General features: G+C 69.5%; 111 protein-coding genes, 2 tRNA genes and 2 pseudogenes (2 of these 115 cut by a window edge). 74 read left to right on the forward strand and 41 right to left on the reverse strand.

The features are described 5' to 3' along the window. From SALPAC4_RS0109975 to SALPAC4_RS0110000, 6 genes are all read left to right on the forward strand, one after another. Positions 1–476: the 3' portion of a VOC family protein gene (locus tag SALPAC4_RS0109975; protein WP_019870208.1), read on the forward strand. 52 nt of this gene lie to the left of the window's left edge; the window shows 476 of its 528 coding nt (coding positions 53–528); the start codon falls outside the window, past its left edge; the stop codon is at positions 474–476. Positions 477–535: 59 nt separating this feature from the next. After that, the gene (locus SALPAC4_RS25265; protein WP_019870209.1) at positions 536–988 is read left to right on the forward strand and encodes a hypothetical protein; all 453 of its coding nucleotides are present in this window, start codon (positions 536–538) and stop codon (positions 986–988) included. Positions 989–1,108: 120 nt separating this feature from the next. Continuing rightward, entirely contained in the window at positions 1,109–2,095 is a 987-nt protein-coding gene (locus SALPAC4_RS0109985; RefSeq protein WP_019870210.1) for a sigma-70 family RNA polymerase sigma factor, read from the forward strand. 64 nt (positions 2,096–2,159) lie between these two features. Beyond that, positions 2,160–3,041: a YybH family protein gene (locus tag SALPAC4_RS0109990; RefSeq protein ID WP_019870211.1), complete on the forward strand. Its 882-nt coding sequence runs from the start codon at positions 2,160–2,162 to the stop codon at positions 3,039–3,041. A 94-nt stretch (positions 3,042–3,135) separates the two neighbouring features. Continuing rightward, positions 3,136–3,420, forward strand: coding sequence for a type II toxin-antitoxin system Phd/YefM family antitoxin (locus SALPAC4_RS0109995; protein WP_018738335.1), 285 nt, complete (start codon positions 3,136–3,138; stop codon positions 3,418–3,420). A gap of 23 nt (positions 3,421–3,443) precedes the next feature. Next, positions 3,444–3,737 carry a type II toxin-antitoxin system RelE family toxin gene (locus SALPAC4_RS0110000; RefSeq protein ID WP_019870212.1) on the forward strand — a complete coding sequence of 98 codons (294 nt, stop codon included), beginning with the start codon at positions 3,444–3,446 and terminating at the stop codon, positions 3,735–3,737. A 127-nt stretch (positions 3,738–3,864) separates the two neighbouring features. On the opposite strand, the gene valS is transcribed toward SALPAC4_RS0110000, so the two are convergent. Next, positions 3,865–6,447: a valine--tRNA ligase gene (gene valS, locus SALPAC4_RS0110005; RefSeq protein WP_027644715.1), complete on the reverse strand. Its 2,583-nt coding sequence runs from the start codon at positions 6,445–6,447 to the stop codon at positions 3,865–3,867. Positions 6,448–6,584: 137 nt separating this feature from the next. Here valS and SALPAC4_RS0110010 point away from each other — a divergent pair, with 137 nt between their 5' ends. Continuing rightward, entirely contained in the window at positions 6,585–7,538 is a 954-nt protein-coding gene (locus SALPAC4_RS0110010) for an L-threonylcarbamoyladenylate synthase (protein WP_019870214.1), read from the forward strand. Positions 7,539–7,568: 30 nt separating this feature from the next. Here the strand turns inward: SALPAC4_RS0110010 and SALPAC4_RS0110015 are convergent, their stop codons facing one another. Further along, the gene (locus SALPAC4_RS0110015; RefSeq protein WP_019870215.1) at positions 7,569–12,029 is read right to left on the reverse strand and encodes a cation-translocating P-type ATPase; all 4,461 of its coding nucleotides are present in this window, start codon (positions 12,027–12,029) and stop codon (positions 7,569–7,571) included. A 117-nt stretch (positions 12,030–12,146) separates the two neighbouring features. Between SALPAC4_RS0110015 and SALPAC4_RS0110020 the strand changes: the two genes are divergently transcribed. After that, positions 12,147–12,506: a hypothetical protein gene (locus SALPAC4_RS0110020; protein ID WP_019870216.1), complete on the forward strand. Its 360-nt coding sequence runs from the start codon at positions 12,147–12,149 to the stop codon at positions 12,504–12,506. A 125-nt stretch (positions 12,507–12,631) separates the two neighbouring features. Continuing rightward, entirely contained in the window at positions 12,632–12,826 is a 195-nt protein-coding gene (locus SALPAC4_RS0110025) for a hypothetical protein (protein ID WP_018730945.1), read from the forward strand. A 106-nt stretch (positions 12,827–12,932) separates the two neighbouring features. Here SALPAC4_RS0110025 and SALPAC4_RS0110030 read toward each other — a convergent pair whose 3' ends face one another. From SALPAC4_RS0110030 to SALPAC4_RS0110040, 3 genes are all read right to left on the reverse strand, one after another. Continuing rightward, the gene (locus SALPAC4_RS0110030) at positions 12,933–13,568 is read right to left on the reverse strand and encodes a DsbA family oxidoreductase (protein ID WP_019870217.1); all 636 of its coding nucleotides are present in this window, start codon (positions 13,566–13,568) and stop codon (positions 12,933–12,935) included. 20 nt (positions 13,569–13,588) lie between these two features. Next, on the reverse strand, positions 13,589–14,017 hold the full coding sequence (locus SALPAC4_RS0110035; protein WP_019870218.1) for a SufE family protein: 429 nt from the start codon (positions 14,015–14,017) through the stop codon (positions 13,589–13,591). Positions 14,018–14,100: 83 nt separating this feature from the next. After that, on the reverse strand, positions 14,101–14,526 hold the full coding sequence (locus SALPAC4_RS0110040) for a CBS domain-containing protein (RefSeq protein WP_019870219.1): 426 nt from the start codon (positions 14,524–14,526) through the stop codon (positions 14,101–14,103). 242 nt (positions 14,527–14,768) lie between these two features. Between SALPAC4_RS0110040 and SALPAC4_RS0110045 the strand changes: the two genes are divergently transcribed. The 7 genes from SALPAC4_RS0110045 (at position 14,769) to SALPAC4_RS0110080 (ending at position 24,533) form a co-directional block, all read left to right on the forward strand. Continuing rightward, positions 14,769–15,536 carry an SGNH/GDSL hydrolase family protein gene (locus tag SALPAC4_RS0110045; protein ID WP_019870220.1) on the forward strand — a complete coding sequence of 256 codons (768 nt, stop codon included), beginning with the start codon at positions 14,769–14,771 and terminating at the stop codon, positions 15,534–15,536. Positions 15,537–15,656: 120 nt separating this feature from the next. After that, entirely contained in the window at positions 15,657–16,277 is a 621-nt protein-coding gene (locus SALPAC4_RS0110050) for a TetR/AcrR family transcriptional regulator (protein WP_019870221.1), read from the forward strand. Positions 16,278–16,397: 120 nt separating this feature from the next. Then, entirely contained in the window at positions 16,398–17,735 is a 1,338-nt protein-coding gene (locus tag SALPAC4_RS0110055) for an acetyl-CoA carboxylase biotin carboxylase subunit (RefSeq protein ID WP_019870222.1), read from the forward strand. A 199-nt stretch (positions 17,736–17,934) separates the two neighbouring features. Next, entirely contained in the window at positions 17,935–18,846 is a 912-nt protein-coding gene (locus SALPAC4_RS0110060) for a hydroxymethylglutaryl-CoA lyase (protein WP_027644717.1), read from the forward strand. A 249-nt stretch (positions 18,847–19,095) separates the two neighbouring features. Further along, positions 19,096–20,628: an acyl-CoA carboxylase subunit beta gene (locus tag SALPAC4_RS0110070; RefSeq protein ID WP_019870225.1), complete on the forward strand. Its 1,533-nt coding sequence runs from the start codon at positions 19,096–19,098 to the stop codon at positions 20,626–20,628. 61 nt (positions 20,629–20,689) lie between these two features. After that, a complete protein-coding gene (locus SALPAC4_RS0110075) occupies positions 20,690–21,844 on the forward strand; it encodes an acyl-CoA dehydrogenase family protein (RefSeq protein ID WP_018738343.1) in 1,155 nt (384 codons plus the stop codon). A 121-nt stretch (positions 21,845–21,965) separates the two neighbouring features. After that, complete coding sequence (locus SALPAC4_RS0110080; RefSeq protein ID WP_019870226.1) at positions 21,966–24,533, forward strand: ATP-binding protein; 2,568 nt, start codon at positions 21,966–21,968, stop codon at positions 24,531–24,533. Between the two features lie 263 nt (positions 24,534–24,796). On the opposite strand, the gene SALPAC4_RS0110085 is transcribed toward SALPAC4_RS0110080, so the two are convergent. Continuing rightward, a complete protein-coding gene (locus tag SALPAC4_RS0110085; RefSeq protein ID WP_019870227.1) occupies positions 24,797–25,294 on the reverse strand; it encodes a MarR family winged helix-turn-helix transcriptional regulator in 498 nt (165 codons plus the stop codon). Positions 25,295–25,520: 226 nt separating this feature from the next. Here SALPAC4_RS0110085 and SALPAC4_RS0110090 point away from each other — a divergent pair, with 226 nt between their 5' ends. Continuing rightward, positions 25,521–26,999: a glutamate--cysteine ligase family protein gene (locus tag SALPAC4_RS0110090; protein ID WP_019870228.1), complete on the forward strand. Its 1,479-nt coding sequence runs from the start codon at positions 25,521–25,523 to the stop codon at positions 26,997–26,999. A 104-nt stretch (positions 27,000–27,103) separates the two neighbouring features. On the opposite strand, the gene SALPAC4_RS0110095 is transcribed toward SALPAC4_RS0110090, so the two are convergent. Beyond that, positions 27,104–28,369: a hypothetical protein gene (locus SALPAC4_RS0110095; RefSeq protein ID WP_019870229.1), complete on the reverse strand. Its 1,266-nt coding sequence runs from the start codon at positions 28,367–28,369 to the stop codon at positions 27,104–27,106. 262 nt (positions 28,370–28,631) lie between these two features. On the opposite strand from SALPAC4_RS0110095, the gene SALPAC4_RS0110100 reads away from it, so the two are divergent. Further along, the gene (locus SALPAC4_RS0110100; protein WP_019870230.1) at positions 28,632–29,381 is read left to right on the forward strand and encodes a PASTA domain-containing protein; all 750 of its coding nucleotides are present in this window, start codon (positions 28,632–28,634) and stop codon (positions 29,379–29,381) included. Positions 29,382–29,543: 162 nt separating this feature from the next. Here SALPAC4_RS0110100 and SALPAC4_RS0110105 read toward each other — a convergent pair whose 3' ends face one another. Next, the gene (locus SALPAC4_RS0110105) at positions 29,544–29,831 is read right to left on the reverse strand and encodes a hypothetical protein (protein WP_018730929.1); all 288 of its coding nucleotides are present in this window, start codon (positions 29,829–29,831) and stop codon (positions 29,544–29,546) included. Positions 29,832–30,255: 424 nt separating this feature from the next. On the opposite strand from SALPAC4_RS0110105, the gene SALPAC4_RS0110110 reads away from it, so the two are divergent. From SALPAC4_RS0110110 to SALPAC4_RS0110125, 4 genes are all read left to right on the forward strand, one after another. Then, the gene (locus SALPAC4_RS0110110; protein ID WP_019870231.1) at positions 30,256–31,137 is read left to right on the forward strand and encodes a helix-turn-helix domain-containing protein; all 882 of its coding nucleotides are present in this window, start codon (positions 30,256–30,258) and stop codon (positions 31,135–31,137) included. Further along, positions 31,107–31,328: a DUF397 domain-containing protein gene (locus SALPAC4_RS0110115; RefSeq protein ID WP_018738349.1), complete on the forward strand. Its 222-nt coding sequence runs from the start codon at positions 31,107–31,109 to the stop codon at positions 31,326–31,328. Before SALPAC4_RS0110110 ends, SALPAC4_RS0110115 begins: the two co-directional genes overlap by 31 nt. A gap of 183 nt (positions 31,329–31,511) precedes the next feature. Beyond that, positions 31,512–31,916: a hypothetical protein gene (locus SALPAC4_RS0110120; RefSeq protein ID WP_019870232.1), complete on the forward strand. Its 405-nt coding sequence runs from the start codon at positions 31,512–31,514 to the stop codon at positions 31,914–31,916. 262 nt (positions 31,917–32,178) lie between these two features. Beyond that, positions 32,179–33,738: a S8 family peptidase gene (locus SALPAC4_RS0110125; RefSeq protein ID WP_027644718.1), complete on the forward strand. Its 1,560-nt coding sequence runs from the start codon at positions 32,179–32,181 to the stop codon at positions 33,736–33,738. Positions 33,739–33,805: 67 nt separating this feature from the next. Here SALPAC4_RS0110125 and SALPAC4_RS0110130 read toward each other — a convergent pair whose 3' ends face one another. The 3 genes from SALPAC4_RS0110130 to SALPAC4_RS0110140 form a co-directional block, all read right to left on the reverse strand. Next, complete coding sequence (locus tag SALPAC4_RS0110130; protein ID WP_019870234.1) at positions 33,806–34,612, reverse strand: WecB/TagA/CpsF family glycosyltransferase; 807 nt, start codon at positions 34,610–34,612, stop codon at positions 33,806–33,808. Continuing rightward, positions 34,609–35,682 carry an NAD-dependent epimerase/dehydratase family protein gene (locus tag SALPAC4_RS0110135; protein ID WP_019870235.1) on the reverse strand — a complete coding sequence of 358 codons (1,074 nt, stop codon included), beginning with the start codon at positions 35,680–35,682 and terminating at the stop codon, positions 34,609–34,611. The genes SALPAC4_RS0110130 and SALPAC4_RS0110135 overlap by 4 nt, the downstream gene beginning before the upstream one ends. 101 nt (positions 35,683–35,783) lie before the next feature. Beyond that, positions 35,784–35,869: transfer RNA gene (locus tag SALPAC4_RS0110140), tRNA-Leu, on the reverse strand. 222 nt (positions 35,870–36,091) lie between these two features. On the opposite strand from SALPAC4_RS0110140, the gene SALPAC4_RS0110145 reads away from it, so the two are divergent. From SALPAC4_RS0110145 to pknB, 7 genes are read left to right on the forward strand one after another with little or no spacing between them, the layout of a single operon-like run. Beyond that, positions 36,092–36,880 carry an FhaA domain-containing protein gene (locus SALPAC4_RS0110145; protein WP_018730922.1) on the forward strand — a complete coding sequence of 263 codons (789 nt, stop codon included), beginning with the start codon at positions 36,092–36,094 and terminating at the stop codon, positions 36,878–36,880. A gap of 6 nt (positions 36,881–36,886) precedes the next feature. Then, complete coding sequence (locus SALPAC4_RS0110150) at positions 36,887–37,372, forward strand: FHA domain-containing protein FhaB/FipA (protein WP_018254878.1); 486 nt, start codon at positions 36,887–36,889, stop codon at positions 37,370–37,372. Continuing rightward, positions 37,369–38,850: a PP2C family protein-serine/threonine phosphatase gene (locus SALPAC4_RS0110155; RefSeq protein WP_019870236.1), complete on the forward strand. Its 1,482-nt coding sequence runs from the start codon at positions 37,369–37,371 to the stop codon at positions 38,848–38,850. Before SALPAC4_RS0110150 ends, SALPAC4_RS0110155 begins: the two co-directional genes overlap by 4 nt. 28 nt (positions 38,851–38,878) lie before the next feature. Next, complete coding sequence (locus SALPAC4_RS0110160) at positions 38,879–40,369, forward strand: FtsW/RodA/SpoVE family cell cycle protein (RefSeq protein ID WP_027644720.1); 1,491 nt, start codon at positions 38,879–38,881, stop codon at positions 40,367–40,369. Then, positions 40,366–41,868, forward strand: coding sequence for a peptidoglycan D,D-transpeptidase FtsI family protein (locus SALPAC4_RS0110165; protein ID WP_019870238.1), 1,503 nt, complete (start codon positions 40,366–40,368; stop codon positions 41,866–41,868). The genes SALPAC4_RS0110160 and SALPAC4_RS0110165 overlap by 4 nt, the downstream gene beginning before the upstream one ends. A 1-nt stretch (position 41,869) precedes the next feature. Then, positions 41,870–43,294, forward strand: coding sequence for a serine/threonine-protein kinase (locus SALPAC4_RS0110170; RefSeq protein WP_019870239.1), 1,425 nt, complete (start codon positions 41,870–41,872; stop codon positions 43,292–43,294). Then, positions 43,291–45,132 carry a Stk1 family PASTA domain-containing Ser/Thr kinase gene (gene pknB, locus SALPAC4_RS0110175; protein ID WP_019870240.1) on the forward strand — a complete coding sequence of 614 codons (1,842 nt, stop codon included), beginning with the start codon at positions 43,291–43,293 and terminating at the stop codon, positions 45,130–45,132. Before SALPAC4_RS0110170 ends, pknB begins: the two co-directional genes overlap by 4 nt. A gap of 101 nt (positions 45,133–45,233) precedes the next feature. Here the strand turns inward: pknB and SALPAC4_RS0110180 are convergent, their stop codons facing one another. From SALPAC4_RS0110180 to SALPAC4_RS0110195, 4 genes are read right to left on the reverse strand one after another with little or no spacing between them, the layout of a single operon-like run. Beyond that, the gene (locus tag SALPAC4_RS0110180) at positions 45,234–45,884 is read right to left on the reverse strand and encodes an aminodeoxychorismate/anthranilate synthase component II (protein WP_019870241.1); all 651 of its coding nucleotides are present in this window, start codon (positions 45,882–45,884) and stop codon (positions 45,234–45,236) included. Between the two features lie 3 nt (positions 45,885–45,887). Further along, positions 45,888–46,187 carry a hypothetical protein gene (locus tag SALPAC4_RS0110185; protein WP_019870242.1) on the reverse strand — a complete coding sequence of 100 codons (300 nt, stop codon included), beginning with the start codon at positions 46,185–46,187 and terminating at the stop codon, positions 45,888–45,890. Between the two features lie 4 nt (positions 46,188–46,191). Then, complete coding sequence (locus SALPAC4_RS26410; RefSeq protein WP_080640883.1) at positions 46,192–47,745, reverse strand: class E sortase; 1,554 nt, start codon at positions 47,743–47,745, stop codon at positions 46,192–46,194. Further along, positions 47,742–48,545 carry a DUF881 domain-containing protein gene (locus tag SALPAC4_RS0110195; protein WP_019870244.1) on the reverse strand — a complete coding sequence of 268 codons (804 nt, stop codon included), beginning with the start codon at positions 48,543–48,545 and terminating at the stop codon, positions 47,742–47,744. The genes SALPAC4_RS26410 and SALPAC4_RS0110195 overlap by 4 nt, the downstream gene beginning before the upstream one ends. Positions 48,546–48,731: 186 nt before the next feature. Here SALPAC4_RS0110195 and SALPAC4_RS0110200 point away from each other — a divergent pair, with 186 nt between their 5' ends. From SALPAC4_RS0110200 to SALPAC4_RS0110210, 3 genes are all read left to right on the forward strand, one after another. Continuing rightward, positions 48,732–48,995 (forward strand): cell division protein CrgA, encoded by a 264-nt coding sequence (locus tag SALPAC4_RS0110200; protein WP_018254868.1) that lies wholly within the window; start codon positions 48,732–48,734, stop codon positions 48,993–48,995. 310 nt (positions 48,996–49,305) lie between these two features. Continuing rightward, positions 49,306–51,501, forward strand: a complete 2,196-nt coding sequence (locus SALPAC4_RS0110205) for a (Fe-S)-binding protein (RefSeq protein ID WP_019870245.1) — start codon at positions 49,306–49,308, stop codon at positions 51,499–51,501. A gap of 360 nt (positions 51,502–51,861) precedes the next feature. Next, positions 51,862–52,869, forward strand: coding sequence for a C40 family peptidase (locus SALPAC4_RS0110210; protein ID WP_050564976.1), 1,008 nt, complete (start codon positions 51,862–51,864; stop codon positions 52,867–52,869). 142 nt (positions 52,870–53,011) lie between these two features. Here the strand turns inward: SALPAC4_RS0110210 and dcd are convergent, their stop codons facing one another. Then, a complete protein-coding gene (gene dcd / locus SALPAC4_RS0110215; protein WP_019870247.1) occupies positions 53,012–53,590 on the reverse strand; it encodes a dCTP deaminase in 579 nt (192 codons plus the stop codon). A 77-nt stretch (positions 53,591–53,667) separates the two neighbouring features. Between dcd and SALPAC4_RS0110220 the strand changes: the two genes are divergently transcribed. Continuing rightward, a complete protein-coding gene (locus SALPAC4_RS0110220) occupies positions 53,668–54,204 on the forward strand; it encodes a pyridoxamine 5'-phosphate oxidase family protein (RefSeq protein WP_018730907.1) in 537 nt (178 codons plus the stop codon). A 111-nt stretch (positions 54,205–54,315) separates the two neighbouring features. Here SALPAC4_RS0110220 and SALPAC4_RS0110225 read toward each other — a convergent pair whose 3' ends face one another. Continuing rightward, the gene (locus SALPAC4_RS0110225; protein WP_019870248.1) at positions 54,316–55,317 is read right to left on the reverse strand and encodes a zinc metalloprotease; all 1,002 of its coding nucleotides are present in this window, start codon (positions 55,315–55,317) and stop codon (positions 54,316–54,318) included. Positions 55,318–55,607: 290 nt separating this feature from the next. Between SALPAC4_RS0110225 and SALPAC4_RS0110230 the strand changes: the two genes are divergently transcribed. Both SALPAC4_RS0110230 and SALPAC4_RS0110235 read left to right on the forward strand, forming a co-directional pair. Beyond that, a tRNA-Gly gene (locus SALPAC4_RS0110230) sits at positions 55,608–55,681 on the forward strand. A 357-nt stretch (positions 55,682–56,038) separates the two neighbouring features. Next, positions 56,039–56,578 (forward strand): alpha/beta hydrolase, encoded by a 540-nt coding sequence (locus SALPAC4_RS0110235; protein ID WP_019870249.1) that lies wholly within the window; start codon positions 56,039–56,041, stop codon positions 56,576–56,578. A gap of 109 nt (positions 56,579–56,687) precedes the next feature. On the opposite strand, the gene SALPAC4_RS0110240 is transcribed toward SALPAC4_RS0110235, so the two are convergent. From SALPAC4_RS0110240 to SALPAC4_RS28940, 3 genes and pseudogenes are all read right to left on the reverse strand, one after another. Further along, positions 56,688–57,077: a hypothetical protein gene (locus tag SALPAC4_RS0110240; RefSeq protein ID WP_027644722.1), complete on the reverse strand. Its 390-nt coding sequence runs from the start codon at positions 57,075–57,077 to the stop codon at positions 56,688–56,690. Positions 57,078–57,356: 279 nt separating this feature from the next. Next, entirely contained in the window at positions 57,357–58,220 is an 864-nt protein-coding gene (locus SALPAC4_RS0110245; RefSeq protein WP_027644723.1) for an alpha/beta fold hydrolase, read from the reverse strand. Between the two features lie 201 nt (positions 58,221–58,421). Further along, a pseudogene (locus tag SALPAC4_RS28940) lies at positions 58,422–58,610 on the reverse strand (hypothetical protein); the annotation flags it as partial. Between SALPAC4_RS28940 and SALPAC4_RS26425 the strand changes: the two are divergent. From SALPAC4_RS26425 to SALPAC4_RS0110275, 4 genes and pseudogenes are all read left to right on the forward strand, one after another. Beyond that, positions 58,606–59,114: pseudogene (locus tag SALPAC4_RS26425) on the forward strand (Crp/Fnr family transcriptional regulator); the annotation flags it as partial. The pseudogenes SALPAC4_RS28940 and SALPAC4_RS26425 overlap by 5 nt on opposite strands. A 198-nt stretch (positions 59,115–59,312) precedes the next feature. After that, positions 59,313–59,723 (forward strand): VOC family protein, encoded by a 411-nt coding sequence (locus SALPAC4_RS0110265; protein WP_019870253.1) that lies wholly within the window; start codon positions 59,313–59,315, stop codon positions 59,721–59,723. 66 nt (positions 59,724–59,789) lie between these two features. Beyond that, complete coding sequence (locus SALPAC4_RS0110270) at positions 59,790–60,269, forward strand: GNAT family N-acetyltransferase (protein ID WP_027644724.1); 480 nt, start codon at positions 59,790–59,792, stop codon at positions 60,267–60,269. A 110-nt stretch (positions 60,270–60,379) separates the two neighbouring features. Beyond that, entirely contained in the window at positions 60,380–61,270 is an 891-nt protein-coding gene (locus SALPAC4_RS0110275) for an LLM class flavin-dependent oxidoreductase (protein WP_019870255.1), read from the forward strand. A gap of 21 nt (positions 61,271–61,291) precedes the next feature. Here the strand turns inward: SALPAC4_RS0110275 and SALPAC4_RS0110280 are convergent, their stop codons facing one another. Continuing rightward, the gene (locus tag SALPAC4_RS0110280; protein WP_018730890.1) at positions 61,292–61,843 is read right to left on the reverse strand and encodes a phosphoribosyltransferase family protein; all 552 of its coding nucleotides are present in this window, start codon (positions 61,841–61,843) and stop codon (positions 61,292–61,294) included. A 174-nt stretch (positions 61,844–62,017) separates the two neighbouring features. On the opposite strand from SALPAC4_RS0110280, the gene SALPAC4_RS0110285 reads away from it, so the two are divergent. The 4 genes from SALPAC4_RS0110285 to SALPAC4_RS0110300 all read left to right on the forward strand — a co-directional run bounded on the left by SALPAC4_RS0110285 (position 62,018) and on the right by SALPAC4_RS0110300 (position 66,349). Beyond that, a complete protein-coding gene (locus SALPAC4_RS0110285) occupies positions 62,018–62,686 on the forward strand; it encodes a septal ring lytic transglycosylase RlpA family protein (RefSeq protein ID WP_027644725.1) in 669 nt (222 codons plus the stop codon). 100 nt (positions 62,687–62,786) lie between these two features. Further along, entirely contained in the window at positions 62,787–63,914 is a 1,128-nt protein-coding gene (locus tag SALPAC4_RS0110290; protein ID WP_019870258.1) for a PP2C family protein-serine/threonine phosphatase, read from the forward strand. An 82-nt stretch (positions 63,915–63,996) separates the two neighbouring features. Next, positions 63,997–65,850, forward strand: a complete 1,854-nt coding sequence (locus SALPAC4_RS0110295) for an acyl-CoA dehydrogenase (protein ID WP_019870259.1) — start codon at positions 63,997–63,999, stop codon at positions 65,848–65,850. Positions 65,851–66,079: 229 nt separating this feature from the next. Beyond that, the gene (locus SALPAC4_RS0110300; RefSeq protein WP_018217865.1) at positions 66,080–66,349 is read left to right on the forward strand and encodes a DUF6458 family protein; all 270 of its coding nucleotides are present in this window, start codon (positions 66,080–66,082) and stop codon (positions 66,347–66,349) included. A 5-nt stretch (positions 66,350–66,354) separates the two neighbouring features. Here SALPAC4_RS0110300 and SALPAC4_RS0110305 read toward each other — a convergent pair whose 3' ends face one another. Then, positions 66,355–66,891, reverse strand: a complete 537-nt coding sequence (locus SALPAC4_RS0110305; protein ID WP_019870260.1) for a SixA phosphatase family protein — start codon at positions 66,889–66,891, stop codon at positions 66,355–66,357. An 86-nt stretch (positions 66,892–66,977) separates the two neighbouring features. Then, a complete protein-coding gene (locus tag SALPAC4_RS0110310) occupies positions 66,978–67,949 on the reverse strand; it encodes a GlxA family transcriptional regulator (RefSeq protein ID WP_020113482.1) in 972 nt (323 codons plus the stop codon). 121 nt (positions 67,950–68,070) lie between these two features. Between SALPAC4_RS0110310 and SALPAC4_RS0110315 the strand changes: the two genes are divergently transcribed. The 3 genes from SALPAC4_RS0110315 to SALPAC4_RS0110325 are packed head-to-tail and all read left to right on the forward strand — an operon-like array spanning position 68,071 to position 69,514. Beyond that, positions 68,071–68,763 carry a DJ-1/PfpI family protein gene (locus tag SALPAC4_RS0110315; protein WP_019870262.1) on the forward strand — a complete coding sequence of 231 codons (693 nt, stop codon included), beginning with the start codon at positions 68,071–68,073 and terminating at the stop codon, positions 68,761–68,763. After that, on the forward strand, positions 68,760–69,236 hold the full coding sequence (locus tag SALPAC4_RS0110320; protein WP_019870263.1) for a membrane protein: 477 nt from the start codon (positions 68,760–68,762) through the stop codon (positions 69,234–69,236). Before SALPAC4_RS0110315 ends, SALPAC4_RS0110320 begins: the two co-directional genes overlap by 4 nt. Further along, on the forward strand, positions 69,233–69,514 hold the full coding sequence (locus tag SALPAC4_RS0110325; RefSeq protein WP_018730882.1) for a hypothetical protein: 282 nt from the start codon (positions 69,233–69,235) through the stop codon (positions 69,512–69,514). Before SALPAC4_RS0110320 ends, SALPAC4_RS0110325 begins: the two co-directional genes overlap by 4 nt. A 23-nt stretch (positions 69,515–69,537) precedes the next feature. Here SALPAC4_RS0110325 and trhA read toward each other — a convergent pair whose 3' ends face one another. Next, positions 69,538–70,215 carry a PAQR family membrane homeostasis protein TrhA gene (gene trhA, locus SALPAC4_RS0110330; RefSeq protein WP_019870264.1) on the reverse strand — a complete coding sequence of 226 codons (678 nt, stop codon included), beginning with the start codon at positions 70,213–70,215 and terminating at the stop codon, positions 69,538–69,540. Between the two features lie 162 nt (positions 70,216–70,377). On the opposite strand from trhA, the gene SALPAC4_RS0110335 reads away from it, so the two are divergent. The 3 genes from SALPAC4_RS0110335 to SALPAC4_RS0110345 are packed head-to-tail and all read left to right on the forward strand — an operon-like array spanning position 70,378 to position 72,756. Next, the gene (locus SALPAC4_RS0110335; protein WP_019870265.1) at positions 70,378–71,097 is read left to right on the forward strand and encodes a 5-oxoprolinase subunit B family protein; all 720 of its coding nucleotides are present in this window, start codon (positions 70,378–70,380) and stop codon (positions 71,095–71,097) included. Further along, positions 71,094–72,014, forward strand: a complete 921-nt coding sequence (locus tag SALPAC4_RS0110340; protein ID WP_019870266.1) for a 5-oxoprolinase subunit C family protein — start codon at positions 71,094–71,096, stop codon at positions 72,012–72,014. The genes SALPAC4_RS0110335 and SALPAC4_RS0110340 overlap by 4 nt, the downstream gene beginning before the upstream one ends. Further along, positions 71,989–72,756, forward strand: a complete 768-nt coding sequence (locus SALPAC4_RS0110345; protein ID WP_018730878.1) for a LamB/YcsF family protein — start codon at positions 71,989–71,991, stop codon at positions 72,754–72,756. Before SALPAC4_RS0110340 ends, SALPAC4_RS0110345 begins: the two co-directional genes overlap by 26 nt. A 66-nt stretch (positions 72,757–72,822) precedes the next feature. Here SALPAC4_RS0110345 and SALPAC4_RS0110350 read toward each other — a convergent pair whose 3' ends face one another. The 5 genes from SALPAC4_RS0110350 to SALPAC4_RS26435 all read right to left on the reverse strand — a co-directional run bounded on the left by SALPAC4_RS0110350 (position 72,823) and on the right by SALPAC4_RS26435 (position 76,065). After that, positions 72,823–74,661, reverse strand: a complete 1,839-nt coding sequence (locus SALPAC4_RS0110350; protein WP_019870267.1) for an NHL domain-containing thioredoxin family protein — start codon at positions 74,659–74,661, stop codon at positions 72,823–72,825. 79 nt (positions 74,662–74,740) lie between these two features. Then, complete coding sequence (locus SALPAC4_RS25280; protein WP_019870268.1) at positions 74,741–75,136, reverse strand: hypothetical protein; 396 nt, start codon at positions 75,134–75,136, stop codon at positions 74,741–74,743. 8 nt (positions 75,137–75,144) lie between these two features. Then, complete coding sequence (locus SALPAC4_RS0110360; RefSeq protein WP_019870269.1) at positions 75,145–75,459, reverse strand: hypothetical protein; 315 nt, start codon at positions 75,457–75,459, stop codon at positions 75,145–75,147. Positions 75,460–75,514: 55 nt separating this feature from the next. Continuing rightward, positions 75,515–75,841, reverse strand: a complete 327-nt coding sequence (locus SALPAC4_RS28445; protein ID WP_027644727.1) for a hypothetical protein — start codon at positions 75,839–75,841, stop codon at positions 75,515–75,517. After that, positions 75,838–76,065, reverse strand: coding sequence for a hypothetical protein (locus SALPAC4_RS26435; RefSeq protein ID WP_029126514.1), 228 nt, complete (start codon positions 76,063–76,065; stop codon positions 75,838–75,840). The genes SALPAC4_RS28445 and SALPAC4_RS26435 overlap by 4 nt, the downstream gene beginning before the upstream one ends. Positions 76,066–76,250: 185 nt before the next feature. Here SALPAC4_RS26435 and SALPAC4_RS0110375 point away from each other — a divergent pair, with 185 nt between their 5' ends. From SALPAC4_RS0110375 to SALPAC4_RS0110400, 6 genes are all read left to right on the forward strand, one after another. Then, positions 76,251–77,018 (forward strand): helix-turn-helix domain-containing protein, encoded by a 768-nt coding sequence (locus SALPAC4_RS0110375; RefSeq protein WP_019870270.1) that lies wholly within the window; start codon positions 76,251–76,253, stop codon positions 77,016–77,018. Continuing rightward, the gene (locus SALPAC4_RS0110380; RefSeq protein WP_018822491.1) at positions 77,009–77,200 is read left to right on the forward strand and encodes a DUF397 domain-containing protein; all 192 of its coding nucleotides are present in this window, start codon (positions 77,009–77,011) and stop codon (positions 77,198–77,200) included. Before SALPAC4_RS0110375 ends, SALPAC4_RS0110380 begins: the two co-directional genes overlap by 10 nt. Positions 77,201–77,366: 166 nt before the next feature. Beyond that, a complete protein-coding gene (locus SALPAC4_RS0110385) occupies positions 77,367–77,669 on the forward strand; it encodes a WXG100 family type VII secretion target (protein ID WP_019870271.1) in 303 nt (100 codons plus the stop codon). A gap of 7 nt (positions 77,670–77,676) precedes the next feature. Then, positions 77,677–79,338, forward strand: coding sequence for an alpha/beta hydrolase (locus SALPAC4_RS0110390; RefSeq protein ID WP_019870272.1), 1,662 nt, complete (start codon positions 77,677–77,679; stop codon positions 79,336–79,338). After that, positions 79,335–79,934 carry a hypothetical protein gene (locus SALPAC4_RS28450; protein WP_223874729.1) on the forward strand — a complete coding sequence of 200 codons (600 nt, stop codon included), beginning with the start codon at positions 79,335–79,337 and terminating at the stop codon, positions 79,932–79,934. Before SALPAC4_RS0110390 ends, SALPAC4_RS28450 begins: the two co-directional genes overlap by 4 nt. Positions 79,935–79,948: 14 nt before the next feature. Beyond that, positions 79,949–80,548: a GNAT family N-acetyltransferase gene (locus tag SALPAC4_RS0110400; protein WP_033664973.1), complete on the forward strand. Its 600-nt coding sequence runs from the start codon at positions 79,949–79,951 to the stop codon at positions 80,546–80,548. A 120-nt stretch (positions 80,549–80,668) separates the two neighbouring features. Here the strand turns inward: SALPAC4_RS0110400 and SALPAC4_RS0110405 are convergent, their stop codons facing one another. The 7 genes from SALPAC4_RS0110405 to SALPAC4_RS0110440 all read right to left on the reverse strand — a co-directional run bounded on the left by SALPAC4_RS0110405 (position 80,669) and on the right by SALPAC4_RS0110440 (position 89,528). Continuing rightward, positions 80,669–83,029 carry an LppU/SCO3897 family protein gene (locus tag SALPAC4_RS0110405; protein WP_027644743.1) on the reverse strand — a complete coding sequence of 787 codons (2,361 nt, stop codon included), beginning with the start codon at positions 83,027–83,029 and terminating at the stop codon, positions 80,669–80,671. 362 nt (positions 83,030–83,391) lie between these two features. Then, the gene (locus SALPAC4_RS27940) at positions 83,392–83,529 is read right to left on the reverse strand and encodes a hypothetical protein (protein ID WP_018221794.1); all 138 of its coding nucleotides are present in this window, start codon (positions 83,527–83,529) and stop codon (positions 83,392–83,394) included. A 228-nt stretch (positions 83,530–83,757) separates the two neighbouring features. Further along, positions 83,758–85,221 (reverse strand): dihydrolipoamide acetyltransferase family protein, encoded by a 1,464-nt coding sequence (locus SALPAC4_RS0110415; RefSeq protein ID WP_019870275.1) that lies wholly within the window; start codon positions 85,219–85,221, stop codon positions 83,758–83,760. Positions 85,222–85,228: 7 nt separating this feature from the next. Continuing rightward, positions 85,229–86,218: an alpha-ketoacid dehydrogenase subunit beta gene (locus tag SALPAC4_RS0110420; RefSeq protein WP_018737908.1), complete on the reverse strand. Its 990-nt coding sequence runs from the start codon at positions 86,216–86,218 to the stop codon at positions 85,229–85,231. Continuing rightward, positions 86,218–87,393, reverse strand: coding sequence for a pyruvate dehydrogenase (acetyl-transferring) E1 component subunit alpha (gene pdhA / locus SALPAC4_RS0110425; RefSeq protein ID WP_018730871.1), 1,176 nt, complete (start codon positions 87,391–87,393; stop codon positions 86,218–86,220). The genes SALPAC4_RS0110420 and pdhA overlap by 1 nt, the downstream gene beginning before the upstream one ends. 621 nt (positions 87,394–88,014) lie before the next feature. Continuing rightward, a complete protein-coding gene (locus SALPAC4_RS28945) occupies positions 88,015–88,245 on the reverse strand; it encodes a hypothetical protein (RefSeq protein WP_019870276.1) in 231 nt (76 codons plus the stop codon). Positions 88,246–88,304: 59 nt separating this feature from the next. After that, positions 88,305–89,528 (reverse strand): hypothetical protein, encoded by a 1,224-nt coding sequence (locus tag SALPAC4_RS0110440; RefSeq protein ID WP_019870277.1) that lies wholly within the window; start codon positions 89,526–89,528, stop codon positions 88,305–88,307. 301 nt (positions 89,529–89,829) lie between these two features. Between SALPAC4_RS0110440 and dnaK the strand changes: the two genes are divergently transcribed. The 5 genes from dnaK (at position 89,830) to SALPAC4_RS0110465 (ending at position 94,566) form a co-directional block, all read left to right on the forward strand. Next, positions 89,830–91,671 carry a molecular chaperone DnaK gene (gene dnaK / locus SALPAC4_RS0110445; RefSeq protein WP_018730869.1) on the forward strand — a complete coding sequence of 614 codons (1,842 nt, stop codon included), beginning with the start codon at positions 89,830–89,832 and terminating at the stop codon, positions 91,669–91,671. Positions 91,672–91,715: 44 nt separating this feature from the next. Further along, entirely contained in the window at positions 91,716–92,531 is an 816-nt protein-coding gene (gene grpE, locus SALPAC4_RS0110450; protein ID WP_019870278.1) for a nucleotide exchange factor GrpE, read from the forward strand. 81 nt (positions 92,532–92,612) lie between these two features. Continuing rightward, positions 92,613–93,785 (forward strand): molecular chaperone DnaJ, encoded by a 1,173-nt coding sequence (gene dnaJ / locus SALPAC4_RS0110455; protein WP_019870279.1) that lies wholly within the window; start codon positions 92,613–92,615, stop codon positions 93,783–93,785. Between the two features lie 43 nt (positions 93,786–93,828). Beyond that, entirely contained in the window at positions 93,829–94,269 is a 441-nt protein-coding gene (locus tag SALPAC4_RS0110460) for a heat shock protein transcriptional repressor HspR (protein ID WP_018730866.1), read from the forward strand. Between the two features lie 102 nt (positions 94,270–94,371). Beyond that, the gene (locus SALPAC4_RS0110465) at positions 94,372–94,566 is read left to right on the forward strand and encodes a hypothetical protein (protein WP_019870280.1); all 195 of its coding nucleotides are present in this window, start codon (positions 94,372–94,374) and stop codon (positions 94,564–94,566) included. Positions 94,567–94,623: 57 nt separating this feature from the next. On the opposite strand, the gene SALPAC4_RS0110470 is transcribed toward SALPAC4_RS0110465, so the two are convergent. From SALPAC4_RS0110470 to SALPAC4_RS0110480, 3 genes are all read right to left on the reverse strand, one after another. Next, complete coding sequence (locus tag SALPAC4_RS0110470) at positions 94,624–95,055, reverse strand: hypothetical protein (RefSeq protein ID WP_018730864.1); 432 nt, start codon at positions 95,053–95,055, stop codon at positions 94,624–94,626. 168 nt (positions 95,056–95,223) lie between these two features. Then, on the reverse strand, positions 95,224–96,429 hold the full coding sequence (locus SALPAC4_RS0110475) for a cation:proton antiporter (protein WP_018743625.1): 1,206 nt from the start codon (positions 96,427–96,429) through the stop codon (positions 95,224–95,226). Positions 96,430–96,434: 5 nt separating this feature from the next. Next, the gene (locus tag SALPAC4_RS0110480; protein ID WP_018723681.1) at positions 96,435–96,935 is read right to left on the reverse strand and encodes a cation:proton antiporter regulatory subunit; all 501 of its coding nucleotides are present in this window, start codon (positions 96,933–96,935) and stop codon (positions 96,435–96,437) included. Positions 96,936–97,106: 171 nt separating this feature from the next. Here SALPAC4_RS0110480 and clpB point away from each other — a divergent pair, with 171 nt between their 5' ends. The 12 genes from clpB (at position 97,107) to SALPAC4_RS0110540 (ending at position 107,727) form a co-directional block, all read left to right on the forward strand. Further along, the gene (gene clpB, locus SALPAC4_RS0110485; protein ID WP_019870282.1) at positions 97,107–99,698 is read left to right on the forward strand and encodes an ATP-dependent chaperone ClpB; all 2,592 of its coding nucleotides are present in this window, start codon (positions 97,107–97,109) and stop codon (positions 99,696–99,698) included. Positions 99,699–99,793: 95 nt separating this feature from the next. Next, complete coding sequence (locus SALPAC4_RS0110490; RefSeq protein ID WP_019870283.1) at positions 99,794–100,420, forward strand: DUF4178 domain-containing protein; 627 nt, start codon at positions 99,794–99,796, stop codon at positions 100,418–100,420. Continuing rightward, positions 100,421–100,927, forward strand: coding sequence for a DUF2617 family protein (locus SALPAC4_RS0110495; protein WP_019870284.1), 507 nt, complete (start codon positions 100,421–100,423; stop codon positions 100,925–100,927). Next, the gene (locus tag SALPAC4_RS0110500) at positions 100,924–101,349 is read left to right on the forward strand and encodes a DUF4247 domain-containing protein (RefSeq protein WP_019870285.1); all 426 of its coding nucleotides are present in this window, start codon (positions 100,924–100,926) and stop codon (positions 101,347–101,349) included. Before SALPAC4_RS0110495 ends, SALPAC4_RS0110500 begins: the two co-directional genes overlap by 4 nt. 36 nt (positions 101,350–101,385) lie before the next feature. Then, positions 101,386–101,811 (forward strand): DUF350 domain-containing protein, encoded by a 426-nt coding sequence (locus SALPAC4_RS0110505; protein ID WP_018730857.1) that lies wholly within the window; start codon positions 101,386–101,388, stop codon positions 101,809–101,811. 47 nt (positions 101,812–101,858) lie between these two features. After that, positions 101,859–102,587 carry a hypothetical protein gene (locus SALPAC4_RS0110510; RefSeq protein WP_019870286.1) on the forward strand — a complete coding sequence of 243 codons (729 nt, stop codon included), beginning with the start codon at positions 101,859–101,861 and terminating at the stop codon, positions 102,585–102,587. A 2-nt stretch (positions 102,588–102,589) separates the two neighbouring features. Next, positions 102,590–104,149, forward strand: a complete 1,560-nt coding sequence (locus SALPAC4_RS0110515; RefSeq protein ID WP_188116867.1) for a polyamine aminopropyltransferase — start codon at positions 102,590–102,592, stop codon at positions 104,147–104,149. A gap of 93 nt (positions 104,150–104,242) precedes the next feature. Further along, entirely contained in the window at positions 104,243–105,055 is an 813-nt protein-coding gene (locus SALPAC4_RS0110520) for a hypothetical protein (RefSeq protein ID WP_033664974.1), read from the forward strand. Positions 105,056–105,154: 99 nt separating this feature from the next. Then, complete coding sequence (locus tag SALPAC4_RS0110525; protein ID WP_027644744.1) at positions 105,155–105,790, forward strand: hypothetical protein; 636 nt, start codon at positions 105,155–105,157, stop codon at positions 105,788–105,790. Positions 105,791–105,797: 7 nt separating this feature from the next. Further along, positions 105,798–106,607, forward strand: a complete 810-nt coding sequence (locus SALPAC4_RS0110530) for an SDR family NAD(P)-dependent oxidoreductase (protein WP_019870290.1) — start codon at positions 105,798–105,800, stop codon at positions 106,605–106,607. 145 nt (positions 106,608–106,752) lie between these two features. After that, positions 106,753–107,292 (forward strand): orotate phosphoribosyltransferase, encoded by a 540-nt coding sequence (locus SALPAC4_RS0110535; RefSeq protein WP_019870291.1) that lies wholly within the window; start codon positions 106,753–106,755, stop codon positions 107,290–107,292. Between the two features lie 57 nt (positions 107,293–107,349). Further along, positions 107,350–107,727, forward strand: a complete 378-nt coding sequence (locus SALPAC4_RS0110540) for an ArsR/SmtB family transcription factor (protein WP_025618262.1) — start codon at positions 107,350–107,352, stop codon at positions 107,725–107,727. Positions 107,728–107,880: 153 nt separating this feature from the next. Here SALPAC4_RS0110540 and SALPAC4_RS0110545 read toward each other — a convergent pair whose 3' ends face one another. Both SALPAC4_RS0110545 and SALPAC4_RS0110550 read right to left on the reverse strand, forming a co-directional pair. Next, positions 107,881–108,594 (reverse strand): DedA family protein, encoded by a 714-nt coding sequence (locus SALPAC4_RS0110545; RefSeq protein ID WP_018730851.1) that lies wholly within the window; start codon positions 108,592–108,594, stop codon positions 107,881–107,883. Positions 108,595–108,757: 163 nt separating this feature from the next. Next, the gene (locus SALPAC4_RS0110550) at positions 108,758–108,970 is read right to left on the reverse strand and encodes a hypothetical protein (RefSeq protein ID WP_019870292.1); all 213 of its coding nucleotides are present in this window, start codon (positions 108,968–108,970) and stop codon (positions 108,758–108,760) included. Between the two features lie 361 nt (positions 108,971–109,331). Between SALPAC4_RS0110550 and fbaA the strand changes: the two genes are divergently transcribed. Both fbaA and SALPAC4_RS0110560 read left to right on the forward strand, forming a co-directional pair. Continuing rightward, the gene (fbaA, locus tag SALPAC4_RS0110555; protein ID WP_027644745.1) at positions 109,332–110,354 is read left to right on the forward strand and encodes a class II fructose-bisphosphate aldolase; all 1,023 of its coding nucleotides are present in this window, start codon (positions 109,332–109,334) and stop codon (positions 110,352–110,354) included. A 274-nt stretch (positions 110,355–110,628) separates the two neighbouring features. Further along, on the forward strand, positions 110,629–110,929 hold the 5' portion of the coding sequence (locus SALPAC4_RS0110560; protein ID WP_018254810.1) for a DUF3151 domain-containing protein. Its footprint extends 128 nt past the window's final position; the window shows 301 of its 429 coding nt (coding positions 1–301); it begins with the start codon at positions 110,629–110,631; its stop codon lies off the right edge, out of view.

Raw genomic sequence — 110,929 nt, forward strand, 5'->3', positions numbered from 1 at the left:
TCGTCCATGATGCTGACGGGCTGATGACCTTCCTGCGGGAGGTGTTCCGGGGCGCAGAGCACCTCGAGGCCCGTACTGTAGACATCGACGGTCTGCTGTTGCATGCCGAGCTCGAGATCGGCGGTACGACCTTGATGTTCGGCGAGCGAAAGCCGGGCTGGCCGTTCCTGCCGCAACTGACTCAGATCTACGTCGATAGCGTGGACAGCGTGCTCGCGCGGGCCGTGCAACGTGGCGCGCGAATCGTCACTCGGCCGACCGACTTTTTCGGCACGGTCTTTTCTCGGATGCGTGACCCGTGGGGCAACATGTGGTGGGTGTACCAGCACGCCGAGGCCCCGGAGCTGGACTGGGACGGCGGTGGGGGCAGCGACGCGGGCGCTACCGAATGGTCCGACCCCGACCTCGCCTACATCCACCGAACCCTCGTGGAGGCGATGCCGCGGCTGGACATCGAGCCCAGCGGCGAGCGTTAATTCATATAGCGGGCCGACAATGACGGTACTGAGGTGATCGCGGACCGGGAGGGCGCGCCGTGCTGAGCTGTCTACACACCCGAGTCTCTGCCTACTCGCTCGTCGGGCTCGTCCTGCCGGTGGCCTTCCTGTCCGGCTGTGGGGAGGACAGCCCAGGGCGGACCGTGGAGGCGAACGGCGTCATCACGTTCGTGGCGCCGGAGGCCGATGGAGGCCGACACGCCCAGATCATCGGTGAACTTGTGGTGGGCAAGGGCCAGTGCCTGGCCGTGCAGACCGCGGAGAATCAGACACTGGTCGTCGTCTGGCCGGCGGGAAGCGAACTGAAGACCGGCGACGGCACCACCGCGGTCGAGGTGCCCGGCGCGGGCACTGTCCAGGTCGGTTCCACCTTCACGGCAGGTGGCGGCTACGTCACCCCACCGCTCGGTGACGACATGCCCAGCATCCCCGAGACCTGCGCCAGCGGTACGGAGCAGGTCGCGGTCATCGACAACCTTGACCGTAGGTAGCGCCCGACTCCGGGATGACGCAAGATCTTTTTCTGTCGATGTAGCCTGGCGCTGGTGAGCGATGCCGAAGATGGCGGGAGCAGTTCGAGTCGGGCAGGCGAGGCTGCTACGACGCAGTTGGTGGCGGCGCGGGCCGGTGACGGCGATGCCTTCGGACGGTTGGTGGAGCCGTTACGGGATGGGCTACGCGTCCACTGCTACCGGATGCTGGGGTCGGTCCACGACGCGGAGGACGCGGTCCAGGAGACCCTGGATCGGGCGTGGCGCAGCCTGAAACGCTTCGACGATCACGGGTCAATTCGGCCGTGGCTGTACAAGATTGCGACGAACCGGTCGCTGACGATTATTGAGCGTCGGGGTCGGCGCGAGTTGCCCACGGATCTCAGTCCGGGGGGTGTGCCGCTGACCGAGGCGGCGTGGCTGGAGCCGTACCCCGATCGGCTCATGGACTGGACGGCGCGGTTGAGTCCCGAAGCCCGCATCGTGGCGCGGGAGAGCGTGGAGTTGGCGTTTATCGCCGCCCTGCAGCATCTTTCGGCGTCACAGCGAGCGGTTCTGTTGCTGCGCGACGTGCTCGGCTACACCGCCGGTGAGGTCGCTGAGGTGTTGGACACCACGGTTGTCGCGGTCAACAGCGCTCTGCAGCGGGCCCGCAAGGTCGTCGTGAAACTTCGCCCCGAAGCCAGCCAACAGCAGACCCTGCAGACGCTCGGCGACGCGGAACAACGAAAGGTGGCCCGGCGGTACACGACCGCCTGGGAGGCTGGCGATGTTGACGCCATCGTGGCGATGCTGACCGAGGACGCACGATACTCGATGCCGCCGCTGACCAGGTGGTACGCGGGTCCGGCAGACGTTCGCGGGTTCCTGGTTGAGGCGGTGCTGCGACATCGCTGGCGGTTCGTGCCGGCGTGGGCGAACGGGCAGCTCGCGTTCGGCACCTACCTGTGGAGTGACGAGCGGGGCGCGTACGTCCCGGCGGGTCTGGATGTGCTGACGCTGCGCGGGCGGCGGGTGGCCGAGGTGGTTTCGTTCCTGGACGCCGACTTCCCGGCCTTCGGGCTGCCGGCCCAGCTGTGGGAAGAGAATTTTGCCGGCGCGCGATGATTTTGCGGACTGGCCGGGGTTGTAGTTCTGACGGACGCATCAACCCGGAAGGACCAAGCCGACCATGGCTACCAACGAGGAGCAAATCCGCACGCTCATCGAGCGCTGGGCCGAAGCGGTCCACCACGGTGATCTCACCGGGGTCCTCGCCGACCACACGAAGGACATCGTGATGTTCGACGTGCCGCCGCCGCAGCAGGGGGTGCGGGGTCTCGATTCCTACCGCGAGACCTGGCCACCATTCTTCCAATGGCAGGCCCAGGGGGCTTCGTTCGACATCGAGTCGCTGGAGGTCACCGCGGGTGAGGACGTCGCCTTCGCGTACGCCCTGCTGCGCTGCGGCACCGAGCGCGACTTCACCGACAATCCCGACAACCGGCTGCGGCTGACGTTCGGTCTGCGCAAGCAGGCCGGCCGGTGGGTCATCGCCCATGAGCATCACTCATTTCCGCTCACCGACGGGTCCACCGCGGCCGACCCCGCTCCGGACCAGGACCACGCTGCCGCCGAGCAGGACGACGCTGCCGCCGAGCGGGACCTACGCCAGCTGCACCAACGCTGGTTCGCCAGCACAGCGGCCAAAGACCTCGACGGCCTGATGGCCCCCATCGCCGACGATGTTGTCTCCTACGAGCATGACCAGGTGCTGCAGTGCATCGGGGTTGACGCTGTCCGCGAGGTCTGCAAGGCCGGGCTCGACGCGGCCGGCGACAGCAGCGTCACCTGGCAGGTTCCCGACCTGAAAATCCTGGTCAACGGTGATCTCGCCGTCGCCTGGGGGCTCAACCACGTTGAGGTCTCCGCCGGCAGCCAGTCGGTGGACACCTGGTCCCGCGGGACCCGTGTCTTTCAGCGCAGAGATGGCGCCTGGTCGATGACCCACCAGCACCTCTCCTACCCCTTCGACCCAGCCACCGGCTACGCCATGACCGACCTACGCCCGTAGCGTGAACGGCGGGTCCAGCACGGCGGGCCCGAGCTCGGCGGGCCAACACTATAGCGACCGGTCGTTATTCTGACCGGTCGCTATAGTGGCTGTTATGGAGACCGTACCGATCACCGAAGCTAAGGCTCGGATCGCCGAACTTGCCGACCGGGTCGCCCGAGAGCACGATCACTTCACCATCACCCGCAACGGCCGCGCCGATGTCATGCTGATCTCGGTAGCCGAGTACGAGTCGATGCGGGAAACGCTGGATCTGCTCTCCGACGATGAAGCCCTCGCCGACCTGCGTCAGTCGCGGGAGGATTTCGAAGCCGGCGACACGTTCTCGATGGATGAGGCCCGCGTCGAGCTGGAGCGACGTCGGAGCAGGGCCGCCTGATGCCTCCACGAGGCATCAGGCGGGTGGACGACGGCACCGAAGAACCGTCCAGCTCCTACACGGTGATGCTCTCCCGACAGGCGCGGCGCAACCTGCACGAGGACCTGCCGTTGGAGGTGGCGATCGCGGCGACGGAGACCATCCAGCATGCGATCGCGATCAGTCCCTACCGTGTTGGCAAGCCACTGGACGAACCTTTCGACGGATTCCACTCCGCCCGCCGCGGCACATACCGAATCATCTACCGGATCAACGAGGCCAAGCGGGTCGTGGAGATTCATTCGATCCGCCACCGGCGTGACGCCTACCGCTCGTAGGGCACGTATCGATATCGCTGTACCTGGGCTCGCCCCACCCCCTGTCTCAGCAGGTCAACAGCTGCCCTGATGTGCATGCGCTGCTGCGCAGCATCGCCGCCGGGCACAGGTCTCAGCCCGGGCCCCGTCAGCCGAGTGTGATCTCCGGCGTCAACGGCGTGTCCGCCTCGGCGGTGTCGACCGCCCGTACCACCCCCGCTGCCCGAACATCTCGGCTGACCTGAGCGAAGGCAGCGAGGTCGGTTGCGCGCCCGCGGAGGGTGAGCTGGGCTACCGGCGCCCGCATCGACTGCTTCGCCTCGGACTTCGCCCGGCGGACGGCGGCGAGCACATCGGCGGCGAGCCCGAGCAATTCCGCCCCGGCTCCGATGGGGTCATGAGATTCCGCGGCCCCACGGGCGTCGGTGGAGTCGTCGGGGCTGACGAGCTCCTGCCGAGTCGGCCACGCCGCCCGGTGCACCGAACCCTCCTGCCACCACGACCAGGCTTCCTCGGTGACGAACGGCAGCATCGGCGCGAAGAGCCGCAGCAGCGTGTGCAGCGCCAGCGCGAGCGCGGCGTGGGCTGAACGGACGGCGGGATCGTCCGGTTCCCCGTACGCGCGCTCCTTGACTAACTCCAGGTAGTCGTCGCAGAAGGACCAGAAGAACTGCTCCGTGCACTCGAGCGACCGGGTGTAGTCGTACTGGGTGAACCCGGCCGTAGCGGAGTCGACGACGGAGGCAAGGCGGGCCAGCATCGCACGGTCGAGCGGTTCGGTCACCTGCGCCAGGTGGGGTGCCAACAGCGTCGGGGACTCGAACCGCAGCACGAACTTGGTGGCATTAAGGATCTTGATGGCGAGTCGGCGGCCGATCTTCATCTGCCCGGTGTCGAAGGCCGTGTCGGTGCCCGGCCGGCCGCTGACCGCCCAATACCGGACGGCGTCGGAGCCGTACTCCTCCAAGAGGGCCATCGGCGTGACCGTGTTCCCCTTGGACTTCGACATCTTCTTGCGGTCCGGGTCCAGGATCCAGCCCGACAGCAGCGCGGTCTTCCAGGGCAGGCGGTGGAACTCCTGGTGCGACCGGAGCACGGTGGCGAACAACCAGGTCCGGATGATCTCGTGCGCCTGCGGGCGGAGGTCCATCGGGAAAACCCGGGCGAAGAGGTCGTCGTCAACCGTCCACCCGCCGGCGATCTCCGGGGTGAGCGAGGAGGTGGCCCAGGTGTCCATTACATCCGGGTCCGCCGTGAAGCCGCCCGGTTGGTTGCGCTGGCTCTCCTGATAGCCGGTCGGGGCGTCGCTGCTGGGATCAACCGGTAGCGCCTCACCGTCCGGCAGGATGGGGTGCTCGTAGTCGGGCTCGCCCGAGTCGTCGAGCGGGTACCAGACGGGGATGGGCACCCCGAAGAAACGCTGTCGACTGATGATCCAGTCTCCGGAGAGACCCTCAACCCAGTTCTCGTACCGGCTGCGCATGAACTCGGGGGACCAGGTCAGCTCGCGCCCCCGCCGGACCAGCGCGGCTCGCAGTTCGGTGTCCCGACCCCCGTTGCGGACGTACCACTGTCGGGTGGTGACGATCTCGAGTGGCTTGTCACCCTTCTCGTAGAACTTGACCGCCTGGGTGGTGGGGCGGGGCTCGGTCTCGAGATTCCCGGCGGTGCGCAGCAGCTCCACGATCTTCGCCTTGGCGGAGAACGATGTCAGGCCGGCGAGCATTCGGTACGCCGACACCGCGTCGGCGTTGACGACCCCGGGTGGTGGCTCGGGGAGCAGGCGGCCGTCGCGACCCATCACCGGGCGGGTCGGTAGGTCCAGCTCCCGCCACCACAGCACGTCCGTCAGGTCGCCGAAGGTGCAGATCATCGCGATTCCGGAACCCTTGTCCGGCTGAGCCAGCGGGTGTGCCCTGATCGGCACCGGGACACCGAAGAGCGGCGTGACGGCGGTGCTACCGAAGAGATGTTGGTACCGCTCGTCATCCGGATGGGCGACGAGCGCGACGCAGGCCGGCAGTAGCTCGGGCCGGGTGGTCTCGACGTAGATCTTGTCTCCGGTCGCCGAGTGGAAGGCGAGCCGGTAGTAGTTGCCCTGGCGCTCGCGATCCTCCAACTCGGCCTGTGCGACGGCCGTGCGGAAGGTGACGTCCCAGAGGGTCGGGGCGTCCGCCAGGTACGCCTCACCCCGGTCCAGGTTGCGGAGGAAGGCCCGCTGGGAGATCGCCCGACTCCGGTCATCGATCGTCGCGTACGTCAGGGACCAGTCGACGGAGAGGCCCAGGTGCCGCCAGAGGGCCTCGAACGCCTGCTCGTCAAGCTCGGTGAGGTTCCGGCACAGCTCGACGAAGTTACGCCGGGAGATCGGTTGCGGCCGGCTCGGAGGCTCGGCCGGTGGCGTAAAACCCGGGTCGTACGGCAGGGAGGGGTCGCACCGCACCCCGTAGTAGTTCTGTACCCGCCGCTCGGTGGGCAGACCGTTGTCGTCCCACCCCATCGGGTAGAAGACTGTCCGGCCCCGCATCCGCTGGAACCTCGCGATGGCGTCGGCGTGGGTGTAGGAGAAGACGTGACCGACGTGCAGTGCCCCGCTGACCGTCGGTGGCGGGGTGTCAATCGAGTAGACGTCGTCCCGGGTTACCGAGCGGTCGAAGCGATAGGTGCCGTTCTGCTCCCATACCCGTGACCAGACCTTCTCGATGCCCTCAAGGGACGCCTTGGCCGGCACGGCTAAACGCTTCGTGGTGTTCTCGGTCACGGTCGGACTATATGCCGCTGGTCCAATGATTTCCGCCCGCTGATCGGGTCGGCGACGGGGGAGCGGGCCCGGCAGGTTAGCGTCGAGGCGTGAGCACGCCGCGAGTATTGCCCGCTGACAGCGGTGTCATCGAGGCCGCTTCCGTCCTACGGGCCGGTGGTCTGGTGGCCCTGCCCACCGAGACGGTGTACGGCCTGGGCGCGAACGCGCTGGACGCCCCGGCGGTAGCTCGGATTTTCGCGGCCAAGGCGCGGCCGAGCTTCGATCCGCTGATCAGTCACCTGGCTGAGGCGGCGGAGCTGGAAAAGCTGGTGGGTACGGTGCCGGCGGCGGTGGCGGTGCTGGCCGAGCGTTTCTGGCCCGGGCCGCTGACGCTGATCGTGGACCGGCCGGCGGTGATCCCGCCGATCGTCACCTCCGGGCTGGAGACGATGGCGGTACGGGTGCCGGACCACGCCGCGACGCGCGAGTTGATCGCGGCGGCCGGGGTGCCGGTGGCGGCACCGAGCGCGAACCGGTTCGGTCAGCTCAGCCCGACGCGGGCCGAGCACGTGGTGGCGGGGCTGGGGGCGGCGGTTGACGTGGTGCTCGACGGTGGGCCGACCCGGTGTGGGATCGAGTCGACGATCGTGGACGCGCGAGGCGACCGTCCGGTGGTGCTGCGGTTGGGCGCGCTGCCGGTGGAGTCGCTTCAGGAAGCGGTCGGTCCGGTGCTGGTACGGCCGGGCAGTTCGGGGCAGCCGGTTGCACCGGGGACGCTGGCGGCGCACTACGCCCCGCGTACGCGGCTGCGGTTGGTCACCGATGTCGAGCCGGCGGATGGCGGTGTTGCCCGGCGGGGGTTCCTGGGCTTCCGCGGCGTTCCGGTGGGGGACTGGGCGGCGGCGGAGGTGCTGTCCAGCAGGGGCGACCTGACCGAGGCGGCGGCCCGGTTGTTCGACGCGCTACATCGACTGGATGCTGCCGGCGTGGACGAGATCCTGGTGGAACCGGTGCCCGAGGTGGGGGTGGGCCGGGCGATCAACGACCGGCTGCGCCGCGCCGCCGCAACCTGGACGTAGCCGCGTGCGGAGACGACCTTCGTCGCGGCGCTAGCTGCCGTGCCCACGGAGGCGGGCGAGCAGGTCGTGCAGGTCCACCCCGGGGCGGGGCGGGGCCGGTAGCTGCTCCACCAGGCGGGCGACTGTGCCGTTGGTGAGGGCGGCGCCGGCCGCGGAGCCGGTGGCGATCGTCCAGCTGATCGGGCCGAGCGGGGTGCAGCCGAAGAAGTGGCTGAGGCCGGGAGTCTGCACGACCAGCACGAGCACCCCCACCGAGCCGGCGGTGGTGAGCAGGACGCCCCGGGTGGTGCCGCCGGCCAGCAGGGTCTGGCCGAGCTGGGTGCCGATCAGCGACACCAGGGCCACCGTGCCGGCCCGGCGGGGTGACGCCGCCGCCCACCGGGACAGCACCCAGCCGGCGGTGGCACCGAGCGCGGTGGAGGTGGCGCGGACGCCGAGTTCCCGGTTGAGGGTGGCGCCGAGGGAGGTGTCTGGCCCTTCCCGGAGCAGGTTCTCGCTCTGTTCCGGCGGGGGCGGCCGGACCGCCACGGCCAGGGCGGGGGCCAGATCGGTGAGCAGGTTGACGAGCAGCAGTTGCCGGCCGTTGAGCGCGGAGCGGCCGTCCGCGGCGGCGGTGACGATGCTGAACGCGATCTCGCCGAGGTTGCCGCCGAACAGGATGCTCAGCGCGTGCCGGACCGATGACCACATGGCCCGTCCTTCGGCGAGGGTGGCGATGATGGTCTCCAGTCGGTCGTCCAGGACCACCAGGTCGGCTGCCGCGCGAGCCGCGGGGGTGCCGCGCTGTCCGAGGGCGATGCCCACGTCGGCGAGGCGGATGGCGGGTGCGTCGTTGGCGCCGTCGCCGGTCATCGCCACGGTGCGCCCGCAGGTCCGGAGCGCCTGGATCATCCGTACCTTGTGGGCCGGCGTGCACCGCGCCACGACATCGGTGGTCACCAGTCGCGCCGCCAACGCTTCGTCGTCGAGGTCCACAAGGTCGTTGGCGGTCGCCACCCGCTGGCCGTCACCGGGGCTGATCACAGCGGCGATCGCTTCGGCGGTGGCCGGATGGTCACCGGTGATCATGATGGTGTGCACCCCCGCCCTGCGGATGCTCTCCACCGCCGGTGCGGCGCTGGCCCGGATCCCGTCGGCCAGCGCGAGGATGCCGACGAAGGTCAGGCCCTGGACGTCGTCGTCAGCGATGGACTCGTCGGGCACCACCCGTTCGGCGAGGGCCAGCACCCGCTGGCCGGCCCCGGCGTGCCGGAGCAGCTCCTGCTGGACCGCCTCCCGGGTCGTGTCGTCCAACGGCGCCACCCCGGCCTCGGTCCGCCGGTTACGGCAGCGGGGCAGGACGGTCTCCGGGGCGCCCTTGACGCTGAGGACCAGGCCGGCGTCGCAGGTGCCGACGGTGGCGTGGTAGCCGCGGGACGGTTCGAAGGGAAGCCCGCCGGCGGGACACCAATCCTCAGCACCGGTCTGCTCCACCGTGTTGGTCTCCTGGGCCGCCCGGCGGATCGCCCGGTCGGCCTGCTCGGGAAGCTGTTCCGGGTCCTCGGCGTCCGGAGTGGCGCGCAGCGCGACGGCGAGGATCATGCGGAGGTGGTCGTCGAGCTGGTCAACGGTGGCGAAGCGAGTACCGTCGCCCACTCCGGAGAGCACCAGCCGCCCCTCGGTCAGGGTGCCGGTCTTGTCGAAGCAGAGCACGTCAACGCGCCCCAATGCCTCGATCGTGCGGGGGTTACGCACCAGGGCGCCGCGTTCGGCCAGACGCCGGGCCGCCGCCAGCTGCGCGGCGCTGACCAGGAACGGCAACCCTTCGGGCACCGACGCGACGGCCAGGTTCGCGGCGGTTGAGGCGGTCTCCGCCAGCGGTACGCCACGCGCGACGCCGGCACCGGCGACCGCGACGGCGGATCCGAGCGCGAGCGGTATCGCCGAGCCGGTGAGTCCGCCGAGTCGCGCTTCGACGCCGCCGCTGGGTCGGGCCTGCCGGGCGAGGCTGAGGCTGCGCCCGGCCTCCGTGTCGGTACCGGTGGCGACGACCACGGCCAAGCCGTGACCGGCGGCGACGGTGGTGCCTTCGTACAGCATCGAATGGCGATCGGCGATGTCGGAGGCGGCCACCGGTTGGTCCGTCTTGCCGACCGGCAAGGACTCGCCGGTGAGTGAGGACTCGTCTGCCTCCAACCCCGTGGCCTCGAGGATCCGGCAGTCGGCCGGTATGGCGTCACCTGGGTCCAAGGTGATCACGTCGCCGGGGACCAGGCCGTCGGCGGGCAGCTGCTGCTCGGCGCCGCCCCGCCGGACCCGGGCGGTGATCGCGGTACGGGACAGTAACTCGGCCAGCGACCGTTCGGTGTTGCGCTGGTGTACCGCCCCGACCAGGGCGGAGCCGCCGACCACACCGCTGACCAGGGCGGCGTCAACCAGGGAGCCGAACGACGCGGACAGCACCGCCCCGGCGGCGAGGACCGGGGTCAACGGGTTGGCCAGCTCGTCCAGGAAGGCGCGGAGCAGGGTCGGAGTCGGACCGCCGTCGGCGACCGGGGCGGAGCGTCGGCGGTCGGCCTCCGTCGGATCCAACCCGTCGAAGCTGCTGCCCAACTCGTCAAGGACGGTTCCTACCGGCATCAGGTGCCACGGGACCGCCGACCGCCCGGCGGGAGCCTCGGTCGGGTTGGGCAGGTGGTGGGCTCGCCACACGCCGTGGGCGAACGCCAGTGCCGCCGTCCCGTTGACCGCGGCCTGGGTTCGATCCGGGAGCTGTTCCCGTGCGGCGGTGAGTGCGGACAGCGCCCCGAGACCGGTGCCGCCGAGCCCCAGCCGGATGTTCTGCCTCGTCATCCGGCGGGCCACCCCAGCTGCCTCGACCACCAGCGCGGCGGCCCCGAGGTCGGTTCCGAGCAGTAGGTGCGCACCCCAGGGCGGCAGCTCCTCGTCGATGGTCAGGCCGAGGCCGCAGTCGGCTGCCGCGAGCGCCCCTCGGTCACCGGAGAGCAGCATCACGACCGCGCCGTCGCGTTGCAGCTGGCGAACCGTTTCGGTGAGCCGGGCACCGCCGGCGAGGACGATGTCGGCGAAGGCGTACCGGCCCGGGTCGTCGTCCGCCACGACCAGTCGCAACCCGGCGCGTCGCGCGGCGGCCGGCAGGAGGTCCATGCCGGGGGCCGGCTCGGCCTCGACCCGCAGCAGCGCGACGAGCCGACCACCGTGGGCCAGGCCGAGGAGGCGGCCGCCGGATGCCCGAAGTCGGTCGCTGTGCAGGGTGTCGCCCGGGTCAGTCGCGTCGAGGCGGTCCAGCGGGCCGAGAGCCCAGCCCTCGCCGTGCTGGACCGCCGCCGGCTGATTGGGGTCGAAGAGGGCAAACGCTCGGGCGCCCACCTCGCCCAGCTCAGCGTCGCCCAGTGGCGCCAGGTCGGTGAGGACGCCGCGATCGGAGCCGAGGATTGTGGCGTCCAGCACCAACGTGTCGATCCGGTCGAGTTCGCGGAGCACGCGGCGGTCCATGGCGATGACGCCGCGCCGCGCGAGCAGGCTTCCGAGCTGGGCGGCGTACCCCTCCCGGCCGGCGCCGCTGGCCTTCGGAAGCGCGGCGAGGCCGAGTGCGGCGGCGCGTTTCGGACCGGCCACCGGGGCTGCTGTCGCGGCTGCTGCCGCGCCGGCGTGGAGCATCCGGATCACGTACGCCTCGGCCGGTCCATCCGGCTTCGGGCAGGGCCGTTCGGCTGACAGGACGGGGGCAGCGGCCCGGCCCGGAGCGCCGGTGAGCCGGGGTTCGGCCGTTGTCCACGCGGCGAGCTGGGCCCGCGCCTCGCCCCACTGCACCACCCGCTGGAGGCTGTCCAGGACGATGCCGGTCCAGCCGCCCGCGAGGCCCTGCGTCACCGCCTCGGCCAGGGGGAAGAGGAGGTCGGCGCGGGGGTCGGCGCGCACTCCCCGGTTGGCGAGCGCGTGCAGCCTCGGGTGCAGGTCAACCGCGTTGAGGAGGCCGGAGACCTCACCCGGCACCGGGGTGAAGGGCAGGATCCGGGTGGCGGCGGAGATCGTCAGACCGAGCGCGTCGGAGGCGAGGGCGCCGAGCGTGCGGGGGGTGCGGGGGCCCTCCTCCGGCGGGTGCGGCGGTGGGATCTCCGGGTCCGGTTCGTGCGGGCTGATGCGTTCGGCGCGGGCCACGGTGGCGATCAGATCGCGCAGCCTCGGCTCGGGGGAGCCGACGGCGACCACCACCCGCCCCGAGGGGGCGTTTACCCGCGCCCAGCTCACGCCGGGTACGCGTTCCAGCGCCGCTTCGACCTGCCGGGCGAGCTGTTCCCCGCCGTCCTGGCAGACACCGTGCACCTCGATGTGGTGTCGGCCGTAACGGGACCAGACGCGGCGGCTGGTCAGCCCGGCGAGCCGCGCGGCCCGGGTAGCGGCGGAGCCGAGATTGCGGGCCGCCTGCCCCATCAGCTGTGGCACGGCTGGCACGCGCACGCTGCCAGCGACGCGGCCCAGCGGGATCATCGAGGCGTGCGGCGTGACTCGTGTCGGCCCGATCCCCCGGTGTCGCTCTTCCCGTACGCCATCCCGCCTCCCACACCGTGTGTCCCGGTGGTCTGACTTCCCGCCCGGCCGTCCGTTATGCCCCTGAACAGCGGCGAAGTTCTACCGGCCGGGCCGGCATGGCGGGCGACGACGGTGGAAAACCACGGCGGTCACCGCCGTTTCTTGGAGGTCGAGATGAGTATGTTGACCCGGGATCTCAGTGGGAGTCGGGACATGATCCGGACTTTCACCCGCCGAGTGGAGGTACCGGTACTGGGGGAGGTGGCCATCCCGCCGCCAGACAAACTGGCGTACTACGCGGGTGTGGGTCTGCTCACCCTCTTGCAGGTCATCGAATGGCCGGTGGCGTTGGTGGTGACCGCTGGTCACGTGCTCGCCGATCAGCATCTGTCTGGGCTGGCCAAGGGGCTCGGGGAGGCGTTGGAGACCGCCTGATCACCGCGGTCCCGGGTGACCCTCGGCTGGCTCCGGCCGGGACGGGTGGTGGGCGCTGGACACGTACGGGGGAACCCGTCCGCGGCCACCGGCCCACCCGGCTTGGACGAACCTACGGTTGCCTCATGTTTACCCTGGTCACCACCGTGATTCTGTACGTCGGAGGCTTCGTCTTCCTGTACGGAGTGATCCGCCTCGCGATCCGGCACTCCCTGGAGGAGGCGGAGGTGCGTCGGATCGAGGCCCAGCGGGCCGAGGAGCTGGCCGCGCACCGGGATCGGGCCCTGCTGGAGGGGAAGGGCTACCTCGCCGGGAGCTGACCTGGTGGTAGCGGCGTCCGCACCACCAGGTAGCTGTGGTTGTCAATGTTGTTGCACGTGAAACATCAGGACGGTCGATGCCTGGGGTTGACTTCGGCGTACCCCGTCAGGCCCCGGTCGCCAGGTGCCGCTGGGCTTCGGTCAGGGCGGCGAGCAGGGCTGACGATTCCTGCGCGCCGGTCACCGCGTACCTGCCGGCGAGAACGTAGGTCGGCACGCTCGTGATGCCGAGTTCCCGTGCGGTGGCCAGCCGGGCGCGGACCTCGGCTACCTGCCCGTCGGATTCGAGGAAGGTGTGGGCGGCCGCGGCGTCCAGGCCGATCTCGCCCGCGATCGTCGCCAGCGCAGGCCGAGAGCCGATATCGACGCCGTCGCGGAAGTGGGCCCGGTGGAGCGCCTCAACCATCTCGGCGGCCCGGTCCCGCTCGGTCGCCCAGGCGACCAGCCGATGTGCGTCGAAGGTGTTCGCGGCGAGCGCACGGTCGAAGTCGAACTCGATGCCGTCTCCGGCGGCGGCCCGAGTGACCTGGTCCGCCATCTGCCGGGCGCGCTCCCGGCCGCCGAACTTCGCGCCCAGCGCGTCCAGCAACGGCAGCGGCTCGGGAACCGGCGCCGGGTCGAGCTGGAACGGTCGATAGCTGACGGTCACGGCGCCGTCGTAGGACGCGAGTGCCCGCTCCAGCCGGCGCTTGCCGAGATAGCACCAGGGGCAGACCAGATCGCTGTAGATTTCGATCTCCATAACCGAAGGAAACCCGGTGGTCAGCCCGTCTGTTCCCGGACCTGACGTTTGAGTCGGGCCAGCACCGCGGTGCCGCCCCGGATCCGTAGCGGACTTACTGCCTGGGCCAGCCCCATCCGTTGGTACAGGTCGTCGGGGACGGCCAGCACCTGCGCTGGCTGAGCCCCGGCGAGCCCTTCGGCGAGGATCCCCGCGAAGGCGCGGGTGGTGGCCGCCTCGGGCGGGCAGTCGAAGACGGTCTCGACGCGGCCCTCCGGAGTCACCCGGGCGCTCAGGAAGAGTGCCGTCTGGCACTCCGGGACCTGCTCCATCTCGGTGCGGCCGGGGTGCCCGGACGGCAACGGCCCGATGGCGTCGGCGTACTCCAGTAGCAGTTCCAGCACGATGTCACGGGGCGCGGTGGCGAACTCGTCCACGATCTCGACCAGCCGGGGAGGCATCTCGGGCATCCCGCCAGGCTACCGCCGCCCGGAACTCGGACCGGGCGATGTGACGACGGAGCGCATCCATCTCACGGTCGGGCGGGCCTACATCACGGCGTCGGGGTCTGCCCACTCAGTTGGCCGAGCGCCGATTCGGGGTCGAGTCGCAGGGCGAGGTCACCGAGGGAGATGATGCCGACCAGCTTCCGCTCGTTGTCGCAGACCAGCACTCGCCGTACGCCCCGATCTCGCATGAGGGCCGCCGCCTCGCTCGTGGTGCAGTTCTGTTCGATCATCACCACCTCACGAGTGATGATCGATTCAATGGTGGTTCGGGCCGGGTCGCTCCGTTGGGCGACGGCCCGGACCACGATGTCCCGGTCCGTGAGTATCCCGGCGAGGGTGGCGCCGTCGGTGGCGACCACGTCTCCGATATCGGCTTCCTTCATCACCCGTGCGGCTTCATCCAGAGTGGTCTCCATCGGTAGGTAGATGACCTGCTTTGTCATCACGTCGCTGACCCGGAAACTGGTCATGGGACTCCTTCGGAAGCGATCCAGCCCGATCGGGACGCGGTTCCCCGTTCTACCCTTACTACACCTATCTCTCTGGTCTGCCCTTTGACCAGAGGCGGTCCGGCGCCCGTCGCCTCGATGTCACCTGACCCGACCCGGGGGCACCAGTAGAAGCACTATTGGTGAGAAACTATCGCTTCTCAGGCAGGGCTCGCCGCTATCGGAGGCGGAGACACGGGCCCTTCCCTACCCTGGAGGGTGTAGTGGGCTGGCGCAGTTTCGTGGCGGTCGGGGACAGCTTCACCGAGGGCCTGAATGACACCCACCCGGACGGTGGCTTTCGGGGCTGGGCCGACCTGGTGGCCTCCCGGCTCGCCGTGGAGGCCGGGTCGGAGTTCCGGTACGCGAACCTCGCTATTCGCGGCCGGCTCTTTCCCCGGGTGGTGGACGAGCAGGTTCCCGCCGCGTTGGCGATGCAGCCGGATCTGATCAGTTTCGCGGCCGGTGGGAACGACGTGCTGCGGCGAAGCTTCGACCCAGACGACCTGATCGCGCGTTTCGACGACGTGGTGGGGCGGCTGCGCGCAGGCGGCGCCGACGTGGTCCTGTTCCGTTTCGCCGACGTCATGGCCCGCCTGCCCGGGCAGCGGCTGGTCGCCCCCCGAGTGCGGTTACTCAATCAGGCGGTGGGGGACACGGCGCAACAGCACGGAGCGATCCTGGTCGACCTGTACGGCGACGATGCGTACCTGAACCCGATGCTGTGGAGCACTGACCGGCTGCATCTCTCCTCAGCCGGGCACCGACGGGTGGCCGCCCAGGTGCTGACCGCGCTGGGGGTCAGCTGTGCTGAGGAGTGGTTGCTGGCCCCAGAGCATCCGCTGCCCAAGCCGTGGCTGACAGCCCGCACTGACGACCTGCGATGGGCAACCCAGCACCTGGCGCCCTGGCTCACGCGTCGCCTCACGGGTCGCAGCTCCGGCGACACGGTCACCGCCAAGCGTCCTGTCCTGACCCCGTTGTCGGACTGACCGGCCCCGCTCTCCCAGAGCGGGCCCACCGCGCCCGGTTACTGCCCGGGCCGTGCCTCGGAAACCCGAGGCACGGCCCGGCCGCTGCACGTTGAGGGGTCGGCGGACTACGCTTTCCCCGTGACGGTGCAGCAGTCGCCCAAAGCGGTGAACGGCGATACGGGCGGGGGCCGGCGTCGGTCCCGCAAGGAGGAGATTCTCGAGATCGCGGTCGGGCTGTTCGCCGCCCGGGGCTACCACGGCGTGTCAATGGATGACATCGGCGCCGCCGCCGGGGTGACCGGTCCGGCGCTCTACCACCACTTCGCCGGTAAGGAGGCGATGCTGGTCGCGGCGCTGATCCCGGTCAGCGAAGGGCTGCTCGACGGCGGCCGGGAGCGAGTTGCCGCCCACCCCGACGATCCCCGCGCCGCACTGGAGTCACTGATCGACTTTCATGTCGACTTCGCGTTGGCCCAGCCGGCGGTGATCGCCCTACACCTGCACGAGCTGGACCGACTGCCTGATCAACCGCGTCGCCGCATTCGCCGGCTCCAGCGGCTGTACGTCGAGGAATGGGTCAGCGTACTGATCGCGTCGCACCCGGGCCTGCCCGACAACGAGGCGCGGGTCTTGGCCCACGCCGCCTTCGGCCTGATGAACTCGACCCCGTTCCTCGGCGGCGTGGTGGACCGGCAACGCCGAGCCGAGCTGCTCCGGGGCGCGACGCTGGCTGCTCTGCTGGCACCGACCGCCCGCTGAGTACTGGGCCCGGGTTTGCCTCACGCTGGATCGAGGGGCTGTGCCGCACACTGACTCGTCAGTAACCGGGGTGGCATGGTTCCCTGGCTTTCCGTTCGACCCTGGGACGCTGGAGGAAACATGATCGAGTCACTGTTGGTCGTCAATCGGGGCGAGATCGCCCGCCGGATCATCCGGACCGCGAAGCGGCTCGGTGTCCGGGCGGTGGCGGTGCACTCGGAGGCGGACGCCGGCCTGCCGTTTGTGACCGAGGCCGACGAGGCGGTCTGTGTCGGTCCGGCGAACCCGGCGCAGAGCTACCGGAACGTCGAGGCTGTCCTCGCCGCCGCGAAGTCGACCGGCGCGCAGGCGATTCACCCTGGCTACGGCTTTCTGTCGGAGAACGCCGACTTCGCCCAGGCTGTCACTTCGAGCGGTCTACTCTGGGTCGGGCCCGGTCCGGAGGCGATCACCGCGATGGGTGACAAGATCAATGCCCGGAATCTGATGGCGGCGGCCGGGGTGCCGGTCGCGGCGGGCACCACGGAACCGGCGGCGGACCTCACCGCGGCGGTCGACGCGGCGGCGGAGATCGGTTACCCGGTGATGGTCAAGGCCGCCGCTGGCGGGGGCGGCATGGGCATGGGAATCGCGAACGACGAGGCCGCGCTCCGGACCGAGTACGACAAGGTGCGCGCGTTCGCCGAGCGGATGTTCGGGGACGGATCCGTCCTGATCGAACGGTACTTCCCCCGGGTGCGCCACGTCGAGGTGCAGATTCTCGGCCTGGCCGACGGCCGGGTGGTGGCGCTCGGCGAGCGCGAGTGCTCGGTGCAGCGACGGAACCAGAAGCTGGTCGAGGAGTCCCCCTCTCCGGCGGTCACCCCGGAGCTTCGGTCCCGTCTGTTGGCCGCGGCGGTGCGGGCGGGCGAGGCGGTCGGCTACCGCAACGCCGGCACGGTCGAATGCCTGCTCGACCCCACCACTGGCGAGTTCTTCTTCCTGGAGATGAACACCCGCCTGCAGGTCGAGCACCCGGTCACCGAGCTGGTCTACGGGGTTGACCTGGTTGAGGAGCAGTTGCGGGTGGCCGCTGGGCTACCGCCGACGTTCGACCCGGATGCCTTGGCGCCGCGCGGGCACGCGGTCGAGCTGCGGATCAACGCGGAGGACCCGAAGCGTTTCCTGCCCGGGCCGGGGGTTATCACCACCTGGACCGAACCGACCGGCGAGGGCGTCCGCGTCGATTCGGGGTATGTCGCCGGTAACACGGTGACCCCGTTCTACGACAGCCTGATGGCCAAGCTCATCGTCAGTGGCGTCGACCGCGCCGAAGCGATCAGTCGGGCGCGGGCCGCGGTGGCGCAGTTCCAGCTGGCCGGGCCGAAGAACAACCTGCCCTTCTTCGTCGAACTGCTGGACAACCCGGAGTTCCTCTCCGGCGACTACGACACCGGCATCGTCCCCCGAATGCGCTGACCGCATCCGACGCCGGACGTTCGACCCCGGGGTTGCGGTACTGATCCCGGGGTCGGGGAGAGCTGATCCCCGATCGGGCTGGCTGGTCGCGGCACTGCGTCGACTGCCGTGATCACGCAATCGACTCGGCTGCGGCTGCGGGTGACATGCTGGGGGAGTCGGACCAGAGCGTGTCACAGTGAGGTGGCCCATGGGTAATATGCCGGGTTTCGTATCCATTCGGGAGGTTGGGCCGCGCGACGGGCTCCAGAACGAGGAGCCGATTCCGACCGAGGCGAAGGTGCGACTGCTCGATGCGCTCTCCCAGACCGGGGTGGAGCGGATCGAGGCGGTGTCCTTTGTGCACCCAAAGGCGATCCCGCAGATGGCCGACGCCGACGAGGTATGGCGGCGGGCGGAGCGGACCGAAGGGGTGCGTTACTCGGCGCTGGTGCCGAACACACGGGGTGCCCACCGCGCGTTGGCCGCTGGGTTCACCGAGATAGAGGTGGTGGTCTCCGCCAGCGACACCCACAACCGGCGCAACGTCAACCGCTCCACCGACGAGTCGCTGGACGACATCGCCGAGTTGGTCGAGTTGCTGCACAACGCTGGTGCTCGGGCGGAGGTCATCGTCGCGACCAGCTTCGGCTGCCCGTACGAGGGGGATATCGACCCTGTTCGGGTGGCGGGAATCGTGGACCGGGTGGTGCGCGACGGTGCTGACCGGGTGGCGTTTGGCGACACCACCGGCATGGCGACGCCCCGCCGGGTCCGCGAGTTGGTGACGGCCGTACGTGACCGCAACGCACACGTACCGGTGCTGCTGCACTTCCACAACACCCGTGGCGCCGCGTTGGCGAACCTGTTGACCGCCATCGAGCTGGGGATCACCGAATTCGACGCGAGCGTCGGCGGCCTGGGCGGCTGCCCGTACGCGCCCGGGGCCAGCGGCAACCTGGCTACCGAGGAGGCCGTGCACTTGCTGCACGACATGGGTGTCGACACCGGCATCGACCTGGCCGCCCTGATCGAGGTCGCCGAGCTGGCCGAGGAGCTGGTCGGCCGATCCCTGCCCAGCGGCGTGCTGCGGGCCGGCCCGCGGACCCGGCTGACTCCCCTGCCAGGCTGACCAACTCACCGGGCTGGCCTCTCCCTCACCGGGCTGGCCTCTCCCACGCCGGGCTGGTTTCCACCACCGTGCGGTCGGCCCCGGCCGCACGGTGGTGGCTGTCGTGGAGCCGGATGGGCGTCCCGATCCGCCCGGTGTGGGGCAGGCAGACGGTGGGCATAGTGCGCTACCCTAACGATCGTTCAGGAAGGTTCGGTTGTGCGTGCGAGGGTGCGCCGGACCGGGAGCGGCGGCACAGAAGGAGTCGGCGTGACGCTCGATGGTGAGGCGCTGGAGCAGCTACGCAAGCGGGCCCGGGCCGGTGGTGCGGACAAATACCATGCGGCGAATGCCGCGAAGGGCAAGCTCTTCGCCCGGGAACGGGTCGCGTTCCTGGTTGACGAGGGGTCGTTGGTCGAGGACGGGCTCTACGCCAACGCGCAGGCCGAGGGGCTGCCCGCCGACGGCGTGATCACCGGAACCGCCACGATCGACGGCCGCCCGGTCTGTGTGATGGCCAACGACTCCACGGTCAAGGCCGGCAGTTGGGGCGCCCGGACCGTCGAAAAGATCATTCGGATCATCGAGCGGGCCTACGCGACCAAGGTTCCGATGGTCTACCTGGTCGACTCGGCTGGTGCCCGGATCACCGATCAGGTGGAGCTGTTCCCCGGCCGGCGGGGCGCCGGAAAAATCTTCTGGAACCAGGTCCGCGCGTCTGGCTCGATTCCCCAGGTCTGTGCGCTCTTCGGGCCGAGCGCGGCGGGTGGGGCATACATCCCCGCCTTCTGCGACGTGGTCGCCATGGTCGAGGGAAACGCCAGCATGTACCTGGGCTCGGACCGCATGGTCGAGATGGTCACCGGAGAACAGACCACGCTGGAGGCGATGGGCGGGGCCCGGGTGCACTGCGCCGAGTCCGGCGTCGGGCACTTCCTCTGCCGGAGTGAGGCCGACGCGCTCGACGTCGTGCGGCGTTACCTGTCGTACCTGCCGACAAACTGGACGCAGGAGCCGCCACCGGCGCCCGCTGTCGATGCGCCGGCGAAGGTCGATCTGGCGGCGCTGGTGCCGGCCAGCGAGCGGCAGGCGTTCGACATGCGTCGGTACGCGAAGGGGCTGCTCGACCAGGGGAGCTTCTTCGAGATTCAGGCGCTCTGGGCCAAGGAGTTGACCATAGGTTTCGGCCGGCTCAACGGCGAGGTCGTTGGCGTGGTCGGCAACAACTCGATGTTCAAGGGGGGCGTGCTCTTCGTTGACTCGGCCGACAAGGCGACGCGGTTCGTGCAGCTCTGTGACGCGTTCAACGTGCCGCTACTGTTCCTCTCCGACGTGCCCGGGTTCATGGTCGGCAGCGCGGTGGAGAAGCAGGGCATCATCCGGCACGGCGCCAAAATGATCACTGCGATCTCCGAGGCGACCGTACCCAAGATCTGCGTGGTGGTGCGCAAGGCCTACGGGGCCGGCCTCTACGCAATGGCCGGCCCCGGGTTCGAGCCGGACGCCACGATCGCCCTGCCGACCGCGAAGATCGCCGTGATGGGTGCGGAGGCGGCGGTTAACGCGGTCTACGCCAACAAGATCGCGGCAATCGGGGACGAGAGCGAACGCGCCGCCTTCGTCGCCGCCCGCCGCGAGGAGTACGAGCAGGACATTGACATCGTCCGGCTCGCCAGCGAACTGGTGGTTGACGCGATCGTGGAACCACCCGAGCTGCGAGGTGAGCTGATTCGCCGGTTCGCCGCCGCCCGCGGCAAGGATCGCCACTTCGCCACCCGCCGGCACGGCGTCACCCCTGTCTGATCCGGCCGCCACGGCGTCACGAGCGACGGGTGGCCCATCCCCCCCCCACCAGGAGGAACCCATGGACTTTCGGCTCACCGAGGAGCACGAGGCGCTGCGGACGAGTGTCCGCGACCTCGCCCGCGAGGTGGTCGCTCCGGTCATCGCCGACCACTACGAGCGGCACACCTTCCCGTACGACGTCATTCGCCAGATGGGAAAGATGGGCCTGTTCGGTCTTCCCTTCCCGGAGGAGCACGGCGGAATGGGCGGTGACTACTTCGCACTCTGCCTCGCGCTGGAGGAGCTGGCCCGGATCGACTCCAGCGTGGCGATCACGCTCGAGGCGGCGGTTTCGCTCGGCGCTATGCCCATCTACCGGTTCGGCACGGATGAGCAGCGGGCACGGTGGCTGCCGCGGCTACTCAACGGCACGGCACTGGCCGCGTTCGGATTGACTGAGCCGGGCTTCGGCTCGGACGCCGGGGGGACCCAGACTCGGGCGGTACTCGATGAGTCGACGGACGAGTGGGTGATCAACGGGTCGAAGGCGTTTATCACCAACTCCGGGACCGACATCACCGATCTGGTCACCGTCGCCGCGGTCACCGGTACGAGGCCGGACGGTTCGAAGGAGTTGTCCACGATCATCGTGCCGACCGGAACCCCGGGCTTCACGGTGGCGCCGGGGTACTCCAAGGTGGGCTGGACGGCCTCCGACACGCACGAGCTGACCTTCGATGACTGCCGGGTGCCGGCGGGGAACCTGCTCGGCGAGCGGGGTCGAGGCTTCGCGCAGTTCCTGCGGATCCTCGACGAGGGGCGGATCGCGATCGCCGCGCTCGCAGTCGGACTGGCCCAAGGCTGTGTGGACGAGTCGGTCCGGTACGCGAAGGAACGGCACGCCTTCGGCCGTCCGATCGGGGCCAACCAGGCGATTCAATTCAAGATTGCGGATATGGAGCTGCGGGTGCACACCGCTCGGCTGGCGTACTACGACGCTGCGGCGCGGATGCTTGCCGGAGAACCGTTCAAGCGCCAGGCGGCCATCGCCAAGCTGCACGCCAGCACCATCGCAGTTGACAACGCCCGGGACGCCACTCAGATCCACGGCGGCTACGGCTTCATGAACGAGTTCCCGGTGGCCCGCTTCTGGCGGGACGCCAAGATTCTGGAGATTGGTGAGGGTACCTCCGAGGTGCAGCGCATGATCATTGCTCGGGAACTGGGGCTGTAGCCGGACCGGGATGCTTCTACGGCGGAACTACCCGGCATCGCTGTCGGGTATCCGCAGTGGCCCGTCAGTAGGGCGACGATGACCTGTCGGCAATCGTCGTTGATCCGTATTCTTCCTGGCCATGAACCCGGAGGATGACCATCCACGGTGGTCGGGCGGCCGGATGGGGCTGCCCGACCTGCTCCGCGGGCACCGGCTCGCCGCCGGTCTGACCCAGGCCGACCTGGCGGGCCGGGCTGGCATCGGGGTCCGGACTGTTCGGGACGTGGAGCGGGGACGTTCGTCGCGGCCCCAGCGGACCACCGTCGAGCTGCTCGCGACCGCCCTTGGCCTGGCCGGAGCAGCACGGGCCACCTTCGTCGCCGCCGCCCGACACGTGCCGACGTCCCGCTGCCCGGAGGACGAGTCACCGCTCTACGCCGGCCCGGAGGGCATGGTATGGCCCACCGCGCTGCCCCCGGCCCCCGAACTGATCGGTCGGGAGCGTGATGTCGCCGAGCTGGTCGGGATGCTCACCGGCGAGCCGGCGGTCCGGCTGGTCAGCCTGGTCGGGTTGGCTGGCGTTGGCAAGACGGCGCTGGCCCTGTCGGTGGCCCACGGGGCTGCCGAACACCTTCCGGGTGGGGTAGCCGGGGTCCTCACCGGCGAGGGAACGGATGTCGCGGAGCTGCTCGCCGCCGCGGCGGCGGTCTTTGGGGCCGCTCGCCTCCCCGAGCTCGCCACCCTCCTTACGGATCAGCCGGCACTGCTACTTGTGGACGCGGTGGAGCGGGCTCCCGGCCCGGTCGCCGAAGCCCTGCACCGGCTCGCGACCACGGTGCCGTCCCTGCGTGTGCTGGTCACCGGCCGGCATCCGGTCGGGCTGCGCGGTGAGCGGGTCCGGCCCGTAGCCCCGCTCGACATGCCCCCGTCGGACCGCGACGAGGCGGGTCCGGCGGCCCTCGCCCGGTATCCGGCGGTGGCGCTCTTCACCGCCCGGCTCGCGCTGGTTCGGCGGAACGCGCCGACGGCGGAGGAGCTGCCGGCGCTGGCCCGGCTGGTCCGGCGCCTCGGTGGCCTTCCGCTGGCGATCGAGCTGATGGCGGCGCGGGGGCACCTGCTCGACCTCAACGAGCTGCTCGACCGATACGGCGATCGGGTTCTTGACCTGGCGACTGTCTCCGGCACAGCGGAGCGGCCGGGTTGGAACGCTGCTGATCCGGCCCCGGCACAGCGATCGCCCGCGGCGGTCGTCGAGACGCTGCGGGACGCTGTTGCGACCAGCTATCTCCTGCTCAAGCCCCAGGAGCAGGCGGCCCTGCGGCGGCTCGCCGTCTTCGGTAACCGTTGGTCGATCAAGCTGGCCGAGGAGATGCTCGAAGTTGGTGCCGAACCGGCGGACGGGGTGCTGGTCGGTGATCCGGTTGTGCTGCTGGACCGGCTCCGGGAGTTGGGTCTACTCAGCATTCGGGGAGTGGGGTCGTTCCGATTCCGGCTGCTCGACGCCGTCCGGGAGTTCGCCGTTGAGCAGGCTGCCGGCGCGGGGGAACTCACCCTGGCTCGGCGTCAACATGCCCGGGTTATGGCCAGACTGGTCGCCGAGACGGCCCCGTACCTGGCCGGGGCGGACCTGACGGCGGCGGTGCACCGGCTGGATGACGTGGGCGGGGACATCAGCTCCGCCCTTGCGCACGCCGCTGTTGACGAGCCGGTGACCGCGCTGGCCCTGGCGGCCGGACTCGTGCGCTGGTGGCGCTTCCGGGGGCGGGACGTCGCTGGCCGGCAGTGGCTGCGCCGGTTGCTGGCGGATCCGCGTACCGCTGACGCTGCCCCCGTCCTGCGGGCGTGGGCGTTGCTGGGCGTGGCCCAGCTGGCTGCCGAGCACGGCGCGGGAGCTGAGGAACTGCCGGCCGCCCGCGCGGCACTCGCCGATTTGCAGTCGGCCGGTGACGTTACTGGTGAGCTGGCGGCCCGTACGGTTCTGGGCAGGTTGTTCACCGGCACCGGCGATCACGATGAGGCGCGGGGTCAGGCCGAGGCGGTACTGGCGCTGGCCACCCGGCATGGGCGGATCCGGGACATGACGGTGGCGCAGAACAACCTGGCCTGGCACGGGATCCGGGTCGGTGACCTCGCCACCGCCCGGCGCCGGCTGGCTGCCGCCGATCGCTTGGCGGCCCAGTGTGGGGAGCAGCGGCTACGAGTACTCGCGATGGCCAATCTGGCCGAGGTCACGCGACTTGAGGGCCGGTACGACCTCGCCGTCGATCAGGGGCGGAGGACGCTGGCGGCGTTGACGGCGCTGGGTGACCCGGGGCACCACCGTCGGGTGCTGGGCACGGTCGGGCTGGCGCTGGCACAGGACGATCGGGTGACGGAGGCGGCCGAGGTGCTGGCCGAGCTGCGGCCGGGGGCACCGGCGGCGGGTTTGAGCTGGATGCCGGCAGACGGGATCTGTGGGTTGATCGAAGGAACACTGGCGTTGCGCCGGGGTGATCGGGAGCTGGCGGCCGAGTGGTTCGCCGTCGCTGCCGAGGCGGGGGCCAACAGCCAGGACCGTCGCGACCTGGTGGAGGCGCTGGTGGGGCTGGCCGCCAGCACGGCGGAGCCGGCTGTGTTGGAGCGGCTGGATGCGGTATGCCGGGTCAGTGGGATCCGTCTGTTGCCGCCGGAGGTGGAGGCCTTGGCTGCGGCTACCCGTCGGCCGTGACCGGTTGCGGCGGAGAACGGGGGGCCGGTGAACAGGTCCCGGGAGGTGGCGCGAGCGAGAGCCCCCTCTGTTACCCCTCGCTCGTCGCCCGCGCCCTCCCCCGGGTGCATCCCCCGTTGATCGAAGCTTAGTTGGCGGGTAAAAGTCGGCTGACCGATTTACCCAACAATGGGCAGGCCATGGACCAGTTCTGCCGCTCTTTCTGCCGGTGGTGTCCTCAGCTGGCGACGATCCGGCCAGGGCCGGGCCACCCACGGCGGGTGTCAGTCGCTGTCCCGGTCCGGTTCCGGGCCGGTGGCACCGGCGGTGGCGCCGGGGTGGGCCGCATCTCGCACCCGACGTAGTCCATCGAGGAGTCGGGCCAGCGACTCCGGGTCGAGCTGCCCGGTGAACCACTCCTCAATGATTCGTAGGTGGCCCGGGAGTACGGCGTCGAGCCGCTTACGGCCGGCTTCGGTAGCCACCGCGAACGAGCTGCGTCGGTCGGCGGGGCAGGCGCGTCGGGCGAGGAGCCCGTCGCGTTCCATTCGGTCGACCACGCGGGTCGTCCCGCTGGTGGAGAGGGAGGTCTGTGCGGCCAGGTCGGTCATCCGAAGCTGGTTGTCCGGCGAGCGGGCGAGCCGGGTGAGCACTTCGAACTCCACCGGGGAGAGGTCGTGCTCCTCGAACTGGGCGGTGAACCGAGCCGACAGTCCAGCGTGCGCCTCGACGAGTAGGCCGACAGCGGTGATTCGGGGGTCGTTGAACAGATTCTGGTCCACTCATCGATCTTACCAGTAGTTGATCAGTGCAATATTGCTGCAGACGTATTTGTCCTGCACGTTATTTACGAGACAAGCAAATTTTGTGGAAGGCGCTCGCGACCACGTTTTGGTGGGCTCGTGTGTGCCCGGCTCTGGCCTGCTGCCTTGGGCGCTCTTACCGTAAATGGTTCACAATGCGCTGCGGAGCGGCATCGCTCCGTCACCCTCGGCGCCAGGAGGACACATGGGCAGGGATGTCACGCGAGGCGCCTTCTCCCGGGAGGATCGGGTGCGCTACCGCCGCAAGGTACGTCGCTGCCTGGACGTCTTCGCCTTGATGTTGGACGACTTCGGGTTTGCTGCCGACCGGCCCACGACCGGCTTGGAGATCGAGCTAAACCTGGTCGACTCCGCCGCCGAACCGGCGATGCGGAACGAGGAGATTCTCGCCGACATCGCTGACCCGCTCTTCCAGACCGAACTGGGGCAGTTCAATCTCGAGCTGAACGCAGCGCCCCGGCTGATCGAGGGCACCGGCTTCACCGGCTACGAACAGGACCTTCGCGGCAGTCTCGCCCGCGCCGACGAGCGGGCCGCCAAGTCCGACGCGAAGATCCTCCTGGTGGGAATCTTGCCCACCCTGACCGAGGGGCACCTGGTCGTTGACAACCTCTCCACCAATGAGCGCTACCGGGTGCTCAACGACCAGATCGTCGGAGCGCGGGGCGAAGACATCGAGCTCGACATCCGCGGGGTCGAGCGGTTGCAGACCCACACCGACTCGATCGCTCCCGAGTCGGCCTGCACCAGTCTGCAGTTGCACCTCCAGGTCGCGCCGGACAGCTTCGCTGACTACTGGAACGCCTCGCAGGCGATCGCTGCCGCCCAGGTGGCTACCGGGGCTAACTCCCCCTATCTGTATGGCCGACAACTCTGGGCGGAGACCCGGATCGCGCTGTTCCAACAAGCGACCGACACCCGGCCAGACGAGTTGAAGGCGCAGGGCGTCCGCCCTCGGGTCTGGTTCGGTGAACGGTGGATCACCTCGATTTTTGACCTCTTTGAGGAGAACGTCCGCTACTTCCCGCCGCTGTTGCCGATCTGCGAGGAAGAGGACCCGGTGGAGGTGTTGCACGCCGGGGGAGTGCCGAACCTCGGCGAACTGCGCCTGCACAACGGGACCGTCTACCGCTGGAATCGACCGGTCTACGACATCACCGAGGGGCGTCCACACCTACGGGTGGAGAACCGGGTCCTGCCAGCCGGTCCGACTGTGATCGACATGCTGGCCAACGCCGCCTTCTACTTCGGATCGGCGCGGGGGCTAGCGGAGGCGGATCGTCCGGCCTGGAGTCAGCTGACGTTCAGCGCAGCGGAGGAAAACTTCCACTCCGCCGCCCGTCGGGGCATGGACGCAATGGTGCACTGGCCTCGGCTGGGTGAGGTGCCGGTCGCCGAGCTGGTCCTCGACGTGCTGCTGCCACAGGCGGCGATCGGGCTGGACCGGTTCGGTGTGGCTCCCGGTGAGCGAGACCGGCTGCTCAGCGTCATCGAGCAGCGCTGCCAGACCCGGCGCAACGGCGCGGTGTGGCAGGCGGAGACGGTGTGGGCGGCCGAGCGACACCGGAAACTCGATCGTTCGGCGGCGCTGCACCACATGGTTCAGCGGTACGCCGAACTCCAACGCACTAACGAGCCGGTGCACACCTGGCCGGTCGACTAGGTGGCCGGCGGGTTGACCATAGGCCCTTGTGGCCGGAGCGTCGGGGTCGATGGTGACCGCCGGGCGCGAGGCAGCGGCCGGTCGGACGCGCCCCGCCACCACCGTCAGCTGGTGCGGCGGGTGGATCGGGGCCGGCGCGAACCCGTCTCCTTCGGCTCCGCTGAGGCGGGGGCGGAATCCTCTGCTGACGCATCGTCCGCCGTGCGCTGAACCGGCACCCCGCTGGTGGCGTCCGCCTTCACGGTGCGGGGTCGTCGGCTTCCTGCTCCGCGGGGCCGGCCGCGAGTGGTGGGCGTCGCGACGGTCGAACCGTCCGGCTCCGGGTCGCTTGGGGACCTCCTCGACTGGGGCGAATCAGCTGCGGGCTCCGCTGGTCGGTGCGCCTCTGTCCGCCGCCGCCGGCTGGCCCGTTGGCTGACCGCGGTGACCAGCGCCGAACCCCCAACACCGAGGATGACCGCGTACGGGGCGATGAGGTGCGCTGACGCCTGGCCGGGAGCGAGGTCGGCCAAGTCTGGCACGGCGAGCAGGTAGGCGACCGCGACGAGGAGCGGGCCGGCCGCGCCGGAGGCGGTGACACCCGCTCCTTGGTCGGGGCGTTGGGTCGTGCCACGGGCGACCAGTACGCCGATGAGGAGGGCGGAGCCGAGGGACAGCAGTGCACCCGGCCAGTAGAACCAGTCGCGGAGCCACAGCTCGGTTCCGCCGACGCTGAGCTGCCAGATGCCGAGCTGGGCGGTATTCAGTCCCTGTCCCGCAATGACGCCATCCACAACCGCCACCACCGCGAGCAGCCACAGCCAGCCGGTGGTCGCGAGCACGTTGGTGGCGGCGGCGCGGGAGTGCAACGCCCAGCCGGCGATGGCCATGCCGACCAGGACGCCCAGGGCGGCGTATCCGGCGGCGACGTCGCGGGGCGCGGCGACGCCGGGTACCACGGCCACCCGTGCCGGTACGGCGGTCAACAGCACCGTGATCAGGGCACCGAACCCGCTGGCGCCGACGAGCGCCACTCTGCCGAGCGCACTGTCGGACTCGGCCGGCTCGGTCTGGCCGGGCCTCTCCCGGGTGGTCGGTGCGGCGGCAGCTGAGTCGCTCGGGCTGTCGGCCGTCGAGTCCGCTCTGGAGAGTTCGCCGTGGCTGCTGCTCGGCCGGTGCTCCGCTGGGCCGCGACGGCGGAGGTGTTGTGCGCAGACCGCACCGACCACCGTGGAGGTGGCGGCGATCCACGTGGCCCAGATCAGGCTGGCCGTCCAGGCGGTGACGGCGACGCTCTCATCGGGCGGTGGGGCCCAGTTGATGATGCCCAGGCCGTAGCCGAAGCCCAGCGCGGCGGCGCCGGCCCCGGCAGCGGTGCCAAGCGCGGTCATGATCGATACTGCCCAGCCGCGTCTCGCCATGCCGGCGAGCGTAACGTCCTGTGGTCGGGGCGGGGAGTACCGCGCCCATATTCTTACTCAGAGTAAGCAATGTGGGGTGTTCCGGTTGTCGGTAATCGAGGTTACGAGACGTGCGATCGCCCCGGCGATCGCTGGTTGGGCGTCGACACGGACCGGTCCACGGTGAACTGATTCCCATCAAACCCCTTGCTGGCGGGCTAGGTTGTCGTCAGGCAGCGAGGGGGAACGTGGGATGAGTGACGATCGAAAGCCCGCCGCTGAGGGGCCGGACGACGAGACCCGTCCGCTGCCCGCCGCTGAGGGGCCGGACGACGAGACCCGTCCGCTACCCGCCGACCAGACCGCGCCGCTGCCGCCGACTGGAGGGCCGGCGGCATGGTCGGGGCGTGCGGGTGTGCCGCCGCCGCGTCCGCCGGAGTATCAGGAGGCGCCCGGGTGGTACGGGGAGCCGAATGGGCGACGGTGGTGGTCGCCGATTCTCTGGGGGGCGATTGTCCTCCTGCTAGCCGTCTTCGGCGCCGGTCTGTGGCTCGCCCTCGGCGCCGGCGACGACGAGCAGGTCAACCCCGACTCCTCGCCGTCGGCCACCACGCCATCGGCATCGCCGACGCCAACGACTCCCACACCGACCAGGACCGCTCCGACCGCGACCGCTCCGACCGCGACCGCCCCGTCGCCGACGGAGGAGCCGGGTGAGGTCCCGATGCCCCCAGTGGTCAACCTGCCGCTGACGACGGCTCAGGCGCTCCTGGATCAGACCGGACTGGCATATCGGGTCCAGTACCAGATCTCGGAGCAGCCCGCCGGCATCGTGATCGAGACGGAGCCGCGCGCAGGTGCGCTGGTGCCGGAGGGGACGACGGTCGTCCTGGTGGTGTCGAGGTCCGGGCTGTCGCCGCAGCGGCCAACGCTCACTCCGACCCCGGAACCCACCCCCACCCCGGAACCCACCCCCACCCCGGAGCCCACCCCCACCGGCTGACCGAACACTCACCCCCAGCCCATTGGTGGCCGGGCGTCACCCCTGCCGGCTGACTGGACGGCGCTCCCCGGCACGGAGTCCTGGTGGTGCGGGTGGAGCTGCCGGGTGGGCGTACCGGTGTTCTCTCGTAGGTACGCCCACCCGGCGGTGGATCGCAGCAGTTCAGCCCACCCGGGCGGGGGTCCGCGCCAGCGGTCGACGCTGTGTCCCTACGGTGTGTGGATGGCGTTGCGGCGCGGCCTGGATCTGGTCGAGCCCTTCCTGCTGTACGAAGATCGACCGCCGGCTGACCGCGTCCCCCGATGCGTTCAACTCGTAGCCGTCGAGCCAGAGCCAACCGTCGTAGGTCGGCCAGTCGAGGACCCGGATCACCCGAAAGGCGATGGGTCGGAGGAACTGGACACTCGCCGCGCGAGTCACGTGCAGTACGTCACCGGTGCGGGGAAGCACATGGGCTCCTGGGAAAAGAGGGCCGGCGGAGGCGCCGGCGGGAGTTGTCGGGGGACATGTGTTGTCGGCCTCGGGGTGGTGCCCCGCCGGCTGGCGTTGTTGGTGCTTGACCGTGGGATCACCACGGTGTGAGAGCGGAGTAGGACTCTGCGTGATCCGCCATAGGGAATAGAGTGCATCAGTGACGTGCGACATGCAAGTTGCATGTCGGTTCTTGCCGATGGGTTGTCTGTCCAGAGCGATGCAATGCTTGAGCTGTTCGTATTCGGGCGGCACACTGAGGGCCGGGTTCGCCCCGCCACCATCCGCCGTCGCGAGCCCGTCCACCGGCGTGCCCTCCCCGGCGCGACGGCCGCGCCGGGAAGTTGTCAAGGTGGAGGGGGACGGGTGGCAATGACCGCGAGACTGAGTCCGGGGTGGCGCCGTGGCTGAGCGGCGAAGCCCGACGATCCGCCGGCGGCGGCTGGGCGCGGAACTCCGTCGGCAGCGTGAGGCCGCGGGGATCACCATCGAGTCGGTCGCCGAGCAGCTCGAGTGCTCGGCCTCGAAGGTCTCCCGGATCGAGACCGGCCACACCTCAGCGACACCCCGCGACGTCCGGGACATGCTCCGGATCTATGGCGTGGTGGGCGCGGAGAGTGACGAGCTGGTACAGATCGCTCGCGAGGCCCGGCAGAAGGGCTGGTGGCATCCGTACAGCACAGTTCTGGTCGGGGCGTACGTCGGCCTGGAGGCGGCGGCCAGCTCCATCCGCGCCTACGAGCAGCAGGTCGTGCCGGGTCTACTAGAGACCGAGGAGTACGCGAGCGCCATGATCCGCGCTGCGCGGCCGGACTTCACCACAGAACAAGTCGCACAACGTGTCCGTGTCCGACTGGGTCGTCAGTCGTTGCTGACTCAGGATGATTCAGTCGATGTGTGGGTGGTGCTCGATGAGGCAGTGGTGAGCCGACCGGTGGGTGGGGACACGGTGATGCGTGGTCAGCTCAAGCGGCTGTTGGAAGTAACCGAGTTACCGAACGTGACGTTGCAGATCCTGCCGTTCGAGGTTGGTGCGCACGCGGGCATGGACGGGACCTTCAGCATCCTGAGCTTCCCCGAACCTAGTGATCCGGATGTTGTGTACGCGGAGAACGCCACGGGTGGGCTCTTCCTGGAAAAGAGTGACGAACTGCAGAAGTACAGCTTCATCTTTGATCACATCCGCGCGGCGGCCATCAGTCCTGAGGAGTCCATCGCACACATCGCGAAACTGGCAGAGGAGCCGTTGTGGAAATGGCGACCAAGGAGTTCCCCGTGGACCTGACGCAGGGCACCTGGTTCAAGAGCTCGAAGAGCGGGCCGAACTGCGACAACTGCGTTGAGGTGGCGTACGTGCCGGGGGCGGTCGGCGTGCGGGACTCGAAGGACAAGTCTGGACCGGCCCTGGTCTTCAGCCGGGGTGACTGGCGTTCCTTCGTCAGCAATGCGCGGGGCGGAGCCTTCGACCCGCGTTGACCAGGACCGGTGTCCCCGTCCGGCCTGTTCGGATGGGGGCACCGATCGGTTGTTCTGGGTTCGGCGAACCCGGCTTGTCCCCGGCCCGTCGCCACAACGGCTCCGTCTCGTTGAACCCGTCGGTACGGCGCAGGTCAGTGACCCGCCGCGCCGATCGGCAACCGAACGAAGTAGGCGAGACGGATGACGACGATCGGGTCAGAGAACCTCACCAACGGTCCGGGTAAGCCGGAGCGGTTCGGTGGCAAGTACCGCGGGACACGCCGGGACACGGTGCTCACCGAGGTGGTGTCACCGGAATCCGAGGCTGGCGAGCGGCAGGATGCGTCCACACCTCCGCGACCTGCGCCGCCACACCCCCTGCCTTCGCTCGACCCGGAGCCGCCAACCGGGCCGGGTTTTCCGGCCGATGGCTGGTCAACCGGACCGGATGAGTCACTGGTTGATCACCCGTTGCTGCGTGGTCTCCTGCTGGAACTGCCCCCGAAGGGCAGTGTTCCGCCGCCGGGTTGGCTGGACCGCTGGTTCGAGGCGACCCGAGCCATCCTCGAACTTCTCTACGTGCAGGGCTCGGGGCGCTCCCGCTGACCGTTGTGTCCGCGTCGGGCCGCTGGTCAGGCGCGAGTCCGCGGTGCTGGTCGGTGGTGCCTGCGGTGGCTTTGTCCCCCGGTGGTCGGACGTGGCCCCGTCGCCCGCTCGGTGACTTCCGGGGCGGGCCACTGGGGTCCGGTAACTAGATGTGTTGATTTCTCATCTCCCCGCCGATTATTCTCATCGATGGATTGGCATCTATCGATTGACTCGCCGGGAGTCGGTCGACCTCGATGCCATCCGGAGGGAGACAGAGGAGATGGGTCTATCTCGAAGGTCCATGTTCGTCGGACTAGCCACGATGGCCATGATGGCGTCCGCAACCCCCGCTATGGCCGCTGAACCGGTTGGTGAGATCCGTAGCGCGGGAGGCGCTACGGCCGTAGCCGACAGCTACATCGTGGTCTTCAAGGACAGCGCGGTAGGCCGCGGTGCGGTCGAGCGGTCAGCCGATCGCTTGGTGGACCGGCACGGTGGCCAGGTTGCCCGGACGTACACCGCAGCCCTCCGCGGAGCCGAACTGCGGGTGGACGCTGGTGCCGCCGCTCGGATCGCGGCCGACCCAGCGGTGGCCTACGTCGAGCAGAACCACCAGGTGTCGATCACCGGCACCCAGAACAACCCCCCGTCCTGGGGTTTGGACCGGGTTGACCAGCGCGACCTGCCGCTGGACAACTCCTACACCTACCCGAACACCGCCAGTGACGTGACTGTCTACATTCTCGACACCGGCATCCGCACCACGCACCAGGACTTCGGTGGTAGGGCTACCTGGGGCACCAACACCGCCGACAACAACGACACCGACTGTAACGGGCACGGCACGCACGTCGCCGGCACCGTCGGCGGCACGGCGTACGGCGTCGCCAAGGAGACCAGCCTGGTAGCGGTGAAGGTGCTGAACTGCGCGGGCACCGGCAGCTGGGCCGGGGTGATCGGCGGCGTCGACTGGGTGACCGCGAACGCGGTCCAGCCGGCGGTGGCGAACATGAGCCTTGGCGGCGGTGCGAACAGTGCGTTGGACGACGCGGTGACCAACTCGATCGACTCCGGTGTCACCTACGCGCTGGCGGCGGGTAACAGCAGTGCCAACGCCTGTAACTACTCACCGGCCCGCACCCCCGACGCGATCACTGTCGGCTCTACCACCAGTAGTGACGGAGTGTCCTGGTTCTCCAACATCGGAAGCTGCCTGGACATCTTCGCGCCGGGCTCGTCGATCACCGCGCCGTGGATCGACAGTGACACCAGCACAAACACGATCAGCGGCACGTCGATGGCATCGCCGCACGTCGCGGGTGCCGCGGCGCTGGTCCTGTCGGCCAACCCGTCGTACAGCCCGCAGCAGATTCGGGACGCGCTGGTCGACAACGCCACCGACGGTGCGATCGGCTCCCCGGGCAGCGGTTCCCCGAACAAGCTTCTCTACGTCGGTGACGGTGGCACCACGCCGCCTCCGCCGCCGCCGACCGGTTGCTCCGGCACCAATGACACCAACGTGTCGATCCCGGACGCCGGTTCCGCGGTGACCAGCTCGATCGCCATCGCCGGCTGCGACCGGGACGCCTCCTCCTCCTCGACCGTGGCGGTGGACATCCCCCACACCTGGCGGGGTGACCTCGTCATCGACCTGATCGCGCCGGACGGCTCGTCCTACCGGCTGAAGACCAACGACCTGTCCGACTCCGCCGACAACGTCAACGAGACCTACACGGTGAACCTCTCGAGCGAGGCAGCCGACGGCACCTGGAAGCTTCAGGTCCGCGACGTCTACCGCGCGGACACCGGCTACATCGACACCTGGACCCTGACCGTCTGATCTGGTTCCACGGGGCGGGGCCCTTTCCGGAGTCTCCGGGAGGGGCCCCTGCCGTGCCGCGACCTTCTCAGACCGCGAAGCTGGTGGGCTGGTCGGTGGCGGGTTCCGGCGGCTCCGCCTTCCACAGGCCGGTCTTCTGTGCGGTCAGCCGGGCCAGGTAGGCCGGGTTGAGGATCACGTAACGGCGCCAGAGGCGTTTCGGTTCCAGGCCGAGCCGCCAGAACCACTCCAGGCCGGCCCGTTGCATCCACGGTGGCGGCTGCCGCAGCAGACCCGCGTGGTAGTCGAAGGCCGCGCCGACCGCCATCAGCGGCATGTCCAGCAGCGGCCGCATGGCGTACGTGAAAATCTCCTGCCGCGGGCAGCCCAGCCCGACCAGGACGAGTCGGGCCCCGCTGTCCCGAATCCGATCGGCGATCTCGACATCCTCACCGGGTTGCACCGGTCGGAACTTGGACGGCTCCACCCCGGCGAGCTTCAGCGCGGGAAACATTCGCTCCAGCGCCGGCACCAGGGTCGCGAGGGTCTCCTCGGTGGAGCCGTAGAGGTAGACCGGAAGGCCCTCGTCGGCGAAGCGGGACAGCACATGCAGGGTGAGCGTCGGGCCGTAGACCCGGTCGGTCAACCCGGCGCGGTGCAGCAGGTTGAGCGCCCAGCGCACCGGCTGCCCGTCCGGAGTGACCACGTCAAACGAGTTCAACCGGGCATTGTGTGCGGGATCGAGCACACCGGTCATCACGCCGTGAACGGCCAGGGCGGTCAGCGCCAGTGGCTGCCGCTCGTGCGCCGCTGTTACCACCGTCTCGGTGGCGGTGGCGTAGTCGGTGACATCGACGAGGACGCCGAGCACGTTCCGCTTGCCCCGGAGGGTCATGACTGCGGAACCCACTTGTCGACGTTGGCCTCGTAGATCTCACGCATGATCATGGGCACGTCGTAAACCTGCTTCCAGTCCGGGTAGTCGGCGTGGAAGGCTTCGTTCGAGCCGATCCACCACTTGTGGTCGCCGATTCGGTTCGCCTCGACGTACTCGGAGTCCATCTCCTGTCCGGTGATCTGCTGGGCCAGGGCGAAGGCCTCGCGCATCGAGGTGTTGGAGTGCCGGCCGCCACCCAGGTTGTAGACGGCGGCGGAGCGCGGGTTACGGAAGAACGACTCAAACGCCGAGACCACGTCCGAGCTGTGGATCGCGTCCCGGACCTGCTTGCCCTGGTATCCGAAGATCTTGTACTTCCGGCGCTCCATGTTGGCCCGCATCACGTACCCGAGGAAACCGTGCAGCTCGGTGGCGGCGTGCGCGGGCCCGGTCAGGGTGCCACCGCGGAAGCAAGCCGTCCGCATGTCGAAGTAACGGCCGTACTCCTGCACCATCACGTCCGCCGCCACCTTGGAGGCGCCGAAGATCGAGTGCAGGCAGGCGTCGATCGACATGTCCTCCCGGATGCCCTGCTCGTACGGGTGCCCGGGCGCGATCTCCCACCGGGTCTCCAACTCGACCAGGGGCAGGCTGTTCGGCCGGTCGCCGTAGACCTTGTTGGTGGAGCAGTGGATGACCGGCGCCTCAATGCAGTGCTCGCGGACGTTCTGTAGCACATTGAGGGTGCCGGCGGCGTTGACGTCGAAGTCGGTGAACGGGTCGCGGACGGCCCAGTCGTGCGACGGCTGCGCTGCGGTGTGGATCACCACGGCGGTGTCGCGGCCGTATCGGCGGAAGAGCTTCGCGAGCGCATCCCGGTCGCGGATGTCGATGCTCTGGTGCGAGTAGGCGGCGCCGAGTTCCTCGGTGAGCCGTCGGACGTTCCAGGCGGTCGAGGCCTCCGCGCCAAAGAATTCCTGCCGCATGTCGTTGTCGATACCGACGACGTTGAGGCCGAGGCTGGCAAAATGCCGGACCGCTTCGGAGCCAATCAGACCGCCCGATCCGGTCACGAATGCGACACTCACACGTCACTCCTGGTCCGTCGGAGTCAAGAACGATCGGAGCATAGCGTGACGCAACGTGCCCCGAGACGGCGCGAGGGCCCCGCTACTGCGGAGCCCTCGTCTGGTGGGGAAGGGGGGAGTTGAACCCCCACGCCCTTTCGGGCACACGGACCTGAACCGTGCGCGTCTGCCATTCCGCCACTTCCCCGTGGCTTCAACCGGAGACACCTGCTGTCCGGCCCCCCGGGCTGTGCCGGGCTCGGGACATTCTACGTGGCTCCTCGCACTTGCCACCAACGGTTACCCTCGTAGGACGGCCACCGTTTGTGGCGGACGAAAGACTAGCACGACGGAGCCGGCCCGCCGAACGGGCCGGGATCAGCGCGGCCGAGCGGCGTGTGAGCTGCACGCTCCTCGGCCGGATACCATCATGTCCTCGGGACCCGAGGAGGAGCCGGTGAGCGTGCTGCAACGCTTCGAGAAGCGTCTGGAAGGCCTGGTCGAAGGGGCTTTCGCCAAGGTCTTCAAAGGGGTGGTCCACCCCGTGGAGATCCTCAACGCCATGCAGCGGGAGGCCGAGGCGCACAAGGCGATCCTGGCCGGTGGGCGCACGTTGGTGCCCAACCGCTACGTGATCGATCTCTCGCCATACGACCACAGTCGCCTGGCGCCGTACGCCGCCGCACTGGCCCAGGAGCTGGCCCAGTCGCAGGCGGAGTTCATCGGCGAGCAGGCGTGGACGGTCTACGGCGACGTGATCGTCGAGATCGAACGGGGGGAGGGGCTCGACACCGGTATGTTCCGGGTCACCGCCGAGGTGTACACCGGCGGTGAGGTCGCCCCGGTGTCGGGGCCGGGCTACGACGCCGGACCGCCGGCCTACCCCGCCTACGAGCAGGGGGGCGGCTACGGTCCGCCGCCCGGTCAGGGTGGCGGCCACAACGTGCGGCTGGTCTCCGGCGACGGGCGGACTTACCCGCTCCAGCTGGGCACGACCGTGATCGGCCGGGGCGACCAGGCCACCCTGCGGCTACCCGATGTCGGCATCTCGCGGCGACACGCCCGGCTGGATTTCGACGGCGGGCAGGTCGTGCTGACCGACCTCGGGTCGACCAACGGCACGATGGTCAACGGTCAGCGGGTCTCCGCGGTCGCTCTGAACCCCGGCGACATGGTCCAGCTCGGCACCACGACGCTGACCTTCCGCGTGGACGGCTGATCCGCCTTGCCGGAGCTCGTCATCACCGTTGCCCGGTTCGGGTTCCTGATCCTGCTGTGGATTTTCGTCTTCACAGTGGTCGGGGTCATTCGCCGGGACCTCTTCGCGGGTGCCCGCTCTGGTCGGCTGGTGGCGGCCCCCCGGGGCGTCGGGGCCGTCCTTGGCCAGGGCGGCAAGCCGGCCCGGGTGAAGCGGGGAAAGGCGGCACACCAGCTGGTGGTGACCGCTGGCCAGCTAGCCGGCACCCGCATCACCCTCGGTGAAGCGCAGATCACAATCGGCCGGGCCGAGGATTCCACCCTCGTGATCACCGATGATTACGCCTCCGCCCGACACGCCCGGCTCGTGCCTCGCGACGGGCAGTGGTTCGTTGAGGACCTCGGTTCGACTAACGGCACCTACCTGGATCGCGCTAAGGTCACCGGACCTACCCCCGTCCCCCTCGGCGTGCCGATCCGCATCGGGCGCACCTCACTCGAATTACGGCCATGACTCTGACCCTCCGCTATGCGGCCCACAGCGACCGCGGGCTGATCCGAGACGGTAACCAGGACTCCGTCTATGCCGGGCCACGGCTACTCGCCGTCGCCGACGGCATGGGCGGTATGGCCGCCGGTGACGTCGCCAGCAACATCGTCATCGGTGCCATGGCGCCGCTGGATGAGGATGTCCCGGGCAACGCCCTCGTTGATGCGCTTCGTTCGGCTGTCACCAACGCCACCCAACAGCTACGCGAGACCGTTGACGCCAACCCGCAGCTGGAGGGGATGGGGACGACGCTCACCGCGATCCTCTTCTCCGGCAGCAAGCTGGGCATGGTGCACATCGGCGACTCCCGTGCCTACCTCCTGCGGGCCGGTGAGTTCGCCCAGATAACCAAGGACGACACCTACGTCCAGATGCTCGTTGACGAGGGCCGGATCAGCGCCGAGGAAGCGAGTAGCCACCCCCAGCGGTCGCTGCTGACCCGGGCTCTTGACGGGCGGGACATCGACGCGGAGTACTCGGTCCGCCAGGTCCTTACCGGTGACCGGTACCTGATCTGTAGCGATGGTCTCTCGGGCGTGGTGAGCGCGGAGACGATCGTGGAGACGATGCGGGAGTACGCCGACCCGCAGCAGTGCGTGGAGCGGCTGGTCCAGCTCGCGCTGCGCGGTGGCGGACCGGACAACATCACCGTGATCATCGCCGACGCGACGGACCAGGACATCGTCGAGGCGACCCCGATCGTCGGTGGCGCTGCCGCCCGGGACCGGGGCATGGCGACCTCCGCCGATGACTCCACCCCCGCGGCCCGCGCCTCGGCGCTCTCCGGGTCTCCACCGGCGACGCCGGACGAGTCGACAGCCGGGGTTGACGACGAGCCGGAGCGCCGTCGCCGTCGCCCGATCCGCCTCGCGGCGGTGAGCCTCGCCCTGCTCGTCCTCCTGGGCGGAGCGCTCTACGGTGGGTGGAGCTACACCCAGCGGCACTACTACGTCGGAGCCACGGACAGTGGCCAGGTCGCGGTGTTCCGCGGCATCGAGGGGCAGATCGCCGGCATTGACCTCTCTGCCGTGCACTCGACCAGCTCCGCCAAGCTGGACGATCTCACGCTCGCCGCGCAGGAACAGGTCAAACAGGGCATCCCGGCCAAGAGCGAAGCGGATGCGCAGCGTCGGCTGGCCGAGCTGACCGCCGACACCCCGACCAACCCAAACCTGAAGCCGACCTGTCCCCCCAGCCCCAGTCCGAGCCCGAGCCCGCCCGTGGTGCCGAGCCCGACGGCGGAGCTCGCTGCGCCGACGTCCGCTTCCGCTCCGAGTTCGCCTCCGGCGACCTCCGCCACCCCGAGCGCACCTCCGGCGAGCTCCGCCACCCCGAGCACGCCGGCAACCGGCGTGCCGACCGACCCGACCCCCTCGCCTGACGCCTTGCCCGCCATCCCACCGCCGGCCATCGACCCGGCCGCCTGCCGGTCGCCCGAGTGAGCGCCGGCTTGAGCTGTCAGGACATTCAGTGACCGCAGCGGCCACGTCGACGTCCCCGCCCGCCAGCACGGGCGGGCAGAGCGGCGTGCGGCTGGCCCGGTCCCGGCGTAACGCCGAGCTGTCGCTGCTGCTGCTCGCCATGGTGCTGGTCGCCGCGTACGGGGCGATGGTCGAAGCCAGCGTGCTCGATACGGTCACGCCGAGCTTCTGGGTGCCGGCCGCCGCGCTGAGCGCGGTCTTCCTCGGCCTGCACGTGGCGATCCGGTTCCTGGCCCCCTTCGCCGACCCGGCCCTGTTGCCAGCCGTCGCCCTTCTCAACGGCCTCGGTGTCGGCTTCCTGCACCGGCTGGACCTGGCCCGCGCCACCCCGGCCGAGCGTGCCGACCTGGCGACCTTCGCCGGCACCGGCGGGCGCCAACTCGCCTGGACGCTGATCTCGGTCGCTCTCGCCGCCGGGTTGCTCGCCGTGGTCCGTGATCACCGTTCGATCTCCCGGTACGCGTACACGCTGGGTCTCGCCGGCATCGTGCTGGTGATGATCCCGGCGGTGCTACCGCCGAGCATCTCCGAGATCAACGGCGCGAAACTCTGGATCCGCGTCGGCGGTCTCTCCATCCAGCCCGGCGAGTTCGCCAAGCTCGCGCTGCTGGCCTTCTTCGCGTACTACCTGGTCCGCAAGCGGGAGGTCCTCTCCCTGGCCAGTCGCCGGTTTCTCGGTGTCGACTTCCCGCGGGGTCGGGACCTCGGGCCGGTCGTGGTGGTCTGGCTGATCAGCCTCCTGGTGCTGGTCTTCGAGAAGGACCTGGGTACCTCCCTGCTCTACTTCGGCATGTTCGTGGCGACGCTCTACATCGCCACCGAACGGGTGAGCTGGCTCATCATCGGCTTGGTGCTCTTCTTCGGTGGCGCCTATCTGGCGTACGTGTTGGGCGACGTGATCGGTGGCCCGTTCGCCAACTTCTACCTGCGGGCCAATATCTGGCTGGACCCGTTCGCCGACCCGTACAACGACGGCTATCAGTTGGTGCAGGGGTTACTCGCCCTTGGTAGCGGAGGAATGTTCGGCGCCGGGCCGGGCGCCGGCCAGCCGCTCAAGCTGCCCGAGGTGCAGAACGACTTCATCTTCGCCGGCCTCGGTGAAGAGATCGGTCTCTTCGGTCTCTCCGCCCTGCTGGTGGTCTACCTGCTCATCGTCGAGCGGGGGCTGCGCGCCGCGCTGGCGGTCCACGACTCGTTCGGCAAGCTGCTCGCCGGTGGTCTGGCGTTCACCCTCGGGCTCCAGGTCTTCGTGATCGTCGGCGGGATCAGCGGACTGATTCCGCTCACCGGCCAGACCACGCCGTTCCTCTCCGCCGGCGGTTCGTCGCTGATGGCGAACTGGCTGCTCATCGCGATCCTGCTTCGAATCTCGGACGCCGCCCGTCGGCCGGTGACCGGTGGTGGCTCTCCGTCGGCCCGACCGACGGGCGGACCGCCAGAGCAGCTACACGGTGCCCCCACGGAGGTGATCAGACCGTGAACGCACCACTGCGCCGGGTGGGTCTCGTTGTGATGGTCCTGTTCGGGCTACTCTTCGCGAACCTGAACTGGATTCAGGCCTACAAGGCCGACGACTACCGCAACAGCGACTACAACGGCCGGGTCCAGGTCGCCGAATACGAGCGTAAGCGCGGCAACATCGAGGCTGGCGGTACGGCGTTCGCGGTGAGTAAGGAGACCGACGGGGAGCTGGAGTACCTGCGCACCTACCCCGGTGGGGCGAAGTACGCCCACGCGATCGGCTACAAGCCGGTCAACCTGGCCGACACCGGCATCGAGGAGGCGGAGAACGCATTCCTGGCCGGCACCAGCGACCAGCTCATCGGCGACCGGCTTCGGGACCTGGTCACCGGCGATGAGACCGCCGGCGCGAACGTCCTGCTGACCCTCTCGAAGCAGGCGCAGGACGTCGCGTACGAGCAGCTGCGGGAGAACCGTAAGGGAGTCACCAAGGGCGCGGCCATCGCGCTCGACCCGCGTACCGGGGCGGTGCAGGCGCTGGTTTCGATGCCGAGCTTCGACCCGAACCCACTGGCCAGTCACGACCCGGACGTGGCCACGACGGCCTACAACGAGCTGCAGCAGGACCCGGAAGGGCCGCTGAAGAACCGGGCGCTCGGCGAGGTGCTCCCGCCGGGCTCCACCTTTAAGATCGTGACGGCCGCCGCGGCGCTCGAGAACGGTGTCACCCAGGACACGAAGATCCCTGCCGGGCCCAGCTGGACCCCGCCCTCCTCGGGCCTGCCGATCGGGAACGCGGCCGCCTCCATCTGCCCGGAGGCGGAGGTCACCCTGATGAACGCGGTGACCGAGTCGTGTAACACCGGCTTCGCCCAGCTTGGCGTGCGCCTCGGCGCGGACACGCTTAAGGAGAAGGCCCGGCAGTTCGGCTTTGAGCAGGACGACCTGACCGTCGGCCGGCTCGGTGAGGATGGCGAGCCGGTCGCCGCCAGTCGGACCGGCGGCATGGAGAACGCCGACGGCAGCGTTGACCCGGCTGCCCTCGCCCAGTCCTCCATCGGCCAGCGTGATGTCCGGATGACTCCGCTCCAGGGCGCTCTGATCGCCGCCACGGTCGCCAACGACGGCAGCCAGATGCGGCCGTACCTGGTCAGTCAGATTCTCGGTGCTGATCGCACCACCAACTACTACACCGCCGAGCCCGACGAGTTGCGTCAGCCGGTCAGTGACCAGGTCGCCGCCGACCTGCGGGAGATGATGGAGAGTGCCGTCCAGAACGGCACCGGCCGCAACGCCCGGATCAGCGGCTACACCGTCGGTGGCAAGACCGGTACGGCACAGGACGGGGATAAGCCTCCCCACGGTTGGTTCATCGGCTTCGCCCTCGATGAGGACGGAACCCCGGTCTCCGCGGTTTGTGTCCTGCTGGAGGAGGCCGGCGACGGCGGCAGCGCCGAGGCCGCCCGGATCGCCGGGCAGATCATGCGGGCGGCCATCGCCTCGCCGGGGAGCCGCTGACATGCTCAGTCCCGGGGTGAAGCTCGGCAACCGCTACCGTCTCGACGAGCGGATCGCCAGCGGCGGCATGGGCGACGTCTGGCGCGGCACCGACGAGGTGCTCGGCCGGACGGTTGCGGTGAAGAGTCTCCTGCCGGCGCTGCTCGACGATCCGGACTTCGCCGAGCGGTTCCGGGGCGAGGCGCGCACAATGGCGACCATCAACCACCCTGGTGTCGTTGACATCTACGACTTCGGCAGCGACCAGCAGATCGCCTTCCTGGTGATGGAGCACGTGGAGGGCGAGGCGCTCCTGGCCACCCTGAACCGGGTCGGCCGGCTCACCTCCGCCCGGACGATGGCCCTGGTGGCCCAGGCCGCCGACGCGTTGCACGCCGCCCACCTGGAGGGCATCGTGCACCGAGACGTGAAGCCCGGCAACCTCCTCGTCCGGCCGAACGGCACCCTGGTGCTCACTGATTTCGGTATCGCCCGATCTGACCTGGTGGCCCAGCTCACGGCCGCGGGCTCGGTGCTCGGTACCGCCTCCTACATCTCACCGGAGCAGGCCACCGGTGCGGTCGCCACCCCCGCCTCCGACGTTTACGCCCTCGGTGTGGTCGCCTACCAGTGCCTCTCCGGCCGGCGGCCGTTTGCGGGCGACAACCCACTCGAGATCGCCCTGCAGCACGTCCGGGAGACGCCTCGGGCGCTGCCCGCCGACATTCCACCGCAGGTGCGGGCGGTGGTCGAGCGGGCCATGGCGAAGGACCCGGCGGACCGCTGGCCGAGCGCGGCGGCGCTGGCCGGGGTGAGCCGACAACTGAAGGCCCAGCTCTCTCAGGCAGCCCGGACGGCGGGACAGGCCAGTCCGGTCTCACCGGCGCCGGGTCGGGCCAGTCCGGTTTCGGCGGTGCCGGGTCGGATTAGTCCGGTTTCGGCGGTGCCTGCCGCCCCAGCGCCGGGCCGAGCCAGCGTGGTGTCGGCCGCGCCCGCCGCGCCGGCGCCGGGTCGGGCCAAAGTGCCGTCACCGGTCGTTGCCCGTTCACCGCAGGTTGCCCGCTCAGCGGTGGCACCGCAGCCTTTCCCCCCGCCCGCCCCGCAGCCGCAGGCCGGTCGGTCTCCGGTCGCCGCTGTGCCGCTGGGGCCAGCGCGTCCCGGGCATCCGCCGGTGCCAGGCCCGCCGCCCCGCCGGTCCCGGTTCGGGAGAATGCTCCTCGCTCTCCTCTTAGCCGCTCTGGTCCTGACCTGCTTTGGCATGGTTTCCTACGTTTGGGACGAGGTGACTGCCGGGCCCTCCGGCCGGCCGGGGCCGTCGCCGGGAACCTCCGGCGAACTCCGGCTCGACGGACGCGACGATTCAGACCGAACGTCGTACCGTCAACTGCAACTGCCCTCAACGGGCGGCGACGAGACGACGACGAGCGAAGGACGACAGACGCGATGACAGCGCAGGCCCGCCTGCTCGGTGGCCGCTACCAGGTCGGCGAGCTTATCGGCTACGGCGGCATGGCCGAGGTGCATCGCGGTCGTGACCTGCGACTGGGTCGGGATGTTGCGATCAAGATGCTCCGGGCCGATCTGGCCCGGGACGCCACCTTCCAGATGCGGTTCCGACGGGAGGCGCAGAACGCCGCCTCCCTCAACCATCCGGCCATCGTCGCCGTCTACGACACCGGCGAGGAGCAGGCGCCGACCGGTGAGACCCTGCCGTTCATCGTCATGGAGTTCGTCGGCGGGCGGACCCTGAAGGAGGTGCTGGGCGGCGAGGGGCGGCTCCAGCCGCGCCGGGCGCTGGAGATCTGCGCCGACATGTGCGCGGCGCTGGAGTTCAGCCACCGGCACAGCATCATCCACCGGGACATCAAGCCCGGCAACGTCATGCTCACCCAGACCGGCCAGGTCAAGGTGATGGACTTCGGGATCGCCCGGGCGTTGGCCAGCGGTGCGACCACGATGACGCAGACCAGCGCCGTGATCGGCACCGCCCAGTACCTCTCGCCCGAGCAGGCCCGCGGCGAGTCGGTGGACGCCCGTTCGGATGTCTACGCCGCCGGCTGTGTGCTCTTCGAACTGCTCTGCGGGCACCCGCCGTTCGTCGGGGACAGCCCGGTAAGCGTCGCGTACCAGCATGTCCGGGAGGCGCCACCGACGCCCAGCGACCTCAACCCGGAGGTCCCCCCAGCCGTTGACGCGATCATCCTCAAGGCGCTGTCGAAGAACCCCCTCAACCGCTACCAGAGCGCCGGCGAGATGCGGGCGGACCTGCTGCGTGCCGCCGCCGGACGGCCGGTCATGGCGACCCCGGTCCTGCGGGAGGAGGAGACCACCCAACTCGCCCCGGCGGGCGCTGGATACCCGGCCGCCGCGCCCGGTCCGCGTACCCAACAGATTCCGGCCCGCGTCGGCGACCCACGGCGGCGCCGGGCGTCAACGTGGCTGATCGCCACCTTCGTCGCGCTCGGCGTACTCGCGGTGGTCGCGTTGGTCGTCGACCAGATTCGGCCTCGGGAGCCCGAGCGGGTCACGGTCCCGCAGGTGACCGGGCTGACGCAGGCTGCAGCGTTCGAAGCGATCCAGCGGGAAGACCTGGTGCCGGACACCGGCGAGGCGGTCCGCGACAACGACTGCACCAAGGACAGGGTGGCCAGGCAGGAGCCAAGCCAGGGCCAACGGCTCGCTCCGAACACCACCGTCACGGTCTATATCTGCGCTGGGCCGGCGACGGTGGAGATTCCGAACACCCTGGTCAACGCCAACTTCGACAACGCGAAGCAGCAGCTGGAGAACCTCGGCTTCGAGGTGGAGCGCGATGATGTCAACAGTGCGGAGCCGGAGGGCACCGTCGTGGGGGTGACGCCGGATCAGGGCAGCCAGGCGGCGGAGGGGGAGGTGGTCACACTGACCGTCTCCAGGGGCAACATCGGCACCGTGCCGAACGTGGTGCAACGCCGCGTCGAGGATGCCAAGGAGGATCTCGAGGACGCCGGCTACGAGGTCAAGGTAAGAGATGGCCAGCCGGTGCCACCGGGCGAGGAGGGCCGGGTGACGAACCAGGACCCGCGTCCGGACACCAAGCTTAAGAAGGGCGAGCCGGTGACCATCACGGTGACCGTGCTCGAGGAGCCAACGGAGCCCCCGACGCCGGAGCCGACCGAGACGCCAACGCCGACGCCGACGCCGACGCCGGAGCCGACCGAGACGCCGGGCGATGGTGATGGCGGTGGGGGCGGCGGTGGCCTCCCCCTCTCGACCACACCTCCGGCCCGCCTTCCAACCCGCTGACAGGCCGGTCACCCCGCGTCGGAGCTACGGCGCGGGGCGGTTGGCCTTGTCAGGCAGGCGCGGGACGCCCCACGCCGTCGTCAGGCGCGGTCGATCGTCGGTCAGGTGGTGCTGAATGCGGTACGCCGGCGCGCGTCGACCTCGGCCGCCAACGCGGGGGCTCGCTCCAGCGCCTCCGGAAAGCCGCAGGACGCCAGCCAGTTCGCCAGCATGAGGTGCCCGCCCTCGGTCAGGACCGACTCGGGGTGAAACTGCACCCCCTCGATCGGCAACGTCCGGTGGCGCATCGCCATCACCACGCCGGAGCTGGTCCAACCGGTGACCTCCAACTCGTCCGGCAGCGTCCCCGGTACGAGCGTGAGCGAGTGGTAGCGGGTCGCGGTGAACACCTTTGGTAGGCCGGCCAGTACCCCAACGCCCTGGTGCCGAACCTCGGAGGTCTTGCCGTGCAGCAACTCCGGGGCCTGGGCGACGGTGGCACCGAACGCCTCCCCGAGCGCCTGGTGGCCGAGGCAGACACCGAAGAGGGGAAGCACCCCGGCGTACTCCCGGATGACATCCAGGCAGACACCGGCGCGGTCCGGGCTGCCCGGGCCAGGGGAGAGCAGGACGCCGTCCGCGTTCGCCTGCCCGACCTCCGCGACGCTGATCTCGTCGTTGCGGCGCACCTCGCAGTCGGCGCCGAGCTGACCCAGGTACTGCACCAGGTTGAAGACGAACGAGTCGTAGTTGTCGATGACCAGGATGCGCACGGGTCACTCTTCCGGAGAGGGGGGCGAGTTGTTCTCGTCGGTGTCGTACGGCAGGTCGTGCCCGTCCTCGGTCGGTGCCGGCCCGTCGCCGGCCGGCGGGTAGCCGGGAACATCGGGGTCGCCGGGGTCCCCGGGGACCCCCGTTTCCTGGGTGACCTGTACATCGTCGAAGGGGAGCAGCGGCTCAGCCCAGGGGAAGACGACGTACCAGAGCAGAGCGACCGCGGCCGTCGCTAACAGGACGCTGCCGGCCAGCTTGCCGGGAAGCCCGAACGGCAACTTCCGCCAGATCCAGGCGTACATCTCCTCAGCCCCCCAGTTCCGATGGTCGACCCGCCGACTTGGCCTGGGTTCGGTCCAGCTTCGCGTGGATGATCAGGCGCTCGTAGTTGTCGAACTTCGGATGGCAGGTGGTCAGGGTGAGCATCGCGTCGGTCGGCTTGGCTTTCGGTTCGCCGGGAACCGGCGCCACCACCGCCACCTCGCTCGGTTTGACGATGTGGTTGCGGGTGACGCGGTAGATGTGCCAGTTGTCCCGATCTTCGGCAACGATTACGTCGCCGTCGTCCAGCTCGTCAAGCCGCCAGAAGGTGGCCCGGTTCCGGTGCCCAGCGACGGAGAAGTTGCCGAGCTGGCCGGGGAGGGCGCTCGTCGGATAGTGGCCCGGGGCGTATCGGAGGTCCTTCTGGGTCACCCCCTCGACAACAATCCAGTTCTTGTCGAGCCGCGGGATGTACAGGCCGGCGATCGGAGTGCCCTGCACCTCCGGCGCGGGGGCGGGGGCGGAGGCGGAGGCGGAGGCGGAAGTAGCGGAGGGCGTCACAGTCGGGTCTCCGGTGGGCCCCCACGCCTCGGCGAGCTGCTGGCTGAGGTCGTTCTGGTGGGCGTTGACGATTATCGACTTCCCCCAGATCTCGTATCCGGCGAAGAGGAGTACCACCATGCCGAAGGTGATGAGAACCTCTCCGGCAGCGCGGACGCCGGTGCGGAGGCGGGACCGGAACGTCGGTCGGGTCAACTCCGAGTAGACGCTCCGGTAACCATCGGCGGACTGCTCTGGGCGAAGCTTGACCACCCGCTCGCCCCGGCGCGGCTCGGCCGGCTCCCCGGTGGCGGGTTCGGCCGGGGCGTTCGCGTCGCGGGGTGGCTGGGGCACAGCGCCCATCAGGGCGGTGGAGTCGAGTGGCGGCGGGGTGTGGCTGGCTACCCGTGGAATGAGCGCGGTGGCCGCCGGATCGGCGGCAGGGCCGGTGCCCGGGGCGGCATCGGGACCGGCGCCGGCACTCGGGGCGGTGCTGGTGTTCGCGGCTGGGGTTCGCAGCGGTGTCGTCGGGATGAGCGCGGTGGGGGCGTCAGCCGTTGACGGGGTGCGGTTCCATGCTGACCGGCTTGGGTTGACGGGGCCTGGTGGCGGGGAAGGGGTGGCTGGGCCCGATGAGTGGGGTGGGGATTCGGGCCGAGGTTCCCGGTGGCCTGCGGGCGGCTGGTCGAGGGGGCGATCAGCCGCCGGCACCGTCAGCGGTGATGGTGACGGGTACGCAGCGTCGAGGTTCGAGCCGGTTGGAGGTGTGGAGGCGGGGCGGGCCAAGTGCCGCGGCGACTGGCTCCGCGGGCGCGGCGACGTACCGGTCGATCCCGGTGGCTGACTGGGCGGGCCCAGCTGGCTCGGCAGGTCCGACTGACCCGACTGGCCTAGCGGGTCCGACTGGCTCGGCCGGCCCGACCGGGTCGGAGGTCCCGGCGAGGGTGATGACGGCTGATCCGATTCGTGCCGGGGCTGCTGGGGGCGGTCCAGTCGCGGCAGGAACGCCGTCTGGTCGTCATCCTGATCGGGCTGCCAGTTCTCCGATGCCCTGGTCATTCGGGCACCGTCGCCAAACGGAGTGCGGCCGAGCCATCGAACGCTGGCACCGTCACGGTGGAGACAGCCTCCTTATAGCCCAGCTTGTAGGTTTTCGCCAAGTCCCTGAACAACCGGACTCCCTCGGACTCGGCGAGGGCCCGCTGGAGGGTAGCGGGGTCGCCGATCGCTACGATCTTGAATGGAGGGGAATACACCCGGCCATGGAGCAGCAGGGTGTTACCGACGCAGCGTACCGCGCTGGTGGCGAGCACGCGGACATCCATGATTGACATCGCCTCCGCGCCGCCGGCCCAGAGGGCGTTCACCACGGCCTGTACGTCACCCTGGTGCACCACCAGGTCGTCGTTGGTGACGCCCGTGGGCAGGCTGCCGTCGCTGCGCCGCGGCGCGTCGTTGAGCTCCACGGTCACCCCGAGGCCGGTGAGGGCGGTGAAGCCGGCCGGTTCCTGGTGGGTTGCCGCCCGCTCCTGCTGCTCCTGGATCGCGCCGTCGGAACCGGCGAGGGCGTTGGTGCGGGCCTCGACGCTCGCGCGGAGGTCCGCCGCCCGCTGCTCGCTGGCCGCCACCTCGGTGTGGCGGTCCTGGATGAGCTGGTTGAGCTGGGGGCGCCGGTCCTCGCGCAGGGTGGTTCCCCCAGCGGTGGTGGCGGTGGTGGTGAAGAGCAGCCCGGCCGCCGCGGCGATCAACGGCACGCCGACCGGCCAGCCGAGTCGGCGCCGCCGCGGGCGTCGGATGAGGGCGGCGACGACGCGTCGGCGCACCTTCCGCCAGGAGGCCGCGCCGGATGTGTACTCCACGGGGCTCCCTCCCCTCGTCGCTGCCAGCCCGCTCCAATGACCTCTCCGGGTGTTGGAGAAGACCCTTTCGTGGCCTGAACGGGTCTTCCGGACTACGCTAGCTGTCGAACATTATTGGCCATGGACCGTCGCCCTCGCGCCCGGTTGTCAGGCCGGACGAGGTCGTCACCCCCTCTGGAGAGCGTCGTGCCCAAGTCTCAGGTCCGTAAGAAGAAGGTGTACACCCCGCCGACGGACGTGCGTCCGACGGCGACGGCGGCGACGCGTAAGCCTAGCCCGGTCTGGTTGCCGGCCACGGCGGTCGCGCTCATCGTCGCCGGCATCGGCTGGCTGGTGGTCTACTACCTTTCCGAGCAGGCGTATCCGGTCATGTCGTGGGGTTACTGGAACCTCGCGGTGGGCTTTGGTGCAATGGTCGGCTCCCTGATCCTGCTCTCGCGCTGGCGTTGACCACACGTTGACCCGCGCGCCGGCTCCGGCCGGCGCGCCCGCCTAGCCAGCTCGGTCGACTCGGCCCCAACCGGCGCTGCCGGGCGCGGCACCTTATGGTGTGGCGCAGGACGGCGTCGTTCGGAATGCGAGATGCGTCACGTTACCGCTGGGTAACCCCTTGCGCGTAGGCTGCACTGCACGACCGGGCGAGGCAAGGTCAACGATCGGCTCGGGTCGAGGACGTGGCAAGAGTTTCGCGCGCCGCGTCCTGACCGGGTGTCGATCGCCGAGCCGCTCGAGGCAGTAGTAGACCGGGAGGGCCGACTCGATGGGCAGCGTCCAGATCGTCACCACGATCGTCGCGGCCGCCATCACCGCTGTGGCGGTGTGGCTCGCCGTGCGGGCAGTCATGAAGATGGTGGCGGTGATCCGGCTGGGCCAGCCGGATCCGGCCCGCTTCACCGACTGGGCCACGCGGACGAGGACGATGCTGGCGGAGACCGCCGGTCACACCCGGATGCTCCGCTGGAGCCTGGTGGGGGCCGCGCACTGGTTCGTGATGGTCGGGTTCATCGTGCTGTCGCTGCTGGTGCTCGAGGCGTACTTCGAGGTCGTCTCCCCCACCGGCGGGCTCCCGCTGGTCGGGAACTGGGCGGTCTACGGTTTCGTCACCGAGTGGCTCGGCATCTTCGGTATCGCCAGCATCCTGGTATTGATCGCGATCCGGGTGCGCAACCGGCCGACCCGGCCCGGTGGAAAGTCCCGGTTCACGGGCTCAACCATGTGGCAGGGCTACTTCGTTGAGGCCGTCATTCTCGGCGTCCTGGTGATGGGTTTTCTCATCCGGGGCTTCCGGGTCGCTACTGATCACTTCGAGCACCCGGCCTGGGCGACGCCGCTGAGCCACGCCGTCGGTGGGCTGCTACCGGAGTGGGAGGCCGGGGTCAGCGTCGCCGCTGTCATCAAGATCGCGATCTCGATGTCCTGGCTGATCGTGATTTCGCTGAACGTGACCATGGGGGTCGCCTGGCACCGCTTCCTGGCCTTCCCCAACATCTTCTTCAAGCGCAAGCCGGGCCAGCCGGGCTCTGGGCTCGGTGCGCTGCGACCGATGACCAGTAACGGCGAGCTCCTCGACTTCGAGGAGGCGGATCCGGATAAGGATCAGTTCGGTGTCGCCCAGGTCGAGCAGTTCACCTGGAAGGGGCTGCTGGACTTCAGTACCTGCACCGAGTGTGGCCGCTGCCAGTCCCAGTGCCCGGCGTGGAACACCGGTAAGCCGTTGTCGCCGAAGCTGTTGGTGCTCAGCCTCCGCGATCACGCCTACGCGAAGGCCCCCTACCTGCTAGCCGGCGGCGGCAAGGATCTGACCGGTGCGGAGAAGGCCGCCGACGGGCAGCTCGCCCACGTTGACGCATTGGCGCTCGCCGAGGCGGAGAAGCCGCTGATCGGCGGCGCCGAGGAGTCCGGTGTCATCGACCCGGACGTGCTCTGGTCCTGCACCACCTGCGGGGCCTGCGTCGAGCAGTGCCCGGTCGACATTGAGCATGTCGACCACATCGTCGATATGCGCCGCTACCAGATGCTCATCGAGTCCAGCTTCCCCTCGGAGGCCGGGGTGATGCTGCGCAACCTGGAGAACAAGGGCAACCCGTGGGGTGCCCCGCAGAACACCCGAGAGGACTGGACCAAGGGTCTCGACTTCGAGGTGCCGCGGGTCGGCGAGGTTGACGACTTCGAGTATCTGTTCTGGGTTGGCTGCGCCGGCGCCTTCGAGGACCGGGCCAAGAAGACCACCCGGGCGGTCGCCACGCTGCTGCACGAGGCCGGCGTCTCCTTCGCCATCCTGGGCGAGGGGGAGACCTGCTCCGGTGATCCGGCTCGCCGGATCGGCAACGAGTTTGTCTTCCAGATGCTCGCCCAGCAGAACGTCGAGACTCTGAACGAGGCGTTTGACGGCCGGGAGAAGAGCCGCCGCAAGATCGTCGCTACCTGTCCGCACTGCTTCAACACCCTGGGCAACGAGTACGGGCAGCTCGGTGGCGAGTTCGAGGTTGTGCACCACACCCAGCTGCTGGCCCACCTGGTGGCCACCGGCGCGCTGACGCCGGTGCAGCCGATCGATGGCGGCGTCACCTACCACGACCCCTGCTACCTGGGCCGGCACAATCGGGTCTTCGCTCCGCCGCGGGCGGTGCTCGGCACGGCGGTTCAGGGCGAGCTCACCGAGATGCCGCGGAACAGTGAGCGCTCCTTCTGCTGTGGTGCCGGCGGTGCCCGCATGTGGATGGAGGAGAGAATCGGTAAGCGGATCAACGTGGATCGGGTCGAGGAGGCCATGTCGACCGGCGCGGCGACGGTCGCGGTCGGCTGCCCGTTCTGTTCGACGATGCTTAACGACGGCGTGAACGGTAAGGGCGCTGGCGAGCAGGTCGAGGTGGTTGACGTGGCGAGCGTTCTGCTCCGGTCGGTACGCCCGGAACAGCCGCCTGTTGACCAGGAGAGTGAGCAGGTCGCGGGCTGATTTTGCCCTGGGCAGGGACGGCGGCGGCACCTGATGGTGCCGCCGCCGGTCGCTTCACCGCCAGCCCTGACTGAATCTCGATTACTGAGGGTAATTGTTGTGGATATCAATGTACTGTAGATCCGCAATTTTTGAGTCGGGTCAGTACTATTTGTGGGCGGTTGACTACGCAGAAGTGAAAGCGGTTCGTCTGCCTTGATTCCGCACCGGGGCCCTCCCTATTGTTGTGGTCGGCTGCGGTGGATCGTCTGCCTCGTATCCCCCCCCCTTGTTCCGGGGCGCCCCGTGGTCCGGGTTGCAAAAGGAGTCCGGGTGGTCAAGGAGTCCGGGTTGCGCAGGGAGACGGTGCCGGTGGCAAATATGCCCCCTCATCGTCCGAACTCGGCGCGGCCGCGCCGTCCGGGAGGAGCACGTCGGGCCGCTCACGGGCTACTCGCCGCGGTCGCCGCGGTCGCGGTCAGTCTCGGTGTGCTGGCGGCCCCGGTGCAGGCCGAGCCGACCGTGGAGGAGATCGAGGCCGCGATCGACGAGCAGTGGCGCGAGATGGAGCCCACGATCGCGGAGTACAACAAGGTTCGGGCGCAGCTGAAGGTCAACCGCGAGAAGTCGGAGGACCTGGCGGAGAAGCTCGTTCCGCTCCAGCAGAAGAGCGAGGCCGCATCGAAGCGGATCGGCGGCCTGGCCTCGCAGTACTACGTCACTGGACCGTCACGGGAGCTCGGGGCGCTGCTGGTCAGCGATGATCCGAATGAGATCAGCGAGGAGTTGGCCTTACTGAATCGGGTTGCCCTTATGGAGCACAAGCAACTCGAAGAAGTGCTGACGACCCGCAAAGAGTACGAGGGCCAGAAAAAGGAACTCGATGAACTGATTGCCGTGCAGGACAAGCAGCAGAGCGAGCTGGCGGCGAGGAAGAAACAGATCGACGCCGAGATCAAGCGGCTCAAGGACTCACTCCCGGTAACTACGGTGTCGACCCCCCAGTGCCCCACCATCAACGGTGTGGTCAGCGAGGCTGCCCGGACCGCCATCCGGACCGCCTGCGCTCAGGTGGGCGACCCGTACGTGTGGGGTGCCACCGGCCCCGACTCGTTCGACTGCTCCGGGCTGACGCAGTACGCGTACAAGGCGGCCGGTGTCTATCTGACGCACTACACCGGCGCCCAGTGGAACGAGGGTCAGGCGATCTCGCGCTCCGAGGCGCGCCCCGGCGACCTTGTCTTCTTCTCCAGCCCCAGTAACCTGCACCATGTCGGCCTGTACCTGGGTAACGACCAGATGGTGCATGCGCCCCGGACCGGCAAGCCGGTCATGGTGTCCAGCATCAACACCATGCCGTCGATCGCCGGCTTCCGCCGACCCGGCTGATCCAGCGACTGCATCGAGGGCCCCGGACGACCTGCTCGTCCGGGGCCCTCGTCGTGTGCGTCTGTCGGTTTCCCGGCGGTGCCGCCGCCCCATCCGTGGGTAGCCGCCAGCTCGCCCGGGAGTAGTCGCTGGTCGTCCAGCGTCAGCGCGTCGGCCAGGTGCGCCAACTCTGCCAGGAGCGGCTGGGTGTCGGGCCCCGCTGCCCCTGGTAGCGGGACCCGTAGACAGCCGATCCGTACGGGTGCTCGGCGGGTGAGCAGAGGCGGAAGATGCAGAGCTGACCGATCTTCATGCCGGGCCAGAGCATGATCGGCAGGTTCGCCACGTTGGAGAGTTCCAGTGTCACGTGGCCGGAGAAGCCCGGGTCGATGAAGCCGGCGGTCGAGTGGGTGAGCAGCCCGAGCCGGCCGAGTGAGCTCTTGCCCTCCAGTCGGCCGGCGAGCTGGTCGCCGAGCGAGATGACCTCGAGGGTGGAGGCGAGCACGAACTCACCGGGGTGCAGCACGAACGGCTCGCCGTCGGGTACCTCGACCGGCGAGGTCAGGTCGTCCTGCTGCTGGGCCGGGTCGATGTGTGTGTACAGGTGGTTGTTGAACACCCGGAAGAGCTTGTCCAGCCGTACGTCGATGCTGGATGGCTGGACCAGCGTGGGATCGAACGGCTCCAGCGCCAGCGTGCTGGCCTTGATCTCGGCGGCCAGGTCACGATCGGAGAGAAGCATCGGACCACCATAGCGAGTGGGGCGACACGCGCCCATTTCGCCTGGGCATTCGAACGCACGTTCGATAGGGTGCGGGTATGGCTTCCTGGTCCGAGTTCGCCGCCGACGTACCCCGCCTCGCCGATGGGGTCCGTCGGCTTCTCCAGCAGTACGGGCCGGGCCTGGGCTACCTGGCCACGGTCCGCGCCGACGGCGGTCCTCGCGTGCATCCGGTCTCCCCGGTGCTCACCGAAGAGGGCCTCTTCTGCTTCGTGATCGACTCGCCCAAGCGGCGCGACCTGGAACGCGACGGGCGTTACGCGCTGCACTCCTTCCCCGCCGAGGAGAGCGACGACGAGGCCTACGTCGCGGGTCGGGCCCGGCTGGTGACGGATCCGGCCCGGGTGACCCACTTGGCCCGCCGGCACTGCGCGATCTACGACATCGACTGGCGGCTCTTCGAGTTCAGCATTGATGTCGCGATGATCGCCCAGCACGACATCGCTGGCGTGGCGCGACCGGCTGTTCAGGTTTGGCTGGAGCCGGGTGGTCAGGCCGCGTCGGGTCACCCCGGCCAGCCTCGACGTGCCGGCTCGCCGACCCCCACCGTCGATCAGGGCAGCGCGGCGGCCTGAGGGTTCATCGACCAGGGCAGCGCAGCGGCCGGGCCACGCCGCCCCGGCCGTGCAAGCGCCGCTGCCGGCTCCACACGTTCGGAGCCGGCGGCAGACCGTACCGGTCGAGGGCTATGCCCGATACGCATTCCAGGCGGTCAGCATGCGGCTGGCCTGGCCCGGAGTGAATTCGTACATGCAGGAGTCGTACGTGTAGTCCATGAAGTTGTGGATCGGGTCCACGCCCGCTGAGGAGCAGGTGTCCCGTCCGGTGGGGCACTGGTAGGCCGGGGAGGCTTCGGCCGGGGTGTCGCTGACCCCGTCCCCGGAGCCACTACAGCCGCCTTGGAAGGTGTGGTAGAGGTTCAGCCAGTGGCCAACCTCGTGGGTGCCGGTGTCGCCGAGGTTGTAGTTGGTGGCGGTGCCACCCGGCAGTGACTCGTTCAGCACGACGACGCCGTCCAGCTTGTTGATCGAGCGCTTCGGGAAGGTCGCCCAGCCGAGCAGGCCGCTCGACAGATCGCCGAGGTAGAGGTTGAGGGTTTCCGCGCCACCGGTGCGCAGGGACCTCTTCATCGACCGTTCCGTTGATGAGCCGTAGTTGATCGGGTACCAGCTCGGGTTCGTAACCCGGTTGATCGACTGGAGCGTGAAGCCGAAGGCCGTCGGTGCGCCACCGGTCGCTCCGGCGAACGACTCGTTCAGCACGTCGATCTGGGCATGGATCATCGAGTCCGGGATGTTGCCGCCGGCCCGCGTGCTGTTTTCCTGGATGACGTGCACCACCACCGGGATGGCGATCGACGCCGGAGCCACGGGCGCGAAGGCGGCGGCGCCCTCGCGCCGCGCCTGCTTCTCCGCCAGTTCGGCGAGCTCGCTCTCCCGTGCCGCCACCTCGGCTTCGGTCAGGTGGTTCGGGTCGTGTTCGGTGATGCCGTCCGGCCGAGCCTTGGCCCTGGCGTTGGCGTGGACCGGCTCGCACTCCTCGCTTGCGGCATGTTCCGCGGCGTGGTTCGCGAGCGGTGCCGCGTGCGCCGGGACGTAGCCGGCCGAGACGGCGCCGAGGAGCAGTGCGAACGATGTCGACGCGATGCCGGCGCTTCGACGGGACAGTAGGTTGAGACGGAGGCCCATGGGCCACCTCCTTCTGGCAGCACAGCGGGGGAGTGTGCGTGCCATGGCAGGAAACGTAGGGCAGACGCTACAAGACATCGACATCTTTGAAAATGCTGAGCCGGCTCGGAAGGGGCCTGACGGGCAGTTCGCTCCCTCCCCTGGCCGGACTCGTCCGGATGGCGGCACCGCCAGCGCCGACGTTCGCGGCTGCGGGCTCAGCCCGCTCTGGGCTGTCGCTCACCGGCCGGTCGGGTCGGCGGGTGCCGGGATGTGCGCCGCGCGGGGCTTCAGGTAGAGTGGTCCCACCTGCGGGTGTAGTTCAATGGCAGAACATCAGCTTCCCAAGCTGACAGTGCGGGTTCGATTCCCGTCACCCGCTCCACGCACGGAAGCCCTGGTCAGGACAGATGTCCCGCCAGGGCTTCCGTCGTTCTAGGTCACGCTGAAACAAGGATGGGCCATTAGCGGGCCATTAGCTCGCCCCGGCGGCGGGTCCGCCGCCCTCGGTAACCCGCTTGACCTGTCATCATGCAACTGATCATCCCGCCGCCCGCTGGTCCTGATCATCATCCCGCGACCCAAAAATGATCAACCAGGGGCTACGGTCATGATCAGCCGGAGTCGATCCACACCGACTCCCAGGTTAAAGATCAACGTATCGGTCTCGATCCAGCGTGGTGAATCACCGTGCGTACGATGCGGTATGCCTGCTGGCGGACCAAGCCGCTACAGTCTCCGGATGATCGCTGGAATCATCGTCCCGGGGAGCGGTTACGGCCCCCAAGCCCCCTTGCTCAACCTCGCCGGCGAAGCGCTCACCGACCTCGACGCCGCAAAAGAGATCATCACGTGGACGGTGCCAAAGGGACTGCTGGACATCGGCCCCGAGCCTTTCGTCAGGGCGCACGTCGCTGCGGCACTGCACCGGCTAACCAATGCGGCACCAGACATGCAGCCCGTGATCATCGCCAAGTCGCTCGGGACATACGCCGCCGGGCTGGCGGCGGAGCGGCAACTACCGGCTATCTGGCTGACGCCGCTCCTGAACGACAACGCAGTGGCCGAGGCGATCACCCTTAACCCAGCGCCGGCCCTGCTCGTCGGGGGGACACACGATCGAACCTGGGTTCCTGACGCTGCAGGACGGACAGGCAAGAAGGTCCTGACCATCGAAGGCGCCAACCATGCCCTGCGGCCGCATGGACCACTGAGTGCCTACACCGATGCACTGGCCACTGTGGGCATGGAAATGGAAAAGTTCTTGTCGCAATTGGTCTGACCGCACCAGGCCGACGATCCGGCGCACTCGCTGCCAGGGCGGCTCACAACCGGTGGTGAAGGCTGAGCCCGTCGGAGATCCGCTGGTCACGCTCCGGTGGCGTGGGCTGTCAGAATTCCCGCCACTCCGGCCACTGAGGCCGGTTAGCTGAGGTCAGCGCCTCGAGCATGACGTGCTCTACCTCGGCTGGGGTTAGCTGGGGACGCTTCTGCGGGATCTTGCTTCCCGCGCGGGCCGCGTACCACATCCGGCCGTCATCTTCGGTCAGCATGATGTCGGTCGGGGCCCGTCCTTCGCCGACCACGCAAACCGCCCCCCATGACCGATGGATGATCACCGTTTGGTCACGCTCCTGATGGAGTTCGCGCAGCCACCGTACGACCGTATCCCGGTCATCGAGGCCCACGGTGTCGCCGGTTGTCACCTTCCGGAACAACCCTTGCCGCCTGGTCGTCAGACGCTCGGCGACATCCCTCGGTACGGCACTGTCCTCGCCCATGTGCGTTCCTCACGTTTGCTTGCTGCGGAGCGAGTCTCCTGGTCGCGGTGGTCATGGCGCAAGTTCGGCGGCGTGCCCGATCCACGCCCGTTCCAGCGGCTACCCTCCGGTCGACAGTGGCGCGTCGACAGCCTCAACCTGATTGTCTGTCCCGCCCGACCGGTTCGATTTCCCGTCACCCGCTCCACGCAGGAAAGCCCTGGCCAGGGCGCATGTCCTGCCAGGGCTTCCGTCGTTCTAGCCGGCAGAAGCAGGTAGTTGCGTCGTGGTCGGCGACGACTAGGCGCCGGCCCTGGTCAACAGGGTGCTGAGGATCGGCTCGGCATGGGTCCACAGCACCGCTCCGCCGATCGCCGGTACGAGGTGATGCTCGGCGCCGGGTATCCGGGCGGTGAGCAACGATCCGTTGTCCGGCGAGTGGCTTTGGTCCAATTCGCCGTACCAGACGTCGACCGGCACGGAGATTTTGCCGAGGTCGATGGGCCAGGGGCTCATTGCCAGCACCGTGTCCCGCGCGTACCCAGCTGCCCCCTGCGCGAACGCCTCGTTCAGGGCACGACGATAGGCGGCCGCGAACCCGGCCTCGCGGTACACCGCGAGGTCACACTCCGGGCTGCCACTCAGTATGAAGTCAAGCAGCGCGTCGGCGCTGTATCCGGCGAAGAAGCGCTCAGCTTCAGCTGGGTCCCGTACCGTCCAGTCGACGAGCTTGCGTAGCTCGGCGGGCAGTGCGGAGGCGAATTCCGGCGCGGCCACCTCGTCTGCGCCGGAAACGATGGCGAGGGCAGCGGTGATGCCTCCCTCCGTACAGGCCAGCGCGAACGGCGCGCCCTGCGAGTTCCCGACCATCGCCGGCCGACCCAATCCGCGCATCGTGGTGAACTGTCGGAGGTCGGCGACGAAGTCGGCGAAGGTCCGACCGGGCAGCGGCGTCGAGGCGCCGAGCCCCGGACGGTCCACCGAAACTAGTCGTACGCCGAGCCGGTCGATGACTTCGGCGCCGAACCCGAGCCAACGGCTGGTGGCGGCACCAGGAGAGAACAGCACGGGTGTCCCATCCGTGGGTCCCCATTCCGCCCAACCCAGCAGCCGCCCATCAGAGAGCTGGACTTCACCAACGCGGTCAGGAGCTGTTACGTACATGAAGTAATCAAATCAAGCGGGATCAGCCTTCCTGCCGACGGCCCGTGCACTGTCCCGCATGTCACCCTGATCCGCTGCCGCCGGTGTTCATCACCGTCTGGAACACCAACCCTCAACCGCTTGATCTGGACAGCCACCGCCGACAAGATCCTCGCCAAGGTCCAACTCGCCCAGACCAACACTACGAAACTTCTAGCTCGCTCATACCGGGTCGTTTCGATCGGCGGCTGGGCCGGTCGAGGTTGGGTGAAAGAGCCCGTCCGCGCGGCGCTCCAACCGCTCGCGCAACTGCTCGAAGTGCTCGGAGCGTTCCTGCATGTCTGTGCTGTTGGCCTTCTCTGCCATCATGCTCTCGAGCTTTTCTGCGGCCATCCGCTGTTCCGCAACGATGGCGATGACCGACGGCCGGCAAGCACTCATAGACGTCCGGGTCTCGGGCGACATGATCGGAGAGATGTCCGCCCTCAACGGGGAGCCGCGCTCTGCAACCGTGACCACCTGCCGGACCTCGAAGATCCGGATCATCCGGCGTAACGAACTCCGTGCCTTCCTCCGCGTCTACCCTGACGCGGCCATGCAACTGGCCGGCATCGTTGCAAACCGCCTTCGCGCCGCGAACCGCCGCCGCGTTGATTTCGCCTCCCACCCCGTCAAGATTCGCCTGGCCCGGTTCTTTGGGAGATCGCCGCGGCCTATGGCTATCGCGATCGCGACGGCATCGTCGTCGACATCCACCTGACCCAGGATGAGCTGGCGACCATGTGCGGTGTAGCTGAGATTACGTTACAGAAGGCCCTGCGCGAGCTACGAACGGCGGGCATTGTCGCCACCGGCTGCCGTCGGATGCTGGTACGCGACGCCGCTGCCCTCCAGCGGTACGCCGATACCCCTTGAGGGCTGGCTTCTCATCGGGTCATCCGACCTCCATTCGAGGAGCGGGTAGTGGCGGAGTCGGCGATTCAGGCGGGCTGTATGTCGAGCAGCTCGGGTGATGGAAGCTCGTCGGGGTCTCGGTCCCCGACACCGAGCCAATCGATACCGCCCAGGATCGATTCCCTGCCGTTTGTCATACCAGCGAGTCAGGATGGGTCCATGCGTGGACGGATCACCGATGACAGCGCCATGCCGAGAGCAGGGCGGCGGGACTACTGGGGCGTGGTGCTGGACGCACCGGACGCGGCGATGCTCGCCCGGTTCTACACCGAGTTGCTTGGTTGGCAGGTCGACCAAGAGGAGCCGGATTTCGTTAGCATCGCCGCGCCGGATGGTGTGGCCTATCTGGCGGTGCAGACCGCCGCCGGCTACCAGCGCCCCACGTGGCCGACCACCTCAGGCGCTCCGCAGATGATGCTGCACCTGGATTTTGAGGTGTCAGACCTGGGTGCGGCGGTGGCGCACGCGGTGGAACTGGGCGCGACGGTCGCCGACCACCAACCACAGCAGCGGGTGCGGGTGCTGTTCGACCCTGCTGGGCACCCCTTCTGCCTCTATCTGGGCGACTGACCGGCAGGGATGTCCTACGTGGACCGCTGCGGTCTGCTCGGGTGGTGCCCCGAGTAGCCTTCGACCATGGGTCAAGTCGTGAAACTGCGGGACATGCGCCAGGATGAGTACGACGTCTACTCGGATCAGCAGCTCCGGGAGTATGCGGAGTCTCAGACCGGGTTGGTTTCGACCGAAGCCGCCCGGCGGAAGGCAGCTCGGGATCGGGAGAAGTTCCTGCCCCACGGGCTGGCCACCGAGCGCCATCGGCTGTTGGTGGCGGAGAACAGCAGCGGGGAGGCGGTCGGAGTCCTCTGGCTCGGCTTGGACGACCCGCGCAGTGAGTCGGCGGAGATGGCCTGGATCTTCGATATCAGGGTTGATCCCGCCCACCGACGGCTGGGCTACGGCGCTGCCATCCTGTCGGCGGCCGAGGAGCTGGCCCGGGAGGCGGGGGCGCTGCGCCTGGGGCTCAACGTCTTCGGTTACAACAAGCCGGCGATCGCCCTGTACGAGCAGAGCGGGTACGAGATGACCACCCAGCAGATGGCGAAGCCGCTGCGCTGACGGGCGGCGCTTCGCTGCGTACGGCGATCAACAGTTGGGTGAGTCCGCTCGCGTACCGCCGAGCCTTTTCCCTGGCCACCGCGGTGCGGTGCGGCGAAGGGGATAGGCTGGTGATCATGCGGATCGGCATTGTGATCCTTCCAGACCAGCGCTGGGCGGAGTCGGAGCGGCGTTGGCGGCAGGCGGACGAGTGGGGCTTCGACCACGCCTGGACCTATGACCATCTGGGCTGGCGGGACCTGGTGGACGGGCCCTGGTTCGACTCGATGACCACCTTGACCGCCGCCGCGGCCTCGACCCGCCAGATTCGGCTGGGCACCCTGGTCGCGTCGCCGAACTTCCGGCATCCGGCCGCCTTCGCTCGCCAGGTCACCGCCCTCGACGATGTGTCCGGCGGTCGGGCCCTGCTCGGTCTGGGCGCGGGCGGCATCGGGTTCGACGCCGCGGTGTTCGGCGGCGAGACCCTTCCGCCGCGGCAGCGGGTGGACCGGTTCAGCGAGTTCGTCGAGCTGCTTGACCTGGTGTTGCGCGAGGATGGGACGACATGGCGGGGTGACTGGTTCACCGCGGTGGACGCGCGGAACAACCCGGGCTGCGTCCAGACGCCGCGGGTGCCGTTCGTCGTCGCCGCCAACGGACCTCGTTCGATGCGGCTCGCGGTCCGGTACGGCCAGGGCTGGGTCACCACCGGCCCCACCACTGATGACCTGGAGGCGTGGTGGGATGGGGTGGTGGATCTGGCCGCTCGGCTGGACAAGTCGTTGGCCTCGGTCGGCCGCGATCCCGGTTCCCTCGACCGGCACCTGTTGGTGGACTCCGCGCCGGTCTTCTCGCTCCGTAGCGCGGAGTTCTTCGCCGAGCAGGTGGGGCGGGCCGCGGCACTCGGGTTCACCGACGTGATCACCCACTGGCCCCGGTCCAGTAGCTGGTACGCGGGGGAGGAGGCGGTCCTGGAGGAGGTCGCCTCCCAGCTGCCGGAGCTGCGCCGGCTGACCGGCTGACCGAGCTACCTCGGCGGTGGCTCAGGGGGTGAGGTCGGCGCCGGTCAGCAGGCTCTGGATCCGGAGCTCGGCGGCGACTTCCGGGGGACAGTCGGCCACCACCGTGGCGGTGCCGATGGCGGTGGCGCCCCGGGCCGCGCAGATGTCATAGAGGGCGCGCACCTGGGCTCCGGTGGAGACCCAGTCGTCCACCACCAGCACCCGGTCTCCGGCGTCGAGGTTCCGGTCTCGTACGGCGAGGTCGAGTCGCCGCCCGCGATAGTCCGGCGGCCCCTGTGCCCAGGTGAGTGTGCCCGGGGGGAGGCGGCCGTCGCCGGGCTTGTGGGCTGCGACGAAGCCGATGCCGAGCGCGGTCGCGGCGAGTGGTCCGAGTAGGTAGCCGGTGACCGCAGGGGAGATCACTACCGTTGGCCGGGACTGCTGGAAGGGTTTGACCAGGGCCGGGCCGAGGCGGGCCAGCACCGTCGGGTCCCGCCACCAGCCGGAGATGTCACTGACCAGATGGGTGGCGCCCGGTCCCGGGTCGATCCAACGGATCAGCTCGGCTAGACGTCCACTCAACTCGGGGCGCATACCGCCATTCTGGTTCACTGCCGGCGATCGGCTAGCCGGACCAATGCCGATCGGATGATCGGCTATTCGTTTCCCCATAAATCGGGCAATACCTCCATGATCACGTTGACTTCGGATGTGCTTCGCTCGCTACGGTCCGACCCGCTTTGTTCAGTTGGCGAAAGGATCGGGCTGGTGGCCGGCAGGCATGCGCGTACCCGAAGGGTCTCCCCGACCGGCGTCGCGGCAACCGCGGCGATCGGTGTCGTGCTCGCGATCGGTGGGACGGTGGGTACCGTCCGGCTGACCTCCGCCAACGAGCCTGACCGGTTCGTCGCGGTCGTGCCGACCACGGTTGACTCTCCGGCGGCTCCGCCCGCCCCGCTCTCCGCTTCGCCGAGCGCCTCGCCGAGTGTCCCGCCGAGCGCCAGCGCCCCGTCTACTCCAGCCGGGAGCCCCACGCCCACCCGGACGACCGAGGCGCCGTCCCGGAGCAAGCCGAGATCCAGCACGCCGCAGCCGGCCGCGACGACGCCAACCAGCGCCGCCCCGACGCCGACCAGCGCCGCGCCGACCGTGGTGGAGGCCGGGTCCTGCGGCGCCTCCTACTACTCCGAGGGGCAGCTCACGGCGAGCGGAGAGGCCTTTGACCCCTCGGCGATGACCGCCGCCCACAAGACCCTGCCGTTCGACACGATGGTGCGGGTCACCAACCCGGTTACCAGTACGTCGGTGACGGTGCGGATCAATGACCGGGGCCCGTTCGTCACGGGGCGCTGCATCGACCTGTCCCAGGCTGCCTTCGCGGTGATCGCCCCACTGAGCGCGGGACACGTCGAGGTTCGGTACGAGGTGTTGGGCTGAGCCGACCACCAACCGCGAACGGCTTCCCGGGGTGACCCGCACAGTCAGAACCACCTCAGATGTCAGGTCAGGTTCGTTCAACGACCACTGTCCATCAGGCATGCTGTCCCTCGTACGCACACAGCTTTCCCAGCTGGGCCGCGGCCCACTGGGCCCCGGATCCCGTGCCGGCCTCGGCGCGGCCCTTACCCTGCTCGCAATCGTCTCGGTGCTGGAGTGCGCCGACGGCCGTGGGCTCGACTACATCGCTCTGTTGATCGCTGCCCCATTCCTGGCCGCCGCCCTGGCCTCCTGGCAGGTGGTGCTGGGGGTGGGGGTTGCGGCCGTCTGCCTTGGCGTCGGCTTTGCGCTGGCCGAGGGGCATGGTTCGCTGGCGGCTGCGGTCGCGGTGGCTGGCATCGCCCTGGGCGCCGCGTTGGCGGCCACCATGGCGGCAGTCCGACAGCGGCAGACCGAGCGGATCGAGGAGTTGTCGAGGCTCGCCACGGTTGCTCAGCAGGCGGTACTCCGTCCGCTCGGTCCGCAGGTCGGCTCCTTGGCCATCGCTGCCCGATACATCTCCTCCACGGCCACCGCGGAGATCGGCGGTGACCTGTACGAGGCCCTGGACACGCCGTACGGCGTGCGCATGATCATTGGAGATGTTCGGGGTAAGGGCCTGGACGCGGTCCGGTTGGCCAGCATCGTGCTGGGTTCCTACCGGCATGTGGCGTACGAGCGGGCAGATCTGCGGGCGGTCGTCGCGGACCTGGACCGGGCGGTGGCCCGGAGCGGGGGTGACGAGGACTTCGTGACCGCGGCTCTGGTTGAGGAGCGGGGTGGCACCCTGACCATCGTCAACTGCGGACATCCGGCGCCGCTGTTGCTGCGTCGGGGTGCGGTGATCGCGTTGGAGCCGGCGGCGCCGGCTCCGCCGCTGGGGTTCATGCCGGCGGTGCGGGCCCGAGTGGAGCGGTTGGAGCCGGGCGACCGGCTGCTGTTGTTTACCGATGGGCTCGGCGAGGCCCGGCGGGACGGCGAGTTCTTCCCGACCACCGATCGGGCCTGGCGGTTGCTCGGGCATGGGACGGTCGCCGACGGGCTGGCGTCGCTGGAGGCGGCGCTGGTCGGGTGGGTGTATGACCGGCTCGACGACGACATCGCGCTGGTTCTGATGGAGTACACCGGGACCCGGACCGGGGGTTCGGCCGCCGTGCCGAGTTGGGAGGTCGGCGCGGCGGAGGGGTGAAGGGCTTGTCGTTGCCTACCCGCGAGTAATACAGTCAGGGTTACTGATCGGTAACACGCGTCCGGAAGCGGGGCCAGCGACCATGACCCACTACAAGAGCAACCTTCGGGACCTTGAGTTCAACCTGTTCGAGGTGTTCGAGGCGGACCGGGCATTCAGCCAGGCTCCCTACACGGAACTGGATGTTGACACCGCCCGTAGCTTCCTCGCCGAGGTCGACCGCCTGGCCAGGGAAGACCTGGCAGCCAGCTACACGGACAGCGACCGTAACCCGCCGGTCTTCGACCCGGCGACGCACACCGCACCGCTGCCGGAATCCTTCAAGAAGTCGTACCGTCGGTTCATCGACGCCGAGTTTTGGCGGCTGGACCTGCCCGAGGCGCTCGGCGGTAGCAACGCACCCCGCGCCCTCTGGTGGTCGCTGGCCGAGCTGGTGTTGGGCTCCAACGCCGCGGTCTGGATGTACGCCTCCGGCCCCTCGTTCGCGCACGTCCTGCACGTTGAGGGCACCGAGCGGCAGCGGAAGTGGGCCAAGCTCTTCATCGACCAGGGCTGGGGCTCCACGATGGTGCTGACCGAGGCGGACGCCGGCTCGGACGTCGGTGCCGGGCGCGCCCGCGCCATCCCGCAGCCGGACGGCTCGTGGCACATCGAGGGCGTGAAGCGCTTCATCACCTCCGGCGAGCACGACCTCAGCGACAACATCGTCCACTATGTGCTCGCCCGGCCGGTCGGGGTCGAGGGCGCGGGTGGTCCGGGCACCAAGGGACTCTCCCTCTTCGTGGTGCCGAAGTACCACTTCGATGAGGAGACCGGCGAGCTGGGCGAGCGCAACGGCGTCTTCGCCACCAACGTCGAGCACAAGATGGGCCTGAAGGTCTCGAACACCTGCGAGCTGACCTTCGGCGAGCACGGGGTGCCGGCCCAGGGCTGGCTGCTGGGTGAGAAGCACGACGGCATCCGGCAGATGTTCATGATCATCGAGTACGCCCGGATGATGGTTGGTACGAAGGCGATCGCCACCCTCTCCGCCGGTTACCTGAACGCGCTCGAGTACGCCAAGAGCCGGGTGCAGGGCGCCGACCTGACCCAGATGACCGACAAGAGCGCCCCCCGGGTCACGATCACCCAGCACCCGGACGTACGCCGCTCGCTGCTACTGCAGAAGTCGTACGCCGAGGGGCTGCGGGCCCTGGTCTGCTACACGGCCGGCTGGCAGGACAAGGTCGCCATCGCTGAGGCGGCCGGCGACGAGCAGACCGTGAAACTGGCCAAGCGGGTCAACGACCTGCTGCTGCCGCTGGTCAAGGGGGTTGGCTCGGAGCGGGCGTACGAGCTGCTCGGCCACGAGTCCCTCCAGACCTTCGGCGGCTCCGGCTTCCTCCAGGACTACCCGCTGGAGCAGTACGTCCGGGATGCCAAGATCGATACCCTGTACGAGGGCACCACGGCGATCCAGAGCCTCGACCTGATCTTCCGCAAGGTCGTCCGGGACAACGGCAAGGCCCTGATGGCGGTCGCCGGCGAGATCCAGGAGTTCATCGCCGCCGAGGGTGGCAACGGTCAGCTCAAGGAGGAGCGGCAGGCGCTCGGCCGCGCGCTCGGCGAGATTCAGAGCATCCTCGGCACGCTCACCGGCTGGCTGGGTGAGGCGCAGGGCGGCGAGACCCGGGCGCTCTACAAGGTCGGCCTGAGCAGCCGCCGGTTCCTGCTCGCCATCGGTGACCTGGTGGTGGGCTGGCTGCTCCAGCGGCAGGCCGACGTGGCGCTGACGGCGCTCGCCGGTGACCCCGGAACCGACCGGGACTTCTACACCGGCAAGGTGGCCGCCGCCCGGTTCTTCGCCCGCGAGGTGCTGCCCCGCATCGGTGCCGATCGGCGCATCATCGAAAACGTCGACCTGAGCGTGATGGACCTCCCGGAGGAGGCGTTCTGACCCGTTCCGAGGGGCAGGGCTGATCCGGGGGCAGACCCGGCAGAATCGACGGCCGGCGGGGTGACCCTCGCCGGCCGTCGCGTTGGTTGTCGCTGCTCATGCCGGGCTCAACCGGCCCCGGGGGCGGGGTTACCGGCCCGGGCAGGGGTAGCACCCGGCGGCGGCGGGTAACCGGCATCAGGTCAGGCAGAGAACGCCCAGAGCCATCGCACGGGGGAGTGCAGCGCACATGGGCATTGGTAGCGGTATTTTCCTGATCGCCCTCGGGGCGATCCTCACCTTCGCGGTCCGGGCCAACGTCTGGTGGGTTGACCTGCGAGCGGTCGGCTGGGTCTTCATCCTGGCCGGGCTGGCCGTCCTCCTCACCACCGTGTGGTTCTGGCAGGACCGGCGCAAGCGGGCGCGGACGCTGATCGTGGAGGAGAACCGGCTGTCGCATCCGACCGCGATGATGCCACCGCCGCCCGACCCACCGCCGCCGACAGCGCCGCCGTCCTGAGCGGCTTAGCCGCGGGCGATGTGCTCGGCGGTGATGACGGTGTCCCGGCGGCCGAGACCGGCCCACTCCGCCGTGGTGCGGTGTACCACGGCCTGGCTGGTCCGTTGCGGGTCCCGGTCCGCCCGCTCGGAGTCGAGCAGTATCGACAGCTGCGACACGCCGGGGTTGTGGGCGATCAGCAACACCGTCCGGGCGGCCGGTTCGACCCGTCGCACCAGGGCCAGCAGATCCGCCGGATGCGCCTCGTACGCGTCGTCGGCGTAGTGCACCTCGGGTGCCGGGCCTGCGGAGCCGCCCTCCGGTGGCGCTCCGGTCATTCCCATCGCCACGCCGTGCCAGGTTTCCCGGGTGCGGCGAGCCGAGGAGCAGATCACCACGTCCGGGAGGAGCCCGTGGTGGGCTAGCCACGCCCCGGCCGCCGCCGCATCCGCTCGCCCCCGCGCCGTCAACGGCCGGTCCACGTCCGGCTGGTCACCGGGGGGCTCTGCCTTCGCGTGCCGGAGCAACACCAGGGTGCGGTTTTGGGCGTGCGCGTCCGTCATACCCCCAGCTTGCCTGATCGGCGTTTCGACCGCCCGGGTACGTCGGTGCTGCCGGCGGTGTCCTGTTGTTGCAGAGTGCGACGAACTTATCGACGTGAATCGGCCGGAAGCTGCTCGCCGCACACCCGGAAGGTCCTGCGATAGGCGCCTGGTGTGGTGCCGACGACCTCCTGGAATTGCGCACGAAAGTTGCTCGTGGTGGTGAAGCCGGTCTGGTTCGCTACGCGGTCGATTGTGTAGTCGGTGGTTTCCAGGAGCTCCTGGGCGTGACGAATCCGGACGCCGGCTACCCACTGCATTGGGCTCTGTCTGGTCTCGATGGCGAATCGCCTGGTCAGGGTGCGTGTGCTCAGGTTCGCGGCGGCGGCGAGGTCGGCGAGCGTGAGGGCGCGGTGCGCGTTGGCCTCGATCCAGGCGAGGACGGGTCCGAGGGCTGAGGTTCGCAGGGGCTGCCGGTTCCGCAGGATGTACTGCGCCTGTCCGCCGCTTCGGTGCAGTGGGGCCACGGCGAGGCGTGCCGCGTCCGCGGCCACCGCCGCGCCGTAGTCGGTGTGAATCACGTGCAGGCACAGGTCCAGTCCGGACGCGGCACCGGCAGAGGTGAGGATGCTGCCGTTGTCGATGTAGAGCACGTCGGGGTCCACCTGGATCGATGGGTGTCTGCGCGCGAGTTGTTCCGCGGCGAGCCAATGGGTCGTGGCCCTCAGGTTGTCGAGTAGTCCCGCCTCTGCCAGCGTGAATGCTCCGACGCAGATGGAGGCGATGCGAGTGCCTTTGGTCGCGGCCGCACGTAGGGCGGCGAGCACCGGGGGCGGGGAGGGCTGCAGGGGGTCGTTACGGCCGGGCACCACGACCAGGTCGGCGCGATCGAGCGCGTCCAACTGCTCGTTGACTGCCAGCCGCACCGGCCCGGCGTCAACGAATTCATCGGGCCCTGCGACGAGGACCCGGTATCCCGGCCGGCCGTCCGGCAGGCGGACACGTCCGAACGTCTCGACCGGGGTGGCCAGATCAAAGGCAATCACATCCGGCAGCGCGAGCACGACGACCGTATACATGCCTGCATGGTAGGCCTCCCTGACTCTGGCGAGATTAAGGCGTTCCATGGCTTGATAGCCACTGTCGGGAGACCTGCGGCTGCCCAACCATGGAGTGCACCTACACGTGAGGGGACTACCGATGCCGACGCTTCGCGCCCAGTTCGTGCTCTTCGAGGGATTCGATCTACTCGATGTCATCGCTCCACTCGAGGTGCTCTCCGCAGGCAGCGCCGCCCTCGGCGGCGTACTCGAATGTGCGCTGGTGAGCGAGTCGGGACGGGACCAGGTCCCGTCGGGAGCCGCCGGCCTCTCCCTCCCCGCCAGCGCCGCGCTGGAGCCGGAGGTGCCCGGCTACGTCATCGTTCCGGGTGCGTCCGGGCCCGTTGACGGCGCCCCGGACGCGGGCGAGCTGACCGTTCCCGCGCTGCTCGGGCGGTTCGCCGAAAGTCCGGTGATGGCACTCGTCGCCCGGGCCCTCGCCGCACCGCAGGTCACCGTCGTCGCCGTCTGCGGCGGCGGGCTCGCGCTCGCCATGGCGGGCCTGCTGGAGGGGAGAACAGCCACCACCCACCACCTCGGCATCGATCGACTGGAGTCCACCGGCGTGAACGCGGTCCGGGCGCGGGTCGTCGACGACGGTGATCTCGTCACTGGCGGCGGTGTCCTGTCCGGCGTCGACACCGCCCTCTACCTGCTCGAGCGTGACTTCGGCTGCGCTGCTGCCCGGGCCGTTGAGGACCTCTTCGAGTTCGAGCGCCGCGGCACCACCTGGAAAGCACCTGCCGGACGCCGGTTCCGCGCACCTGTCAGTGGGCGGCGAGTGCGGGCATGAGTGCTTTCCTGCTGTCGGTCCACGTCCTGGCCGCGATCCTCACCATCGGCCCGGTCGCTGTCACCGCGAGCATGTTCCCGCGCTTCGCGCGACTCGCACTCGACAACCCAACCGACCTCCGCCGCGGTGCCGTCGTACGCGTCCTGCACCGGATCACCCGTAACTACGCCGTGATCGGCGTACTCGTTCCCGTGTTCGGGCTCGCTACCGGCGCCAGTATCGGTGTCCTCGGAGACGCGTGGCTGATCGTGTCCATCGTCCTGACCGCCGGTGCCGGCGCGATACTCATCGGCATCGTCCTGCCCGGCCAGCATCGCACTCTGCGCTGCCTTGAGGTGGGTGCGGAACCCGCGGACCTCGCCCGGGTCATCCCTCGCCTGGGCATGCACGCCGGAACCTTCAACCTGCTCTGGGCGATCGTGGTGGTTCTGATGATCTATCGGCCGGGATCGACGACGGGGGTCGGACTGTGAGCCCCCGTCACCTGCTGCGGGTCATCGGCTCAGTCGAACTGGCCACCCTCGCGCTGATGCTCCTGAACATCGCCACCGTGCACACGCCGACCGTCTCCCGCATCCTCGGACCGGTACACGGACTGGCCTACACCCTCACAGTCCTCGCCGCGGCCCTGGTCATGCGGCGGCGCCATCGAGTCTGGCTGATCGCTCTCGTGCCCGGTGTCGGTGGGCTGCTGGCGGCTCGTGTCGCGGCGTCAGAACCCTTCGCGACCGGGGCAGACGTCGACCTGTAGCACTGGGCGGCGTTGGCCCTGTGCTAGGCGAAGAGGGCGAAGTAGATCGCGATGTGGTGGCAGATCGCGGCGACCAGGGTGCAGGCGTGGAAGAACTCGTGGTGGCCGAAGACCGTGGGCCACGGGTTGGGTCGGCGCAGGGCGTAGCTGACCGCGCCGATGCTGTAGATCGCACCGCCGATGATCAGCAGGACCAGGGCGGCTACCCCGCCCGCGTGGAGGATGTCCGGCAACATCGCCACCGCGACCCAGCCGAGCGCCAGGTAGAGCGGCGCGGAGACCCAGCGTGGGGCGTGCGGCCAGATGAGCTTGAGCGCCACGCCCCCGAGTGCGCCACCCCACACCAGCGAGAGCATGATCGTCGCTGGTCGGGGCTCCAGCAGCAGGACGCAGAACGGCGTGTACGTACCAGCGATGAAGACAAAGATCATCGAATGGTCCATCCGCCGCATGACCTGGAAGCCCCGCTCGGACCACACCCGCCGGTGGTAGAGCCCGCTGGTGCCGAAGAGCCCGCAGACGGTCAGGCTGTAGATCAGGGTGCTGACCAGCGGCGACCAGCCGGACCGGGCAGCGGCGATGGAACAGAGGACGATCCCGCAGACGAGGGCGGCGAAGAACGCGTACGCGTGCAGCCAGCCGCGCATCCGAGGTTTGCCGAGGTCGGTCGGCTTGAGGCGGGTTGGTGCGGAGGTGGTCACGCCAACAGGTTACGACGCCGTAGGTTACCTGGTGGTAGTGCCTATGGTCACGTTAACTGAAGCCGAGCGGATGGGCGTCCGGCAGCGCCAGCGGGCCGCCTGCCAGCAGCTGCGGCGTGATCGCTCGTTCCGGAACCCGGCCGGGTCCGGGAAGATGGCGGGATGCGGATTCGGCCGGTCGGAGCGCACGCCCTGCTGCTCGACTGTTCCGACGCCGAACAGGTGGAGGCGTGGCGAGCCGAGCTGTGGCGACGCCGGGAACGGGGCGACCTGGACGCCGTCGAGATCATCCCGGCGGCCCGCACCGTGCTGCTCGACGGCCTTCCCGATCCGACCCACACCGCCGCGCTCCTCAACACCTGGAACCCGTCCCCCAGCAACGCTGCCACCGGCGCCGCGGCCACGAGCACCGGCGCCGCCAGCACCAGCACCGGCGGCGCCGGCACCGCTGGCACCAGCACTGGCACCGGCAGGGAAGGCGCTGGCACCGGCACCGGCAGGGGAGGCGCTGTCGAGGTTCCGGTGCGCTACGACGGGACGGACCTGCCCACCGTCGCCCACCACTGGGATGTCGCCGTGCCGACCGTCGTACGCCGGCTCGTCGCCACCGAGTTCCGGGTGGCCTTCTGCGGGTTCGCGCCCGGCTTCGCGTATCTGACCGGGTTGCCCGCTGGGTTGGCCGTGCCCCGGCTGCCGACCCCCCGCCCCCGGGTACCGGCCGGCTCCGTTGCGCTGGCCGGTCCGTACGCCGGGATCTATCCGACCGCCTCGCCCGGCGGCTGGCTGCTCGTCGGCCACACCGACCTGCGCCTGTTCGACGTGCACGCCGACCCGCCGGCCCTGCTCACGCCCGGCACCCGGGTGCGGCTGGTCCCGGCATGACCGGCACCCGGCCCGGCGGGCCGCAGCCACCCAACCTGCCCGTGGCCGGCAGCGGCGGCGTGGTCGAGGTGCTGCGGGCCGGCATGCTCACCACCGTGCAGGATCTCGGCCGGCCCGGCTGGGCGCACCTCGGCGTACCGCGCTCCGGCGCCCTCGACCCGGGCGCGCTCCGGCTGGCCAATCGGCTGGTCGGCAATTCGGAGAGCGCCGCCGGTCTTGAGATCACTTTGACCGGGTGTGAGCTGCGGTTTCGTCGCGCCACCACGGTCGCGGTCACCGGGGCGGAGGCTCCTGTCCACGTCGGTGAGCGTCCCGGCGATGTGGGGCGGCCGCTCGCGGTCCCGGCGGGTGCGGTGGTGCGGGTCGGTCCGCCCCGCACCGGGCTGCGGTCCTGGCTCGCCGTCGCCGGCGGAATCGCCGTCGAGCCAGTGCTCGGCAGCCGGGCCACCGATACCCTCTCCGGGCTCGGCCCGCCCCCGCTGCACGACGGCGACCGGCTCCCCGTGGGCGCGTCGGCCGGGCCACCCGCCCCGGTGGATGTCACGGCGATCGTGCCAGCACCGGACGAGGTACGGCTGGCGCTGCGCCTCGGCCCACGCGCCGACTGGTTCACCGCAACCGCACTCGACCGGCTGTTCGGTACGGCCTACACCCTTACCCCGGTCAGCAACCGCGTCGGCGCTCGCCTGTCCGGGGCGCCGCTGCCCCGAGCGGTGTCGGGGGAGCTGCCCAGCGAGGGTCTCGTACTCGGGGCGGTACAGGTGCCGGCGGACGGCCAACCCCTGGTCTTCCTCGCCGACCATCCGACCACCGGTGGGTACCCGGTTGTCGGGGTGGTGGTTGACGTGACCCCGCTTGCGCAGGCCCGGCCAGGGACTACGGTGAGGTTCTATGGACCTCAACGCGGATCTCGGTGAGGGCCTCGGCGTCTGGCGGCTCGGCGACGATGCCGCGCTGCTGGACCTGGTCACCTCCGCCAATGTCGCCTGCGGCTTCCACGCGGGCGACGCTGTCACCATGCGCCGGGTCTGCGCCGGGGCCGCCGAGCGGGGAGTCATGGTGGGCGCCCAGGTCAGCTACCGGGACCTGGTCGGCTTCGGCCGTCGGCACATCGCGTACGAGTTCGCCGAGCTGCGCGACGAGGTCATCTACCAGCTCGGTGCGCTCGACGGCTTCTGCCGGGTCGCCGGGACGCGGGTCCGCTACCTAAAGCCGCACGGCGCGCTTTACCACGCCGTCACCTACGACGAATCGCAGGCGGCGGCGGTGGTCGCCGCGGTCGCTGAGTACGACGACCAGCTTCCCCTGCTCTGCCCGTCCGGCTCGGTGCTCGCCCAGCTCGCGAACGGGGCCGGCCTGCGGGCGGTCAGCGAGGGCTTCGCCGACCGGGGCTACCAGCCCAACGGCAGGCTAGTGCCCCGGGGTGCCCCGGACTCGCTGGTCACCGACGCGGAGCAGATGGCCCAGCAGGCTCTCCGGATGGCGACCGAGCAGGCGGTGGTGGCGGTCGACGGGACCGTGATTCCCTGCCCGGTCCAGTCGATCTGCCTGCACGGCGACACCCCCGGCGCGGTGCGCTGCGCCGAGCTGATCCGCGCCGTGTTGGTTGACGCGGGGGTGTCGCTCGCCCCGTTCACGGGAGGTGCGGGGCGGGCGTAGCAGCGGCGCGGGACCCGTAACTGTTCCGGCGCGGGGCCCGCGAGCGGCGCGGGACCCCGCGCCGGCTCAGGCGTCCATGCCGCGGAGCACCAGCGGGAGGCGGTCGGCGGCATCGTCAACCACCCAGATCGGTACGCCCCAGTCCTGCCGGGTCAGGTGACACGCGGCGTGCGCCACGTCGGCGTCGCAGGTGGCCGCCTGGGCGGTCACCTGGAGCACCCCCTCGGGGACCGAGTCGTTGAGCACCAGCTGGCGGGTCAGCTCGGTGCCGGTGCCCGCGCCGGCCAGCAGCAGCTCCGGCGGGGACGCCGTGACCACCAGCCGGGTGGACGGTCCGTAGCTGTCGTCGAGCTTCTGACCGGGCGCCGGGGTGAAGATGACCTCCAGGGTCACCTCGCCGGCGCGTAGCTCGGTCGGTCTCCGCTCGGCGCGGTGCCGTGGGCCGTCGACCGTGCTGGCCCCGGCGGCGGTGAGCGCGCCCGGCGCGAGCCGGGTCAGCCGGTGGGCGGCGGACTCCACGACCAGTACCCCGCCGTCCGGGGTGAGCAGCAGGTCGCTCGGCTCGGCGAGCCCGTCGGCGACTGTGCCGACCGCGTCTGTCTCCGGGTCGTAGCGGCGGACCGCCCCGTTGTACGTGTCGGCGATCAGCACCGACCCGTCGGGCAGCGCGCAGACCCCCAGCGGATGCTGGAGCAGCGCCTGCGCGGCCGGCCCGTCAACGTGCCCGAACTCGAAGAGCCCCTGCCCGACCGCGGTGTGCAGGGCGCCGTTCTCGACATAGCGGACCGCGCTGGTCTCGCTGTCGGCCACCCAGAGCCGGCTGCCGTCGGCGGAGACCGACAGGCCGGAGGGCTGGGCCAGCCACGCCTCGGCCAGCGGGCCGTCCTTGCGGGCCTCGACCGTGCTGCCCGCGTACATGCCGGCGGTGCGTTTCACCGGGTCGAACCACCAAAGCTGGTGGATGCCGGCCATGGCGATCACCAGGCGGCCGTCGTACCAGGCCAGGTCCCAGGGGGAGGAGAGGTCGACCGAGCGGGCGTCGTGGGCATGATCATCCACGGTGGAACGCCACTGCCGGCCGGTGCCTGCCACGGTGACTACCTCGCCGGTGTCGAGGCGTACGCCGCGCAGCAGGTGGTTGACGGTGTCCGCGACGACCAGGTCGTAGCCGACCAGCCGGGAGACGTGGGCCGGGAGGAGGCAGAGCCCCTGCGGCTCGGCGAAGGTGGCCGCCGTGGCCGGCCCGTCGGCCCGACCGCGCGCGCCGGTGCCGATCCGGCGGAGCAGCGTCTCGCCGTCGGGGGCCAGCTCCGCGAGGGAGTGCCGGGCCGAGTCCGACACCAGCAGGTTCCCGTTATCGAGTACGACGCCTTTGCCGGGGAAGCGCAGCGTGGTCTCCGGTTCGGCCGGGGGCACGTACGGGCCGTCACCCCGGTGCAGGGTGCCCTTGGCCTCGTGGGTTGCGATCAGGTCGTCCACGAGCCGGACCAGGCCCTCGGCGTGTCCCTCGCCGGCCATCGTGGCCACCACGTACCCCTCGGGGTCGATCACGGCGAGGGTCGGCCAGGCCCGGGCGGCGTACTGCTGCCACATGTTCAGTTCGGGGTCGTCGAGCACCGCGTGGTGCACGCCGTACCGTTCGACGGCGTCGGCCAGGGCGTCCGGGTCCTTCTCGTGTTCGAACTTGGGCGAGTGGACGCCGATGACCACGAGTACGTCGGCGTACTTCTGCTCGATGGGCCGTAGCTCGTCGAGTACGTGTAGGCAGTTGATACAGCAGAAGGTCCAGAAGTCGAGGACGGTTATCCGGCCTCGAAGGTCGGCCAGGGTCAGGTCCCGTCCGCCGGTGTTCAGCCAGCGACGGCCCTTCAGCTCGGGTGCTCGGACGCGAGGCGCGGTTGCCATGGGGCAACCCTCCCACGGCAACGACGCAGGTGCCCCTATGGATGAGCGAACGTGATGCGGAAAACGACGCGGACGCTTGCTACGGGTTGTGTTGGTCGGCGGCGTCGGTCGAGGTGGCTTCCGGGCCGTCGGTCAGCGTGGCTTCCTGGTTGTCGGCCAGCAGCCTGATGGGTTCGGTGATGTCGACGATGGTGACCGGCACCGTCACCCCCGCTTCCTGGATCAGCCGGGCGAGGGGCGTGATCGGCTCGGTGGCGCGGCTGTCTCCCGCCGATCGCGCCGACTCGTCCGGAGGGATGCGCGCCACCTCCAGCCCACTGCCGGTCATAAAGCCGATCGACTGGATGCCGGTGCGCCGATCACGCATGACGTTCCAGATTTTGCGCCCAGCGGCTTGTAGCTCGGCGCCGGAGTGAGCCGCCGGCTTGACGGCTACGGGGCACCAGCGACGGGCCTGGGTCAGCGCCGCGCGCATCCCGGAAGTCAGTTCACCTTCCAGTAGACGACGAGGCCACCGTCGCTGTAGGCGAGGCCGGCGAAGCCGGACTGCGGGGTGGTCAGCTGCTCCGCCATGATGACGCGTTGGGCAGGCTCGATAGCGCTTTGCCGAAGCATTTCCTCGCGTACGGCGGGATCGATGTCATCGCTGGACTGAGGGGCTTGGGAACGGTCGGCCGTGGGTTCGGATGGTGCTGCCGCCGTCAGGGCTGGGGTCGCGGGGGCTGCGGCGAGCAGCAGGACGGCCAGTGCCGCGGCGAGTGCGGCCCGTCGGGGCGGCAGAGTCTTTACGAACCGCATTGCGCTCCTTGGCTAGAAACTGATTTCCCGGTTGGTGAAAGCCGAATATCGGTGCTTAGTTGCCCGACCGCCGAAACGGCCCCCATGAAACAAAACGATCGAATAGTTCGCGGGGGTTTGGTCCGTCGTGGGGGTTGAGGTGGTAGAGGTCGTGCATGGCTTCGTAGCAGAGTCCGGCGACGTAGATCGATAGGCTCGGCTGCCGGGTGTCGTATTCGGCTTTGAGGAGGAGGCGGGCTTCGGCGCAGGGCCAGGGGTGGCCGCAGGCGCGGCAGGTCCAGGTGGGTCGTAGGGGTGTGTGGGGTGGTTGGTTTCTGGTGCGGTGGCGTGGGTGTTGGGGGTGGGGGCCGAGTCGTGGTGTGGGGAGGTGGTGGGGGTTCACCAGTGGCCTCCGTTGGCGCGCCATTGTTGGGCGGGGGTGAGCCAGCCGACGCGTCCGGGTTGGGGTTCGGCGAGGGTGGGTTGGGTCATCCAGGCCGGCAGGTTGACCGGCAGGTTCGCTGGGCGGCTCGGGCCCTGGTCTGGGGCGCGGTACGGCGCGTTCGTGCTGTGCGGGCGGGATGGTGCGGTGTCTTTCCGGCGCCGACTGAACCAGCGGATTCGCATTTGGGTCTCCTTGGTGTTGGTGGAGGACCGCCCCACGGGTGGGGCGGTCCGACAGCGCCTCCGGCGGGATAGGACCTCCACCGGCTTGCGCCGTTTCGCGGATTCAGTCTGGTTATCAGTAGTGGACAGTAAAACCCCATCGACGTATGGTCCGAAGACATCCGAAATGCCTTCCGGAGGGGCCCATGAACGAGGCACTTCGGCTGGCCATGAACGAGGCTGGCCACACCGCTCAATCGCTCGCCGAACGGGTCGGGGTCGACCGGAAAACGACGACGCGGTGGCTCGTAAAGGATCATGTTCCGCACCCGGCGCACCGTACGGCGGCGGCGGATGCGCTCGGTGTGGACAAGGAGGACATATGGCCGGACACTTCGAGACGTCGCAATCCGGTCTGGTTCCGACCGTGGCAGGAATTTGAACGTGAGGCGACGTCGCTGCGGTCATTTGAGTCCGTTGTTTTGCCGGGTTTGCTGCAGACCGAGGCCTACGCACGCGCGGTGCTGTCCAGTGGGGGTCTACGGGGGCGCACGGCGGTCGACCGACTCGTCGCCACCCGGCTCTCGCGGCAGGCCATCCTCACCAGGGAGGACCCGCCGCAGTTCGCGGCCGTGGTCGACGAGGTCGCCCTCCGGCGCCCGGTCGGCGGCCGGGAGACGATGCGCGAGCAGGTGTCGGCGCTGCTGGCAGCGTGCGCGGCCCCACACATCCGGTTGCACGTGGTGCCGTTGACCGTCGGCGCCTACGCGGGCCTCAACGGGCCGTTCGTCATCGGCACCGGTGCGGACCATCGGATGGCGGTCTACCTGGACAGCCAGCTGGAGGGAGAGATGGTTAGCGCCCCGAACGACGTGGCGGCGATACTGGAGGTGTGGGAGAACGTGCGGGGTGAGGCGTTGTCCCACTGGCAGTCAGTTGATCTTCTGAGGGAAGTGGCTGAAGCATGGACTTGACCGGGGCGCGTTGGCGCAAGAGCAGCCGCAGCAGCGGCAACGGCGGTAACTGCGTCGAGGTTGCCGACAATCTGCCCGGTGTGGTGGGGGTTCGGGATTCCAAGGACCCGACCGGCCCGGCGCTGGTCTTCGGGCCGGCGTCGTGGCGGGCGTTCGTCGCCCAGCTCCCAGGACGCGACTGACCTATCCGCCGAACGCGTCCGTCCCGACCTGGGGCGGGCGCGTTCGTCCTTGCGGCCGAGCTTCGAGTCGTCTCTGGTAGCGAAGCCCCCTGGCGATCGCCGCGGGACCTCCGAACCGCGACAGCGCCACTACCATGAGCTCCACGTCAAGCTTGGGGGAGCGCTGGTGACGGAGCTTCGGGTGACACCGGACTTGTTGGAGAGGGCGGCTCGCGTCTGCGTGGACCTCCGCGAGGATCTGCGGCGCGAAGCGGCCGACATCGGGGACGAGACTGGGATGGCTGTCTCCGGTTTGCCGGGCTGGCAGACCCGAGCCGCACTGGAGCAGCTTCACGAGTCCTGGCTGGCCGACCTCACCAGGCTGACCGGCTACCTCGACCAGCTCGGAGACGCTTTTGGCGACTGCGCGCGGGATTACCGCTACAGCGACGAGGCCAACGCCGCCCACTTCGACATCCGCGGGCGGTGAGCGCTCGATGGTCACCTACGCCGATTTGCGCCAGGCCCGCGTCACCCCGCTTCGCTACGCCGCGCACGCCTGGACGGAACTCTCCCTGGCCTGCGCGAAGCTGGAGCAGCGGTGCGGTGCTGACCTGACCGGTCCGCTGCGCTCGTCGGGCTGGGAGGGGCCGGCTGCCCACACGGCGTTCTACCGGTGTGACCAGCTCGATGACGAGTTTGAGGTCGCGAGCCTGCGCATCCGGACGGCCGCCAGTGTGCTGCGGCAAGCAGCCGAGGAGTTCGAGGACTTGCAGCGGAGACTGCTGTCGGCCGTCGAGGCAGCCCGCTTCCTGGGCCTCGTCGTGAGCGACACCGGCCGGGTATCCGCACCACCCATACCGGCGGCGGGCAGGAATGACCCGGACGCGGAGCCCATCTACCGGCGAGATGTGCAAAACGCGTCGATATACGGTGACCTGATCGCGAAGCTCGTCGCGGAGGCCACCGAGGCCGATGCTCGCATCGCCCGGGCGTTGGCCCGGCTTCCGAGCGACCTGCCGGGCCAGCACGCCTGGGAGTACAACAAGACCAGTGACGGTGCCCTGGCCGCCGCGGCAGCCCTTGGGCTCTCCGCGAGCGATATCCCGGCCCCGGACAGCGACCCGGCAGACGTGCAGGTGTGGTGGCGGGAGCTCTCCGACGACGATCGGCAGATTTACCTCACCGGCTACCCGGAACGCATCGGCGCTCTCGACGGACTGCCCGCCGCAGATCGGGATAGGGCCAACCAGCTGGTGTTGCGTAACTTCATCGGCGACAACGTCAACCACGGCAGGCAGGGCGACCCGCAGCACGCGACCGCGTTGATGCTGTTGGACAAGCTCGAGGGCGCGGAGAGCAACCCGCAGCACAAGCGCCTGTACCTGCTCTCGGTTGACCCGGGCGGCGATGGGAAGGCCGCCGTCTCCATTGGTAACCCGGACGCGGCTGCCCACACCGCCGTCCTCGTCCCCGGCGTCGGCACCGAGCTCGACGACATCAGTGGACTAATCCGCCGGGCCGACCGCCTGCAGGACGCCGCGTTCGAACTCGAACCCGCCACGTCGGATGTCGCCGTTGTGGCGTGGCTCGGCTACGACACCCCGTCACTCGACACCGACATCTTTTCCGCGGCCTTTGACAGCAAGTCGGAAGCTGGCGCCAAGGCCCTCGACGGTTTCGTCAACGGGCTGCATTCCTCCCATGACGGCACCTCATCCCATGTCACCGTCATCGGACACAGTTACGGCTCAACCGTTCTGGGCGAGGCGGCTAGCACCGGTGACGGTCTCGCCGCGGACGACATAATCGCAGTCGGCAGCCCCGGTATGCGCGTCGACAACGCCAGCGAGTTCAACGTAGACGCTCAACACGTGTGGGCAGGTGCCGCAGCCGATGACACCTTCGTCGCCCGGCCGGAGGAAAACGCCCGCTACCTCCTTGGGGCACCGATCGTCGGGGGGTGGCTGGCCGCTACTGCCGTCGGAATCCATGGACCCGCACCCCACAACGCGGAATTTGGTGGCAACGTTGTGCAAATCGACACGCCCGGCCACAGCGGATACTGGGAGAACGGCAGCCAGAGCCTGAGGTCCCAGGCGGCAGTCATTCTGGGTCACTACCAGGCAGCTGTTCTCGAGAGTGGAAGTGCGCCATGACCTTCCTTCGGCTGAAAGCATGGCGGCGAATTGCTCCGTTTTTCGTCGTGCTGATTCTGGCCGCTTCCTGTGCCAGCGGCCCTGGCTCCCCCCTAGGAAAGGACGAACCGTTGCAGACCAGGCCTGTAGCCGAGGTGGCTGCCCGGGCTGAGGATCGTGCTCAGGCCGCTGCTACCGCTGCTGGGGCTTCCTTGAAGAACTGGCACGTCAGTACCGCTCCCTGTATGGGTCGATTCGGGGAAATTGCCGATAACGGTGGCTGGGATCTGGCTGGCTTCGCCCGAATGTGGGTCGATCCAGAAGATCAGATCAGTACCTTGCATCGGATCCGGGACATGTGGCAGCAACAGGGTTACGAGATCACCGAGGACCACGCCTTCGATGATGGCACTGGGGGTAGTGTCTCAATGCGTGATCTGGAAACGGGCATCACGATGAGCCTCACCACCAACAAAAGTAGGGATGGCCTCGCTCTGATTCTGGCCAGCGCGTGCTATCTACCGGTGGAGGGGGAGGATCCGGCCAACGACGATACAACTTGGGTCCCTACCCAACCGTCAGCAGCACCGGATATCGCCAGCGACTCCGATAAGTGACGGTGTTGCTGGCCATGGCGTCTCTCATCCCCTCGTTCGCTGTCAAGCCAACCCTGGTCGGAGAGCGGGTGCTGTTACGTCCGGTCGCCGCCGGCGACGCCGCGGGCCTGGTCGAGATACTGAACGATCCCGAGGTTCGGCGGCTGACCGGAACACACAGCCAGGCGTCGTCCGGGGCGGAGTTGGAACGCGCCGAGCAGTGGTACTCCTCTCGCGCCGGGCACGACAACCGGTTGGACCTGGCGATCGTCGAACAACGCACCAACAGCTACGTGGGTGAGGTGGTCCTGAACGAGTTGGATGCCGACAATCGGTCCTGCTCGTTCCGGATCGCGCTGGTGGGCCCTCGGGTCTTTGGCCGTGGCTACGGCACCGAGGCCACCCGCCTGGTTCTGTCTCATGCCTTTGGGGCTGTCGGCGTGCACCGGGTCACGCTGGAGGTCTTCGCTTTCAACCCGCGGGCCCAGCATGTCTACGAGCAGGTCGGCTTCGTCCACGAAGGTACGAAGCGTCAGGCGTTGCGCTGGCAGGGCGACTGGGTCGACGCTCACCTCATGGCGCTCCTCGCCGAAGACTGGTCGGCGCATCGCGGATATCCCAAGCACAGCGGGTAGCGCCGCCGCTTCAACCAGTGGCAGTGCTGCTGGCTGGCCCTTGAGCTGACCTGTTTCCTACTGAAATGACTGCTGGTGGGGCCACAGGTCGACTGTGGCCCCACCATTGGGTCGGGCTGGTCAGTTGGTCTTTTCGAGGCAGAGCACTCGGTTGCCACCGGAGCCCGTGAGCTTCACGTGTGCCTGGGTTGGGTCGGTGCACTCCTCATTGGTGTTCACCTTTGACACCACTGTGTGCGCGTCGGCGTCACCGCAGTCCACCGCCACGGCCGTTTCACCCGATTGCTTGACGCAGCTTCCAACCGCGGGGTCGAAGCTCTGCGCCGAATCGTTCCCGCCGATCTTGCCGAGCAGCATGAGCAGGCCCAGCGGTATGGTCAGGATCAGCACCGCGGCGATGAGCACCGCAGCCAGCACCCGGCCATTTCGGACTTTCGGGACGGGTGCGTCGGCCGCCGGCTCGGCGATCGGCTGGAACGCGTCGAAGCGGTTCTGGTCCGGGTCCGAATTGGTCGGACCGGTCTGGCCCCACGGCTGGGCCGGGGATGGCGCCTGCTCCCAGGGCTGGGCGGAGGGCTGCGCCGGCGGCTGGGCCTGCTCCCACGCCGGGGTCGGCGGTTGTGCCTGGTCCCAGGCCTGGGTGGGGGGTGCTGCCTGGTCCCAGGCCTGGGTGGGGGGCGGTGCCTGATCCCAGGCCGGGGCCGAGGGCTGGGCCGGCGGTGGGAACGCCGACTCGGGTTGCGGTGGGAAAGTGGCGGTGCCGTTGACACTGGCAGCACCGGTCACCGGCTCGCCGAAGCGGTCGTTGGGGCGCTCCTCGCCGGGATGCGGCTTGGTGCCATTGACCGGTCGTTCGCTGGCTGGGGCGTCGGCGAAGGCGGGAATGCTCGGCGGGAAGGACGCCGCGGGAGCCGGTACGACGGGCGCGTAGCCGGGGGGATCGGCGGGCCGATCCTCACTGCCACGACCGAAGCCGCTCTCCGCACCGAAGCCGCCGTCCGGGCGCAAGTCGCTCTCCGGGCCGGGTCCGTAGCCCGGGCCGAAGCCACGGTTGGCGCCGAGCCCGGAGTCCTGGCCGTGCTCCGGCGGACCCGCCAGATCGAACCGTTGTGGGTCGGCCTGGTAGCCCTCGGGCTCCGCCGGCTCTGACGGCGCGGGGCGGCCATACACGCGCGGCTGCGGTGCTGGCGTGGGAGGAACCTGGGCCTGGTCGGCCGGAGGCGTTACCCGGCTGGCGAGCGGCACAGCGGCGCTGGCCGAGATGCCGCCGGACACTGCCGGCGGGGGTGCGGCCTGTTCGGCGAACTCCGGGGAGGTACGCGGCGCGGGCACCGCCGGGGGCGCGGGCGGCTCACCCGGCCCGGTCGGCGGGGACCAACCGTGTTGTTCTGCCTCGTATCCGAGGTCGGGGCGAGCCACTTCCGGGGCACCCGGTGGTGGTGCGGCGAAGCCACCCGGTGGTGGTGCGGCGAAGTCAGCCGGTGGTGGAACAGCGGCCGGCGGTGGCGGTGCGGCGGTGAAGTCGGCCGGCGGTGGTGGTGCGGCGAAGTCGGCCGGTGCGCTGGCCGCCAGGCTGGCCCCGGGCACCCGCTGCTCCTGTGGCGGGAGCGGGACCGCATTGCCGGGAGAGATGCCGGGGCCCGGCGTCGGCTGGTAGGCCGGAGGCGCTCCGGCGCCCGCCGATTCCTGCCCGGCAGCTGCCGAACGCTCGGCGTTACCCCAGGCCTCCTCCGGCGCCCACGGTTCGACGCTGGGCAGGTTCAGCCCATCGCCCGCAGCGCGTGGTGCCGGCACCCAGGGCTGCGCGGGACGCTCGCCGGGTGTGGCCAGGCCGGCGTGGGCGGACGGCTCCCCAGGGGCCCAGCCGCCCTCGTTGCTCGTGGCGACAGCGGGACTCCCGGGTGCCCAGGCGGCCGCCTCCGGTGCCCAGCCGCCCGACTGGGCCGGATCTGGTTGGCCGGCCCCGGCGTTCCACTCGGGTGTCGGCTCCGGCCGGCCGCTTGTCGGGGCCTCCGGCATGGGTTGGCTGGGTGCCGGCGGGGGCACCTGCGCGGTGGCCCGGACGACCGGGGGTGGCGCCTGTGCCCAGGCCGGTTCGGCGGCCGGGGGTGGCTGCTGTGCCCAGGCCGGTTCGGCGGCCGGGGGTGGGCTCCAGGTGTTCTCGGGTGGGCCGCCACGCCCTGGCTCAGGCTGCTGCGGTATTCCCGCGTCCGGGGCCCACTGCGCCGAAGCGGGTGCCGGATTCGGCGCCGGCGGCGAAGCGGTGCCCCACGCCGGGGCCGGCGGTGCGTCCGTTGCCCAGGCGGGCCCGGCCGGGGTCGGGTGCGCGGGGGGCGGAGGTGCCCAGCCCAGATCCGGCTGCCCGGCGGCGTACCCGCTGTCCTGCCTCGCCGGCCGGTCGCCGTATGGCGTCGGTCCGCCAGCGCCCGGCGACGCCTCTTCCGGCTGTTGGCCGGGGTGGTGCGTGCCTTCGGACGTCATGCGTGCGCCTCCTCCATCAGCTTCGGCCGCGGACACCGGTGCGCGGCGCGCCAACCGGCGTCGCCGGACCGCGCGCCCCGGCCGCCCTCCGCACCGTATCCGGTCCTCCTGAAGGGAGGTTTCGGGAGGACCAGGACGCTACTCCGTGTTGTCGGGCGGTTTCGATTGGGTTCGATCCGGAACCGCCCTGCCGCATCGGCGGGCGACGACCGGACACCACCGTACCGGGCGGCGGGTGATGGCGAAATCCCGGTGTCAGCCGGTACGGGCCGGTTGACGGGTGCGCGCCGCGGAACGCCGAAGGCCCGTCCGGCGGAGCCGGACGGGCCTTCGGTGAGGAGGCGAGAAAAGTCGTGGGCGGGTCAGTACATCTGACGCTGCGCGATGGTGAGGATCTCGTCGCGGACCGCGGGCGAATTGGCGGAACGCAGCGCGCGCTCGATGGCACGGGCGCGGCGGCTGGCGTCGCGACGGTTGCGGAATCGATCGATCATGCTCATGGGTCTCACTCCTGGCTATTCGGTTGTCGGTAGCCCCTGCTGACACCAATTGAAGCGCAACCGAGCCCGAGATCGCCAACGATTCTTAGGTGAGCTGGGACACGAGCCGAATGATCTAAAGCAAGTTAGCCGTTTGGCTGAAGGTATCTCGCCAAAGGCGACGGCCGGTGTGCCGGGGCGTCAACCCCGGGCACACCGGCCGTCAGTGGATCAGCCGATCGCTACCGGTCAGGTCCAGGCGAGCAGTGCCGCCTCCGGATCGGCGAGGAAGTCGCCGATGTCCCGCAGGAAGCGCGACCCGAGCTCCCCGTCGATGATCCGATGGTCGAACGAGAGCCCCAGCGTGGTGACCTGGCGGGGCCGGACCTTGCCCTTGTGTACCCACGGCATCTTGCGGACCGCGCCGAAGGCCAGGATCGCCGACTCGCCCGGCGGCAGAATCGGGGTACCGGTGTCCACGCCGAAGACCCCGACGTTGGTGATGGTCAACGTGCCGCCGGACATGTCCGCCGGTGAGGTCTTTCCGGCCTTGGCGGTCTGAACGAGATCGGTCAGCGAGTCCGCCAGTTCCCGTAGGGTGAGCCGCCCCGCGTCCTTCACGTTCGGCACGATGAGGCCGCGCTCGGTCGCCGCCGCGATGCCAAGGTTGACGTAGTCCTTGACCACGATCTCCTCGCCCGCCCAGGTCGAGTTCACCATCGGGTGCCGCCGGACGGCCAGCAGCACGGCCTTGGCGACCAGCAGCAGCGGGGAGACCCGCACCTCCCGCCACTCCCGCCGCTGGCGGAGCCGGTCCAGGGCCTTCATCGCCCGGGTCATGTCGACGGTCAGGAACTCCGTCACGTGCGGAGCGGTGAACGCCGAGCGGGACATGTTCTCCGCGGTCAGCTTCCGGACCCCCTTGACCGGGATCCGCTGTTCACGGTGCACTCCGACGTTCGCCGCCGGGCCACTGACCAGCGCCGTCGCCAGCGGTTCCGCCGTCGCCGGAGCGCCGCTCGCCGCCTGCCGTACGTCCTCCCGGCTGATCGAGCCGAGCGGACCCGACCCGGTCAGGGCGGTCAGATCGACCCCGAGATCCTTCGCGAGCTTGCGTACCGGGGGCTTGGCCAGTGCCCGAGTGCCACCGGCCGGACCGCTGTGCCCGTTGCCGGCGGTACTCGGCCCGCTGGCCACCGGCGCGGGAGCCGGCGGGGCCGGTACGGGAGCCGGCTGGGTCGGTACGGCAGTCGGCTGGGCCGGCGCGGCCGGAGCGACACCCTTGCGGGGGCGGCGCTTCGCGGCGGTGGTACGCGGGCCGTAGCCCACCAGCACGGGAGTGCGCTTACCGGACTCGGCATCGTCGTTCTGGCCGGACTCGGCCGCGCCCTTGGCGACCTCCCCCGCCGCCGACGAGCCCTTTGCGGCACCGCCGGTCGGCTCCGGTGTCTCCAGCGGGCCGGCGGTCGGGTCGGTGTCGATCGCGATGATCGGTGTTCCGACCTCGACGGTCGCGCCCTCCGCGTGGAAGATCGACTGCACCCGGCCGGCCCACTTCGCCGGGATCTCGACCGCCGCCTTGGCGGTCTCCACCTCGACGATGGGCTGGTTCAGCTCAATGGTGTCGCCCACCTTGACCAGCCAGCTGAGGATTTCCCCCTCGGTCAGGCCCTCACCCAGGTCGGGCAGGTTGAATTCCTTGACTCGCGACATCTCTCGCTCACCAGCCAAAGGTGCGGTCGACGGCGTCGAGCACCCGGTCGAGGTCGGGCAGGTACTCCTCCTCCACCCGGGAGGCCGGGTAGGGGATGTCGTAGCCGGTCACCCGCAGCACCGGCGACTCCAGGGAGTAGAAGCACTCCTCGGTGATCCGGGCCGCGACCTCGGCTCCGAGGCCGATGTTCGACGGCGCCTCGTGCACCACGATGGCCCGACCGGTGCGGCGCACCGACTCGTACACCTGGCCCAGGTCCAGCGGGGCGAGCGTGCGCAGGTCGATGACCTCCAGCTCACGGCCGTCCTCGGCGGCGGCGGTCGCCGCGTCCAGGCAGGTGCGCACCATCGGCCCGTACGCGATCAGGGTCGCGTCGGTGCCGGGCCGCGCGATCCGGGCGGCCTGCAGCGGGTAGGCCTCCGGGAGCGGCTGGTCGACCTCGACCGGGCCCTTCTCCCAGTAGCGGCGCTTCGGCTCCAGGAAGACGATCGGGTCGTCCGACGCGATGGCCTGCTGGATCATCACGTACGCGTCCTGCGGGTTGGCGCAGGTGGCGACCTTGAGCCCGGGGGTGTGGGAGAAGTACGCCTCCGGCGACTCGGAGTGGTGCTCCACCGCCCCGATGCCGCCACCGAACGGAATGCGGATCACCATCGGGATCTTCAGCTTGCCGCGGGAGCGGTAGTGCATCTTCGCGACCTGCGACACGATCTGGTCGTACGCCGGGTAGACGAAGCCGTCGAACTGGATCTCGCAGACCGGTCGGTAGCCCCGGATGGCGAGGCCGACCGCGGTGCCGATGATGCCCGACTCGGCGAGCGGGGTGTCGATCACCCGCTGGTCACCGAAGTCCTTCTGCAGCCCGTCGGTGATCCGGAACACGCCGCCGAGCTTGCCGACGTCCTCGCCCATGATCACGACCTTCGGGTCGTTCTCCAGGGCCTTGCGCATGCCGGCGTTGAGGGCCTTGCCGAGGGTGAGGGTCTCCGTAGCCATCAGTGCGCGCTCCCCTCGAACGACTCCAGGTACTGCGTGAACTGCGCCCGCTGCTGGTCAACCAGGGGCGATCCGTTTGGGTAGACGTGGTCGAACATGCTGCTCGGCTCCGGGTTCGGCATCTCCAGCACCCGCTCGCGCAGGTGCACCGACTCGCGCTTGGCCTGCTCGTCCACCTCGGCGAAGAAGCCGTCGTCGGCGATCTTCTGCTTTACCAGGAAGGCCTTCATCCGGGCGATCGGATCCTTCGCCTGCCAGGCCTCGACCTCGCTGGCGATCCGGTACCGGGTGGGGTCGTCGGAGGTGGTGTGCGCCCCCATCCGATAGGTGTACGCCTCGATCAGGCTCGGACCCTGCCCGTGCCGCGCGTTGTCCAGCGCGTGCCGGGTCACCGCGTAGCTGGCCAGTACGTCGTTGCCGTCCACCCGGATGCCGGGGAAGCCGAAGCCGGCGGCCCGCCGGTAGAGCGGGATGCGCGTCTGGCGCTCCAGCGGCTCCGAGATGGCGTACTGGTTGTTCTGGCAGAAGAAGACCATCGGCGCGTTGAAGACGCTGGCCCAGACGAACGCCTCGTTGACATCGCCCTGGCTGGTGGCGCCGTCGCCGAAGTAGGCGATCACCGCCTCGCCCTCGTCGGTGCCGGTCTTGCCGTCCATGGTGACGCCCATGGCGTATCCGGTCGCGTGCAGGGTCTGCGCCCCGATCACGATCGTGTACATGTTGAACTTGAACTCGTTCGGGTCCCAGCCGCCCTGGTCGACTCCGCGGAACAGGCCCAGCGGCATGATCGGGTCGATGCCCCGGCAGTAGAGGACGCCATGTTCCCGGTAGGTCGGGAAGGCCATGTCCTGCGTACGCAGCGCCCGGCCGGAACCGACCTGGGCCGCCTCCTGGCCGAGCAGGCTCGCCCAGAGGCCCAGCTCACCCTGCCGCTGGAGGGCGGTCGCCTCGGCGTCCAGCTTCCGCACCAGCACCAGGTCCCGATAGAAGCCGCGGTACTCCTCGTCGGTGAAGTCGACCCGGTACTCGGTGCCGTCCGGCCCGGTCACACTCTCGATGCGCTCACCTTCGGGGGTGAGTAGCTGCACCAGCTCGGGGTCGCCGGTCGCGCCCTTCCTGGATCGGGGTACGGCCCGCCGGCCGCGGGTGCTGACCCCGGGGTCGCCTTTTGCCATCCGTCTCTCCCTGTCGTGTCTGCGTCGGCGCCGGGGGTAACCCGACGACGCGCAACTCGTGCGCCCTGCCCGGCTGCTGCCGGACAAGATCCTGGCGGCCACGCCTAGCCCCGGTGAGGGTTGCCGCGCGGCGTGAGCCGGATCCAGGGGAGTGGATCCGGTTCGGGAGCGCCGGCGCCCAGCCGTACCGCCTGCGGGGTGCGCGGAGGTTCCGGCTGCGTTGCCGTCGTGGTCCATACTCGCATCACACGTGAGCACGCCCACAGTCCGGCCCGTCCACGTCCTGCCGGGTGCCCGCTTCGTTATCTGCATTCCGGAGTGTCAGTGGCGGTGGCACAACGCCGAACCGAGGAGGTTCGTGACACTTCCATCCCATTAGCGTGTCGACACGCTGTGCTAGCTGGTGTACCCAGTGTTACTGAGTCAGGGTGAGGGTACTGCTGGTGCCGCGGCTGCCCGGTTGGGGTCACCCCCGTCGGCTGAGGACGACGAGGAGGATGGCGTGCCCGAGTCAGGTGACGCGGCGGGTCCTCCCGGTGCCGGCTGGCACCGCTCGGTTACCGGCTATCGACGGGTTGTCGGCGCGCACCGTGCCCCCGGTGGCACGGGTTCCTCCCGCGGCTACCTGTTCACGGTAGCGCTGCTCGCCGGGACCGCCTCCCTGCCGCTGCTCGCCGCGGCCGGTGCCGGCTCGGGCGTCCTGCCCCCGTCGGCGGACCAGTCATCGCCGTCGTCGTCCGCGCCAGCGAGCTCGCCGTCACCCCCATCGCCCTCCCCTGCGTCGCCTCCCGCCCCGGTGCCCTCTCCTTCCCCTACGCCCTTCCCCGCGCGCGTCGAACCCCGCGCCGGCATGGACCCGGCTACCGGGGCGGTGCGTTCCCGGCCCTTCGCCGGTGCGCAGCACGGTGCGGTCAGGACCCTTCGTCGGTGAGATGGTGCCGGTTCGCCTCGATCCACGCGTCCAGCGCGGCCGGGTCATCCGGGTCGACGCCGTCCGCGAGGAGCTGGGCGACCGCCGCGGTCGCCGGGCTGCGCCGCTCGCCGGTGCTGTAGAGACGGGCGAATTCCGGCACCATCTCATCAATAGCGGCGTTGGTTCGGGCCGTCGCCGATGCCGACAGCCCCCGCTTACGGCCCGCATACGCCGCCCAACCCCGCAGCACCCGGGGTAGCAGCGCCGCGTCGTCCATGTCCAGGACGGCCCGCCGGTGCACCCAGTCCAGCAGGAACAGCCCGGCGACCGTCGGGCTCCACCGCAGCGGGTCGGGGTCGGTGAAGGTGGCGGTGTGATCCAGCAGCAGCCCGAGGCAGAAGTGCAGGGAGGCCAGCTGCTCGTCGTCGAGCGAGTCCAGTCCGAACCGGGCGGCCTCCGGCGCGGCGAGGAACCGCCGGATCAGGTCCGTCCGCTCCGCCGTGGTAAGCGGCTCCGCCCGCTGCTGCGTCGCTGCTCCCCGGCTGGTCGGCAGCAACGCGAGCCGGGCCCCGACCAGGGCGCGGTCGGTGGCGAGGGACCCTTCTCCGGGCAGCTCACTGAGCTCGTCGGTGATGGCCAGGTGCCGGCTCACCTCGGTCTGCATGGCGGCGGGTGCCTCGTCCCGGAACCAGGTCAGCTCGTCTTCGGCGCACATCTGACGGACCTGGTCGAGGACCCGGGACGGCGGACCACCGACGAAGATGTCCTTGGTGATGCCGATGTTGTGGTCCACGAGTGCCACCAGGGCGTGTTCCGGTCCGCCCGCCGGATCGTCGTAGGCGAAGGTCGCCAGGTAGGAGGTCTGGTCGCCGAAGACATCCCCGTACGCCCAGCAGCCGGTGAGGTGGACCCGGCCGAGCTGCCCGGACCAGGCGGGGGCGGCGGCGCCCGGCCGGACCCGGTCGGCCCCGGCCGCGTCCGGCACCAACGCGGCGAAGACCGAGCGGATGGTGGTGGCGGCCGCCGCCCGGCGGCGGGAGGTGGCGGCGAGGAAGTCGCTGACGAAAGCGCGGACGGCGTCGTCTCGGCGGGCCTCGGCGATCGCATAGACGCTTCCCAGTAGCGCCGCGCCGAGCCGCTCGGCGTCCAGTGCGTTGTCGAGCTGGGCCACGTCTCGGGCCGCGTGAAGCACCGCGTCATAGGGGGTCTGCGCAGTTCCCATCCACCGACCCTACGCTGCTGTCCGCCCACGGCGGCACCGGAAGCAGCGGCGTTCCACCCCCTCCGATGGGGTGTTCAGCTCGCCCGGCAAGACGCCGCAACCACCGGTGCGGCGGCTGTCGAGGGGGGCGGAGCCGGGGTGACAGGTCGGCAGCGAAGGGTGACTTGCGCCGGGTACGCTCAACCCCGACTTGACGATCGCCGGCGACATGGCAGTATTGAGTCCAGTTCACTCAACTTGTCTGGGACGCGCTCCGGCGGTGCCCGTCCACGGCTCAATCCAACGAAGCGAGGAAGCGAAGATGGCACGTGCGGTCGGCATCGACCTCGGCACGACGAACTCCTGCGTCAGCGTCCTGGAGGGCGGTGAGCCCACCGTGATCGCCAACGCCGAGGGCTCGCGGACGACCCCGTCGATCGTCGCCTTCGCCCGAAACGGCGAGGTGCTCGTCGGTGAGGTCGCCAAGCGGCAGGCGGTGACCAACCCGGACCGGACGATTCGGTCGGTCAAGCGGGAGATCGGCACCGACTGGTTCGTCGACATCGACGACAAGAAGTACACGCCGCAGGAGATCTCGGCCCGTACGCTGATGAAGCTCAAGCGGGACGCCGAGGCGTACCTGGGCGAGCAGATCACCGACGCGGTGATCACCGTTCCGGCCTACTTCAACGACGGCCAGCGGCAGGCCACCAAGGAGGCCGGTGAGATCGCCGGCTTCAACGTGCTGCGGATCGTCAACGAGCCGACCGCGGCCGCCCTGGCGTACGGGCTGGACAAGGGTTCCAAGGAGCAGACCGTCCTGGTCTTCGACCTCGGTGGCGGCACCTTCGACGTGTCGCTGCTGGAGCTGGCCGAGGGCGTCATCGAGGTCAAGTCGACCAGCGGTGACAACCTCCTCGGCGGGGACGACTGGGACCAGCGGATCATCGACCACCTGGTCAAGACCTTCAACGGTGAGCACGGCATCGACCTGGCCCAGGACAAGATGGCGATGCAGCGCCTCAAGGAGGCGGCGGAGAAGGCCAAGATCGAGCTGTCCGCCGCCGCCACCAGCAACATCAACCTGCCGTACATCACCGCTGGTGCCGCCGGCCCGCTGCACCTCGACGTGACGATCACCCGCGCCGAGTTCCAGCGGATGACGCAGGACCTGCTGGACCGCTGCAAGGGTCCGTTCGAGCAGGCCGTCAAGGACGCCGGGATCAAGGTCGCCGACGTCGAACACGTCATCCTGGTCGGCGGCTCGACCCGGATGCCGGCCGTGACCGAGCTGGTTAAGCAGCTCACCGGCCGGGACCCGAACAAGGGCGTCAACCCGGACGAGGTCGTCGCCGTCGGTGCCGCCCTGCAGGCGGGTGTGCTCAAGGGCGAGGTCAAGGACGTCCTGCTGCTCGACGTGACCCCGCTGAGTCTCGGTATCGAGACCAAGGGGGGCATCTTCACCAAGCTGATTGAGCGCAACACCACCATCCCGACCAAGCGCTCCGAGGTCTTCACCACGGCCGACGATAACCAGCCGTCCGTGCTGATCCAGGTCTTCCAGGGTGAGCGGGAGATCGCCGCCTACAACAAGAAGCTCGGCACCTTCGAGCTGACCGGCCTGCCGCCGGCACCGCGTGGCATGCCGCAGATCGAGGTCACCTTCGACATCGACGCCAACGGCATCGTGAACGTCCACGCGAAGGACACCGGTACCGGCAAGGAACAGAAGATGACGGTCACCGCTGGCTCCTCGCTGCCGAAGGAGGACATCGAGCGGATGCGTCGGGACGCCGAGGAGCACGCCGAGGAGGACAAGCAGCGGCGTGAGGAGGCGGAGACCCGCAACGTGGCCGAGGCGCTGCAGTGGCAGACCGAGAAGTTCCTCGCCGAGAGCGGCGACAAGCTGCCCACCGAGTCCCGGGACCAGATCAACGAGGCGCTCGGCGAGCTGCGTAGCGCCCTCGGCGGTCAGGACATCGAGAAGATCAAGTCTGCGCACGCGCAGCTGGCCCAGGTTTCCCAGCAGGCCGGCTCCCAGCTCTACACCCAGCAGCAGGGTGAGCAGGCCGGTGCGGCCGGCGACCAGCCGGGCGCTCAGGCCGGTGGCCCGGACGACGTGGTCGACGCGGAGATCGTGGATGAGGACAAGGGCAAGAAGTGACTGTTCTCGGTCACGGACTCCACGTACAGGGATGAGGTAGCCGCATGACGGACAAGCCACGAGCCACCGACCCGGACGGTACCGGGTCGGTGCCGGGTGGCTCCGCCTCCGCCGGCGAGGCCGGTGCGGAGCCGCGGGTCGTGATTCGGGACAACCGCAAGATCAGCGATGCCGCGGGCTCCGGCTCGGATGCTGTTGACGCGGAATCCGCCTCGGACGCGGCCGGCTCCGGCTCGGCCGCCGCTGACACCGCGGACGCGGCCGCCGCCGACGCCGGGTCGGATGTCCCGGCAGCAGGGCTGGTCGAGGAGGCGGATGTCGTGGTTGACGAGATCCAAGCCGAGACCACCGAGGGGGCGTCGGCCAGCCCACCGGTGGTGGACGCGCCGGCCGAGCCGGTTGACGCCGCCACGGCGACCTCACTCGGCGCGGAGTTGGAGGCGTTGCGGGCCGATCTGGATGAGCGGACTCGGGACCTCCAGCGGGTGACCGCGGAGTACGCCAACTACCGCAAGCGGGTTGACCGAGACCGGGCGCTCGTCACCGAGCAGGCCACCGGCTCGGTGCTCGCCGCCCTGCTGCCGATCCTCGACGACCTGGACCGGGCTCGCGAGCACGGCGACCTGGTGGGACCGTTCGGATCGGTGGCGGAGCAGCTCACCACCGCGCTCGGCAAGTTCGGGCTGACCCAGTTCGGTGCCGAGGGTGACCCGTTCGACCCGACCCAGCACGAGGCGGTGACACACCAGACTTCGGCCGAGGTCACGGAGCCGACCTGCGTACAGGTCATGCGGCGGGGCTACCTGGTGGGGGAGCGGCTGCTGCGGCCGGCGTTGGTCGGAGTCGCCGACCCGGAGTAAACGGGTGACACGACGGCATGATCGTCCCGCCCGCCCCTGTCGGGCGGGCGGGACGATCACTCGAAGGAAGGGGGCGGACCGGTGAGTTCCAAGGACTGGATCGAGAAGGACTACTACGCCGCCCTTGGAGTGGGCAAGGCCGCCTCCGCTGATGAGATCAAGAAGGCGTACCGGAAGCTGGCGCGCGAGTCGCACCCGGATCGCAATCCGGACGATGCGTCGGCCGAGGAGCGGTTCAAGGCGGCCTCCGAGGCGTACACGGTGCTCGGCGACGACGCGAAGCGCCGTGAGTACGACGAGATGCGTTCGCTGTTCGGTTCGGGCGCGTTTCGGCGTAACGCCCGTGGAGCGGGCCAGCCCGGCGGGGCGCCGTTCGATGTCGGCGACCTGTTCGGTGGCGCGGCCGGTGGTGGCCGGCGGTTCAGCGGGGCTGGGTTTCAGGACCTGTTCGGTTCGATCTTTCCGGGCGGGGGTGGGGCCGCGGCGCGTGGACCGGCGCGGGGGCGGGACGTGGAGACCGAGGTCGCACTCGACTTCGACGACGCTATTCGCGGGGTGACCCTGCCGTTGACGTTGCGAACGCCGGGCGTGTGTGACACCTGTCGCGGCGACGGGGCGAAGCCGGGTACGCAGCCGCGTGCCTGTCCGACCTGTCGCGGTGCCGGCGTGACCACCCGCAATCAGGGGTCGTTCAGCTTCTCCGAGCCCTGTTCCGACTGCCAGGGCGTCGGCACGGTGGTAGACGAGAAGTGCCCGGAGTGTCAGGGCACCGGTGGCGTCACCAAGAACCGGACCTTGAACGTTCGGTTCCCGGCCGGGGTTGCCGATGGTCAGCGGATTCGGCTGGCTGGGCGGGGCGAGCCCGGGGCGCGGGGCGGGCCCGCCGGTGACCTGTTCATCCAGGTCAAGGTCAGCCCGGACGAGCTGTTCGGACGAGCCGGTGAGGACCTGACGCTGACGGTGCCGATCACCTTCGCGGAGGCGGTACTCGGCGCCGATCTACGGGTACCCACCTTCGACGGCGCGGTCACGCTTCGGGTGCCCCCGGGTACGCCGAGTGGACGTGTCCTCCGGGCTCGGGGCAAGGGGGTGGTCCGTACCGATGGACGGGCCGGTGATCTGTTGGTCACCCTTGAGGTGGTGGTACCAGCGAAGCTGTCGGAGGAGGCCCGGGCGGCGTTGGAGACGTTCGTTGCCCAGACCCCGCCGGCCGCTCGGGAACATCTCGACGCGCGGGTGCGTCGGGGGAGCTGACCGGGCGGCGGGCTCGGTGGAGTGCACGCGGAGGTGAGCGGGGATGGCGGACAACTTCGTCGGTGCGGATGACCCTGCCTACGAGGCCAAGGTACTGATGATCTCGGTGGCTGCCCGGATGGCGGGCATGCACCCACAGACACTGCGCCAGTACGATCGGCTCGGTCTGGTGCAGCCCGGCCGTGCCGCCGGGGGCGGCCGTCGGTACAGCGTCCGGGATGTGGTGCTGCTCCGCGAGGTGCAGCGGCTCAGTCAGGACGACGGCATCAACCTGGCCGGGGTGAAACGGATCATCGGGTTGGAGCGGCTGCTGGAGCAGGCGCAGCAGCGGGTAGCCCGGCTGGAGGTGGAGCTGGAGGCCGCGTACCGCCGGATCGCCGAGTTGGAGACGGTGGCCCGCTTCCCCGGCAGTGACCTGGTGCCCGCCAGCCGCACCTCCACCGCGTTGGTGGTCTGGCGTCCCCGCCGGAACCCGGAACGGTGAGCCCACGACAGGTTCGGGGTTCGGCCCCGCGGGATGGCCGGGGTCAGCTACTCTCATGATTAGCTACAAATACGCCCAAATCGGACTCCACTGGTAGGGAGCATGGCGGAATCAGCCAAGAGTCTCGCCCAGCAGGCGGAGGACAGCCTCGAGCAGGTGGCCGAGGCGGTCCGAAAGCGGTTCGACGAGCTCACTGAGGGAAGGTTCAGCGACCAGATCAGGGAAGGACGGTTCGCGGATCCGGATGACTCCGGCACCGACCAGGTGCACCCCGCGAGCCAGCATCAGGGCCGCTGACCGAGCCGGTCGGCCGATGGACGGGCCGGGACCCACGGGGGGTCCCGGCCCACCCAGTCAGGGGAGGCGGCGGTTCTCCCGGACCAGTCCCCCCTCGCACCAGTCGCGGTAGACGAAGACATCCGGCTGGGCCAGCAGGATCCGGCTGTTCTGCGCCCAGGTCCGCATCGGTTCGTCCCCCTCCCGCTCGGCCCGCTCCACCAGCTTCCAGAAACGCCGCTTCGGATGGGCCCGAAACTTCGTTCGGATCCCGTCTGCGGCATAGATGTAGAGGCAGTGCAGCGCGAAGCGGCGGGCCGGGCAGGCCGGATCCATTGCCAGGTCGAAGAGGGTCGCTACCAGTCCGTTGCCGGCGACCAGGAGGTCCCAGTCCTGTGGCATGGAGGTCAGCGGCACCGAGTCGGGATGGTAGGCCCAGGCCCGGAGCTCCGCCGGTGACGGGTCAACCGGGTTCGTGAAGCCGCGGAACGTCGAATCCTGCCCACTCACCGGCCAACCCTCCGCTCTCGACCTGGGCGACGGCCGTGTACCCCTTTCCGCTGTTGGGCGGCAACGGTAACGGAGGCACGCCAGCGGCGGTAGCCCTCACCGGGGCGGATTCGCTCGCCATCCGGCCCGCCGGTGGCCCGCGCCGGGCAGGCCACCGAGGCGGGCGGATCAATCCCGGACGGGCACCGGCCGGGCCTGCTGCTTGGCGGCGCGTTGCCGTAGCCAGCTCTTGAACCAGTCGAGGTCGGGCACCCGGGCGAGCGTCGGCCCGACGACCACGGTGATCAATACGTACGCCGTGGCGAGCGCGGCCAGTTGCGGATCGACACTTCCGGCCGCCACCGCCAGCCCGGCGATGACGATGGAGAACTCGCCGCGCGGTACCAGGGTGAGCCCGGTGCGCCAGCGACCTGGCTCAGCGATGCCGGCCCGGCGGGCGGCGAGGTAACCGGTGAGCGTCTTCGTGCCCATCGTCACCACCGCCAGCGCGAGCGCCGGCAGCAGCACCGGTGGGATGTCGCGCGGGTCGGTGACCAGCCCGAAGAAGAGGAAGAACACCGCGGCGAACAGGTCCCGCAGCGGCGTCAGGAGTTCGGTGGCATGGTGTGCGACCGGTCCGGAGATCGCGATGCCGACCAGGAACGCCCCGACCGCGGCCGAGACCTGGAGCTTCGCGGCCACCCCGGCGACCAGCAGGGTTAGGCCGAGCACGCCCAGGAGCAGCGCCTCAGGATCGCGGGCCGACATGACGTTCGAGATGGTTCGGCCGTACCGGATCGCCACCACCAGCACGATCAGCACCGTGGCGACCGCGACGGCGAGCGCGGCGCCGCCGGCGACCAGCCCGGCCCCGGCCAGGACGGCGGTGAGCAGGGGTAGGTAGAAGGCCATCGCCAGGTCTTCGATGACCAGCACCGACAACACCACCGGGGTCTCCCGGTTGCCGAGCCGGCCCAGGTCACTGAGGACTTTCGCGACCACGCCGGAGGACGAGATCCAGGTGATTCCGGCGAGCACGATCGCAGCCACCCAGTCCCAGCCGAGCAGCAGTGCGAAGGCGGCGCCGGGCAGCGCGTTGAGCAGCCCGTCAATCAGCCCGGCCGGTGCCGCGGCGCGGAGGTTGCCGACCAGCTCGCTGGCGGAGTATTCCAGGCCGAGCATGACCAGCAGGAGGATCACGCCGATCTCGGCGCCGATCGCGAAGAACTCCTCGCTGGCTTTGAACCCGAAGACTCCGCCGTGCCCGAAGAGGAGCCCGGCGAGCAGGTAGAGGGGGATGGGGGAGAGCCCGATCCGTCGGCTGAGCCGGCCAAGGAGCCCGAGCAGGAACAGCAGTGCGCCGACTTCGATGAGCAGTGTGGTGGTGTCGTGCATCCGCCTCAGCCGTCCGGGTCGCCGTCGGCGAGGATGGCAGTCACCCCGTCGAGACCCTGGCGAGTCCCGACCACAACTACGACATCACCGGCCGCGAAGCGGAATGAGGGTTCTGGGGAGACGATCACCTCGCCGTGGCGGAGCACCGCCACGATCGAGGCACCGGTGCGGGTGCGCGCCTTCGTGTCGCCGAGTTTGCGGCCCACGTACGACGAGGCCGCGGGGATGGCGACCTGCTCGGTCAGTAGCCCAGCCGCCTGCTCCCGTAGCCCGGAGAGCTGGCCGAGCAGCAGTGACGCGCCGAGGATGTCGGCGAGTGCCTCGGCCTCGTCGTCGGTCAGCGGAATGTCGGCCTGGCAGGCGTCGGGATCATCCGGGTCGTAGAGAACGAGATCTCGCCGGCCGTTGCGGTGGGAAACCACCCCGAGTCGCCGTCCGGACTCCGTCATCAGATCGTGGCGGACACCGATCCCCGGAAGGGCAGTCTGTTCGACACGTACTCGCACGTGGTCAAGGCTACCGCGCGCGGCGGGTCCAGATGATCGAGCAGGATGCGGGCGCCGGTGCGCAGTGGGACACCCGAACGGGTGAGCTACTTCACACGGCTGAAGTTGAGCGGAATGGGCTCAACTTTGGCAGTGTCCGTATCAGTGGACACGCCGACCCCGGGGGAGCCCATGAACAGCGAACGTCTCACCACGAAGAGCCGCGAGACCATCACCGGCGCCGTCACTCTCGCCGGTCAGCGCGGACACGCCACTGTAGAGCCGTGGCACCTGCTGTTGTCCCTGCTGGACACCGCCGGGTCAACCGCGGTCGGACTGCTGCGCGCCACCGGAGCCGACCCCGACGACCTGCGCCACACCGCCGAGCGCGCGGTAGCCGCGCTGCCCGTCGCGCGCGGGTCCAGCGTCGCCGAGCCGACCCTGGCCCGGGAGTTCGTCAACGCCATCGGCGCCGCCGAACAGATCGCCCGTCCGCTCGGCGACGAGTACACCTCGACCGAACATCTGCTCGCCGGCCTGGCCCGGGTGGGCGGCGCGGTGTCGACGGCGCTCCGGACCGCCGGGGCCACCGAAGAGGCCCTGGTGGCCTCGTTCCCTACCGTGCGGGGCGGGGACCGTCGGGTCACCAGCGCCGACCCGGAGCAGACCTACCAGGCCCTCGCGAAGTACGGCGTTGACCTGACCACCAGCGCCAGGGACGGCCGGATCGACCCGGTGATCGGCCGGGACACCGAGATTCGCCGGGTGATCCAGGTGTTGTCTCGGCGGACGAAGAACAACCCGGTCCTGATCGGCGAGCCGGGCGTCGGCAAGACCGCGATTGTCGAGGGCCTGGCCCAGCGGATCGTCGCCGGTGACGTCCCCGAGTCGCTCCGGGGCAAGAAGCTGGTCTCCCTAGACCTCGGCGCGATGGTGGCCGGTGCGTCGTACCGGGGTCAGTTCGAGGAACGACTGAAATCCGTGCTTGAGGAGATCAAGAACTCGGATGGCCAGGTCATCACCTTCCTGGATGAACTGCACACCGTCGTCGGTGCCGGTAAGGGCGAGGGCTCGATGGATGCCGGCAACATGCTCAAGCCCATGCTGGCCCGGGGTGAGCTGCGGATGGTGGGAGCGACCACACTGGATGAATACCGCGAGCACATCGAGTCCGACCCGGCCCTGGAACGCCGCTTCCAGCCGGTGCTGGTCGGTGAGCCGACCATCCCCGACACCGTCGGCATCCTGCGGGGTCTCAAGGAGCGGTACGAGGTGCACCACGGAGTACGGATAACCGACGCTGCGTTGGTCGCCGCCGCCACCCTGTCCGACCGTTACATCACCGACCGGTTCCTGCCGGACAAGGCCATCGACCTGGTTGACGAGTCCGCGTCCCGGCTCCGGATGGAGATCGACTCCCGGCCGGTTGAGGTGGACGAGATCGAACGGGCGGTGCGCCGGCTCGAGATCGAGGAGATGGCGCTGGCGAAGGAGGCGGACGCGGCCTCCGTCGAGCGGCTGGAGCGGCTGCGCAAGGAACTGGCCGACAACCGGGAGCAGCTCACCGCCCTTTCTGGGCGCTGGCAGACCGAAAAGCGGCACATCACCCGACTCTCGGCGGCCAAAGAGGACCTGGAGCGGCTCAGCGGGGAGGCCGAGCGCGCCGAGCGCGACGGCGAGCTGGAGCGCGCCGCCGAGCTGCGGTACGGGCGCATCCCGGCCCTCAAGGCCGACCTGGCCCAGGCGGCGGAGGAGCTGACCCGGCTCCAGGCGGACGGCGCGATGCTCAAGGAGGAGGTCGGCGCGGACGACATCGCCGCCGTGGTCGCCTCCTGGACCGGCATCCCCGCCGGCCGGCTCCTCGAGGGTGAGACGGCCAAACTGCTGCGGATGGAGGAGTCGCTGGGCGAGCAGGTGGTCGGCCAGGCCCGCGCGGTGGGCGCCGTCGCCGACGCGGTCCGGCGAGCCCGCGCCGGCATCGCGGACCCAGACCGCCCGACCGGCAGCTTCCTCTTCCTCGGCCCGACCGGCGTCGGCAAGACCGAGTTGGCCAAGGCGCTCGCGGGGTTCCTCTTCGACGACGAGCGGGCGATGGTGCGAATCGACATGAGCGAGTACGGCGAGAAGCACGCCGTCGCCCGCCTCGTCGGTGCCCCACCCGGCTACGTCGGGTACGAGGAGGGGGGCCAGCTCACCGAGGCGGTACGTCGCCGGCCGTACTCGGTGATCCTGCTCGACGAGGTGGAGAAGGCCCACCCGGACGTCTTCGATCTCCTCCTCCAGGTGCTCGACGACGGCCGGCTCACCGACGGCCAGGGCCGCACGGTGGACTTCCGCAACGCCATCCTGATCCTCACCTCCAACCTCGGCTCGTCGGTGGTGGGTGACCTCACCGTGGCGGAGGAGCAGCGCCGCGAGGGCGTCCTGGCGGTGGTCCGGTCGCACTTCAAACCGGAGTTCCTCAACCGCCTCGACGACACCGTGGTCTTCGCCGCCCTCCAGGGCGAGCAGCTGCGGGCCATCGTGGACATCCAGCTGGACCGGATGCGCCACCGGCTCGCCGACCGTCGGCTGGGTCTGGAGATCACCGACCCGGCTCGGGAGTGGCTCGCCGAGCATGGCTACGACCCGGTCTACGGCGCCCGCCCACTGCGTCGCCTGGTGCAGACCGCCATCGGGGACCAGTTGGCGAAGTCCCTGCTGGCCGGCGCAGTCCGCGACGGTGACACCGTCCGGGTGGACCTGGCGGACGGGAAGGACGCCCTCACCGTGACCGCCGCCTAGGCCCCCTTCCGCACCCGGGTGCGGCTGTCTGCCAGCGCCGCCGAGGTGCACCGGGTTGTTATCGTCTCCGATCGACATACCTGGGGAGGTGGTCGGTGGACGGGTCGGTGGCGTATCTGCTGGCGACGGCGGGCTGCCTGGTGGTGGCGGCCGGGGTGGCGGTCGCCGCATGGGTGCAGCGCCGGACCAGCGGCCGTCCACTCGGTGTGCCGGTCGCCGAAGATCCGCTCCGCGACCGCGACGCGGATGCCCTTCGAGGCGACCCACGGCGTCTCAAGCCCGGGGACCTCGTTGAGGTCTCCGGCGGCGTCACGTACGTGGTGCGTGGCTCCGTCCGGCTGGTGGAGGGTGCGTGGAGCTGGACGGAACACCTGCTCGACGACCCGGACGGCATCCGGCGCTGGCTCTCCGTTGAGGAGGTGCCCGAGCTGGAACTGGTGCTCTGGGCGGCCGAACCCGGCACGACGATCACTCCGGGCGCACCGACCATCGACTTCGCCGGCCGTCGCTACCGCTGGAACGAGTCCGGCCAGGCTCGCTACACCGCGGTCGGCGCCACCGCGCTCGACCCCAGTGGCATCCTGCGCTACCACGACTACCAGGCCGCCGGCGGGGAGCGGTTGTCGTTCGAGGCATACGGCGAGGCGGGCTGGGAGGTGGCCCGGGGTGAGCGGCTGCACCGGTCCGAGGTGATGATCTATCCGCGGGACGAGGTGGCCTGAGTGCTCGTGACCCTGGTCGCCCCCTACGTCGATACCAGCGCTGCCGACCTCAGCCTGGCGCTCGACGACACTCCGCGCCCCGCGCTGCACGTACTCCAGGTCGACCTGCCCGGTGCGGTCCAGGTGCGGCTGCGCCTGCTCGGCGCCTCGCACCAGGTGGTGCTGCGTACCCCGGGCACCGTGCTGACCGAGACGGTGGCGTGCCTGCCCGGCCGCCGTCCCGACCTGCCCGACCGGGTCCAGGACGAGTCCACCGGCTACCGGTTCACCGCCACCGTGCTGCGTCCCGACGACGAGGGCCTGCGGGAACGGGTGGCGGGGCTCCGCGCCGACCTGGCCGATGACCCGTACGCCCTGGTCGGTGTCTTCCCCGGCGACGTTGACGCGGTGACCGCGTTGGCGGTGCGTCCGGGCCGGTCGGGCGGCGCCCTCGGCTGGCGCACCTGGCACGCGTACCCGCAGACCAGAGAGCTGGTCCTGACCGAAACCGTGGTGACTCCCCGATGACGTACCGGCGCTGGTTTGTGATGGGGACGGCGTTCGCTCTCCTCGGCGTGTTGGTCGTGACCATCGCCATCAGCTACGGCAGCTTCTCCCCACGCGGCTTCGTCGAGGACCACTACCAGCGGGCCGCCGCACACGACCTCGGCCGCGAGGCGCGGGCCTACAGCTCGACGAAGCAGCCGAGCCAGGTGGCCCAGGAGCTCACCGACGCCTGGCAGCCGGCGGACCAGTACATCGACAGCACCGGCGTCTACCTGCGCTACGACGACGACTCGGTGGTGATCCGGCCGGTCGACGCGGGCTCACTGATCCTCCTGGAACGGCTTACCACCGCGTACCCGCGCTATCACTCCGTGGTCGGAAGTCACTGGGGCTGGGGTCGGGGCAACACCGTCCGGGGTGGTGGCCCGGGAAGTGGCAAGTAGCACCTCTACCGACCGAACGAATCCGGGAGCGCCCCTGTGTTGCAGACCCTCGTCCTTGACCTGCTGCTCACCCTCGCCTATGGAGTGGTCGGAATCGCCCTCATGGGCGTCGGCTACGGTCTGGTTGACCTAGCCACTCCGGGCCGGCTCAATCAGCTGATCTGGAACGAACGCAACCGCAACGCCGCGCTCCTGCTCGCCTCGAACGTGCTCAGCGTCGGCACCATCGTGGTCGCCGCGATCGTCGCCAGCGAGGACAACTTCCTCGTCGGCCTGACCGGCGCGGCGCTCTATGGGTTCCTGGGCCTGGTCATCATGGCAGCCGCGTTCCTGTTGCTGGACCTCGCCACCCCCGGGCGGCTGGGCGAGATCCTCGTTGACCCGGAGCCACACCCCGCGGTGTGGGTCACCGCCGCCGTTCACCTCGCTGCCGGCGCGATCATCGCCGCCGCGATCAGCTGATGGCGCCGGGGGCAGCGTCGCGAGCATCCTCCGGACAGGGCTGGAGGGTGTGGGGTGGCTTCGCGGTGGTGGCCGTCCTCAGCACTGTGGTCACCGCCTGCGCCCCGACCGAGGACAACAGCCTGGTCGTACCGCCGCCCACCGCCACCGAACAGAACGACACCGTGGCCCTGCTGCGCGACGCCGCCGAGCAGCAGAACATCTGCTACGGCTGGGAGCTCGAGCAGGGAGATGGCGACGTGGTCAGCGCCGGATCGAACCTCGGTGTCGGCATCTCGGTGGTTGACCACCCGCAGTGCCCCCGCTGGCTGCGGGTCGCCGCGACCGTCGACTACACCCCGCAGAGCAGCGAGGTCGAGGACTTCGCCCGGGTGGTGGTCGAGGGGTCACCCGAATTCATCAGCGATCTCTTCGAGCTGGAGACCAGCTTGTCCCGCTTCGGCCTTGATGGAGCGGCCTTCCTCGAGGAACCCGGCTGGGCGGTGACGCGGGCCGCGGTGAGTCTTCCACTCCTTGTCGTCGAACGTGGTGTGGCCAGTCCGGAGCCGGTGGTCACCAGCGCGCCCGTCGCGGCGCCGAGCCCGCTGCCGGCAGCCGGCAGCGACCTGTGGCGGGAGCGTTCCGGTTGGCTGATCGGGGCCACCGGGATGGTCCTGATCGCCGTGCTGCTGGTCGTGGTCGGTCTGATTCAGCGGCGTCGGCAGCGCGACGAGGCGGCGGTTACGGCCCGGCGTGGCAAGGGCAGAGGTTCGACGGGGCCGGTGAAGCGGGCGTGACGGTGGACGTGGACGCGCCGGTCCGGTGGCGACCCGCCCGCGCCGCCGTGCTGGCCGCGGTGTTCGTCTGTGCGGCCTGCGGCCTCGTCTACGAGCTGGCCCTGGTCGCGCTCGGCAGCTACCTGATCGGTGACACGGTCGGGCAGGCGTCGATCGTGCTCGGGGTCATGGTCTTCGCGATGGGTGTGGGAGCTCTCGTCGCGAAGCCGCTGCAGTCGCGGGCCGCTGCCGTCTTCGCCGCGATCGAGCTGGCCCTGGCGCTGCTCGGTGGCCTGTCGGTCCTTGGCCTCTACGCGGCGTTCGCCTGGCTGAACCTGTACCTGCCGGCGCTGGTCGGCACCGCCTTCGTACTCGGACTGTTGATCGGCGCGGAGATTCCGCTGCTGATGGTGCTGCTGCAACGGATCCGCCGGCAGGCGGCCGGCAGTGCGGTTGCCGACCTGTTCGCCGCCGACTACGTCGGCGCCCTCCTCGGTGGCCTGGCCTTCCCGTTTCTGCTGCTGCCCCTCTTCGGCCAGCTCAAGGGCGCGCTGGTGGTCGGTGCGGTAAACGCTGTAGCCGGCCTGGCGTTGGTCTTCACCGTCTTTCGGCGGGAGCTCAGCGGCCGGGCGCGAACGGCCCTAACCGCCGGCTCCGTGCTGGTCGCTGTCTGCCTCGGGTACGCGTGGCTGACCGCCCATGACTTCGAGGTGACCGCCCGCCAGCAGCTCTATCGCGACCCGGTGGTGCACGCGGAGCGCAGCCGCTACCAGGAGATTGTCCTCACCCGGTCGGTGGCCGAGCCCGGTGACCGGACCGACCTGCGCCTCTTCCTCAACGGGGACCTCCAGTTCAGCTCGGTCGACGAATACCGATACCACGAGGCGTTGGTGCATCCGGCGCTCGCTGGTACGCGCGGTGAGGTGCTTGTGCTCGGTGCCGGGGATGGGCTCGCGGTTCGGGAACTGCTGCGCTACCCGGATGTCCGTCGTATCACGGTGGTCGACCTGGATTCGGCGGTGGTGGCGCTGGCCCGCACCGAGCCGCGGCTGCGGCAGCTCAACGGTGGTTCGCTCGATGACCCCCGGGTGCGGGTTCTGCATGCCGACGCGTTCGGGTGGTTGCGGTCCACCACCGAGCAGTTTGACGTGGTCATCGCCGACCTGCCGGACCCGGACGAGACGGCTACCGCGAAGCTCTACTCCGTGGAGTTCTACACGTTGGTCCGGAGCGCGCTGGCCGCCGAGGGCCGGCTGGTTGTGCAGGCCGGTTCCCCGTACTTCGCGCCCCGGTCGTACTGGTCCATCGAGGCGTCACTGCGGGAGGCCGGATTCGCCACGAAGCCGTACCATGTGGACATCCCTTCTTTCGGTGACTGGGGCTTTCTGCTCGCCGCGCCCGGCGATTCACCGCCAATGCTGGCCCTGCCGAAAGACGCGCCGACCCTGCGCTTTCTGGACGTGGCGACGCTGGCCGCCGCCGAGGTGTTCCCGCCGGACCGACGCCGGGTCGACGTGCCGGCGTCAACGCTGTTGCAACCCCGAGTGCTCGAATACGCGCGTGCCGAATGGCGTGGGTACTGAGATCCTCGTACCGTCGTTGTTGGCCCGAGGCCGTACGGTGTGGGCGCGAATGAGGGAAGGAGTCTCGTGGTAAATCCGCAACAGCCCGTACGGGTGCGTCCGGGCGTCGTCACCATTTCCAGTTACCTGCTTATTTTCTATGCCGTCCTGACGCTGACCGAGACGGTCATCGGGCTCACCACCCTGGGCACGGTCCGGGATATCTACCGGGACGCCTACGCGGGCACCGAAGCTGAGGGCACCGAGGGCGTAGTGGTCTTCGTGTTTGTCGCGATGAGCATGGTCGGCCTGCTTTTCGCGGCTGGGTTGGTCGTTCTCGCCCTGCTCAACAACCGGGGGATGAACACGGCCCGGATCATCACCTGGGTGGTCGGGGGAATCGCGCTCTGCTGCACTGGTGTTGGCCTGGCCCTATCCGCGGCGAACAGCGCCGTAGGGGGAGAGACCTCCGATGACGTGGCCAGCCAGGAGGAAATCGACCGCCGGCTGGCGGAAGCCCTGCCGTCCTGGCAGGAACCGGTGCTGACGCTGACCGCGACGCTCGGCGCCATCGCTGTGCTGGTGGCCCTGATCCTGCTTGCGCTGCCGAAGTCGAACGAGTTCTTCCGCAAGCCGCAGCAGCAGTGGGAGCCCCCGGTTCCCGGCACCGCCTATCCCATGGCTCCGGGCGGGCCGGTGTACCCCGCGGCCCCGGGTGCCTCCTACCCCATGACGCCGGGTGCCTCCTACCCCACGGGCCCGGGCCAGCCGGGCTATCCGCAGGCCGATCCGGGTTCGGGTGACCCGGGCCGGTCGGGCTCTTCGGGGGGTGACTGGAGTTCGGGCTCCTCGGGGAACTCGGGCTCGTCCGACCCGGGTGGCGGAGGGCATTCCGGCTCGGGTGGCGGAGGGTATTCCGGCGGGTAGGGCTAGCCGTTAGCCGCCGGCGGCCTCCCCGCCGGAGAACGCGACACAACAGGTCCCTCCGGATAGCGTGCAACCCGACGCCTACCGGAGGGATCAGTTGTGTCGTACCCCGAACCGGCCCGCCGCCCCGCTGCGGTGACCGCGGCTGTCGTGCTGCTGGCGCTGATGGCGGTGGTCGCCGTCGCGTACGCCGTCGCTGGCCTGTTCGTTCTGTTCAGTACGGTCGACGCCTTCCGGTTGGTGGCGGCGGGAAGCGCGGCCTCGCCGGACGAGGTCGATGCGGTGGTCGCGTTGGTCGCCATCTGGACAGTGGCCGGCGCGGTGGTCAGCCTGCTCGCCGGGGTGCTCTTGGCCGCGCTCGCCGCGCTGGTGCGCACTGGCCGTTCCAGTGCGCGGGTAGTGACCTGGGTGGTCGCCGGCCTGGGGGTGGTCGCCGGCTGCTGCGGGCTCACCCTGCTGGGCGGGATGCGGGCGATCCCCCTGCAACCGGCCGAGGTGGATCGCTCCACTGCCGAACTCCTCGCCCAGCTGTCCGAGGCGTACCCGGACTGGTGGATCTCGCTCGGCGCAGGTCTTTCGGTTGGGCAGGTGCTCGGTTACCTTGTGGTAGCAATATTGCTGGCCTTGCCGCCGGCAGCGACCTGGTTCCGTCGGCCTGTGCCTTCCCCGCACATGCCCTATCCGCCTCCGCATCCCCCGCACATGCCGTATCCGCCCCCGCATCCCCCGAGGTGAGACGCTCGTGCCGAGTGACCAGTCGACCACCGAGCGGCGCGCCTTGATCACCGGTGCGACGGCCGGCATTGGCGCGGAGTTCGCGCGCCAGCTGGCCGCGGAGGGCTGGCACCTGGTACTGGTTGCTCGGGACGCAGCCCGACTGGAGGAGTCCGCCGCCGAGCTGACCGCCGAGCACGGCCGAGAGGTCGAGACGATCTCCGCCGATCTGTCCACCGACGACGGATGTGCGGAGGTGGAGCGCCGGCTCACCACGGGCTCCCCGGTCGAGTTGCTGGTGAACAATGCGGGGTTCAGCCTCAACACCCCGTTCTTGCGGTCGTCACCGGAGGACGAGGCGCGGCTGCTCCGGCTCAACGTGCACGCGGTGATGCGGCTCACCCTCGCCGCCGTCCAGCCGATGGCCGAGCGGCGGAGTGGGGCAGTGATAAATGTCTCTTCGGTCTCCGGGTTCGCGCCGGTCATGCCCGGTTCGACGTACCCGGCGAGCAAGGCGTGGGTGACCAGCTTCAGTGAGTCGGTCGGTCTGTCAGTGCGGGAGTTCGGTGTCCAGGTGATGGCCCTCTGCCCGGGCTACACCCGTACCGAGTTCCACGATCGGGCCGGTATTGACCGGTCGAAGATGCCGGGGTGGATGTGGCTGCGGGCGGAGGATGTCGTCACTGAATCCCTGCGTGACCTGCGAAAAGGTAAGTTGGTCAGCGTCCCGGTGTGGAAGTACAAGCTGCTCGTGGCGGCGATGCGGCACGCCCCGCGGCGGCTGGTGAAAGCCTTCTCACAGGACGTCCGGGGGCAGGTTAGCCGCGCGGAACAGTGATCGCCCCGAATCGTCGTTGGCGGTGTCAACGACCCGTTCTGGTTGCGGAGCGTGTTGGTAATTCGCCCGCTGTCACATCGCCCGCAGGGTTGACCTAGGCCGCCCCGACACACAGCTCCCAGCATCGAGCAGTACCCTCTTCGCCATGGGGGACCACGACGACCTGCGTAAATTCATCACCGACCTGGCAGTGGTCCATGGTCGAGTGGTGCTCTCCTCGGGGCGTGCGGCGGACTGGTATGTGGACTTGCGGCGCGTAACGCTGCATCACGAGGCCGCACCGTTGGTGGGCCGGGTGCTGCGGGAGCTGACTGCCGACTGGGCGTACGACGCGGTGGGTGGGCTCACCCTCGGCGCCGACCCGATCGCGTTGTCGATGCTGCACGCCACCGCTGGTACCGACCGCCCGCTGGATGCCTTCGTAGTCCGGAAGGCGGGAAAGGCGCACGGGCTGCAGCGCCGGATTGAGGGGCCTGACGTGGCTGGGCGCCGGGTGCTCGCGGTGGAAGACACGTCCACCACGGGCCAGAGCGTGTTGACTGCTGTCCAGGCTCTACGTGAGGCCGGGGCCGAGGTGGTGGGGGCAGCAGTTATTGTTGATCGAGGTGCCGGCGCCGCGGTGCGAGCCGCCGGATTGCCATACCGGGCGGCCTATACGTTGGCTGACCTCGGCCTTGTGGCGTAAAAGTCTGCCGATTTGGATTCGCCGATATGCAGGCGAGTCAATGGTGCTGGTGGAAGGATGGAATACGTGGGAACTGCGTTGGCGGAAATGACAATGCCTCAGATCTCGCCGCTTGCCGGCGAGCCGATCGAACGAGCAGACGCGGAGCGGCTGGCCGGGGTCCTCAAGGCCCTTGCCGACCCCGCCCGACTGCGGCTGCTGAGCCTGATCCAGTCGGCACCGGAGGGCGAAGCGTGCGTGTGTGATCTCACCGCGCCCCTCGGCCTCTCCCAGCCGACGGTCAGCCATCACCTGCGCATCCTCACCGAGGCTGGCCTGCTGGAGCGGGAGAAGCGTGGGGTCTGGGCGTACTACCGGCTGGTGCCGACCGCGATCGCGACCATCGCCGACCTTCTGACGCCGCCGCGTAAGCGCGCCGGCAAGAAGGCGCGCTGACCGTACCGTTCGTCCGACGCCCTCCGACCCGGGGCGGCGTCGGACGGTCGGGGTCGCGGGTTGCGGCCGGGCCCGCGTTCGCGGGCGACTCGGTTTCGGGCGCGATACCCCGGTGACCCGGGGCACGGCCACTCGGTGCCGCGCCCCGGCCGGTTAGTGCTTGCCGTAGTGCTCCCGGGTTTCCCGGATCGCCTCCTCGGCCGCGGCCCGCTCCGCCGCGGTGGTGCCGCGCCTCGCGGCCAGGCGGGCGCGCAGCAACTCGACCACGATCGGGACCACCGAGAGCACCACGATCGCGATCAGGATCAGCTCGATGTTCGCCTTCACGAACGGGATCTGGCCGAGGAAGTAGCCGAGCACCGTCACGCCGGTGCCCCAGAGGATCGCGCCGATCACGTTGTAGATGACGAACGTGCGGTAGTTCATGCGGCTGACCCCGGCCACGATCGGGGTGAAGGTCCGGACGATCGGTACGAAGCGGGCCAGTACCACCGAGCGCGCCCCGTACTTCTCGAAGAAGTCATGCGACTTCAGCAGGTTTTCCTGCTTGAACAGCTTCGAGTTGGGCCGTCGGAACAGCGCCGGCCCGACCTTGCGTCCGAAGGCGTACCCCACCTGGTCACCGGCGATGGCCGACAGTGTGATGAGCAGGCAGACCAGCCAGAGCGGCCAGGTGATGTACTTCCCGTCGGCAGTAAGCAGGCCGGCGGTGAAGAGCAGCGAGTCGCCGGGCAGGAAGAAGCCGATCAGTAGCCCCGACTCGGCGAAGACGATCACCAGGATGCCGAGCAGGCCGAAGGTCGAGATCAGCACCTCGGGATCGAGCCAGTCCGGCCCAAGAGCCAGGGTAGTGGTGGGCGTCGGCACGCGGTGACCTCCGTGGGCTGCCGGGCGGTGGACGTCGCCAGCGGCGACGGGAATGTCCGTAGTCTAGGTGGCAGCCCGGTCCGTCCGGTGCCTGACGTCACAGCTGCACCCACGCCGCTGAGTGGCTATCGTGCCGTCTCATTCCGGCCCGTCGGCCGCCCGCTCAGCGGTAGTCGTCCTCGTCCTCTCCGACGACGCGGGCCTGCTCCACCGCGTCCCAGCCGCTGACCTCCAGGCCGCGGTGCGGCTCGACCTCCACCTCGCTTGGGAGCACCACCGTGGCCTGCTCGATCGCGTCCGCTGGCTCGGCCTCCAGGTTCCGCTCGTCCGGCGTGAGGTGCTCGCTCGGGGCGAAGTCCTCGTCGGGTAGGCCCATGGTCCCTCCCTGGATCTCGTGCGGACAGCTACCCACACCGTACGGGCTGGTCACGCTCCGCGTCGGGGGTGGCGTGGACCGTGCTGATCTGTTCGGAACCGGGAATGCCTCCCCGGCGTGGCGCCCCGGTGCCACGATGGGGGCATGGCCTCCGCCGGGTGCGAACGGGCGGTCCGGACCTTTCTGATCACCGCCGCTGGGCTGGATCGAACCAGGGGCACCGGGGCCGGGTGTGCCCGGGCCGGTGGTGCCGACCGTAATCAACTGCGGGATACTGCCGGCGGTGGACAGCGCGGTCCGGCGCACCCAAGGACAACAGCGGCCGGCGACGGCCGAGAGCGTTAAGTAAGGAGCGTTCGACATGCCTATCGCTTCCCCCGAGGCCTACGCGGAGATGCTGGACCGTGCCAAGGAAGGCCGGTTCGCCTACCCCGCGATCAACGTGACCTCCTCGCAGACCCTCAACGCGGCGTTGAAGGGCTTCGCCGACGCGGAGAGTGACGGCATCATCCAGGTCTCCACCGGTGGTGCCGAGTACCTCTCCGGCCCCTCGGTGAAGGACATGGTCACCGGCGCGGTGGCCTTCGCCGCGTACGCGCACGAGGTCGCCAAGAAGTACCCGGTCAACATCGCCCTGCACACCGACCACTGCCCGAAGGACAAGCTGGACAAGTTCGTCCGGCCGTTGCTGGGTATCTCGCAGGAGCGGGTGCAGGCCGGTCAGGAGCCGCTCTTCCAGTCGCACATGTGGGACGGCTCGGCGGTGCCGGTAGCGGAGAACCTCACGATCGCCGAGCAGCTTCTCGGTGAGGCCGCCAAGGCCAAGATCGTCCTCGAGATCGAGGTCGGCGTGGTCGGCGGCGAGGAGGACGGCGTCGAGAACGCCATCAACGAGAAGCTCTACACCACCGTTGACGACGGCCTGGCCATGGTTGAGGCGCTTGGCCTGGGAGAGAAGGGCCGCTACATGGCGGCGCTGACCTTCGGCAACGTGCACGGCGTCTACAAGCCGGGCAACGTCAAGCTTCGTCCCGAGGTGCTCAACCAGATTCAGGCGGCGGTCGGGGCCAAGTACGGCAAGGACAAGCCGCTGAGCCTGGTCTTCCACGGCGGCTCCGGTTCGCTGCTGTCGGAGATCCGAGAGTCGCTGGACTACGGGGTGGTGAAGATGAACATCGACACCGACACCCAGTACTGCTTCACCCGTCCCGTCGCGGACCACATGTTCAGCAACTACGACGGGGTGCTGAAGGTCGACGGTGAGGTCGGCAACAAGAAGAAGTATGACCCGCGGGTCTGGGGCAAGGCCGCCGAGGCCGGGATGGCCGCCCGCATCGTCGAGGCCTGCGAGGACCTGCGTTCCACCGGCACCCGGATGAAGTGATCTGATCGCCGTGTTGACGGCCGGCTCCCGCAACCGGGAGCCGGCCGTCGCTCTTGGCGCGTCCGGGGCAGCCCCGCCGGCAACCCTGGCGTCCCCGGCGGCGAACCGGCAGCGGCTGTTGGCGCTACCCGGCGGTTGCCCGGCCAGATCGCGCCCGGAGCCGGTGACCAGCAGCGCGGCCGGCGAACGGCGGTAGGGTCGCTCGCGCGGCGTGGTGCGGTCGGGTCAGTCGACCCGCTCGCGGCTCGTCGGGGGAAGCGGGTTGAATAGGGCGATGCAGAACCTGTTGCCGGAGCCACCGGCCACCCTCCTGCCCGCGCACGATGAGGCCGACAGCGCCATCGCCGCCGCTGAGCAGAGCGGCGCCGACGAGGACTTCGCCGCGGTGGCGGCACGTTTCCCCACGTTCAGTGCGGCCTGGGCCGCGCTCGCGGTCCGTGCGTTCGCGGCGGACCAGGTGGTCCAGGCGTACGCGTACGCCCGCACCGGTTACCACCGGGGCCTGGATCAGCTCCGCCGAAGCGGTTGGAAGGGACACGGTCCGGTGCCGTGGTCGCACGAGCCGAACCAGGGCT

This window comes from Salinispora oceanensis (assembly GCF_000383575.1).
GTDB classification, from domain to species: domain Bacteria; phylum Actinomycetota; class Actinomycetes; order Mycobacteriales; family Micromonosporaceae; genus Micromonospora; species Micromonospora oceanensis.

Excerpts from the sequence above, each read along its gene's own strand:
- SALPAC4_RS26410 (WP_080640883.1), bottom strand. The coding sequence starts at position 47,745 with ATGACCAGGGCATCGGAGAACTGGCAGCCCGATCAGGATGACGACCAG.
- SALPAC4_RS0110095 (WP_019870229.1), bottom strand. The coding sequence starts at position 28,369 with ATGACCGCGCTTGGCACCGCTGCCGGGGCCGGCGCCGCCGCGCTGGGC.
- pdhA (WP_018730871.1), bottom strand. The coding sequence starts at position 87,393 with ATGGCAAAAGGCGACCCCGGGGTCAGCACCCGCGGCCGGCGGGCCGTA.
- grpE (WP_019870278.1), top strand. The coding sequence starts at position 91,716 with ATGACGGACAAGCCACGAGCCACCGACCCGGACGGTACCGGGTCGGTG.
- SALPAC4_RS0110100 (WP_019870230.1), top strand. The coding sequence starts at position 28,632 with ATGAGTGACGATCGAAAGCCCGCCGCTGAGGGGCCGGACGACGAGACC.
- SALPAC4_RS0110270 (WP_027644724.1), top strand. The coding sequence starts at position 59,790 with ATGGGTCAAGTCGTGAAACTGCGGGACATGCGCCAGGATGAGTACGAC.
- SALPAC4_RS27940 (WP_018221794.1), bottom strand. The coding sequence starts at position 83,529 with ATGAGCATGATCGATCGATTCCGCAACCGTCGCGACGCCAGCCGCCGC.
- SALPAC4_RS0110390 (WP_019870272.1), top strand. The coding sequence starts at position 77,677 with ATGGTCACCTACGCCGATTTGCGCCAGGCCCGCGTCACCCCGCTTCGC.
- SALPAC4_RS0110295 (WP_019870259.1), top strand. The coding sequence starts at position 63,997 with ATGACCCACTACAAGAGCAACCTTCGGGACCTTGAGTTCAACCTGTTC.
- SALPAC4_RS0110265 (WP_019870253.1), top strand. The coding sequence starts at position 59,313 with ATGCGTGGACGGATCACCGATGACAGCGCCATGCCGAGAGCAGGGCGG.
- SALPAC4_RS0110405 (WP_027644743.1), bottom strand. The coding sequence starts at position 83,029 with ATGACGTCCGAAGGCACGCACCACCCCGGCCAACAGCCGGAAGAGGCG.
- SALPAC4_RS0110280 (WP_018730890.1), bottom strand. The coding sequence starts at position 61,843 with ATGCGCCCCGAGTTGAGTGGACGTCTAGCCGAGCTGATCCGTTGGATC.
- SALPAC4_RS0110315 (WP_019870262.1), top strand. The coding sequence starts at position 68,071 with ATGCCGACGCTTCGCGCCCAGTTCGTGCTCTTCGAGGGATTCGATCTA.
- SALPAC4_RS0110460 (WP_018730866.1), top strand. The coding sequence starts at position 93,829 with ATGGCGGACAACTTCGTCGGTGCGGATGACCCTGCCTACGAGGCCAAG.
- pknB (WP_019870240.1), top strand. The coding sequence starts at position 43,291 with ATGACAGCGCAGGCCCGCCTGCTCGGTGGCCGCTACCAGGTCGGCGAG.
- SALPAC4_RS0110030 (WP_019870217.1), bottom strand. The coding sequence starts at position 13,568 with ATGGAGATCGAAATCTACAGCGATCTGGTCTGCCCCTGGTGCTATCTC.
- SALPAC4_RS0110020 (WP_019870216.1), top strand. The coding sequence starts at position 12,147 with ATGCCCCTGAACAGCGGCGAAGTTCTACCGGCCGGGCCGGCATGGCGG.
- SALPAC4_RS0110060 (WP_027644717.1), top strand. The coding sequence starts at position 17,935 with ATGCCGGGTTTCGTATCCATTCGGGAGGTTGGGCCGCGCGACGGGCTC.
- SALPAC4_RS0110535 (WP_019870291.1), top strand. The coding sequence starts at position 106,753 with ATGGGGGACCACGACGACCTGCGTAAATTCATCACCGACCTGGCAGTG.
- SALPAC4_RS0110380 (WP_018822491.1), top strand. The coding sequence starts at position 77,009 with ATGGACTTGACCGGGGCGCGTTGGCGCAAGAGCAGCCGCAGCAGCGGC.
- SALPAC4_RS0110130 (WP_019870234.1), bottom strand. The coding sequence starts at position 34,612 with ATGACCCTCCGGGGCAAGCGGAACGTGCTCGGCGTCCTCGTCGATGTC.
- SALPAC4_RS0109990 (WP_019870211.1), top strand. The coding sequence starts at position 2,160 with ATGGCTACCAACGAGGAGCAAATCCGCACGCTCATCGAGCGCTGGGCC.
- dcd (WP_019870247.1), bottom strand. The coding sequence starts at position 53,590 with ATGCTTCTCTCCGATCGTGACCTGGCCGCCGAGATCAAGGCCAGCACG.
- SALPAC4_RS0110375 (WP_019870270.1), top strand. The coding sequence starts at position 76,251 with ATGAACGAGGCACTTCGGCTGGCCATGAACGAGGCTGGCCACACCGCT.
- SALPAC4_RS0110500 (WP_019870285.1), top strand. The coding sequence starts at position 100,924 with ATGACGTACCGGCGCTGGTTTGTGATGGGGACGGCGTTCGCTCTCCTC.
- SALPAC4_RS0110145 (WP_018730922.1), top strand. The coding sequence starts at position 36,092 with ATGTCCTCGGGACCCGAGGAGGAGCCGGTGAGCGTGCTGCAACGCTTC.
- SALPAC4_RS0110335 (WP_019870265.1), top strand. The coding sequence starts at position 70,378 with ATGCGGATTCGGCCGGTCGGAGCGCACGCCCTGCTGCTCGACTGTTCC.
- SALPAC4_RS0110320 (WP_019870263.1), top strand. The coding sequence starts at position 68,760 with ATGAGTGCTTTCCTGCTGTCGGTCCACGTCCTGGCCGCGATCCTCACC.
- SALPAC4_RS0110350 (WP_019870267.1), bottom strand. The coding sequence starts at position 74,661 with ATGGCAACCGCGCCTCGCGTCCGAGCACCCGAGCTGAAGGGCCGTCGC.
- SALPAC4_RS0110075 (WP_018738343.1), top strand. The coding sequence starts at position 20,690 with ATGGACTTTCGGCTCACCGAGGAGCACGAGGCGCTGCGGACGAGTGTC.
- SALPAC4_RS0110120 (WP_019870232.1), top strand. The coding sequence starts at position 31,512 with ATGACGACGATCGGGTCAGAGAACCTCACCAACGGTCCGGGTAAGCCG.
- SALPAC4_RS28450 (WP_223874729.1), top strand. The coding sequence starts at position 79,335 with ATGACCTTCCTTCGGCTGAAAGCATGGCGGCGAATTGCTCCGTTTTTC.
- SALPAC4_RS0110040 (WP_019870219.1), bottom strand. The coding sequence starts at position 14,526 with ATGACCAGTTTCCGGGTCAGCGACGTGATGACAAAGCAGGTCATCTAC.
- SALPAC4_RS0110440 (WP_019870277.1), bottom strand. The coding sequence starts at position 89,528 with ATGGGAACTGCGCAGACCCCCTATGACGCGGTGCTTCACGCGGCCCGA.
- SALPAC4_RS0110115 (WP_018738349.1), top strand. The coding sequence starts at position 31,107 with ATGGCGACCAAGGAGTTCCCCGTGGACCTGACGCAGGGCACCTGGTTC.
- SALPAC4_RS0110290 (WP_019870258.1), top strand. The coding sequence starts at position 62,787 with ATGCTGTCCCTCGTACGCACACAGCTTTCCCAGCTGGGCCGCGGCCCA.
- SALPAC4_RS0110400 (WP_033664973.1), top strand. The coding sequence starts at position 79,949 with ATGGCGTCTCTCATCCCCTCGTTCGCTGTCAAGCCAACCCTGGTCGGA.
- SALPAC4_RS0110235 (WP_019870249.1), top strand. The coding sequence starts at position 56,039 with ATGATCGCTGGAATCATCGTCCCGGGGAGCGGTTACGGCCCCCAAGCC.
- SALPAC4_RS0110080 (WP_019870226.1), top strand. The coding sequence starts at position 21,966 with ATGAACCCGGAGGATGACCATCCACGGTGGTCGGGCGGCCGGATGGGG.
- SALPAC4_RS0110205 (WP_019870245.1), top strand. The coding sequence starts at position 49,306 with ATGGGCAGCGTCCAGATCGTCACCACGATCGTCGCGGCCGCCATCACC.
- SALPAC4_RS0110210 (WP_050564976.1), top strand. The coding sequence starts at position 51,862 with ATGCCCCCTCATCGTCCGAACTCGGCGCGGCCGCGCCGTCCGGGAGGA.
- clpB (WP_019870282.1), top strand. The coding sequence starts at position 97,107 with ATGAACAGCGAACGTCTCACCACGAAGAGCCGCGAGACCATCACCGGC.
- SALPAC4_RS0110465 (WP_019870280.1), top strand. The coding sequence starts at position 94,372 with ATGGCGGAATCAGCCAAGAGTCTCGCCCAGCAGGCGGAGGACAGCCTC.
- SALPAC4_RS0110245 (WP_027644723.1), bottom strand. The coding sequence starts at position 58,220 with ATGTACGTAACAGCTCCTGACCGCGTTGGTGAAGTCCAGCTCTCTGAT.
- SALPAC4_RS0110035 (WP_019870218.1), bottom strand. The coding sequence starts at position 14,017 with ATGCCCGAGATGCCTCCCCGGCTGGTCGAGATCGTGGACGAGTTCGCC.
- SALPAC4_RS0110305 (WP_019870260.1), bottom strand. The coding sequence starts at position 66,891 with ATGACGGACGCGCACGCCCAAAACCGCACCCTGGTGTTGCTCCGGCAC.
- SALPAC4_RS0110125 (WP_027644718.1), top strand. The coding sequence starts at position 32,179 with ATGGGTCTATCTCGAAGGTCCATGTTCGTCGGACTAGCCACGATGGCC.
- SALPAC4_RS0109995 (WP_018738335.1), top strand. The coding sequence starts at position 3,136 with ATGGAGACCGTACCGATCACCGAAGCTAAGGCTCGGATCGCCGAACTT.
- dnaK (WP_018730869.1), top strand. The coding sequence starts at position 89,830 with ATGGCACGTGCGGTCGGCATCGACCTCGGCACGACGAACTCCTGCGTC.
- SALPAC4_RS0110415 (WP_019870275.1), bottom strand. The coding sequence starts at position 85,221 with ATGTCGCGAGTCAAGGAATTCAACCTGCCCGACCTGGGTGAGGGCCTG.
- SALPAC4_RS26435 (WP_029126514.1), bottom strand. The coding sequence starts at position 76,065 with ATGCGAATCCGCTGGTTCAGTCGGCGCCGGAAAGACACCGCACCATCC.
- SALPAC4_RS0110240 (WP_027644722.1), bottom strand. The coding sequence starts at position 57,077 with ATGGGCGAGGACAGTGCCGTACCGAGGGATGTCGCCGAGCGTCTGACG.
- SALPAC4_RS0110550 (WP_019870292.1), bottom strand. The coding sequence starts at position 108,970 with ATGGGCCTACCCGACGAGGACTTCGCCCCGAGCGAGCACCTCACGCCG.
- SALPAC4_RS0110340 (WP_019870266.1), top strand. The coding sequence starts at position 71,094 with ATGACCGGCACCCGGCCCGGCGGGCCGCAGCCACCCAACCTGCCCGTG.
- SALPAC4_RS0110015 (WP_019870215.1), bottom strand. The coding sequence starts at position 12,029 with ATGATCCCGCTGGGCCGCGTCGCTGGCAGCGTGCGCGTGCCAGCCGTG.
- SALPAC4_RS0110310 (WP_020113482.1), bottom strand. The coding sequence starts at position 67,949 with ATGTATACGGTCGTCGTGCTCGCGCTGCCGGATGTGATTGCCTTTGAT.
- SALPAC4_RS0110220 (WP_018730907.1), top strand. The coding sequence starts at position 53,668 with ATGGCTTCCTGGTCCGAGTTCGCCGCCGACGTACCCCGCCTCGCCGAT.
- SALPAC4_RS0110540 (WP_025618262.1), top strand. The coding sequence starts at position 107,350 with ATGGAATACGTGGGAACTGCGTTGGCGGAAATGACAATGCCTCAGATC.
- SALPAC4_RS25280 (WP_019870268.1), bottom strand. The coding sequence starts at position 75,136 with ATGCGCGCGGCGCTGACCCAGGCCCGTCGCTGGTGCCCCGTAGCCGTC.
- SALPAC4_RS28945 (WP_019870276.1), bottom strand. The coding sequence starts at position 88,245 with ATGCCGGCGCGGGGTTCGACGCGCGCGGGGAAGGGCGTAGGGGAAGGA.
- SALPAC4_RS0110155 (WP_019870236.1), top strand. The coding sequence starts at position 37,369 with ATGACTCTGACCCTCCGCTATGCGGCCCACAGCGACCGCGGGCTGATC.
- SALPAC4_RS0110360 (WP_019870269.1), bottom strand. The coding sequence starts at position 75,459 with ATGCGGTTCGTAAAGACTCTGCCGCCCCGACGGGCCGCACTCGCCGCG.
- SALPAC4_RS0110475 (WP_018743625.1), bottom strand. The coding sequence starts at position 96,429 with ATGCACGACACCACCACACTGCTCATCGAAGTCGGCGCACTGCTGTTC.
- SALPAC4_RS0110090 (WP_019870228.1), top strand. The coding sequence starts at position 25,521 with ATGGGCAGGGATGTCACGCGAGGCGCCTTCTCCCGGGAGGATCGGGTG.
- SALPAC4_RS0110225 (WP_019870248.1), bottom strand. The coding sequence starts at position 55,317 with ATGGGCCTCCGTCTCAACCTACTGTCCCGTCGAAGCGCCGGCATCGCG.
- SALPAC4_RS0110170 (WP_019870239.1), top strand. The coding sequence starts at position 41,870 with ATGCTCAGTCCCGGGGTGAAGCTCGGCAACCGCTACCGTCTCGACGAG.
- SALPAC4_RS0110185 (WP_019870242.1), bottom strand. The coding sequence starts at position 46,187 with ATGTACGCCTGGATCTGGCGGAAGTTGCCGTTCGGGCTTCCCGGCAAG.
- SALPAC4_RS0110420 (WP_018737908.1), bottom strand. The coding sequence starts at position 86,218 with ATGGCTACGGAGACCCTCACCCTCGGCAAGGCCCTCAACGCCGGCATG.
- SALPAC4_RS0110345 (WP_018730878.1), top strand. The coding sequence starts at position 71,989 with ATGGACCTCAACGCGGATCTCGGTGAGGGCCTCGGCGTCTGGCGGCTC.
- SALPAC4_RS0110300 (WP_018217865.1), top strand. The coding sequence starts at position 66,080 with ATGGGCATTGGTAGCGGTATTTTCCTGATCGCCCTCGGGGCGATCCTC.
- fbaA (WP_027644745.1), top strand. The coding sequence starts at position 109,332 with ATGCCTATCGCTTCCCCCGAGGCCTACGCGGAGATGCTGGACCGTGCC.
- SALPAC4_RS0110025 (WP_018730945.1), top strand. The coding sequence starts at position 12,632 with ATGTTTACCCTGGTCACCACCGTGATTCTGTACGTCGGAGGCTTCGTC.
- SALPAC4_RS0110055 (WP_019870222.1), top strand. The coding sequence starts at position 16,398 with ATGATCGAGTCACTGTTGGTCGTCAATCGGGGCGAGATCGCCCGCCGG.